Here is a 113299-nt window from a genome sequence, read left to right on the forward strand (position 1 = left end):
CGCGCTCCAGACTGCAGCACACCGCCAACCTTGCTTCCCTCTTCCGCGCCGCGTTTCCGTTAGCGCGAAAGAGGCGTGATTGTAGGCAGCCTCTTCGATCTGCGCAAGGGGTTTTCTCAAAAAAATATAAGGCCCCGCACGCTGCCGCGTGCGGGGCCTTATATAGAAGCAGCCGAACCGTCAGCCCACGCGTACCTGGCGCGCGACGATCTCCATATAGTGATCGAGATCCGGCGTCACCTTGCCTTCTTCCTTCGCCGTATCGTCCCAGCGGCGCAGACGCAGCGCGTCCTCCGCGAACGGGCGTTGCAGGAACGCCGCCGTCTCCTCTTCACTGAAGATGCCGCCCTGCAACGCGAGGCTGCGCACCGAGTCCGGCGACAGGCTCTCGAAGTAGCCGGCGTCCGTGCGGCACAGGCAGCGCTTCGCGTCGACATGCAGCCGGATCGGCTCCAGCACCGCGTCGGAAAACAGCGGCCGCAGGAACGGCAACACGTAATACTGATGCAGATCGTCGATACCGCGCGCGCTCGGCGTCTCGCCCTGGCGATTCAGCAGATGCCCGAGATCGTGCAGGAATGCCGCCGCGACCAGCGCGTCGTCAGCTCCCGCCTCTTCCGCCAGCAATCCGCTCTGCAATGCATGCTCGAGCTGCGTAACCGGCTCGCCGCTATAGGCCACATGGCCATGCTCGCGATACAACCCGTCGATCTCTTCCACCGTCAATGCCATTCGTTCACTCCCAAGGCAGCGAAAACGTCTTCAGGTTCGTGAAGCTCTTCATCGCCTCCTGAACGCCTTCCTTGTAACCGAGCCCCGAATCCTTGATCCCGCCGAACGGCGACAGCTCGATCCGGTAGCCAGGCACTTCCCATACATTCACCGTGCCGACGTTCAGCTCGTTCACGAACCGCACGACCGCCGCCGTACTGTCCGTACAAACGCCCGACGATAGCCCGAACGCCGTTCCGTTGCTGATCCGGATCGCGTCGTCGATCGTGTCGAACGTGATCACCGGCGATACCGGGCCGAAGGTCTCCTCGCGCACGATCGTCATCGACGGATCGACGTTGTCGAGCACGGTCGGCGCATACAGCGCGCCGCGCCGCACGTTGCCGGTCAACAGGCGCGCGCCCTGCGCGACCGCTTCGTCGACACGCGCCTCGAACAGCCGCGCCGCTTCCTCGTCGATCACCGTGCCCATTTCGTTCGCGGGATCGAACGGATCGCCGTACTTCCATGCGCGCGTCTTCTCGACCAGCAACTCGGTGAAGGCGGGCGCGATCGAACGCTGCACCAGCATCCGCTTGACGGCCGTGCAGCGCTGGCCCGAATTCCGGTACGAGCCGAGCACCGCCAGCGACGTCGCGCGTTCGAGATCGGCATCGTCGAGAACGATCAGCGGATCGTTGCCGCCCAGTTCCAGCACGATGCGGCGGTAGCCGGCCCGCGCGGCAATCGCCTTGCCGATCGCCACGCCGCCCGTAAAGGTAATCAGCGACGCATGCGGATTCGTGACGAGTTCGTCCGCGATCTCGCGCGGATCGCCGGTCAGCACCTGCAGCATCGGCTCCGGGAGTCCGGCTTCGACCAGCAGGTCGGCCAGGTAGAACGCCGACAGCGGCACCTTCTCCGACGGCTTCACGATCACGCGGTTGTTGGTCGCGATCGCCGGCGCGATCTTGTGCGCCACCTGGTTCATCGGATGATTGAACGGCGTGATCGCGACGATCACACCGTCGAGCGGCTGCCGCTGCGAAAACACGCGGCGCGCCTTGCCGTGGGGCGTCAGGTCGCACGAGAAACTCTGCGCGTCGTCGCGCAGCGCCTCGATCGCCGCAAACTTCAGCACATCGGCGACGCGACCGATCTCGTAGCGGGAGTCCTGTTTCGACAGGCCCGATTCGAGCGTGATCAGGTCGGACGCTTCCTCGGTACGCTCGCGCAACAGCGCGGCCGCGCGTTCGAGAATCTGCGAGCGCTCGTAACGCGTGAGCTTCGGCCGGTACGCCATCGCGTAGTCGAATGCCGCGCGCACGTCGTCGACGCTCGCCAGCGGCACCGTACCGACGCGCGTGCCCGTGTAAGGGTCCATGACGTCGAGCGTGCGTTCCCGCGTCGCGCGCGTGCCGCACCAGCGCAGCGCCTCTGCACGGAACGCCGGGTGATCGTGTCGGGGATGAGCCATCATGTCGCGACCCGGTTCAGCACGAAATCGAACACGTCGAAGTTGCGCGGGCGACGCGCGGGATCGAGCGGCTCGATACGGCGATTGAACAGCAGCGGTACTTCCTGCTCCGACACGCCGCCATGCGAACGCAGCGGCACCGTAAGACCCGACAGATCGTGTTCGCGCTCGCGCGTGCCGAGCGTCATGTCGCGGCGGCCGATCACGACGAGATCGCCGATCCGGTCGGCCGGCAGCTCGAAACGTGCGGCAGCTTCCGCGTTGTCGAGCACGAGCTCGACGCCGTCGAGACTGCCGACGCGCCACATCGCCTCCGCCCGGTCGACACCCGGCGCCAGATAAATGGTCGCAAACGAACCGAGCGCGCCATGGTGCACGACGTACGGATCCGTGATCGGCAGGATCACGCGCGCAGCCTGCGCGCCGTACCAGCCGTCGAACGCATCCTGCAGATAGATGACGTTCGGCCGGCCCGTCGCGGGATCGTGCTTCGCGTTCATCCCGTGATCGGCCGTGAGCCCGATCACCCAGCCGAGCGCGTCGAGCTGCGCGAGATAGCCGTCCATCATCGCGTAGAACGCGTTCGCGCCGGCACTGCCCGGCTCGCACTTGTGCTGCACGTAATCGGTGGTCGACAGGTACATCAGGTCGACCTGGCGCGTCTGCGCAAGCCGCACGCCGGCCGCGAACACGAATTCGGACAACGCCGCGCTGTAGACGTCCGGCGACGGCAGGCCCACCCAGTCGAGCACGTCGACGATCCCGTTTTCCGCGAGATTCGCCTGCGCAGCCTTCTCGGCCGAAAAGCAGATGCCGTTCAGTTGCCAGCCGAGCAGCCGGCGCAGCTTGTCCTTCGCCGTCACGACGGCGACCCGCGCACCGGCGTCGGACGCCGCCGCGAGCAGCGTGCCGGCCCGCAGGTAGGCCGGGTCGTTCATCATGACTTCGGCACCGCGCCCGCCGTCGGCGGCCGGATCCCAGAAATAGTTGCCGCAGATCCCGTGGACCGACGGCGGCACGCCGCAGACGATCGACAGGTTGTTCGGGTTGGTGAAGGTCGGCACGACGCAATCGCCGCGCCAGGCCGTGCCTTCCGCGATCATCCGGCCGATGAACGGCGCGACGCCCGCTTCCACCGCCCGTTCGAGATAGTCGTACTCGCAGCCGTCGACGCAGACGACGACGGTCGGCTCGACCGGCAGCCGGTAGTGCCGGCCGTTGACGTCGACGGAACGTCCCGCGAGATCCGTCGAAGCGCCGGCTGCCGACGCTTCACCCGGTTGGCGCAATGCGAACGCGGCGTTCATGATGCCACCCGCTTGCCGCGCGGCACGCGCGCAGCGATCAGCAGCAGCGCCGCGAGCGACGCGCCGAGCATCAGCAGCGACAACGCCGATGCCGGAAGGTAGTAACCGCGCTCCACCTGGCCGATCACGACGATCGGCACGGTCGCGAAACCGGGCGGATACACCGTCAGCGTCGCGCCGAGCTCACCGAGCGACAGCGCAAAGCCGAGCGCGAGGCTCGCGCGCAGCGCCGGCACGAGTTGCGGCAGCAGCACGCGGCGCAGCACCATCGCAGGCGGCGCACCGAGGCTCGCCGCGGCTTCGCGCAGCACGGTCAGTTCCGGACGCAGCGCGGCGGCCGCGCAGCGATAGCAGAACGGCAAAATCAGCGCGAGCTGCACGAGCACGACGATCGCCGCCGAACTCGACAGGTCGAACGGCTTCTGGTGATACGCAATCAGCACCGCGAGCCCGAGCACGACGCTCGGCACACCGTTCGGCACCATCACGAGCGCGTCGACCACCGCGCCGAGGCCGCGCCGGTCGCGCCCTTCGAGTGCCAGCGCAAGCCACAGCCCGAGGGCCGTGCCGACCGCCGACACGCCGAAGCCGATTTCCAGGCTCGTCAGCAGCGCGTCGTATTCCGGCGACCCGAGCCGCTCGAACCAGCGCAGGCTGTAGCCGGCCGGCAAAATCGTGCCAGACCACTGCGTCGACACGCTCGACAGCGCGACGACGACGACAGGCAACACGAACAACCAGAAGCACGCGAACGCGGCCAGCGCGAGCGCCGCGCGCGACGCATGCTTGAGCACCGTGTCGCCCCAGCCGATCTGGTGGCGCGGCACGGCTTGCCCGATACGAAATTCAGCGGACATCGTTCCCTCCCGTCGCACGCCGGTTCACCCGGCGATAAACCGCATACAGCGCCAGCGACAGCGCGAGCATCACGACCGCGCCGGCCGACGCGGTCGGCAGGTCGAGGTCGACGGTCGCGCTGCTGTAGATCGCGACCGGCAGCGTCACGAGCCGCGCGCTGCCGAGCACCAGCAGAATCCCGAATTCGTTCAACGTCAGCAGAAAGCACAGCACGGTGCCGGCGGCGATACCCGGCCACGCGATCGGCAGCACGACGCGGCGGGCGAGCATCCAGCCGGACGCGCCGAGGCTGCGCGCGGCTTCGATCAGCCGCAGGTCGAGCGTCGCGAACGACGCGAGCGTCGGCCGCACCACGAACGGCGTATAGAACACGGTCTGCGCGAGGATCACGCCGCCAATGCCGAACAGGAAATCGAGCGGCGGATTCTCGAGATGGAACAGGTGCTGCAGCGCGATGCTGATCGAGCCCTGCGAGCCGTACAGGAAGATCAGCGTGAACGCGACGAGGAACGACGGGAACGCAACGTACAGCTCCAGGAAGCGCGTAACGAGCGACGCGCCCGGAAACGGCTTGAAGAACAGCAGCGCAGCCAGCAGCACGCCGAGCACCGACGCGGTGCCGGCACTCGCGAACAGCACGCCGAGCGTCGTCAGCATCACGTCGCGCGTGTCGGGGTTGCCGAAGAACGTGCGGTACGCGGCAAAACTCAGCCCGTGGTCGCCCGATACGCTCAGCAGCACGAGCCGCACCAGCGGATAGACGACGAGCGGGCCCAGCAGGAGGATCGCGAGCGCGGCCAGGTGCAGGTCGCCCATGCGCTTGCGGCGCCGCGCGGCGGCCGCGTGCGCGGCGGCCGACGCGAGCACGTGCGGCGGCAGGCCGGCTTCAGGGCTCGATAAGGACGACATCGTCTGCCTCGCAATGCAGGGAAACGCGCGCACCGCGCTCGGGAGCCGCACCGCGGCCGCGTTGCATCGTGACGCGTACGGGTTCGTCGGGGGCCGCATCGATCGTGACCGCGATCGACAGGTCCGCGCCCTGCCATTCGACGGACGACACCGTGCCGTGCAGCCCGCCCGCAGCGGGCGGCATCACGGTCAGGCGCTCGGGGCGCACGCAGGCCACCTTGCCGCGCACTTCGTGGCGCGGATCGCCGAGCGGGAAAATCACGTGCGGCGGCAGCAGGTTCGCCGGGCCGAGATAGCGTGCGACGTAGCCGTCCTGCGGCGCGTCGTACAACTGCTGCGGCGTGCCGAGCTGCGCGATATGGCCGTCGCGCATCAGCAGCGCGCGATCGGACAGCACAAGCGCGTCGTCGCGGTCGTGCGTCACGCAGACGACGGTCAGGTTCGGCAGGCGCTCGTGCAGCGCCTTCAGTTCGCTGCGCACCGATGCGCGCAGGTTGGCGTCGAGCGCCGACAGCGGCTCGTCGAGCAGCAGCACGTCCGGCTCGATCACGAGCGAGCGCGCCAGTGCGACACGCTGCTGCATCCCGCCCGACAGTTGCGCGGGCAGGTGATGGCCCGCATCGCCGAGCTGCACGAGCTTCAGCGCGTCGGCGACGCGGCGCGTCACTTCCGACGACGCCATGCCGCGGGCGCGCAGCCCGAATGCGACGTTCTCGAACACCGACAGGTGCGGGAACAGCGCGTAATTCTGGAACAGCAGACCGAGATTGCGCTTGTGCGGCGGCGCATAGGTCAGGTCGCGTCCGGCAACGGTCAGCGTGCCGGTCAGGCCATCGGCCTTCACGAACCCGGCGATGAAGCGCAGCAGCGTGGTCTTGCCGCAGCCGCTCTTGCCGAGCACGGTCAGAAATTCGCCGGCACCGATCGACAGCGACAGATCTTCCAGCACCGTGCGTGCGCCGTAGCGCACGCTCAGGTGTTCGATCTGCACGCCGCCCGGCGCGCCGGACCGCAGCGTTGCTTGCGGTTCGGCGGCGCCGAATGCGCCGGGATGGGTCAGGGTGGTTTCCACCGGGTTCATCCTCTTGCTCACAAATACAGGCGGCGTGCGCCGATCACTTCGGCTTGACGACGTCGAGCTGCTTGCCCGAGCTGCCGATCACGTCCTTCTTCCAGCGCTCGATCCAGACCGGCTTCTTCGCCATCACCTGGGTCCAGTCGACCGGGATCAGCTTCACGCCCGCGATCGCCTTCTTGACCGCTTCGCCGTTCTTGCCGGCCAGCGGCACGTCCGTGCGGCCCGGGATACCGTACATGTCCGGCACCTTCGACTGCACTTCCGTCGACATCAGGTAGTCGATCAGCTTCTTGCCGGCGTCCTGGTTCGGGCCGCTCTTGATCAGGCCGATGCCGTACGGGAGCTGGAACGTGGTCGGCTGGTCGCCATCCTTCGCGGCCAGGAAGATCGGCTTGACGGACAGCGCGCCGTGTTCGGCATCGTCGAGGTCCATCTGCAGGTCGCCGTTCGCGACGCTGATTTCGTTACGCGACAGCAGCACGTTCAGGTAGCCCGTGCCCTTCGTGTGGAACTTCACGCTCTGCGACAGCTTCGCCAGGTAGTCGAACGCCTTGTCCTCGCCCATCAGCGACGTCGTCAGGATCAGCACGGCCATCCCGTCGCCAGCCGTGGCCGGGTTCGAATACGCGACCTTGCCGGCGTAGGCCGGCGACAGCAGGTCGGCGAACGTCTTCGGCTGGTTCTTCACGACGTCCGGGTTGATCGCGAACGAGAAGTAGTTGTTCACGAACGTTGCCCACGTGCCGTCTTCAGCCTTCGCGATGGCCGGCACGTTCTTGTAGTTCACGCTCTGGTACGGCTGCAGCAGGCCCATCTGGCCGGCTTGCTGAATGAACGGCGGCAGCGTGACGATCACGTCGGCCTTCGGGGAGTTCTTCTCGATGTTCGCGCGGTTGACGACTTCACCGCTGCCCGCCGTCACGATGTTGACCTTGACACCTTCCTTCTTCTCGAAGGCCGGCAGCACATCGCGATAGAGGTTCTCGAGACCATCTGCCGTATACAGCACGACCGCGCTCGCCGCATGGGCGGGCAACGCGGCGCCCATCAGACCGGCGACGCTGGCGGCCAGCGCAAGCTTGCGGAACGCGCCGGCAGCGGCGCGCGAGGGTTTCTGCAGTGTCATCTGACTTCTCCGTAGGCGGAACACCAAATGGCCGGGGGCACGATCCGGCTCTCCTGTTATCTCCGGGCAAGGCCGATCGACGGCCCGCCTCGCCGCCGCGCTGAGGTTAGGTTTTGCGCGGCAAGCGAAGGATCACAGCGTTCGATGACAAACCCGTGACGAATGCCACAATTTCCAAAAAATGACACATTTTGCCAATATCATGCAAGTCATTCAGAAATGCCGCCCGGCATTTCTTCCTACCTTTGCAGAGGAAAACCATGTCCGATCCGATTCTTCTTACGCCCGGCCCGCTCACCACGTCCGCCACAACCCGCCACGCAATGCAACATGACTGGGGCTCGTGGGATGCCGCTTTCAATGAACTGACGGCCAGCGTCTGCGCGGATCTCGTCGCGATCGCGCACGGCGGCGACGAGTACGTGTGCGTGCCGATGCAAGGCAGCGGCACGTTCTCGGTCGAAGCGGCGCTCGGCACGCTGGTGCCGCGCGACGGCGTCGTGCTGGTGCCCGACAACGGCGCGTACTGCGCGCGCATCCTGAAGATCCTCGGCCGGCTCGGTATCGAAGCGATCGCGTTGCCGTTCGGCGAGGACGCCGCCGTCGATCCGGCCGCGATCGAAGCCGCGTTCGCGCGCGAGCCGCGCATCACGCACGTCGCGCAGGTGCATCTGGAGACGAGCGCCGGCATCCTGAACCCGCTCGACGACATCGCCGCCGTGTGCCGGCGCCACGGCAAGCGGTTGATCGTCGACGCGATGAGCTCGTTCGGCGCGCTGCCGATCAAGCTGGCCGGCAGCGGCATCGATGCGCTGATCTCGGCGAGCGGCAAATGCCTCGAAGGCGTGCCGGGGATGGGGTTCGCGATCGTGCGGCGCGACGCACTCGACGCGAGCGAAGGCAACTCGCCGTCGCTCGCGCTCGATCTCCACGATCAGTACGCGTATCTGCGCAAGACGGGCCAATGGCGTTTCACGCCGCCGACGCACGTGATCGCCGCGCTGCGCGCCGCGCTCGACCAGTATCTCGCCGAAGGCGGCCAGCCGGCGCGCGGCGCGCGCTATGTGGACAACTGCCGGACGCTGGTCGAATCGATGCACGCGCTCGGCTTCACGCCGTTCCTCGATGCGAGCGTGCAGGCGCCGGTGATCGTCACGTTCCACGCGCCCGACCACCCGGCCTACGATTTCCGCCGCTTCTACGACGCAGTGCGCGATGCGGGCTTCATCCTGTATCCGGGCAAGCTCACGCAGCTCGAGACGTTCCGCGTCGGCTGCATCGGCGCGATCGATTCGAACGATATCCGGCGCGCGGTCGCGGCAATCGCACAGGCGGTCGAGTCGCTCGGCATCGCCGTGCAGCGCGCATAAGCGCGGTACGACGTCAGCCGGCAGACCCGCCGGCACGCGCAAACAAAAAAGCCCGGCGGCCTTGCGGCTGCCGGGCGAACGCACTGGATGTGCGTGGAGCCGGTGCTTACAGCTCGATCCGCTTGATGTCGCCGACCACGAAGATGTACGACGCCGCGCCAACCAGCGCGATCACACCGATGAACACAAGCGCGCCGACGAACGACCCGGTCGATGCGACGATGAAACCGACCACGAGCGGCGTGACGATCCCGGCGAGGTTCGCCGCGAAGTTGAAGATGCCGCCCGTGACGCCGAGCAGGCCGTCCGGCGCGATGTCCGACACGAGCGTCCAGCCGAGTGCCGCCATCCCCTGCGCGAAGAATGCAACTGACATGATCGCGATCACGGCCTCGTTGCTCTGCACGTAGTTCGCGAGAATGATCGTCGACGCGAGCAGCAGGCCCGCGATGATCGGCAGCTTGCGCGCGAGGTTCGCGGACTTGCCGCGGCGCAGCAGCCAGTCGGAGAAGATCCCGCCGAACATCACGCCGACCGACGCGGCGATGAACGGCATCACCGCGAAGAAACCGATCTTCAGCCAGCCCATGTGGCGCTCGGTGGCGAGGTAGGTCGGGAACCAGGTCAGGAAGAACACGAGCGTCGAGTTGCCGGCGAACTGGCCGAGGCAGATGCCCGCGAGCTGGCGCTTCTTCAGCAGCTTGCCGGCCATCGCCCAGCTGAATGCCTTCTGTTCGCCCTTGGCGCCCTTGCCACCTTTGTCGCCGTCCTTGCGCACGCCGTGCACCAGGCCGCCGCCCGCCTCGATATAGGCCAGCTCCTCCGAATTCGCGCCCGGATGGTTGCGCGGCTCGTGATAGAACTTCCACCAGACGAGGCCGAACACGATACCGATCGCGCCGACGACCCAGAACAGCGAGCGCCAGCCGAATGCCCCCATCAGCGCAAACAGCACCGGGCTGAAGAACGCGAGGCCGATGTACTCGCCGACGGTGTAGGTACCCGTCGCCATCGCACGCTCGTTCTGCGGGAACCACGTCGCGACGACGCGGCTGTTGGTCGGAAAGCACGGCGCCTCCGCGATGCCCAGGCCGAGACGACAGGTGAGCAGCGTCGCGACGCCGGGCACGAAGCCCTGCAGGAACGTGCACAGTGACCACAGCGTCATCGACCAGTAGTAAGTGACCTTGCTGCCGAAACGGTCGAGAAAGAGGCCGCCGGGCACCTGCGCGGCCACGTACGTCCACGAAAACGCGGAAAACATGATGCCCATCACGGCCGCGTTGATGCCGAGCTCCTTGGTGAGCTGCGGCGCAGCCACCCCCAGCACGGTGCGGTCGAGATAGTTGATCATCGTGCCGATCGCGAGCAGCGCGAGAATCTTGTAGCGCGCCGAGGTGCGCCGGACGGTGCCGGACGCCTGCGCCGGCGCGGCGCTCGTGTGGGTGGTGTGCTGCATGGTCGTCTCCTGGTCTCTCTTTCTGCAAGGGGGTCAGCGCGCGACGAGCGACTGAAAGTGATCGAACATCCGCTCGGCGTCGGGCGTGCGTCCGGTGAAGATCTCGAACGCGTCGACCGCCTGGTAGACGGCCATCCCGCCGCCCGGCAACGTGGCGCAGCCGGCCGCGCGCGCCGCGTGGATCAGTTCGGTTTCGAGCGGGAAATACACGATGTCGGCCACCCACATGCCCGCGTGGAGCAGCTCGGCCGGCAACGGTAGGCCCGGATGCTTGGCCATGCCGGTCGGCGTCGCGTGGATCAGGCCCGTTGCGGCGCGCATCGCCTCCGCGAGATCGCCGCCCTGCACGACGCGTGCCGCGGGGAAGCGCTGCTGCAGCTCGGCCGCGAGCGCAGCGGCGCGCGTGCCGTCGACATCGAAAATCGTCAGTTCGGCCGCGCCCATCTGCAGCGCCGCGTGTGCAACGGCCGCGCCCGCGCCGCCCGCGCCAAGCTGGACGACGCGTTCGAGCGACGCGCCCGGCAACCCGCGGCGAAACGATTTCGCGAAACCCGACCAGTCGGTGTTGTGGCCGATCCGCTTGCCGTCCTTGAACAGCACGGTGTTCACCGCGCCGAGCGCACGCGCATCGTCCGACAGCGCGTCGAGGTGCTCGATCACGCGCTGCTTGCACGGATGCGTGATGTTCAGACCGTTGTAGCCCATCCGTTGCGCGGCATCGAGCAGTTGCGGCAATGCGTCGACGGTCACGCCGAGCGCGTCGAGGTCGATGCGCCGGTAGACATAGCCGAACCCCTGGCGGAATCCTTCTTCCTCGTGCATCGCGGGCGACAGCGAGCCGCCGATGCCCTGGCCGATCAGGCCGATCAGAAACGACGGGCGGCTCATCGTGCGGCTCCCTGCGCGAACAGCGTCGCCAGACGCTGCAGCGCGAACACGTAGCCTTCGGTGCCGCAGCCGCAGATCACGGCTTCGGCCACCGCCGACACATAAGAATGGTGACGGAACGCCTCGCGGCGATGCACGTTCGAGATATGCACTTCGATCACGGGCTTCGCGATCGCGGAAAGCGCGTCGGCCAGCGCCACCGACGTATGCGTATAGGCGGCCGGATTGATCACGATGCCGTGCGTGTCGTGACGCGCGGCATGCAGCCAGTCGATCAGCTGGTGCTCGGCGTTCGACTGACGGAAGTCGATTTCCAGCCCGAGCCCCTCGGCCGCCGTGCGGCAGCGCTGCTCGACGTCGGCGAGCGTTTCCGCGCCGTAGATATGGGGCTCGCGGGTCCCCAGCAGATTCAGGTTCGGGCCGTTCAGCACCAGCACCTTGTGCTTGCTCATGGTGATTCTGCTCCTAAAACAGGGGCGGACCGTGACCGGCATCGCCCCGAAGACATCGGAATTTGGCGCTAGTGTGCGCCCGGGAAGGCAAGCTGTCTTTTCGGGTTTTCGCTAATTTGTACCACCTAGTTAGTTTGTACAATACGCATCACTAGCCCAGTAAATTCGGGATATGGTGTGCACCAGAAATTCAACGACTGGTTCATTCAGGATCGGTTCGACCGACGCCATGCCCCGCTCATCCGCAGGATTCGCCCATGCAGCGCTCGATCGCCACCGTGTCACTGTCCGGCACGCTCGCCGAGAAACTCGCCGCCATCCAGGCCGCAGGCTTCGACGGCGTGGAAATCTTCGAAAACGACCTCGTCTATTTCGATGGATCGCCGGCCGACGTCCGGCGCATGGCCGCCGATCTCGGCCTCGACATCGTGCTGTTCCAGCCGTTTCGCGACTTCGAAGGCGTGAGCCCGGCCCAGCTCGCCCGCAACCTCGACCGGATCAAGCGCAAGTTCGACGTGATGCATGCGCTCGGCACCGACCGCATCCTGGTGTGCAGCAATGTGTCGGCCGACACGATCGCCGACGACGGGCTGCTCGTCGACCAGCTCGGCGCACTCGCGGAAGCCGCGCGGCAGGCCGGCGTGGTCGCCGCGTACGAAGCACTCGCGTGGGGCCGCGTCGTGAAGCGCTACGGCCATGCGTGGACACTCGTGAATACCGTGAACAGCCCGCATCTCGGCCTGGCGCTCGACAGCTTCCACACGCTGTCGCTCGACGATTCGCCGGATGCGATCGCCGACATCCCCGGCGACCGGATCGCGTTCGTGCAGATCGCCGATGCGCCGAAGCTCGCGATGGACGTGCTCGAATGGAGCCGCCATTACCGCTCGTTCCCGGGCCAGGGCGACTTCGACCTCGCACGCTTCACCGCGCGTGTGATCGAGTCGGGCTATACGGGGCCGCTGTCGCTCGAGATCTTCAACGACGGCTTCCGCGCGGCGCCGACCGCGATCACGGCCGCCGACGGCCATCGCTCGCTGCTCTATCTGGAAGAACTGACGCACGAGCGGCTCGCGCAGGACGGCCGCGCGCCGGCCGCCAGCCAGCCGCTGTTCGCGCCGCCGGCGCCGCCCGCGCACGTCGGGTTCCAGTTCATCGAATTCGCTGTGGACGCGCAGGCGGCGGCGACCGTCGGCGAATGGCTCGGCCGGATGCGCTTCCGGCTCGCGGGCCGGCATCGGTCGAAGGACGTGACACTGTTCCAGCACGGCGCCGCGTCGATCGTGCTGAACGCGGAGCGCGACTCGTTCGCCGATGCATTCTTCCAGCAGCACGGGCTGTCGCTGTGTGCATCGGCATTCCGTGTCGACGACGCGAAAGTGGCGTTCGACCGCGCAGCCGGCTTCGGCTATGCGCCGTTCTCCGGCCGCGTCGGGCCGAACGAACGCGTGCTGCCGAGCGTGCAGGCGCCGGACGGCAGCCTCGAATACTTCGTCGACGAAGCGCCGAACGCGCCGACGCTGTACGAATCGGACTTCGTGCTGACCGACATCGATGGCCCGAGCGAAGTCGGCCCGCTGACGGGCATCGACCACGTATGCCTCGCGCTGCCGGCCGACGCGCTCGATACGTGGATCCTGTTCTTCAAGACCGCGTTCGGCTTCGAGGCCGAACGCAGCTGGCTCGTGCCCGACCCGTACGGGCTGATGCGCAGCCGCGCGGTGCGCAGCGCCGACGGTTCGGTGCGGATCGCGCTGAACGCGTCGGTCGACCGTCACACGGCGGTCGCCGAATCGCTCGACCGCTACCACGGCACGGGGCTGAACCACGTCGCATTCCGCACCGACGACATCGTGAAGACGATCGCCGCGTTCGCGGCCGACGGCATTCCGTTCCTGCGCATTCCGCCGAACTACTACGACGATCTCGCCGCCCGCTACGCGCTGCCGGACGAGCTGATCGACACGCTGAGCACCCATCACCTGCTGTACGACCGCGACGAACACGGCGGTGAATTCCTGCACGCGTATACAGAACTGGTCGACAACCGCTTCTCGCTCGAGATCGTCGAGCGGCGCGGCGGATACGACGGCTACGGCGCGACGAACGCGGCCGTGCGGCTCGCCGCACAGGCGCAGCGCAGGAAATAAGGGAAGGAACTGAACCGGGATTTCGGGGCCGAATCGCATTCGCAGCCCGCGGTTGCCTCAAAGGGCCGCATCCCACGCGCACCATCGTGGTGAATCGCGCGGTGGCGCACCCGCCCGCGCGGCTCACCGCGATCGAGCCGGAAACCGCATTCCATATGGCGTTACATCCCGTAACCCATACCGCAGCGCAGCATCCCGTCGCCCGCCGCGGTTTTAAGAATCGCTTAAGTCTTCGACGGCACCATCCGCAACCAGTACCCAATGGTTATCTTGAAAAGGAGGAAAGCGATGAGCGCCGTAGATGCACCCGCGGGCCGCCAGGCCGCGCCCCCTGTAAAGAAGACGATGCTGCGCCGCCTGCTCAGTCATCATGAAATCGCGACGTTGCTCGTGCTGCTGCATGCCCCGATCGGCGCGAACGCCAAACCCGAACTGCCCGCGCTGCAGGAAGCCGGCCTCGTCGAGATGGTCAAGCTCGACGCCGATACGACACCCAGCTTCCGGCTCACCGAAGACGGCACCGCCGTCCTGAAAGGGCTCGGCTACCGCTGAGCCGCCGTTTTCACCCTTTCTCGTTTTCCCGCATCACCCCCGATCCCAGCGACTCGCCGGCCCTTTCGGCGTGTCGCGTCACCCTGCCCGCTCCTGCAGCATCAACCGGTATTCCGTCGGCGTCACGCCGACCGTCGCCTTGAACTGGCGCGTGAACGCGCTGTGATCCGTATAGCCGCATAGCGCCGCGACATCGGTCACCTTGTCGTGTGTGACGAGCAGTGCGGTGGCCGCATCGAGCCGCGTCTTCAGCAGCACCTGGCGCGGCGTCAGGTGGAACACTTTGTGGAAGTAGCGTTCGAGCTGCGCCACCGACATCCCGGCCATCTGCGCGAGCTGCTTCAGGTTCAGCGGCTGCACGTAGTGATCCTGGATGTGCTGGACCACATCCGCGAGCTTGCTGTACGCCGGATGCGAGCCTTCGTGCGCCTTCAGGTCGCGCGAGATGCCGGCGAGGCCGACGACCTTACCCGCCGCGTCGCGCAACGGCTCCTTGCAGGTCAGGCACCAGCCCGGCTGGCGACCCGGATACAGATGCAGCTCGAGCTGATCGATGAGCTGCTGGCCGGCATTGATCGTCGCCATGTCCTGCTCGAAATAGCTGCGGCCAAAGCGGCGCGGAAACACTTCATCGGCCGTCTTGCCGAGCAGGTCGCGCTTGTCCTTGTAGCCGCAGCGCATCGCCAGCGTGCGATTGACGATCGCGTAGCGGCCGCTCGCATCCTTCACGAAGAACGCGACGTCCGGCAGCGCATCGAACACCGGTTCGAGCAGGCGGAAATGCGCAAGCATCGCGCCGAGATCGGCGTTGTCGGGCTGGTAGCGCAATGGTTCGGACAGGCTCATGGGCGGTACGGCAAGCAAGGTCGTCATCCCGGCAACCGCATGGCGAGTGGCAGATGGCGTCGATTATAGAAGCGCCCCTTCGATCGCGTCGTGCCGATCGCGGGGCGGGCAAGCCGGCGGGAGCGGCCGGTCGCATCGTGCATGCCGATCAGCCAGCGTCGGCCGGCGCTACAGGTTGTGCGCACAACCACTTCGATGCGCGTACGCAGCCTGCCGCGCTTCCGCTTCTGTCGCTGCGGACATGCTGCGTCGACGTCCCGGCAACCCGCACCCGAATCCACCATCCTAAAAATGCCGGCCACCCGCGTCTTGGCGCGTTTGCGCATTCGGCGTGACGATATCGGCACATATCAGGGTTATCGACGATATGCCGATATCGTCGCCGGCCGCGCACCGAACGCGCAAGACGCACGCATTTTCGCTACCTAGACTTTGCTTCACGGTCACGAGACGACCGCCCGCCGCCGCAGCAATCGGCGTGCACGGCCTGCAGCATCGGCCATCACGCACGCCGATTCCGGCACAGCCCGGGCAGCACGCGGCAAGCACGCACGGCCCTCGCATCGGCCTGCCGACCGAACCGTCTCGCCCGGTTTACCGGCGCCGGCCCGCCAGCCGGCGGCGGCCCAACCACGCCATCAAGGGGAAGTGAAAGTGAAGCTGAAGGTATCGCACGTCGCGCTGGCCGCTGCCTGCGCACTGTCGGGCGCGCGCGCCATTGCCGCCGACGTCGTCAAGATCGGTTTCGCCGCACCGCTGACCGGCCCGCAGTCGAACTACGGCACGGACATGCAGAAGGGCGTGCAACTCGCGATCGCCGATTTCAACGCGACGCGTCCGACGATCGGCGGCAAGCCCGTCACGTTCCAGCTCGATTCGCAGGACGACCAGGCCGACCCGCGCACCGGCACGACCGTCGCGCAGCGGCTGATCGACGACAACGTCCGCGGGATCATCGGGCACTTCAACTCGGGTACGAGCATTCCCGCGTCCGACCTGTACGATCGCGCGGGGCTGCCGCAGATCTCGATGGCCACGTCGCCGCAATACACGGCGCGCGGCTACAAGACGACCTACCGGCTGCTGACGAGCGACGCGCAGGCGGGCCGCATCGTCGGCACGTACGCGGTGAAGACGCTGCGCTTCAAGCGCATCGCGATCATCGACGACCGCACGGCCTACGGCCAGGGCATCGCCGACGAATTCGCGAAGGCCGTCGAGGCGGCGGGCGGCACGATCATCAAGCGCGACTTCACGAACGACAAGGCGCTCGATTTCTCCGCGATCCTGACCAACCTCAAGGGGATGAACCCGGACGCGATCTTCTACGGCGGCGGCGACGCGCAATCGTCGCCGATGATCCGCAAGATGCGCCAGCTCGGGATGAAGTCGGCGTTCGTGACGGGCGAGATGTCGCGCTCGCCGACGTTCCTGAAGGTCGGCGGCGATGCGGCCGAAGGCGCGATCGTCTACATGGGCGGACTGCCGAAGGAGAAGATGCCCGGCTTCGCCGGCTACGCGGCACGCTACAAGGCGCGCTTCAACGAAGACGTGATCACCTACTCGCCGTACTCGTATGACGGCACGATCGCGCTGCTCACCGCGATGAAGGACGCGAACTCGACCGACCCGAAGGTGTACACGCCGTATCTCGGCAAGGTGTCGGTCAAGGGCGTGTCGGCGCCCAGCATCGCGTACGACGCGAAGGGCGACCTGAAGGATGCGCCGGTGACGATCTACAAGGTCGAGCACGGCGCGTTCAAGCCGGTCGACACGATCGCCGGCAACTGATACGCGAAACCCTGCCCCGCGCGGCGCGTCAGCGGCTCACCGGCCGCCCGCGCCGCGCGCGCTCTTGCTTCGGCTTCGACCTCGGCTTCGTGATCCGAAGCGTTCCTCGGCGCGCACCCGCGCGCGCATTTTGCGCTCCTGTAGAATCCTCCCACCCGCTTTGACGCATCGCCCCCGCCGCACGCCACCCCGGTGCAGTGGTGCGTGTTTCGTGCCTCACCCGGCACGCGGCACGCTTCGACGATGCAAGCCGCGCCTTGTCAGTCCATGCCGATAGCGGGCCCTGGAGACGCAGCACCGACAACAACATTCGAAAACCGATCGTCCTGACCATGCAAGCTTCCGAATTGAGCGGCGTGCCTCGCGCCGCCGAACGTGCGCTCACGCGCAGCGACTACAAGACCCTTGGCCTTGCCGCACTGGGCGGCGCCCTCGAGTTCTACGACTTCATCATCTTCGTGTTCTTCGCGCCGGCGATTGGACAACTGTTCTTCCCGCACGACATTCCCGACTGGCTGCGCCAGTTGCAGACGTTCGGCATCTTCGCGGCCGGCTATCTCGCGCGCCCGCTCGGCGGCGTGATCATGGCGCACTTCGGCGACCTGTTCGGCCGCAAGCGGATGTTCACGCTGAGCGTGCTGATGATGTCCGTGCCGACGCTGCTGATGGGCTTGCTGCCGACCTACGACACGATCGGCATCCTCGCGCCGGTGTTGCTGCTGCTGTTCCGCGTGCTGCAGGGCGCGGCGGTCGGCGGTGAAGTGCCTGGCGCGTGGGTGTTCGTGTCCGAGCACGTGCCGTCGCGCCACATCGGCTACGCCTGCGGCACGCTGACCGCGGGCCTGACGGCCGGCATCCTGCTCGGCTCGCTCGTCGCCGCCGGCATCAACAGCCGTTACTCGACCGCCGAAGTCGGCGCGTTCGCGTGGCGCATCCCGTTCCTGCTCGGCGGCGTGTTCGGCCTGTTCTCCGTGTACCTGCGCCGCTGGCTGCATGAGACGCCGGTGTTCGCCGAGATGAAAGCGAAGAAGGCGCTCGCGGCCGAGATTCCGCTGAAAGCGGTGCTGCGTGACCATGGCCGCGCGGTGATCGTGTCGATGCTGCTCACGTGGATGCTGTCGGCCGCGATCGTCGTCGTGATCCTGATGACACCCACGCTGCTGCAGAAGCAGTTCCACCTGACGCCCGCGACGACGCTGTTCGCGAACAGCATCGCGACGCTGTGCCTGACGGCCGGCTGCATCACCGCGGGTTCGCTCGCAGGCTGGATCGGCGCGAAGCGCGTGCTCGGCATCGGCGGCCTCGGGCTGGCTGCATGCTACTACCTGCTGTTCGTGCAGGTCGCGGCCGACGCGTCGACGCTGCCGCTCTACTACGGGATCGCAGGTTTCATGGTCGGCACGATCGGCGCGGTGCCGTTCGTGATGGTCAGGAGCTTCCCGGCCGTCGTGCGCTTCTCGGGCATCTCGTTCTCGTACAACGTCGCGTATGCGATCTTCGGCGGTCTCACGCCGGTGATCGTGTCGCTAATGATGAAGTCGAATCCGCTCGCGCCGGTCGTGTATGTCGCCGCGATCTGCGTGCTCGGCGCGATCGCCGTGCAGTTCTCGAAGGATGCGAAGGAGGATCCGTCGCACTGAGCGGCGGTGCGCCGGCGGTTGCCGCCCGTGCGGCGAGCAATCGCGGTGCGTGACCGGTCGCCGGCACCCCTCACCGGCGATCCATGAACAAAGGGCCGAACCCCGCGACATGCGGGATTCGGCCCTTTCGTATTGGCTTCAGCGGTAATTCAGCGGTGGGCGTGCTACGCGCTCAGCGCAGGCTGCCGTACGACGAACTCGGCCGGCGCAGCGCGTCGATGCTCGCGCCGCCCGCGCCCGTGACGAACAGCAGCAGGAAGCCGCCGGCGATCGCGATGTTCTTCCAGAAGTGGATCACCATGTCGTGCTGGACCGCGGCGTCCGTCGCGTCCCAGAAGTTGTGCCCGACCATCGCGGTCGCGACCGTATAGAACGCCATCAGCAGTGCGAGCGGTTTCACCTTGTAGCCGACGATCAGCAGCAGGCCGCCGAGCGCCTCGATCACGACCACGACCGGCGCCACGTACTGGGCGAACGGCACGTTCAGCCCACGCAGGTAACCGATGAAATCGCCGTAGCCGATCAGCTTCATCACGCCGCCCCACAGGAACAACGCCGCCAGCGCCAGGCGCGCGAAAAAAATGACGCCGGAATCGACGGAACGCGTCATGCCTCTCTCCTCGTATGCAATTCGGCCGGCCGCCCGGAGCACACCCGGGCCACTCGGCGCCGCGCGACCCAGCGGGGCCCGCGGCAAATGGGCCAGCATAGACAGAGTTTCGGCCGTGTCCAAGAAAAAGGTTGTAGCAAATCTTTACACGGCGGCCACCGGGCGGCCCGAAGGTGGCGAGTGGGAAAAGGCGTTTAGCCCGCGTCGCTCAACAACACGCCCTTCTTGAAGATGAAGCAGCCGTAGCCGCGCAGCTCGCCGGTAACGATCACCGCGTAGGCCTGTTGCGCGCGCTCGTAGAACGCGAACCGGTCGACGCCCGTAAGCGGCACCGCGCGCCCTTCCGCGCGGTCGATCTCGGCCTGTACCGCGCGCTGCACGGGCGGCACCGCCGCCGCGTCGCCGACGACTTCCATCCGCCACGCGGGCGTGTCGACGAACGTATCGAGCGGCAGCACGGACAGCACCGCGCGCACGACGCGCGCCGAGTCGGCACCGTCGATCCGCAGCGCGCGGCCGACCACCGTGTGCTCCGCGACGGATTCCGCCGGGAAATTCGCGTCGCAGATCGCGATTTCGTCACCGTGGCCCATCGCGCGCAGCGTGTGCAGGATGTCGGCGTGCAGCAGCGGGTCGAGATTCTTCAGCATGTCGGCTAGTCTCCGGGATCAGGAACAAACCGCATAACGTTACCCGATCCCGGTGACCGCTGGGCATGCGCCGCTCGCGTCACGACGCCGCGGCCGGCATTTCGTCGATGAAACCCGTGACCGACGCGAGGCGGCCCGACGCGTCGACCGTGCCGAAGTCCGAACCCTTCACGATCGCCGCACCGTCGGGCGACACGAGCGCCCACGAGAACCGCAGGTGCTGGCCGAACCCGTCGACATCGGTCGTGCGGCGGAAGCGGAATGCAGGGAAACGCGCCTGCACGGCCGCGATCATCGCGTCGATGCCCGCGTGGCCGTCGCCGGCCATCAGCGGATCGCGATACGCCGCGTCGCTCGCGTAGGTCGCATCGATCAGCGCGCGGCGGCGCGCGACGTCGGGTTCGTTCCAGGCGTCGAAGTAGCGGTCGATCAGGTCGGCGTGATCGGACGAAGCGGATTGGGCGGTGGTCATGGCGAGGCTCCTTGTGTCGATGAGAGGACGATGTCGCGAACGCGGCGTGTTTCGTGTTCGCGTGCAGTCATCGTCGCCGGCCTCGCGCGGGCGGTCGATTACGTGCGGGGTAAGGAAATCGCGCCCGCGCTGCCGTGATCAACCATCCGCCATCCGCCATCCGCCATCCGCCATCAACCGGCCGCGTAGTCGACCGCCAGGCTCCACGCCGGGTCCTCGTGCTTCGCCCAGTAAGCGTCGAACAGCCGGCGCGTCATCGGCCCCGGCCGGCCGTCGCCGATCGGCGCGCCGTTCAGCCGCGTGACGGGCATGATCCCGCCGGCCGTCGACGTGATGAACACTTCGTCCGCGTCGCGCAGTTGCGCGTCGTCGATGCGATCGGCCTGCGCGTCGATGCCCATCGACGCCGCCAGCTCGAACACGGTCTGCCGCGTGATGCCGTGCAGCACGCCGCGCTCGGGCGTCCGAAGCCCGCCGTCGCGCACGACGAAGAGGTTGAATCCGGGCCCTTCGGCGATGCTGCCGTCCGTGCACTTCAGCACAACCGACTCCGCCCCCGCGTCGTAGCCCTTCAACAGCCCCGCGACGAGGTCGAGCCAGTGGTAGTTCTTGATCTGCGGATCGACCGATTCGGGCGGAATCCGCCGCACGTCGTCGACCACGTGCAGATGCAGGCCCTCGCGCAACTGCCGTTCGTTCGCGACCGAGCCGTACGGCACCGCGAACGCGATGAACTGGTTCACCGCGTCGCGCGGGTCGCGGCTGAAGGTGGGCGATACGCCGCGCGTGCACAGCATTTCAACGTACGCGTTGCGCAAGCCCGAGCGGCGCACGCATTCGACGAGGATGTCACGCAGCGCGTCGTCGCTCAGCGGCACATTCAGCCGCAGCCTTGCCAGCGAGCGCCTGAACCGCGCGATGTGCTGGTCGAGACGGAAGAAGCGGCCGTTCCACACGTGCACCGTGTCGTACGTGACGTCGGAATGCAGGAAGCCCCAGTCGAGCACCGACACGCGTGCGTCGGCGATCGGAATGAAGCGGCCGTTCATGTACGCGGCGCCCGGCGGATACGCGGGCGCTTCGGCAGGCTGAATATCGTCCGGCGCCGTGCGTGCCGCGTCGGGAACTTGCGGCGCGTAGTCGACCTGCGCGGCAAACGACGCGCGATCGGCATCGAACACGCTGCGATGCACGACCGCATTCTGTCCCGCCGCGCGATCGAACGACAGCTTGCCGTCGAGATGATCGATCTCGTGCTGCATCAGCTCCGACACATCGGGCGACAGCGCGTCACGCCGATGCAGCTCGCCGTCGAGCGTCGTGTACTGCACGCTCACCGACGCGTGGCGCTCGACGCGCACGAACAGGTCGGGAAAGCACATGCAGTCGTCCCACAGCGTCATGCGCGCATCGCTGCGCCACACGATCTCGGGGTTCGCGATCACGTCGGGCCAGCCGTCGAGCGCGAGCGCGATCATCCGTTGCCCGACGCCGATCTGCGGCGCGGCGACCGCACGGCCGAAACCGTGTTCGTCGCGAAACGCGCGCAGCGCGGCGCGCAGTGCGCCGGCCGCTTCACGCACGGCGGGATCGGTGACGTCGCCGACCGGGTGCGCGACGTCGCGCAACGATGCGGTGCCCACGGGAAGAATCCGCGTATTCATTTCACTACCTCCGACAAAGTCACCTTGTTGCCTCCTTTGAACGTCGAAATCGTTGCCGCCGGATCGCGCAGCTCGCCATTCGCGTCGAACGCGATCCGGCCGGTCACGCCCTGGAAGTCGACACGATGCAGCGCGTCGACGATCTTCGCGGGATCGGTGGACTGCGCGAGCATCACCGCGTGGTAGACGGCCATCATCGCGTCGTACGCATACGGCGCGTAGAGCTGCACGGGGGCGCCGTACTTCTGCGTGAAGCGCGCCGCGAACGCGGGGCCGCCCGGCATCTTCGCGAGGCTCCGGCCGCCATCCGCGCATACGAGGTTGCCGTCGAGCGCATCGCCGGCCAGCTTCAGGATCTCGTGCGTGCACATACCGTCGCCACCCAGCAGCGGCGCGGCGATCCGCAACTTCTTCATCTGCTTGAGCATCGGGCCGCCTTGCGTGTCCATGCCGCCGAAGAAGATCGCGTCGGGCGCCTTGCCCTTGAGCAGCGTCAGCGGCGCGCCGAAGTCGAACGCCTTGTCGGTCGTGTATTCACGGCCGACCACCGCCGAGCCCGTCTTCCCGAGCCGGTCGACGAACACGTCCGCGATGCCTTGGCCGTAAGCCGTGCGATCGTCGACGACACCGATGCGGCGCGCGTGCAGTTGCTCGACCGCATAGCGGGCGACGGCCTGCCCGAGGAAGTCGTCGTTCGCGAGCATCCGGAACGTCGTGCGATAGCCGAGACGCGTGAATTCGGGATTGGTGGCCGACGGCGTCAACTCCGCGATGTTCGCCGTCGCATAGAGCCGCGCGACGGCGATCGACGTTCCTGAATTCTGGTGGCCGATCACCGCGCTGACGTGCGTATCGACGAAGCGCTGCGCGACCGTCGTCGCAACCTTCGGGTCGGCCTGGTCGTCCTGCGCGTCGAGCGCGAACGTGACCGGATGCCCGGCGACGCTCGGATGCGCCGCGTTGATTTCGTCGATGGCCAGCCGGATGCCGCGCGCGCTGTCCTCGCCGAAATGCGCCTGCGCGCCCGTGAGCGCGCCGGCAAAACCCACGACGACCCTATCCGCGCCAGACGCGGGAGCGGCCAGTACAAGGGACACAAGTGGCACGAGCGGCACGAGCCGCGCCAGCAGCAGACGTCGGGAACGCATGATGTTTTCCTCGCAGCTTCGTCGTTGACGGATGCTACGATTATCGGCAGCCGTCGCGAAATCCGATAAACATCGGGCGGCCTCGTTCGTGAGTTTGTTTCGTTTTTTCTCCCCGAAGGAAATCCGATGAATCCCGCCGCCGCGCCGCTCGACGACTTCGACCTGCGGATCCTCGCCCGCCTCCAGCACGACAACCAGATCACCAATCAGGCGCTCGCCGCCGAGATCGGCCTGAGCCCGCCCGCGTGCCTGCGCCGCGTGAAGCGGCTGCGCGACGAGCGCTATATCCAGCAGGACGTGTCTGTCGTCGATCCGACCAAGATCGGCCTCCCGTTGACGATGCTCGTGCTCGTGCAGGTCGAGCGCGAACGGGTCGACCTGCTCGACGAATTCAAGCGGTTCCTGAAATCGCTGCCGGAAGTCATGCAGTGTTACGTGGTGACGGGCCGTGCGGATTTCGTGCTGATGATCGCGATGCGCGACATCGACCACTACGAGGAGTTTTCCACGCGCGTGTTCCGGCAACACCACAACATCCGTCACTTCGAGACGATGGTCGTGATGTCGCGCGTGAAGGTGGGGCTGTCGCTGCCGATCGACATCGCGTAACGAACGCCCGGCGCGGGCCGGTGCACGTGCCCGGGCCGCCGCAATGAAAACGGGCGCCCGCGGGCGCCCGTTTCGTCTGGCGGCAACGACCGCGCGCGTCAGGTCACCGGCGCCGGATTGAACAGCGTCAGCGCATTCGCGAGCTTCCATTGCTCGGCCCACGTGCGGCGCTTGCCGCTCGCGACGTCGAGCATCAGCCGGAACAGCTCCCAGCCGGTGTCCTCGATCGTGGCCGCGCCGGTCGCGATCTGCCCCGCGTCGAGATCCATCAGGTCGTGCCAGCGGCGCGCGAGATCGCTGCGCGTCGCGACCTTGATCACCGGCACCTGCGCGAGGCCGTACGGCGTGCCGCGGCCGGTCGTGAAGATGTGCAGGTTCATCCCGGCCGCGAGTTGCAGCGTGCCGCAGATGAAGTCGCTCGCAGGCGTCGCCGCATACAGCAGGCCCTTCTGCTTCGCGCGATCGCCAGGACGCACGACGCCGGCGATCGGCGCGCTGCCCGACTTCACGATCGACCCCATCGCCTTCTCGACGATGTTCGACAGGCCGCCCTTCTTGTTGCCGGGCGTCGTGTTCGCGCTGCGATCGACGCGGCCGCGCTGCAGGTAGCGGTCGTACCAGTCCATCTCGCGGATGATCTCGCGTGCAACGTCCTCGTTCGCCGCGCGCGACGTGAGCTGCGCGACGCCGTCGCGCACTTCCGTCACCTCGGAGAACATGATCGTCGCGCCCGCGCGCACCAGCAGGTCGGCCGCGAAGCCGACGGCCGGGTTCGCGGTGAGCCCCGAGAACGCGTCGCTGCCGCCGCACTGCACGCCGACGACGAGATCCGACGCCGGGCACGTCTCGCGGCGGCGGCGGTTCAATCGCTCGAGATGCGATTCGGCCATCTTCATGATCGAGTCGATCATCGAGTTGAAGCCGACGTGTGCGGCATCCTGCAGGCACACGACACCCCCGTTGTCCGTCGCGCCGTCCGCCGCGACCGGAATCGTGCCGGGCGGCAGCAGGCGCTCGGGCTGCAGCTTCTCGCAGCCGAGGCTCACGGTCATCACCTCGCCGCCGAAGTTCGGATTCAGGCTGATGTTGCGCAGCGTGCGGATCGGGATGTCGGCGTCGGGCGCGTCGATCGCCACGCCGCAGCCGTACGTGTGCTCGAGCCCGACCACGTCGTCGACGTTCGGATAGCGCGGCAGCAACTCGGCCTTGATCCGCTTCACCGCATGCTCGACGACGCCCGACACGCACTGTACGGTCGTCGTGATCGCGAGGATGTTGCGCGTGCCGACCGAGCCGTCGGCGTTGCGGAAGCCCTCGAACGTATAGCCTTCGAGCGGCGGCAGCGGCGGCGCGGCGCGCGTCGCGAGCGGCAGGTCGTCGAGCCCCGGCGGCTCGGGCATGCGCATCGTGCGCTCGTTGACCCAGTTGCCGCGTCGCAGCTCGACCAGCGCATAACCGATCACCACGTTGTAGCGGACGATCGGGTCGCCGGCCGCGAGGTCGACCAGCGCGACCTTGTGCCCCTGCGGCACGCCTTCGCGCAGCGTCAGCCCGTCGGCGAAGGTCGCGCCCTCGGGCAAGCCGCCGTCGTTGACGACGATCGCGACGTTGTCGTCCGGATGCACGCGAATGTAGAGCGGGGAAGCAGTCATCGGAATTCCTGAAGGCTAACGGCCATATCGTTAGTCATCATACGACATTCGACCCAAACCGGCGATGCTGCGTAAACCCTTATCCGGAAAGACCCTACTATTTATCTGCCAGCAAACCGCTTGCGCCCCACCTCCCCTCGTTGTACGATGACATACAACGACATCGCCAATGTGGCTCGTATGCCGTTCCCGACGAACCCAGCACTCGCGCTAGACGGACGACCCAACCATGACTTCACCGCAAGAACTCAAACAGATCATCTCCCACGGCCTGCTGTCGTTTCCGCTGACGGATTTCGACGTCGACGGCAGCTTCCGCCCGTCCACCTACGCCGAGCGCCTGGAATGGCTCGCGCCGTACGGTGCGAGCGCGCTGTTCGCGGCCGGCGGCACCGGTGAATTCTTCTCGCTCACGCAGCGCGAGTATTCGGACGTGATCCGCGTCGCGACGGAAACCTGCAAGGGCAAGGTGCCGATCCTCGCCGGCGCGGGCGGCGCGACGCGCGTCGCGATCGAATATGCGCAGGAGGCCGAGCGCCTCGGCGCGAGCGGTGTGCTGCTGATGCCGCACTACCTGACCGAAGCCAGCCAGGAAGGGATCGCCGACCACGTCGAGCAGGTGTGCCGCGCACTGAAGATCGGCGTGGTGGTGTACAACCGCGCGAATTCGAAGCTGAACGCCGACATGCTCGAGCGCCTCGCCGATCGTTGCCCGAACCTGATCGGCTTCAAGGACGGCGTGGGCGAAATCGAAAGCATGGTGACGATCCGCCGCCGCCTCGGCGACCGTTTCGCGTATCTCGGCGGCCTGCCGACGGCCGAAGTCTATGCCGCCGCATACAAGGCGCTCGGCGTGCCGGTGTATTCGTCGGCCGTGTTCAACTTCATCCCGAAGACGGCAATGGACTTCTATGAAGCGATCGCGAAGGACGACCACGCAACGGTCGGCCGCCTGATCGACGAATTCTTCCTGCCGTACCTGAAGATCCGCAATCGCCGCGCAGGCTATGCGGTCAGCATCGTGAAGGCGGGCGCGAAGCTCGTCGGCCATGACGCGGGCCCGGTGCGCGCGCCGCTCGTCGACCTCACCGACGACGAAGTCGCGGAACTCGACGTGCTGATCAAGAAGATGGGGCCGCAGTAAGCGGCAGGCAGTCAACCGGCACACGCTTCGGCGCGTGCCGGCGCGGAGCCGCGCGTTCGGCCCCGCTTGCGCTCTTCGACGGCCGCCCCGCGCTTCGCGGGCCGGCCGTTTTCGTCACATCTGCGAAATGGCGCCGACGATCCGGTAGCGCAGGCTGCCCAGCCTGAGCCGGGTCGTGGCGATCTCCGCGCCGGTGGCCGAGCGCCGCGCACGCGTGTTCGGATCGCTGGCGAGCATCTGGTCGAGCACGTCGGGATCGACGACTGCATCGAAGAACCGCCCGATCGTGAGCATCGCGTACTGCTTGGCAGTGGCAAGCTGGCTGTTGGCCTGCGTCAGCGCGTCGGTGCGCAGGCCCGGGTCGCGCTCGTCGATGCCGCGGCGGTGTTTCAGCGCGAACACCAGCGCCTCCATGTCCAGCCTGAACCGCCTGACGGCCTGGCCGAACCGGAGCGAATGCGGATCGGAGCCCGTAACGGGCCGCCCCTGGTTGATCGTCACGTCGAATTCGCTGCCACCCAGGTCGCGCTGCAATTCGAACAGCGCGTTGGCCAGCACGCGGCCTTCGCTATATTCCCCGACCTGCGTGCGCACTGACTTCGCGACGTCGCCGACCGCTTTCCACAACCCGGCCGCGAACAGGTGGTCGCCACGTTTGCTGATGTTCATGATGCCGTTCCCTCTTGGTCTTTTTCTGGATCTCTCAGGTTTCGCCTGCGGGTCGGTCGACCCGGGGCTCCGGTACTGTAGGAGAAAAGCGGGCAGCGGGAAAGCCGGAACGATCGAAGGCAGTTTCGGCTTGCCCCATTGCGCCCCAAAAGGTCTGATCGCCTGCTACACCGGCGCGATAACCGCTCATCGCCTTGTCCACTGAGCGCATCACCATCAGCATCGATTGATGCCAAAATTGATGCATCAGTCCTTTCCGGAGCCCACCATGCGTACCACCTTGTCCCTTGACGACGCTCTGCTCGCCAAAGCGCAGCAATTGACCGGCGTCACTGAAAAATCGGCACTGGTGAGAGAAGCGTTGCGCGCGCTGATCGCCCGCGAAAGTGCACGGCGACTCGCTCGCCTCGGCGGTACCGAGCCTGACCTCGAATCCGCTCCGCGCCGCCCGTCGGAGCCGGCATGATCCTGGTCGACACCTCGGTCTGGATTGACCATCTGCGGGCCGGCGACGTCACGCTCACCACCCTGCTGGAAACCGAACGGGTATTGATCCATCCCTTCGTCATCGGCGAACTCGCGCTCGTCAGCCTGCGCGATCGCCAGACTGTGCTGGACGCGTTACGCGACCTGCCCGTCGCCGTTTCGGCAACCGACGACGAAGTTCAACGCATGATCGACGTCGCGCCGCTTCACGGGCTCGGCATCGGCTACGTCGACGCACACTTGCTCGCTTCGGTCCGGCTGACCAGCGGCAGCAAGCTGTGGACGCGCGACCGGCGCCTGCTGGCCGCTGCCGATCGCCTGGGGCTGGTTGCCCACCCCACGCATTGATCCGGCGAAACCGGCAACACGAAAGCCGGCCATGAAAAAAGGCGGAAGCGGCCAACCGGCCCCTTCCGCCTTTCCGCTTCCGGGCATCATCCCGGCATACCCGCCGCCGAGATCCCCCCCTCAGTCGATCACTCCGCCTTCCCGTCCCGCAGCCGCGGAATCTCAAGCGGATTGCGCTCCTGCAACCCTTCCGGCAGCAGATCGTCCGGGAAATCCTGGTAGCACACGGGCCGCAGGAAACGCTCGATCGCCGTCGCGCCGACCGACGTGACTGCCGGGTTCGACGTTGCGGGGAACGGCCCGCCGTGCACCATCGCGTCGCACACTTCGACGCCGGTCGGGTAGCCGTTCACGAGCAGGCGCCCGGCCTTGCGTTCGAGGATCGGCAGCAGCCGGCGCGCGAGCGGCTTGTCGTCGGCGTCCAGCTGCAGCGTGGCCGTCAGCTGGCCTTCGAGCGCGTCGAGCACGCGCGCGACTTCGTCGAGATCGCGGCAACGCACGATCAGCGACGCCGGACCGAACACCTCGTGGCCGAACGCCGGCTCGGCCAGGAACGCCTGCGCACCGACTTCGTACAGCGCGCCGCCGGCCTGACAGTCGGTCTGCGCCGCCTCGCCCGCGCCGATCTCACGCACGCCCAGCAGTTCGGCCAGCTTGCCGCGGCCGTTGCGATACGCATCGGCGATGCCGCGCGTGAGCATCACGCCGGCCGGCTTCTTCGCGAGCGCCTGCGCGGCGACGGTTTCGAAGCGGTCGAGATCGGGGCCGTCGATCGCGAGCACGAGGCCCGGGTTGGTACAGAACTGACCGACGCCGAGCGTCAGCGAATCGACGAAGCCCGTCGCGATCGCATCGCCGCGTGCGGCGAGCGCCGCCGGGAACAGCACGACGGGGTTGATGCTGCTCATTTCCGCGTAGACGGGAATCGGCTGCGGGCGCGCGTTCGCGAGTTGCACGAGCGCCATGCCGCCCTGCCGCGACCCCGTGAAACCGACGGCCTGGATCGCCGGATGGCTGACGAGCGCCGCGCCGATCACGCGGCCGGGGCCGACCAGCAGCGAGAACACGCCGGCCGGCATCCCGGTTTTGGCGACGGCGGCGCGGATCGCGCGGCCAACCAGCTCGGACGTGCCGAGGTGTGCCTCGTGCGCCTTCACGATCACCGGGCAGCCGGCCGCAAGCGCCGACGCCGTATCGCCGCCGGCCACCGAGAATGCGAGCGGAAAATTGCTCGCGCCGAACACGGCGACGGGCCCGAGCCCGACTTTCTGCAACCGCAGGTCCGAACGCGGCAGCGGCGTGCGGGCAGGCTGCGCCGGATCGATCGACGCGGCCAGGAAACGCCCGTCGCGCACGACGCGCGCGAACAGCCGGAGCTGGCCGACGGTGCGGCCGCGCTCGCCCTGCAGCCGCGCGACAGGCAGGCCCGTTTCAGCGTGTGCGCGCTCGATCAGCGCGTCGCCGAGCGCGACGATTTCATCCGCGATCGCGTCGAGAAACGCCGCGCGGGCCGCGAGCGGCTGTGCGCGGTATGCATCGAACGCATCGCGCGCGAGTTCGCATGCGCGCTCGACGTCGGCCTGCGTCGCGACGCCGAACGCCGGCGCGTCGATCGGCGCGCCTTTCGACGGGTCGAACGCGCGCAAGGTACCGGCCGAGCCGGCCACCGCGTCGGCGCCGATCAGCATCTCTCCTGTCAGTTGCATGGGGTGTGCTCCGTGGTTCGGGAATGGGTGGCTCATTGTAGCCCAACAGATACGATGTCCGCTCACTGGAAATCAATATTATCGCCCGCACCCAAGCCGGTGCCGAAGCACACCAAACCCTTACAAAGCGGGAAAATCCTCGAATAATTGACGATTTCACGTCATCATCCAAAGGGAAAACCCGAGCTTTCTGCCGCTGATCATTGCCAATAAACTGCTGCCATGTCATACGACGACATACATTAAAGTGCCTAATCAGACTACCTCTCGCGACCTTCCGCTCGACCTCGCGCGCACCGCGCGCCGGACCGTCGTGCGCTACTGGATCCTGACGATGCTGTTCGTCGTCACGACGCTCAACTATGCGGACCGCGCGACGCTGTCGATCACCGGCACGCCGATCCGCAAGGCGTTCGGCATCGATCCGGTGACGATGGGCTACATCTTCTCGGCATTCAGCTGGGCGTATGTGCTCGCGCAACTGCCGAGCGGCTGGCTGCTCGACCGCTTCGGCGCGCGCCGCGTGTATGCGGCCAGCATCTTCCTGTGGTCGGCGTTCACGCTGCTGCAGAGCACGATCGGCCTCGGCGGCAGCGCCGCGTTCGCGGTCGCCGCGCTGTTCGCGATGCGCTTCGCGGTTGGCATCGCCGAAGCCCCCGCGTTTCCCGCGAACGCGAAGGTCGTCGCGAGCTGGTTCCCGACCGCCGAGCGCGGCACCGCATCGGCGATCTTCAACGCCGCGCAGTACTTCGCGGCCGTGGTGTTCTCGCCGCTGATGGCGTGGCTCACGCACGCGTACGGCTGGCATCAGGTGTATCTGTGGCTCGGCCTCGCGGGCGTCGCGCTCGCGTTCCTGTGGCTGCGGGTCATGAAGGACCCGGCCGACCATCCGGCCGTGAACCGCGCGGAACTCGAACACATCGAACAAGGTGGCGGCCTGGTGCGCACCGCCGCACGCAGCAGCAACGGCTCGCGCTCCGAAAGCAGCCGCGTCGCCGGCTGGTACTACGTGCGCCAGCTGCTGTCGAACCGGATGCTGATCGGCGTGTACCTCGGCCAGTACTGCGTGAACGTGCTCACGTACTTCTTCCTCACGTGGTTCCCGATCTATCTCGTGCAAGCGCGCGGGATGTCGCTGCTGAAGGCCGGCTTCATGACGTCGCTGCCCGCGATCTGCGGGTTCCTCGGCGGCGTGCTCGGCGGGATGCTGTCGGACGGGCTGATCCGCCGCGGCGTGTCGCTGACGCTCGCGCGCAAGATCCCGATCGTCGGCGGGATGGCGCTGTCGATGGTCATCATCGGCTGCAATTACGTCGACAGCGAAGTGCTGGTGATCGCCCTGATGGCCGTGTCGTTCTTCGGCAAGGGCATCGGCTCGCTCGGCTGGGCCGTCGTCGCGGATACCGCGCCGAAGGAGGCGATCGGCCTGTCGGGCAGCCTGTTCAACATGTTCGGCAACACGGCCGGGATCGTCGCGCCGATCGCGATCGGCTACCTCGTCGGCGCGAGCGGCTCGTTCAACGGCGCACTCGTGTTCGTCGGGCTGAACGCGCTCGTCACCGTGTTCAGCTATCTCGTGATCGTGAAGGACATCAGACGCGTCGAATTGCGTCATCGCGACGCCTGAGGTTCGGCCACGCAAAAAAACGGCGGCCGCGTAAAACCGGCCGCCGTTTTTGCATCAGGTATCGGGCGTCAGATCGACGAATGCGCGACGCGCAGCATGTCGTGCACGCCGGACGTCATCAGCGCGAGGAACGCGAGCAGGCCGACGTAGCAGAGCGCATAGGTCGTCTTCGTCTCGATCGACGTCGCGTAGTACACGCGGTTTTCCGGCGCGTCGGGATCGTAGCGCCACGCGCGTTTCAGCTGCGGCAGCGCGAGGATCGCCATCACGATCAGCAGCGGGCTCGGGCGATAGACGAACAGCGCGATCAGCGCGGGCACGCCCGCGAACCAGATGCGCGGCGACAGCACCGCGGTGATCCGCCCGCCGTCGAACGGCGACAGCGGAATCATGTTGAACAGGTTCAGGAAGAAACCCGTGTACGACAGTGCGAGCAGCAGGTTGCTGTCGTAGTGGCGCGCCGCCGCGTAGCAGGCCAGCGCACCGAGCGTGCCGACGAACGGCCCGGCGAGCCCGACATACGCCTCGGTTTCCGCGTCGTGCGGCATCTCCTTCAACTGGATCCACGCGCCGACGAACGGGATGAAGGTCGGCAGCCCGACGTCGAGCCCGCGCCGCTGCGCGGCGAGGTAGTGGCCGGCCTCGTGCACCAGCAGCAGTGCCACGAAACCGGCCGCGAAGCGCCAGCCGTAGAACAGCGCGTAGACCGCGATCGACGCGAGCATGGTGCCCGCCGACACGAGCACCTTGCCAAGCTTGAGGCCGCCGAAAATCAGCAGCAACAGCTTCGTCATTCCTTGCCCTCCGCGCCGGACACGTCGGATGCATCGGCGACGGCCGGCACCGCGGCCGCCTTCGGCTTGCGCCCGAAGAAGCGCTTCAGCGCCGCGCCGCCGGCCAGCAGCGCCACCGCGCCGATCTTGAAGAACTTCACCGCGAACGCGCCGATCAGCGCGAGCAGGCCGAGCTTCTTCGCGCCGACGCCGACGATCAGCGCCGCGAGGCCATACTCGGCGACGTGGTCGGTCGACTTGTTGAAATCGGCGTAGCGCTTGCCGTCGTTGAAGCTGATGTTCGACAGCAGGTCGTCGGCCGACGCCTTGTATTTCGGCAGGTCGGCGAGCGTCGATGCCATCGTCAGCGACAGGTAGCCGTCGCGGCCGAGCACGAGCGTCCGGTAGTTCACGCCGTCGTTCTCGGCGTTCGGGGCCGCGCCCTTGTCGCGGATGATCGCGGACCACACGAGCCGGTGCGTGGCCGCGTCGTACGCGGGCGCCTTCGCCCAGCCGACCACCTCGGTTTCCGGCAGGCCGCGCTCCTTGCGCCCGGGGTTGTCTTCCTCGGTGCCGGCCTGCAGGCTCTTCAGCAGCTCGTCGGGCTTCCAGTCCTTCGCGTCGTCGTCGCGGATATAGCCGCTCGGCTCGAACGACACGACCGAGATCCAGTCGGCATCGGGATCGTCGGGCAGCACGAGGCCGACCAGCTTCGTTTCATCGATCGAGTTGCCCATCGAGCGCAGGTAGCGGCCGGCTTCGGCGGCCGGCACGAACGATTCGCCGGCCTTCAGCTTCAGCACGGCTTCGTGTTTCACGTCGATATCGGTCGGGCCCTTCACGACCGCGTCGTTGGCGGCCGCGGCGGCGGCCCTCATTTCCACCTGCGCAGCTTCGGTCTGCGCGTAGCTGGTGGTCACGGCGAATGCAAGCGTCGCCACGCAGGCGAGCCGGACGGCAAGTTTTTTCATTGTTGGATTCCCCTGGAATGCCTTGTCGTAAATATGCACGGCGTCGGCCCAGGCGTTTTCAATCGCGGGTCCGGCGTCGTCTCTCAGTTGGCACGGGGGCTATGGTAACGCAGCGACACGACACGCCCGAGAATCGGCCCGATGCTTACGTCGCAGGTAATGCCCAAGGTGCGCGGGATTGCCTATCATCAGCGTCATGAACCCGACCGCCGCCCTGCATTCACCCTCCCCGTCCGCCAGCCGCGCATCCGGCATCGGCCCGCTGTTGCGCACGTGGCGGCAACGCCGCCGCCTGAGCCAGATGGCGCTTGCGCTCGACGCGGAAGTCTCCGCGCGCCATCTGAGCTTCGTCGAATCGGGCCGCGCGCAGCCGAGCCGCGAGATGGTGCTGCATCTCGCGGAGCGTCTCGACGTGCCGCTGCGCGAGCGCAATGCGCTGCTCGTTGCGGCGGGCTTCGCGCCGCTGTTTCGCGAACGGCCGTTTTCGGATCCGCAACTGGATGCCGCGCGCCATGCGGTCGAAGCGGTGCTGCGCGGCCACGAGCCCTACCCGGCGCTCGCCGTGGACCGTCACTGGACGCTGCTCGCCGCGAACCGGATGCTCGGCGCGCTGGTCGCGCAGGCCGATCCGGCGCTGCTGCAGCCACCCGTCAACGTGCTGCGGCTGAGCCTGCATCCGGACGGCCTCGCGCCGCAGATCGTCAACTGGCATGAATGGCGCGCGCACATCCTGCATCGGCTGCAGCGGCAGATCGATGCGAGCGGCGACCGCACGCTGCACACGCTGCGCGACGAACTCGCCGCCTATCCGGCGCCGGCCGGCCAGCCCGACGACACGCATGCGCGCACCGACTTCGCGGATATCGCCGTGCCGCTGCGGCTGCGCACGGCGGCCGGCGAGCTGACGTTCTTCAGTACGACGACGGTGTTCGGCACGCCGGTCGACGTGACGCTGTCGGAACTCGCCATCGAGGCGTTCTTTCCGGCGAACCCGGAGACGGTGGACGCGATGCGGGCGCTGGCGGACGCGTTGCCGGGGTAGTCTCGCCGGCGTCGTGACGGCAACGTGCCGGATATGCACGCGGCCGTCGCCGGGCAATCGCGTTTGAACAATACAATGTGCGCCATTCGCACAAGATCCTGAAAGACCGTCCGCCACCGAGGGCCAACCGCGTGGCGGCACCCTTCACCTGACGATGCCGGCATGTCCCGCGGCGTCGAGGCCATTCCAACCATGAATCCATTCCGTCGTTCGCGTTTCCGATGATTGCCGCTCCGATTTTCTCCGGCGCCTTCTTCATCGTTCTCGGCATTTCGTTTCTGGCGACCGTGTCCGTGCTGGTCTGGGCTGTCACGCTGGCGTTGTCGTCTCGCGCTCGCGGATGGTTTCGCACGCACCGGGGACGCGCATCTGGCCTGTTCGGCACGCTGTGCGTGTCGAGCAGCTTCTTTGTGGTGCTGGCGATCGCCTATCTGCGGATCGACCTGCAATCCAGAAAGGAGGAGGCCGCGCGGCATCCGACGCTGGAGAAGGCCACTCACTTGCTGGGCGTCGACATGCCGGCCGGCACCACCCTTTCGCTCACGACCGCCGGCAACCTGGCATCGATCGACGAGGCCGCGTTTCCGCATGAGGTCAGCGTCTACGGCATTCCCGCCGTGGCGCTGCGGACGGCGTCGGAATACGACGACGAAACACCGTGGCACGACCAGTCGCCCGTCACCCTCACGGCCCTGTCGCTGACCGTCACCGGCCCCCGCCCGATCGACGGATGGGTGTGCGGTCCGGGCGGGCCGCTGGAAATCGTGTTGCGCAAGGATGCCCGGATCAAGACGCTCTGGTGGTGCCATCTGGCCGACGGCAACCGCGTGGCCGGTTCCCTCGTGCCGGCCGGGTCGACCCTGATCAGAGGCACGACCCTGTATCTCGACGGCTCGCGTGACAACGACTATTGGCACCTCACTGTCGCCGAAGGCGCCCTGTTCGAACTGGCCGGATTGCCCTTGCGTAGCCCGGTGTTGAATCTCGACCGGCAACATCGCGTCGTGGCCCTCGCGTCCGGCACCCTGGCGCGCGCCGCCAGCGTCGGTGAGTTCACCTACCCCGCCGGAACCGAGGTCTCGTCCTTGGCACCCAGATTCCGCGAGAAATATCCCGGCGCATGGCTCTTCTCGCCTGCAGCAGGCCAGCCGGCCGTCAGCAAGAGCGACGGCACGATCGCCGACGGCCTGTCGGTCGTGCAGGCTCCGTCGGGGAAGGCTTACGTGCTCATCCGGAACCCCGCGCACTGAACGGGTAACGCGTCGCTACGCCGCCGCATCCAGAAACGTCACGGCCTGCCCGGCCGGCGCCCCGTTCAGCGCACCGTCGCGCACGACGACCTGCCCGCGCACGACCGTGTGCACGGGCCAGCCCGTCACCGCGCACCCGTCGTACGGCGTCCAGCCGCTCACGCTGGCGATCCATTCGTCGCGGATGATGCGGCGCGCGCGCAAGTCGACGAGGCTGAAATCGGCGTCGTAGCCCACCGCAATCCGCCCCTTCCCCGCGATGCCGAAGATCCGTGCCGGCCCGGCGCTGGTCAGGTCGACCAGCCGCGCGAGGCTCAGGCGGCCCGCCTGCACGTGATCGAGCATCAGCGGCAGCAGCGTCTGCACGCCGGTCATCCCGCTCGGCGACTGCGGATAGGGGCGGCGCTTTTCGTCGCGCGTATGCGGCGCGTGATCGCTGCCGATCACGTCGACCACGCCATCGCGAACGGCCTGCCACAGCGCGTCCTGATGATGCCGTTCGCGCACCGGCGGATTCATCTGTGCGAACGTGCCGAGCCGCGCGTAGCAATCGGGGGCGTGCAGGCTCAGGTGATGCGGCGTGACCTCGACGGTCACGCGATGCCGGTGCCGCGCGAGCAACGCCATTTCGTCGGCGGTGGACACGTGCAGCACATGCAGCCGGCGGCCCGTCTCGGCGGCCAGCCCGACGATGCGCCGCGTCGCGGCCAGTGCGCTTTCCGTGTCGCGCCAGCGATGATGATCGCGCACGTCGCCGCTCGCCTCCACGAGCGCACGGCGTTCGCGCAGCCGCGCCTCGTCCTCCGCGTGCACGGCCATGCGCCGCCGCCCGTTGCGCACGATCCGGCGCAACACGGCTTCGTCGTCGGCCAACAGGTCGCCGAACGAACTGCCCATGAAGACCTTCACGCCCGCGCAGCCCGGCAGGTTCTCGAACACCGGCAGCCGTTCGGCGTTCGCGGCCGAGCCGCCGATGTAGAACGCGTAGTCGCACCACGCACGGCCGCGCGCGAGATCCAGCTTGGCCTGCAGATCCTGCGCGGTCAGCGTCAGCGGATGCGTGTTGGGCATCTCGAAGATCGTCGTGACGCCGCCGAGCACCGCGCCGCGCGTGCCGGCCTCGATGGTTTCCTTGTGCGTCAGGCCGGGTTCGCGGAAATGCACCTGGCTGTCGACGACGCCCGGCAGCACATGCAGGCCACCGGCATTCAGCAGGACATCGGCGCTCCAGGTGCCGTGCAACGCGCCCAGCGCGACGACGCGGCCGCCCGCGCACGCGATGTCGATCCGCTCGGCACCGTTGGGCGTGATCGCCGTGCCGCCGTGCACGAGCAGGTCGGCGTGACGTCGCTGCAGCGCGTCGCTCGCGCCCCCTTCGCGTCGAATGGGCTCGTCCATGATTCAGAACTCGTTCTGGATGTGCTTGTAGCCCAGCACCAGCGCATTGTTCGTGCGCGCGACGTCCTCGGAGAAATCGCTCGCGTCGGCCGTCACCTGCGGCAAGGCGGCGAGATCGGTTTCCGGCCCGATGCGCTCGGTCGAACGCACGTAGAAACCCGGCGGCAGGTGGCAGCCGTCGACGACCGCGTTGTAGCGCACCACGCAGCCGTCGTCGATCGTGCAGTTGAACAGCACGCTGTTGAAGCCGACGAATACGCCGTTACCGACCTTGCACGGCCCGTGGACGATCGCGCGATGCGCGATCGACGTATGCTGGCCGATGGTGACGCTCGCGCCCGACTTCGAATGGATCACCACGCCGTCCTGGATGTTCGAATGCGCACCGATCACGATCGGCGCGATCCGGCCGCCGCTATCCGTTTCGTCGGCGCGGATCACCGCGTACGGGCCGATGAACACGTTCTCCTCGACGATCACGAGCCCGCACAGAATGGCGGTCGGATCGACGAATGCGCTCGGGTGAATCTGCGGCAGGTCGCCGCGCGGGTTCTTTCTGATCATCAGGATGCCTGACTGGAAATGGGGCGGCCGCGCCTGATCCGCTCGAACAGGCCCGGATCGTGCCACTGCGCGGCAATGGCCGGCGCGAACACGATGTCGTCCAGGTCGATACGGCCCATGCGCGGGTTGTACGCATCGTCGCGAAAACACTGCGCATAACCGGTCTCGGTCTCGTGAACGATGACCGAATGCAGCCGCACGTCGGCTTCGCCGTTCGACATGCGGGTGCAGGACAGCGCCGCATCGACGAGGCGGAAGAACACGCGCGAGAACTGCTCGGCGCTCGGCGACACGGGCAGCAGCACCCAGCGTTCGGAATGCCGGCGCATGCTCTCGACATAGCCGGGGTCGTCATCCGACCACAGCGTCACCGCATGGTCGAACGCGTCGATCAGGTCGCGCACGTCGCCCTTGAGCAGCCCGAAGTCGTAGATCATCTGCCCGCGGTCCAGCGCATGCGCTTCGAGCAGCAATTCGACGCGGTACGAATGGCCGTGGATCGAATGCGAACAGCGCCGCGTGCTGCAGCCGCGTACGACGTGCGCATTCTCGAACCGGAACAGCTTGCGGATCAGCATGCGGCGGCGCCTTCGCGCACCGGCGCGGCCCAGGCCACCGCATCGTGCGGATGCAGGCTTTCCAGATGGCGCACGTGCACGCGCGGGCTCGCATGGCGGCCGTCCAGCGCGGCCTGCACGCGGCGTGCGGCATCCTCGACGAACATCAGGTTCTCGCCGTTCAGCACCGCGAAGGCCTGCTCGTCCGCGCGCTTGACGGCCGTCTGCACCGGCGTGCCGAGTGCGTGCTCGATACGGTCGATCAGGTCGACCAGCCCCAGCGTCGCGCCATCGGCGGGCAGCCTCACGCTGACGACAGCTTCGCTGCGCTGGCTGTGCGGCGTGGCCGCCGTCGCATGCCGTTTCAGCCACGCCGCGACCGCCGCCGGTTCCACGCGATCGTCGCGGCCGAATGCCGTCAGGAACGCCTGCTCGACCCAGTGCCGCGACAAGGCGGCCGAGCACGGGCACGTCGACGAATAGACGACCGTCACCTGCGCACGCAGCTCGAACCCCGAACCGTTCAGCATCGCGTCGACGCGAACCGGATAGGCCTTCCACCCGGCCAGCCCGTCGGTCACCAGCGCGGCGCGACGCGCCAGCAGGTCGAAGCGCAGCCGCAGCCGCGCACTGTGCGTATCGCAGTCGAGATGGCTGTCGACCATGGCTTGCAACACCTGCTGAAGACCGGCCGGCGACAGCGCCGCGCCATCGCCGAGCCCGTCGAGCAGCCGGTACAGCCGCGACATGTGAATGCCCTTCACGTGCTGCGCGGGCAGATCGACCTGTACGTCGGCGCGCGCATGCACGTCGCGCCGGCAGCCGGGCTCGGCCACCGCGACGGGCAGGTCGATGCCCTGCATGCCGACCCATTCGAGCGGGTGGTGGCCCGGCGCGGCGTCGGTCAGGGAAATATCGGGAAGCGGTGCATTCATGCTCGGGATCCGGTGGAGCGCCTTCTCCATCCGGATCGATGCAGGAAGCGCGTTCAGGTCAGGGCCAGTCGTGAAACGGGTTGTCCCACGTGGTCCAGTGGTCGGGGCCGGTGGCCATTTCGGTGTCGGTCAGCAAACACGCGTCGAAGCGCGCGCGCAGCGCGGGCTCGTCCATGTCCATGCCGATCAGCACGAGTTCCTGCCGCGCATCGCCGACGCGTTCGTCCCAGCGCGCGCGGATCTGCGCGACGGCTTCCGCGTCCTGCGGCCAGCGCTCGGGCGGCATGGCCGCCCACCAGTAGCCGGCCGGCCCGTGCCGCGCGATCGCGCCGGCCTGGGACCACGAACCGGCGACGGTCGGGTGGGTGGCGAGCCAGAAGAACCCTTTCGAGCGGACGACGCCCGGCCATTCGCTTTCGACGAAATCGAAGAAACGCTGCGGGTGGAACGGCCGCCGCGCGCGGTAGACGAAACTGCGGATCCCGTACTCGTCGGTCTCGGGCGTATGCGTGCCGCGCATCTCCTGCAGCCAGCCCGGCGCGCGCGACGCCGCGTCGAAATCGAACAGGCCCGTGTCGAGCACGCGCTCGAGCGGCACCTTGCCGAATTCGGCGATCTCGATCCGCGCGCGCGGGTTCAAGCCGCGCAGCAGCACGACGAGCCGCTCGCGCGCGCTTGCGTCGATCAGGTCGATCTTGTTGATCACGATCACGTCGCAGAACTCGATCTGATCGATCAGCAGGTCGACCACCGTGCGCGCATCCTCGTCGCCCATCGATTCGCCGCGCGACTGCAGGCTGTCGCGCGACGCGTAGTCGCGCAGGAAATTGAACGCATCAACCACCGTCACCATCGTGTCGAGCCGCGCAACTTCGCCGAGGCTGCGGCCGTCCTCGCCTTCGAACGTGAACGTCTCGGCCACCGGCAGCGGCTCCGAGATGCCGGTCGATTCGATCACGAGCTGGTCGAACCGCCCTTCGCGCGCGAGCCGGTCGACCTCGATCAGCAGATCCTCGCGCAGCGTGCAGCAGATGCAGCCGTTGCTCATCTCGACCAGCTTCTCGTCGGTGCGCGACAGCCCCGCGCCGCCGTCGCGCACGAGCGCGGCGTCGATGTTGACCTCGGACATGTCGTTGACGATGACCGCAACGCGCCGGCCCTCGCGATTGTTCAGGATGTGGTTGAGCAGCGTCGTCTTGCCGGCGCCGAGGAAGCCGGACAGGACGGTCACGGGAAGCCGCGTGGACGGGTGGAGTGCGGAGCTCATCGGGCGATTCCGGAAGGAAGGTGGGCGATCATTGAGTGATACATTGTATCGAAACGATATAACATATCATCTCAAACGTCCAGCATGCCGGTTAGGTTTTGTCCGGAGCGGACCGCGCCGCTCCGGCATCACGCCGTCATGTATATAGCGACGCCGGCGGCAACTCGCCCGTCAACGCGAACCGGCCCACATCCCGCAGCCGGTAGTCGAGCGGATCGTGCAGCGTATGCGTGCGCGCGTTCCGCCAGAAGCGGTCGAGGCCGAGCGGCGCGGCCGTCGCGCGTGCGCCGCATGCGTCGAACAGCGCCTCGCCGTTCTCGAGCGCCGCGCGCTGCGCGACGATCTTCGCCTCCGATACCGCGAGCGCCACCTCGGCGCGCTCGTCCGCCGTCAGCGCATCCTGCCGCGCCCACGCGCGCTGCAACGCGGTGGCCGCGCGATCGGCCAGCGCCGCCGCGGAGATCGCCCGCACACGCATGTCGCCGAAGCGCTGCAGCGTGTACGGATCGTCGCTCGCCTGCGCGACTTCCGACTGGATCCACGGGCGGCCCTGCGTCAGCACGTAGTCGCGCGCTTCCGCCAGCGCGCCTTCCGCGAGCCCGACGAACAGGTTCGTCAGCACGAGCTGCGACACGAGCGTGCGCAGCGTCGCACGCGGGGTCGGCGGCACCTCGGAACGGTGCAGCACCTCGTCCGCCGCGAGCGTCACGCCGTCGAAGCGCACGCTGCCGCTGTCGGTCTGTCGCTGGCCGATCGGATCCCAGTCTTCGTTGACCGTGATTCCCGCGCGATCGGTCGGCACCACGCCGAACACGGTGCGGCCGGTGTCCGGATCGTGCGCGGACACCGTCATCCGCTGCGAGCCGCGCGTGCCTGAGCAGAAGCCCTTCACGCCGTCGAGCCGGTAGCCGCCGTCGGGCGTCGCCGTGGCCACGAGCCGCGTGTCGAGCGGATTGACCGCATTGCCCCACCACCATTGCTGCTCGACCGTGCCGCGCAGGTAGCGCTCGCGCTGCGCGGCGTTGCCCCACACGTCGACGCTCACCACCTGCAGGCACTGGAACCCGACGAGATGCGCGAGCGCGCTGTCGACCCGCGCGATCTGCCGGATGACGTCGTAGATCGCCGGCCACGCCGCCTCCTGGCCGCCGAACGCACGCGGAACCGCGAGCGTCAGCAAACCTGCGTCGGCGAGCCACTGCTTCTCCTGCGCCGCGTGACCGCCCGCGCGGTCGCGCGCGGCGGCGGTCACGCGCAGCGCGTCGATCGCGCGCGCCAGCGCGTCGCGGTCGACGGCCGGTGTATCGGTATCCGGCGCGAGGGTCGCCGGGCCGCGTGGATCGTTCATGCGACAGCTTCCTGTTCAACGGTTTCATCCGACAGCGGCACGAGCGCGTCGAACCGGCGGCCGGTCAGCCGCGCCAGGATCTCGCGCCGCCAGTCGTCGTAGATCGCGCGGTATTCGGCGATATCCGCGCCGAATACCTGCGCGGTGTGCGCGTACTCGTCGTGCAGATAACCATCGAGCCGCGCCTGCGTTTCCTCGTCGGCCGCGATCACGCGATCGATCAGCGCGTCGCGTTCCGCCGCCGGCAGCGCCTTCAACGTGTCGAACCACCACTGGACGATCTGCACGCGATGCCACTCCTCGTCCGGCCGGATCCGGTTCTCGCCGTGCTCGCGCATCGCGGAATCGCCGATACGGCCGGTCTTGCGCTGGATCCACAGCTTCGCGAGGATGTGCAGCTCGTAATGCCATTCGAACGCGAGAAAGCCCGCGACATCACGCACCGCGATGTCGCCGATGCGGGCCCAGTGCGCGGCGACGAGCCGGTCGACTTCCGGCAGCGGATCGCGCCCCGTCAGTTCGGTCACGCGTTCGCGGCCGATCACCGCATGCGCGCCGTCGTCGCCGAGCTGGCGCGACAGGATCAGCTGGAAATGCGGATCGTTGCTGAACAGCGTGTCGATCGCCTTCGCGACGACCTGCACGATGAACAGGTCGTGCGACGCCATCTTCGTGTAGTAATCGGCGACGGCGGCCAGTTCGTCGTCATTGCGCGGCTCGCGCGGCGGCGTGGCGAGCTTCGCCGGGAAGTCCGGACGATGGCGTCGCGCCACGTCGAGAAACAGCGCTTCCTCGAATTGTCCGTTCCATTCGCGCGGTGCGCCGATGGGCAAAGTCATAGGTTGTGTTCTCTCAGGATCAGGAATGAAGCGAGCGGACGCTCGTGGCGTCGCTCAGGTACGCCGGGTCACGCGTCGGACCAGGCGGTCGCCCGTGATTTGCACGGCCGAGACGAGCGCGATCAGGATCACGATCACGGTCGCCATGACGGTGGTGTCGAAACGCTGGTAGCCGTAGCGGATCGCGAGATCGCCGAGCCCGCCCGCGCCGACGGCGCCCGCCATCGCGGTCGAGCCGATCAGCGCGACGACGGTAATGGTGAAGCCGCCGAGCATGCCGGGCAGCGCTTCGGGCAACAGCACGTGCCAGACGATGTGGCGGCGCTTCGCGCCCATCGCGAGCGCGGCCTCGATCAGCCCGCGATCGACTTCGCGCAGGCTCACCTCGGCGATCCGCGCGAAGAACGGGATCGCGGCGATCGACAGCGGCACGACGGCCGCCCAGACGCCGATCGTCGTGCCGATCAGCACGCGCGTGAACGGCAGCAGCGCGACGAGCAGGATGATGAACGGCGTCGAGCGGAACACGTTGACGAGCGCGCCGAGCACCGCGTTGGCGCCGCGCCGTTCGTAGATGCCGCCGGGCGCGGTCGTCACGAGGATCACCGCGAGCGGGATGCCGATCAGCGCCGCGATCACGGCCGACGCGGCGACCATCGACAGCGTGTCGCGGATCGCGTCGAGCAGTTCGGGCCACCAGAGGTCAAACATAGCCGAGCACCTCCGCGTGATTCGCGTGGCGGCGCGCGCGTTCGAGCAGTGCCGCCACCGCACCGCCGCGGGCCGTCGACTGGCCGGCGTCGTCCAGGCGCGGGGCTGCCGCGATCACGAGCCGCCCCTGCGCATGCCCCTGGATGCGCTCGATCCCGCCGTGCAGGAACCGCACGGAGCCGCCGAGCGCCGCCGCGAGCGCGCCGACATCCGGCTCGCCGCCGCTCTCGCCCGTATAGCGGACGTCGAGCACGACCTGTGCGCCTTCGGGCAACGCGGCCTGCTCGGGCAACGGCTGCACGCGCGCGGCCAGTTCGGCCGGCAGGTCGTGCACGAGCGTGCTGAGCAGCGCACGTGTCGCGCCGTGGCGCGGATCGCCGAACACGCGCCACACGGGGCCCGTTTCGACAACTTCGCCCTGTTCGATCACCGCGACCGTGTCGCACACCGCGCGGATCACTTCCATCTCGTGCGTGATCAGCACGATCGTCAGCCCGAGGCGCCGGTTGATGTCGGCGAGCAGCGCGAGGATCGACTGCGTCGTCTCCGGATCGAGCGCCGAGGTCGCCTCGTCGCACAGCAGCACCTCGGGATCGTGCACCAGCGCGCGGGCAATGCCGACGCGCTGCTTCTGCCCGCCCGACAGACTGGCCGGATACGCATCGCGCTTCGCGGTGAGCCCGACGAGTTCGAGTAGCGCGTCGGCCCGGCGCGTGCGCTCGGCCTTCGGCACGCCGGCGATCCTCAGCGGCAGCGCGACGTTCTCGCACACCGTCTTCGCGGACAGCAGGTTGAAATGCTGGAACACCATCCCGGTGCGACGCCGCAGCGCGACGAGGCCGTCCTCGTCGAGCGCGCCGACGTCGACGCCCTGCACGCGCACGCGGCCCGAGCTCGGCCGTTCGAGCCCGTTCACGAGCCGCAGCAGCGTCGACTTCCCGGCGCCGCTGCGGCCGATGATCCCGAATACCTCGCCGCGCCGTACGTCGAGCGTCACGTCGCGCAGCGCGGCGGCCTGGCCGCGCGGCGTCGCGAACACCTTGCCGACGTGCTCCAGCGACACGGCGGCGGCGCTGGCCGAGCCGGCCAACCCGGCCGCTTCGTCATGCGTCGCGGCAGCGGCGCCGGCACGCGCGGCCGAGGCGTCGATGAAACCCAGCGTATCGAACAATTGCGTCATCGCTTCGCTCCGTGACGTTCAGGCATGCGCGGGATGCGCGGGTTCGGACACGGCAGCCGGCCGGTGCTGCGCGCCCGTATGCCACGCGGGCAGCCGCGGGCCGGCGCCGAACAGCTGCTCGCGCAGCGTCGGCGCGGGATCGTAGTCTTCCTTGTAGACGCCGCGGTTCTGCAGTTCGGGCACGACCCAGTCGACGAAATCCTCGAACGACTCGGGCATCACGGTGCGCGTCAGGTTGAAGCCGTCGATGCCGGTCTCGTCGATCCACGACTGCAGCTCGTCCGCGACCTGCGACGGCGAGCCGACGATCGGCGCATAGCGGCCGCCCAGCGACATCTGTTCGAGCATCCGCCGCACGGTCCAGGTGCCGGTCGTGCTCTTGCGCGAGATCGCGTCGACCGCCGACTGGATCGAATCGGTCTTCACATACGAGATCGGCTCGTCGAGGCCGTACTTCGCGAAGTCGATCCCAGTCGAGCTCGCGAAATGCGCGAGGCCGGCTTCAGGGCTCGCATAGCGGCGGTATTCGTCGAACTTCTCGCGCGCGAGAAGTTCGGTTTCCGCCGTCACGACGCTCACGCCCGCGAAGATCTTGATCGACGCCGGGTCGCGTCCCTGCCGCGCAGCGGCCGCGCGGATGTCGAGCGCCGCCGCGCGCGCCGCGGCCTTGCTTTGTCCGTTCACGAACACGCATTCCGCATGCCGCCCCGCGAACTCGACGCCGCGTGCGGACGAACCGGCCTGGTACAGCACCGGCGTGCGCTGCAGCGACGGCTCGCTCAGATGAATCGCGTCGATCGAATAGAACGGCCCGTCGTGCTTCACGCGCCGCACCTTGCCCGGCTGCGCGAACACGCGGGCCTGCGCGTCGCGGATCACCGCGTCGTCGTCCCAGCTCTGCTCCCACAGCTTGTAGACGACGTCCATGTAGTCGTCCGCGCGTTCGTAGCGGTCGTCGTGGCCGATCTGCTGCGCAAGGCCCATCCCGCGCGCGGCGCTGTCGAGATAGCCGGTGACGATATTCCAGCCCACGCGCCCTTTCGTCAGGTGATCGAGTGTCGACATGCGGCGCGCGAACAGGTAAGGCGGTTCGTAGGTCAGGTTCGCGGTCACGCCGAAGCCGAGATGCCGCGTGACCTGCGCCATCGCGGGCACCAGCAGCAGCGGATCGTTGACGGGCACCTGCACCGATTCGCGCAGCGCGGCATCGGGGCTGCCGCCGAACACGTCGTACACGCCGACGATATCCGCGAGGAAGATCCCGTCGAACTTGCCGCGTTCGAGCGTCTTCGCGAGGTCGGCCCAGTAGTCGAGATCGGTGTAGTGCGCGGAGCGGTCGCGCGGATGGGTCCACAGCCCGTGATTGATGTGCCCGACGCAGTTCATGTTGAATGCGTTGAGCAGGATCTTCTTGCGGTTCGCCGTCGTCATGGTCGCCTCCGTCACCACGCGATCGCGTACAGCGAGCCGAACGCGTTGTCGAGCGCCTTGCGCACCGCCGGCGAATGCTGGTAGATCGCGATGAACTTGCGGATGCGCGGGTCGTTCACGCTGTCGGGCCGCACGACCCACTGCACCGCGAAATTCTTGTTCTCGGTGCCGTCGAACAGCAGCGCGCTGTTCGGGTCGGTCGTGCCGGCGAGCTTGATGAAGCTCGGATAGCCCTGCGCGAGATCGACGTCGTCGAGCGAGCGTGCGAGCTGCGACGCCTCGAGCGGGATGATCTTCAGGTGCTTCGGGTTGGCTACGATGTCGCGCGTCGTCGCGCGATAGTCGGCGCCCGGCGTGAGCTTGATAAGGCCCGCGCGCTGCAGCAGCAACAGCCCGCGCCCGCCGTTGACCGGATCGTTCGCGATCGCGACCTTCGCGCCGTCCTTCAGCTCGCTGAAGCTTTTCACTTTCTTCGAATAGAGGCCGATCTTCATGATCGTGCCCGGCGCGATCGCGACGAAGTCGTAGCCGCCCTGCTTCTTCGCGTTCTCGAGAAACGGGATGTGCTGGAAGTAGTTGACGTCGATGTCCTTGTTCGCGAGCGCCGCGTTCGGCGTATTCCAGTCGGTGAACTCGATGATCTTCACGTCGAGCCCCTGCGCTTTCGCCTCCTTGGCGGCGATCTTCAGCGCATCGATCTGCGGGCTCGTCGCGATACCAACCTTCAGCGGCGCGGTGTCGGCCTGCGCGCCATTGAGCAGCACGACGCCCAGCAGGGCGGCGGCCAGCAGACGCGCGAAGCGGCCGGCGGAAACACGGGCGGAAAAAACGGCATGCAGCATGGAAACCACTCTCCTGTCCAAAGACGGTATCGACGGATGAGCGACGCCGCGGCGAACGCACGGGCGTTCTCCGGACAAGGGTCAAGCGCGTCGGAAAAGGATCAGCCGATGATAGAGAGCGGCGCGGGGACGGTCTACGAAGCGATTGTGCGAAGAAAATCGCGCGCGGCGATATGGCGGGCGGCCACGCCGGATCGGGGGCCTGACCGGGCGCGCGGCCGGCCGCCAGGCCGAAATCTCGGCCTGGGCGCCGGGCGAATTCCGAAATCTCGGCCAGCCGGTCGGGCCACCCTTTCAACAGACAAATAAAATTCCTTATAAATCAATGCATTAAAAATATTCCGGCCAGCCGGATTTCTGGCACGGGGGTTGCGTAATAGACGGCACACGATGCCGCGAAGCCATGCAGGCATACCAACATCAGGAGACACGTCTTGCAGACCTCTATCCAAACCCCGTCCCATCCGGAGCCGGTTTCCGACGCCGTCGCCGCCCCGCGCGAGCGCTTCTGGCCGGAAGGCTGGTGGAAACTGATGGAAATCCGCATCGGCATCATCCCGCTGCCCGTCTATTTCATCCTGCTCGCGCTGATCGTCGGCTTCTCGGTGACCGGCAAGGTGCCCGGCGAGATCTCGATGGCGATCGCGGTGCTCGCGTTCTTCGGCTTCACCTGTGCCGAACTCGGCAAGCGCCTGCCGCTCTTGCGCAACATCGGCGCGGCCGCGATCTTCGCGACCTTCGTGCCGTCGGCGCTCACGTACTACCACGTGCTGCCGAAGCCGGTGCTGAACGTCACCATCGAATTCACGAAGTCGACCAACTTCCTGTACCTGTTCATCGCGTCGATCATCGTCGGCAGCATCCTGAGCATGGATCGCCGCGTGCTGATCCAGGGCTTCGTGAAGATCTTCATCCCGCTCGCGGCCGGCTCGGTCGCAGCCGCGATCGTCGGCACGGCGGTCGGTACCGCGCTCGGTCTCGGGGCGCGCCACACGCTGCTGTACATCGTCGTGCCGATCATGGCGGGCGGCGTCGGCGAAGGCGCGATTCCGCTGTCGATCGGCTATTCGGAACTGATGCACCTGCCGCAGGGCGAGATGTTCGCGATGGTGCTGCCGCCGGTAATGCTCGGCAGCCTGACCGCGATCATCCTGTCGGGCGCGCTCGACATGCTCGGCAAGCGCTTCCCGCACCTGACCGGCAACGGCCGCCTGCAGGTCGGCGAATCGGGCGACATGACGCCCGAGAACGAGGAAATCCGCGGCCACGTCGACGTCTCGCACATCGCGGGCGCCGGCATCACGGCCATCACGCTGTACCTGGTCGGCCTGATGGCGCACAAGCTGTTCGGCCTGCCCGCGCCGGTCGCGATGCTGTTCCTCGCGGTGCTCGTGAAGCTCGCGCGCGCGGTGTCGCCGCCGCTGCAGGAAGGCGCGTTCGTGGTCTACAAGTTCTTCTCGACCGCCGTCACGTATCCGCTGCTGTTCGCGATCGGCGTCGCGATGACGCCGTGGGACAAGCTGACCGCCGCGTTCACGGTCGTCAACGTCGTCACGATCGTGTCGACCGTCGCGACGCTGATGGGCACCGGTTTCGTGGTCGGCCGCCTGATGAAGATGTACCCTATCGACACCGCAATCGTGAACGCCTGCCACAGCGGGCAAGGCGGCACCGGCGACGTCGCGATCCTGACCGCCGCGAACCGGATGCAGCTGATGCCGTTCGCGCAGATCGCGACGCGTATCGGCGGCGCGATCGTCGTCACGGTCACGCTGATCCTGATCGCCCACTTCGGATGACGCGCCGCCGCGCGCACCGTCGCGCAGGCCGCTTCGCACGCGCCGCCGCCGGCCCAGCCGGCGCGCGGCGCGCGTCGTTCAGGGCGTCGTTCCGGGCATCACGCCGTGCGGACGGTTGCGGGCTTCGATGAGGGCGAACGTGCAGAAGAGCTTCAAGGGAATCCCGTGGTGGGGCTGGGCCTCGGCCGGCGTGCTGTATGTGTGCGTCGCGGCCGCGGCCGTCGATTTCGCGTGGGAACGCGCGATCGACGCGCTCGAGGAAACCGGCGCGCACCGGCTCGACCTGTATGCGTCGAGCCTGAAGAGCGAACTCGGCCGCTTCGAAATTCTGCCCGGCCTGGTCGCGCGGCAGGACGGCGTGCGCGCGATGCTGAAAGCCGCGCCGCAGGACGCCCCCAGGCTCGTGCACACGGTCGATACGTACCTCGAAGCGGTGAATCGCGACGCGGGCAGCGGCGCGGTCGACGTGATCGACCTGCGGGGCGACGTGATCGCCGCCAGCAACTGGAACGAGACGCTCAGCTTCGTCGGCACCAACGTGTCGTACCGGCCGTATTTCAAGGACGCGCTCGCGCGCGGCAGCGGCCGCTTCTTCGGCATCGGCACCAACACCGGCGTGCCGGGCGTCTACTTCGCCAGTGCGGTGCGCGACGACGGCGTGCCGATCGGCGTGGCCGCCGTGAAGATCAGCGTCGATCCGCTCGAATCGGCATGGCGCGCGCCGGGCGTCGCCGCGATGGTCGTCGACAGCAACGGCGTGGTCGTGATCTCGACCGAACCCGCGTGGAAATTCACCGCGCTGCGCCCGATCACCGCGCAGCAGCAGCGCGACATCCAGGCGTCGCGGCAATACGCGGGCCGCACGGTCGACGCGCTGCCGTACCGCCGCATCGGCGACCGCAGCGCGGCCGCATGGTTCGGCACCTTCCCCGATACGCGCCACAGCGGCCGCACCACGCGCTATCTCGTGATGTCGCGCCCCGCGCCGCAGGCCGGCGATTCGCTGATGGTGCTGCTCGACATCGCGGGCGCGCGGCGCCAGCAGCAGACGGCCTTCGTGTTCGTCACCGGCGCGTTCCTGATCGCCGCACTGCTGGCCGGCTACGCGATCCAGCGCCGCCGGGCGATCGTCGCGCGGTTGAACGCGCAGGACGCGCTGCGCCGGGCGAACGACCAGCTCGAGCTGACCGTCGCGCAGCGTACGGCCGCGCTGACGGCCGCGAACGAACGGATGCAGCGCGAGATCGTCGAGCGCGAGCGCACCGAACAGCGGCTGCGCGCGTCCCAGCAGGAAGTCGTGCACGCAGGCAAGCTCGCGGTGCTCGGGCAGATGGCCGCCGGCCTCACGCACGAGCTGAACCAGCCGCTCGTCGCGATCCGCACGCTGTGCGACAACGCGCGCACGTTCTTCGAGCGCGGCCAGCCGGCGCCGGCGCTCGCCAATCTCGAACGGATCGGCAAGCTCGTCGACAGCATGGCCGTCCTCACCGGCGAGCTGAAGACCTTCGCGCGCAAGCCCGACGTCGAGCGCGTCGCGGTGTCGCTGAACGAAGCCGTCGCGCATGCGCGGCTCATCTACGATGCGCGGATCCGCGACGAAGGGGTGCAGCTCGACGTGAACATCGCGCCCGGCACCGCCGTGTCGGCCGAATCGAGCCAGTTGCAGCAGGTGATCGTGAACCTGCTCGGCAACGCGCTCGACGCGGTGCATGACGCGCCCGTGCGCCGCATCGTCGTCGAAGCCACCGGGCCGGACGAAGCCGGCCGCGTGCGCTTCACCGTCGCCGACAGCGGCGCGGGCATCGCGCCCGAAGTGCTGGCGCACCTGTTCGAGCCGTTCGTCACGACCAAGCCGCGCGGCCAGGGTCTCGGGCTCGGCCTCGCGATCACGTCGCGCATCGTCGAGGCGTTCGGCGCGAAAATCGCCGCGACGAACCGCGACGAAGGCGGCGCGCAGTTCAGTATCGAATTCGCGGCGGCCACGCTGCAAAGGACAGAGCATGGAAGATGAGATTCGGGTGCTGGTCGTCGAGGACGATGAAAACGTCCGGATCGGCGTCGAGCAGGCGGTGGCGCTTGCCGGCTTCGCGGTCGATGCGTTCGCGTCGGCCGCCGACGCGCTGCATCACGTCGCGCCCGGCGCGCCGGTCGTGATCGTGTCGGACGTGCGGATGCCGGGCATCGACGGGCTGCAGCTGCTCGATCGCGTGATGGCGATCGATGCGCAGATCCCGGTCGTGCTGATCAGCGGCCATGCCGATATCTCGACGGCCGTCGGCGCGATGCAGGTCGGCGCGTACGACTTCATCGAGAAGCCGTTCTCGTCGGACGTGATCGCGGGACGCGTCGCGCGCGCGGTCGAGAAGCGCCGCCTGACGCTCGAGGTGCAGGGGCTGCGCGCGGCACTGAACAACTGGCAGGGCATCGAGGCGTTCGTGCTCGGCAAGTCGCCCGCGATGGCCGACGTGCGCAAGAAGATCCTGCGCCTCGCCGGTACGTCGGTGTCGGTGCTGATCACCGGCGAGACGGGCACCGGCAAGGAACTGATCGCGCGCAGCCTGCACGACTTCGGCGGCCGGCGCGACGCGCATTTCGTCGCGCTGAACTGCGGCGGCCTGCCGGAGCAGGTCTTCGAGAGCGAGTTGTTCGGGCATGAAGCCGGCGCGTTCACCGGCGCGATCAAGAAGCGCATCGGCAAGATCGAATGGGCGGACGGCGGTACGCTGTTCCTCGACGAGATCGAGACGATGCCGATTCCGCTGCAGATCAAGATGCTGCGCGTGCTGCAGGAACGCGTGGTCGAGCGGCTCGGCGCGAACGAGTTGATCCCGGTCGACTGCCGCGTGGTTGCCGCATCGAAGGCCGATCTCGCCGAGCTCGCGGCCGACGGCCGCTTTCGCGCGGACTTGCTGTATCGCCTCAACGTTGCGCAAATCGAACTGCCGCCGCTGCGCGAGCGGCGCGAGGACGTGCCGCTGCTGTTCGAGCATTTCGTGCTCGCGGCCGCGCGCCGCTTCGGGCAGCCGGCGCCGGTCGTCACGGCTGCGCAGGTGTCCGAACTGATGACGCACGCGTGGCCCGGCAACGTGCGCGAGCTGCAGAACGTGGCCGACCGCTTCGTGCTCGGGCTGACCGGCGACAGCCTGCTGTCGTCCGGCGGCACGCCGGCCGCGGGCGGCACGCTCGCGGAACAGCTCGCGTATTTCGAACGGATGCTGATCGAGGACATGCTGCAGCGTCACAACGGCAACGTCGCGGACGCGAGCGAAGCGCTCGGGATGCCGAAGAAGACGCTCTATCACAAGCTGCGCAACCTGCGGATTCCCGCGCGCGGCGACGCGGCGGCCGATGGCGGCGAATGACGCGAACGAGGACACGCACACCAGCATGGATCGCATCGACATCACCGAACGCGGCCGCCTCATCGGCGAACCCCGCGGCCACCTGATCCGCGGCGTCACGCGCGCGCAGAAAACCTTCCGCCCGAGCGACTGGCCCGAACGGCTCGCGGGCGTCATCACGCTGTTCGTCGGCGAGCGACGGCCCGGCTATCCGTGCGCGCTGTCGCGGCTCGCGATGCCCGTCGTCGACGGCGGCGCCAAATGCCTGTTCGTGTCGGACGAATTGCGCACCGTGTGCGCGGACGCATTCGACTTCGCGATGCAGTTCGCGGCCGACAACGACCTCCCCGTCGAGCTTCAGACCGCGCCCGCCCTGACGGTGCGCTGACACGCGGGCCGCTTTCGCGGCTCGCGGCCTTCCCGTTTTCCAAACGTGCGATGCGCCGGTGCACAGGCCCCCGCACGCCCTTTTCCGGCCATTCCGGCACCACGGTCAATCGTTAGACGATTGAAAGCATCGACACCCTTCCCCCTCCGACAAGGGTTTGCGGCCGAGCCATCAATAAAATTGATCGTGACGATGAAAATTATGCGTTTTCCTTGCAGGTCGCCGTGATGCATAGTTGCGTCGTGTTGACGCACCTTTGAGTTTTTCAGATGAACATGCGAATCGAGCCGTCCGTGCTCGCGAACCCCGACCTGCAATTTGCGACGCTTTCGTCAGGCATCAGCCTGCCGTATGTCGAGCGGGGCAGCGGCGCGCCGATGGTGTTCGTGCACGGCTCGCTGTGCGACTACCGCTACTGGGATCCGCAGCTCGCCTCGCTGTCGGCCCACTACCGCTGCATCGCCCCGAGCCTCAGCCATTACTGGCCGGCCGTCGAAGCGGGCATCCAGGACGAGTTCGGCTGGCAGAACCACGTCAACGAGCTCGCCGAATTCATCGACGCGCTCGATCTCGGCCCCGTGCACCTGGTCGGCCACTCGCGCGGCGGCAGCGTCGCGTTCAACGTCGCACGCCAGCATCCGCACCTCGTCGAGTCGCTGACGCTCGCCGATCCGGGCGGCCCGCTGCAACAGCCGGGCGTGCGCGAAGCCGCGCTGCCGGCCGCCGCAATCGCGCTGCGCACGCAGGCCGTGAACCTGATCGGGCAAGGCGACGTCGAATCGGGCCTCGAGATGTTCGTCGATTCCGTGAGCCTGCCGGGCGCCTGGAAGAAGAGCACGTCGCGTTTCCGCACGATGGCGATCGACAACGCGAGCACGCTGCCGAAGCAGTTGCGCGACCCGCTGCCCGCGTACTCGCAGCACACGGCCGGCGACATCGCATGCCGCACGCTGCTGATCGACGGCCAGCGCAGCCCGAAGATGTTCCGCAACAACGTCGATACGCTGTCGCAGTGGATCGGCAATGCGCAACGGCAAACCGTTGCCGGCGCATCGCACGGGATGAACGCGGCGAGCCCCGCCGTGTTCAACCGTTACGTGCACGAGTTCATCGCCGCGTAAGTGCGCCCGGGCGGCTTCTGCGCCGCCCGTTCTCCTCACTGTTCAACGACGATGCGGATACGTGGGGACCGGCGCATTCGCCATGCGTCCGGCGAGGCGATCCGAGGCAGCGCGGCGGTCTGGCCGTTATCGGCAGGTCACCCGGACGGACGGCCCGCCCTGCGCAACGACGAGGTCGTAGCCGTTGCGGTCGCTGCCGACACCCGTTTCGGTGTATGAGTAGACGGGCAGGTACGTGCCGCCGTCGTAGCGGTAATACGTCGCCTGATGCTCACCCATGCTGATCCGGGCCAGCGTCTTGAGGTCGGGCCACCCGTTGCAGGTGGTGCCGAGCACGCCGACCGGGCCGTCGTCGACGCCCAGCAGCGGTTCGAATCCGCGCTTGCGCTCACGGTACAGCCATTGATTCGCGTTGACCTGGTTCCCGCTCATCTCGCAGCTCACGAACAGCATCTTGCCGTGCGGGCCCTCGCAGGTTTGCGCAGTCACCGCTTCGTCGCCGCATTCGCCGGCAAGCGCCTTGCGTACACGTGTGCCGAGCGGTGCCAGCGCGCGATCGGCACGCGCATCGACCGGCGCGCTCGTGCACAGGCCGTTGCCGCGCGGCCACACGGGATGCGCATGCAGGTACAGCGGCGACAGCGCACCGATCACGGCATCCAGTTCGCGATCGAGACATCGCGTGTCCTTGCAGCGCCCGATTGCCCGGTTCTGCGCATCGATCTTCTCGTCGATATTCCACGGGTCGTCCACCACGGCAAGCGTCGCGTACTGGAGAAACCGCGCGGTAAACACCTTCTCCGCCAACACGACGTTGTCGCAGGTGCCGGGCGGCAGCGCGGCACGCGCGGCGGCCGCCGCCTTCAACAGATCGTCATCCGGGTCGTCGCTCAGCTTGCGCACGTCGACGCACGGCTTGAGCAGCAATTGCGTCGAGGCGTAACCGTTATCGGCCTGTTCGCTGCGCGGCAGCACCCTCGGCCCTTCCGCCTGCGCGGACGATGCAACGATGAATGCGCCGGCAAGCCACGCCACGCAGGATATCGACGTCTTTCGAATGCTCATCGGTTTGAACGGCCCGTTCGGGCGCATGAATCGCGACGGAATACCGTCGGGCATGCGGCCCGCGCGCCCGAACGATGCATTGCGCGATTGTAGCGGCTGCCTCCGGACGCGCCGCGCCGTCGCTTACCAGACCGCCGGCTCCGCCTTGCGCGTGACCGCATCCGGCAGCCCGAACACGCTGTCGAACGCCCAGTTGTACGCGAACGTGAAGATCGGGAAGAACACGATCAGCACCGCGTCGTACAGGAACGCTTGCAGCAACGACACATCGAGCCACCATGCGATCAGCGGGATCAGGAACGTCACGAGCGCAACCTGGAAGCCGATCGCATGCAGCACGCGGCGCCCGACCGTGCGCGTCGTCGCCGCGCGCTTGCGCTCCCACGCCTCGAACGCGAGGTTGTACAGGAAATTGACGGTGACGCCCGTCGTCGAGATCATCACCCCCATCAGGCCGCTCGTCGCCACGCTCGCGCCGCTCAGCATGCCGAGCACCGACGATGCGATCAGGATGCCGAGCACCTCGAACATCACGACGTAGACTATGCGTCTCTTCCACCCTTGCATGACCATCCACCTTCTATCGAACAAGGTGGCGAGACTATCAGCGGGTAATGCGTCCGCAAAAGTCAGGTCCTTTCAATTTTTCTGACAGGAGGCCCGCGCATGCTGACCAGCGACCACATCGACATGCTGCTGACCGTCATCGACAAAGGCTCGTTTTCCGCCGCCGCACGGGCGCTCGGCCGCACGCCGTCGGCGATCAGCATGGCGATCGCGAACCTCGAGGCCGAACTCGGCCTCGTGCTGTTCGACCGCGCCACACGCGAACCGACGCCGACCGCCGCAATGGCCGCGCTGCTGCCCGACGCGCGGTCGATCGCCGGGCAGTTGCAGGTGTTGCGCGCACACGCACAGCACCTGTCGGAAGGCGTCGAAGACACGCTGCGGCTCGGCGTCGCGGCCGAAATCGACCCAGCGCCCGTCGCCCGCGCGCTGATGGCGGTCGCCGCGAAGTATCCGGCGCTCGCCATCAGCGTCGTCACGGCGCCGCAGGACGCGATCGTCGACGCGCTGCATCGCACTGCCATCGATCTCTGTGTGGCTTACTGCGGGCTCGACCTGCATCCGCAGGAGCAGATCCATGCGCTGTGGACGGAGACACGCGTCGCGGTCGCCGCGCCGAGCCATCCGGCCATCGCCGAATGCGCGCAGCCCGAGGCGATCGAGCGGCTGTCCGGCTTCCGGCAGATCGTGATCGCCGATCCCGAGCGGCCGCTGACCGACGTGCGGCCGTTGATCGGCAACCGCTCGTGGAAGGTGACCGACATGGCCACCGCGATCGCGCTCGTGAAGGCCGGACACGGCTGGGCGAACCTGCCGGAATCCGTGATCGGCCGATACGTCGCCGACGGCGAACTCGCGCCGCTCGTGTTCGCCAACATCCGCAACGGGCTGCCGCTGCCCGTGTACCTGCGGCGGCCGAAACACACGGGGCTCGGCAAGGCGGCGAGCGAACTGCTTCGCGCGCTGCGGGCGGGCCGCGACGCCACCTGATCGTTGCATGCGGCGGCCCGGCACGCACTATCGAGTGCGCCGGGCCGCCCGCTTCCGCGTCGCCGCCTTGTTCCGGCCGGCGCCATCCGCCGTCGCGAACATCTTCATGTCGTGCAGCAAGCAGTTCAGCAACGTGTCGGCGGCCACGCCGAGCGGCCGCCCCATCTTCACCAGCAGGCGCGCCTTCGCGGAATCGAACAACGGATGCTCGATCGGCAGCGCGACGAGTTCGCCGCTCTCCAGCTCGCGATAGGCCGCAAACGCGCCGATCAGCGTGACCCCTTCATGGCGCTTGACGAAATGACGCAGCACCGCAAGCGAGTTGGTCGTCAGCGTCGGGCGGATCGGCAGGTTCTCCGTATAGGCGAGCATCTGCGCAACCTGACCGAGGCCGAAGGCCGGCGGCATCAGCGCGAGCGGATACGCGCCGAGCTCGTGCGCGCGCACCGCGCCGCCGCGTACCGCGAATGGATGGCCCGCGTGGACGAGCGCCACCACCGGCTGCGACGACGTCGCGAGATACCGGATCTCCGGATGCGCGGGCGGGTTGTACGCCAGCCCGATATGCGCGCGGCTCTCGGCCACCTCCTGCAGCACGTTGTTGACGGGCAGCACGTCGACGATCACGTCGAGCTTCGGATAACGCATGCAGAAATCGGTCAGCACCTCGTCCATCAGCACGTCGACATAGCCTTCGCTGGTCACGATGCGCACCTGGCCGGACTGCAGCCGCCGCAGCGCCTGCAACCGCTCCTCGAACAGTTCCTGCTGCGAGCGGCAACCGCGCCAGTATTCGAGCAGATGCGCGGCAGCCTCGGTCGGCCGCACGCCACGCGCCTGGCGCTCGAACAGTTCGACGCCGATTTCCTCCTCGAGCAGCCGGATCTGCCGCGTGATCACCGACGGCGCGGTGTTGATGCTGTCGGCTGCGCCGCGGATCGAGCCGTGGGTCAGGACTTCATGAAAGTAGCGCAAGCGGCGCTGGTTCAGTTCGCGCATGGGGATTCCGGTTCATCGCAGTGTGTTGCCTGTTGAGCAACATTAGCTCATGGAAGTTGCTCTTGCTCTGCTTTTTCGTCTCTCCGACGATGCAGCAACCAAGATCCCTGTTGCAAGTCGCCCACGTCACCGGAGACAGATATGTCCGCCGTTTCCTCCTTCCGCCATCCGGCGGCCCAGGACAGCGCCCCCGTGCAGGCCCTGTATCGCAAGCTGAACTGGCGCCTGCTGCCGCTCCTGCTGCTGTGCTACACGTTCGCCTATCTGGACCGGGTGAACATCGGCTTCGCGAAGCTGCACATGCAGAGCGCGCTCGGCTTCTCCGACGCCGCGTACGGCCTCGGTGCCGGCATCTTCTTTCTCGGCTACGTGCTGTTCGAGATTCCGAGCAACCTGCTGCTGCCCAGGATCGGCGCACGCAAGACCATCAGCCGGATCATGGTGCTATGGGGCCTGACGTCGGCCGCCATGATGTTCGCGCGCGACGAAACCTCGTTCTACGTGCTGCGATTCCTGCTCGGCGTGTTCGAGGCCGGCTTCGCGCCGGGGATGATCTTCTACCTGACGTACTGGTACAGCACGCGGCGCATGGCCGGCGTGATGGCGGTCGTGATGCTCGCCGGCCCGATCGGCGGCATCGTCGGCTCGCCGCTGTCGACCTGGCTGATGACCGCCTTCGACGGCGCACACGGCCTGGCCGGCTGGCAATGGATGTTCGTCGTCGAAGGCCTGCCGTGCGCGTTGCTCGGCCTCTTCGTCCTCAAGGTGCTGGCCGACCGGCCCGACGATGCGGCGTGGCTGACCGACCGCGAAAAAAGCCTGCTCGCATCCGAGCTGCACACGCCCGCGGCCGGCCACCATGCGTTCGGGCAGGCGGCACGCGACCCGCGCGTCTACCTGCTGGCCTTCGCCTACTTCACGATGATCTGCGGGATCTACGCGGTCAGCTTCTGGCTGCCGTCGATCCTCAAGGCGAACGGCGTGACCGACACGATGCAGATCGGCTTCTACTCGATGATTCCGTATATCGCGGCCGCAGGCGCGATGCTCGTGATCGGCCGACGCTCGGATCGACGCGGCGAACGCCGGCTGCACAGCGCGGTGTCGGCGCTGGTCGCGGCGGCCGCGCTGGCCGCCGCGACCTTCTCCGACGGCAACCTCGCGATATCGCTCGTCTGCATGACGATCGCGACGGCGCTGACGTGGGCCGCCTATACCGTGTTCTGGGCGATCCCGTCGCAATACCTGACTGGCAACGCGGCCGCCGGCGGCATCGCGCTCATCAACACGATCGGCCTGATCGGCGGCTTCCTCAGCCCGACCGTCATCGGCGAGATCCGCACCGCGACCGGCAGCATGCAGGCCGGGCTGCTGGTGATCGTCGCCTTGATGGTCGCCGGCGCCGTGACGCTGATCATGAACCGCCTCCCCGTCGCGACGCGCTGATCCACGCCGCATCGCCCCATTGACCTCGTGCGGCGCCGTACCGCCGGCCCTGCCGGCAGGCGCGCGTCGCCTGCACCGACCGTTTTCCTGGAATCAGTCTCATGACCACACGCATCCTGATCGCCGGTTTCCAGCACGAAACCAACACCTTCGCCCCCACGCGGGCCGCCTATGCGAACTTCGAACGCGGCGAAGGCTTTCCCGCCATGGCGCGTGGCGCGGACGTGCTCGCGCTGCGCAACGTCAACATCCCGGCGGGAGGCTTCATCAACGCGGCCGAGCGGCGCGGCTGGGCGTTGCAGCCGGTGATCTGGGCGGGCGCGAGCCCGTCGGCGCATGTCACCGAGGATGCGTTCGAACGGATCGCCGGCGAGATCGTCGACGCGGCGCGGCGCGGCGACTTCGATGCGGTGTATCTCGACCTGCACGGCGCGATGGTCGCCGAGCATACCGACGACGGCGAAGGAACGCTGCTCGAACGCGTACGCGACGCAGTCGGCCCGGCCGTGCCGGTGATCGCGTCGCTCGACCTGCACGCGAACGTCACCGACCGGATGCTGAGCCATGCCGACGCGCTGGTCGCCTATCGCACGTACCCGCACGTGGACATGGCCGAGACCGGCGAACGCACGGCCGTGTTGCTCGAACGTCTCCTCGCCGGCGGCGACCCGCTACGCCGCGCCGCGCGGCGGCTGCCGTTCCTGATCCCGATCAACGGAATGTGCACGCTGCTCGATCCCGCGCGCGAGATGTACGCGCGCCTCGCGGCGTTGGAGACGGACGGCGTCGCATCGCTGTCGTTCGCGCCGGGTTTTCCGGCAGCGGATTTCCCCGAATGCGGGCCGGTCATCTGGGGCTATGGCGACGCCGACGCAGTCGACGCGGCCGTGCAGGCGCTGTACGACAAGATGCTGGCCGACGAAGCGCAGTGGCAAGTCCCGTTCCTGTCACCCGACGACGCGGTGCGCGAAGCCATGCGGCTCGCGGAAGGCGCGAGCCGGCCGGTCGTGATCGCCGACACGCAGGACAACCCGGGGGCGGGTGGCGATTCCAACACGACGGGCCTGCTGCGCGCGTTGCTGCGCAATGGCGCGCAAGACGCGGCGCTCGGCCTGCTGTGGGATCCGGTCGCAGCCGCGGCGGCGGTGCGGGCCGGTGTCGGTGCGCGCATCGAACTGTCGCTCGGTGGCTCCGGCGTACCCGGCGACGAGCCGTTTCGCGGACACTTCGAGGTCATCGCGGTATCGGACGGCGTGTGCCGCTACGACGGGCCGATGATGAACGGCATGCTGGCCGACGTCGGGCCGGTCGCCTGCCTGAGGATCGACGGCGTGCGGATCGTCGTCAGCGGCGGCAAGGCGCAGATGCTCGATCGCAACCTGTACCGCGTGGGCGGCATCGAACCGGAAGCGATGAAAATCCTCGTCAACAAAAGTTCGGTGCATTTCCGCGCCGACTTCCAGGGCATCGCGCACGCCATCCTGATCGCGAAGGCGCCGGGACCAATGCAGGCCGACCCGGCCGACCTGCCGTGGACGCGGCTCGCGCGCGGTATCCGAACGAGGCCGATGGGCGACGCGTTCGCGGGCGCATGACGCGTGACTCGTGACGCGTGACGCGTGCGTGTCCAGACTGCCGGACACGCGTCACGCCCGCGTATCCGGCACCGCAGTCAAAGGCCCCGTTCCGTCCCGAGTCCTGCTGGCCGCGATGCCGGATCGGTGCGGGCGGCGGGACACCGTCCGCACCGTTGGAAGGTGCCGGCACGGATTGACCGTTAGTTGCAACATGGTGATGGACGACATCACGCCATCAAAGGGGCATTGCAATGCCCCCTTACCCGCCTCCCCTACCGATACATTCACGTGCTCAGTGTCCGCAACTCTCCACGCGCAATGCCCCAGGCGGTGCGCAGGAACAAGGCCGCAATCACGAGACTGGCCAATCCGAGCAACACGGCAGCAATGGCATCCGCCGACGGGTGTTGCGCGAAGCCCGCATATTTCAGCGCCGCCACAGCAGACGCCGCCAGCGGAAAACTGACGGCCCACCACGACACGCGAAACGGGCAGCAACGGCCCAGATGCCACAGGCGTGTGACGAGCACGGCCAGCACGAAAAGCATCACCATGTAGAGGCCCGTGGCGAAATCGTCGATCACGCCCGTGGTGGCCACGTAGGCCGAAAATCCGACCGCGAATGGCGCGCACAGGATCAGAAGCGATGGCCGCATCGCATCGGGAAAGGGTTCGGCGAACATCAGACGCGACACGATCATCGTGAACAACGGCACCGCGAAAAACAGGCCGACTGCGGTCCCGAATGCCATCAATCCGTGCATGCCGTGCGCCCAGCCCAGCGCGGGTGCAGCCAGCGGAATATCGAGCATGCCGACGACGGGAACGATCCAGGCCGGCGTGGCATGTTCGGGTTGCTGTCGTACGCTGATCCAGCGCATGACCATCCACCACGCGAGCAGCGTCATGCCCGCGGCGCCGATACACCAGAGAACACGCGCCAGCAGCAGATGCTGGTCCGCCAGCAACAGCGGGATCAACAGAAGACTGATCATCGGCGTGCCGAACATGTTGCCTGCGATCGGATGCGCGAATTCCGCGCGCACCCGGTCGGGATGAATCGCCAGCTTCGCAAGATAGACGACTGCGAGCACCACGAATGCAGCCAGCGCGATCGCGCCGACCCCCTGGGCCACCCACAATGGCGCACCAAATTGAACCTGTGCGAACCGCCAGGCGACGGCCAGTCCGGTCAGCCCCATCACCGAACCGAACAGGGCGATGGGCAAATGGGCGAGCGTACTGCCCGAATCCACGGCGGTGGATGTGGGTACGACGGTCATCATCGTGTTCTCCCGGAAAAAACGATCGACTCGGCTTGCGCGTCAAGCGCGGCAACCGCATCCCCGGCACACGCGAAACAAGTCATGGCGCGAATCATTCGGTTAACGCGACACGTGTTCCGGTTCGGCATGATGTCCTTGAGCGGCGGTCGTGACAGAGTCGCTAGTATGCGCAGCGCGTCGATATCTTTTGCGCTATTCCGTCTTGATATTTAGCGAATTCGTCTCATGGATGCGCGATGACGACAGGCCGCGTCAGCGCAGCTCTATGAGAGATATCGGCATGACCGTCGGCGCGACCGCTCCGAAGCGACGTCCGGAACGATAAAAAACCCCGATCCGCGTCGCCACGGATCGGGGTTGTTCTGGCCGCGCTGGCAGCGGCGGCCCGACACGGGCCGTCATGCGCGTCGAATCGTCAACGCGCAGCGACCTCCGCCTTGCCCGTCGTCGCATCGCCGACCGCGGCAGCCGCCGGCGCCGCCCCCCACCCGCCGCCCAACGCGCGGATCAGGTTCACGGTCGACACCGCCTGCGCGCCGGTCAACTGGTTCGACTGCAACTGCGACTGCAGCACCGAGCGCTCGCTGTCGATCACGTCGAGATAGGCAACCTCGCCTTCCTGATACTGCGTGCGCGACAACGTCGCCGCGCGCCGCGACGCGTTGACAGCCGCATCCTGCGCGCGGATCTGGTCGTCGAGCAGGCGCAGGTCGGCGAGATTGTCTTCGACCTCGCGGAACGCGACGAGCACCTGCTGCCGGTAATTCGCGACCTGCTCGTCGTACTGCGCACGCGCCTGCTGCACGCCGGCCGCACGACGCCCGCCGTCGAACAGCGGCAACGTCAGCGCGGTGCCCGCGAACGGCCCGAGCAGGAACGTGCGGCTCGACCACATGAACAGGCTGCCGAGCGTCGATGCTTCATAGCCGAACGCCCCCGTGATGTCGAGCTTCGGGAAATACGCCGACTTCGCGAGGCCGATCCGCGCGTTCGCGGCCGCCATCGCACGTTCGGCCGCCGACACGTCCGGGCGGCGTTCGAGCAGCGCGGACGGCAGGCCCGGCGGCACCTTCACCGCCACCGGCACGATCGGCGTTTCCTTGAACGCGAAATCCGCAGGCGCCTTGCCGAGCAGGATCGCGAGCGCATGCTCGGACGCTGCACGCCGGCGCGCGACGCCGACCGCATCGGCCTGCGCGGTCGCCAGCTCGTTCTTCGCGCGCGACACATCGAGCTCGCTGATGTCGCCTTCGTTGAAGCGACGCTGCACGAGCTTCAGTGCCTGCTCGCGCAGCTCCACCGTCCGGCGGTACAGGTCCTGGTCGGAATCGAGCTGGCGCAGTTCGAAGTAGTTCTGCGCAACGTCCGCCTGCAGCGCGAGCTGCACCGAACGGAACAGCGCTTCGCTCTGCGCCTGGTCCGCACGCGACGCCTCGACGTTGCGGCCGACGCGGCCGAACAGGTCGGCTTCATACGACACCGTGCCCTGCGCGCGCCACAGCGTCGCATTGGTCGGACCCGTGCCCTGCGGCTGGAACTGCGACGCCGACGACAGCCCTTCGCGCGTCGGCCCGAAGCCGGCGCCGATCTGCGGGAACCATTGCGAGCGCGCCGAACGCGTCGCCGCGCGCGCTTCCTCGACCCGCGCGGCCGCGGCCTTCAGGTTCTGGTTCGCGGCAAGCGCCTGCGTCTCGAGCGAATTGAGCACCGGGTCGCCGAACACCGTCCACCATTCGCCGCGATGCGCGCCGTCCGCCGGCTCGGCCGTCTTCCACGTGCCGGCCTGTTCGCCGGCAGCCAGCGTCGGCGCTTCCTTGAACGCGGCGGGCGTCGGCGCATCCGGGCGCTTGTAGTCGGGGCCCACCGCGCACGCGGCGAGCAGCGTCGCGAGCAGGGTGCTCGCGGCCGCCACCTTCGCGAAGCGCATCAGGCCATTCGTGTTGTGCAAGTTATTCATCTTCTGGTCCTCAAGCATCCGAAGCCGGCACGCCCTGGGACGGCACACCATAGCCGGTCGAGTCCTTCCCGGCGACGTGGATCTTGCCGCCCGCGAGCGTCCGCAGCACGACGTAGAACACCGGCGTCAGCATCAGCCCGAACAGCGTCACGCCGAGCATCCCGAAGAACACCGCGACCCCCATCGCATGGCGCATTTCCGCACCGGCCCCCGTCGACGTGACGAGCGGCACCACCCCCATGATGAACGCGATCGACGTCATCAGAATCGGGCGCAGACGCAGCCGGCTCGCCTCGATCGCGGCCTCGAGCGGCGTCCTGCCGTCGTGTTCGAGTTCACGCGCGAATTCGACGATCAGGATCGCGTTCTTCGCCGACAACCCCACCAGCACCATCAAGCCGATCTGCGTGAAGATGTTGTTGTCGCCCTGCGTGAGCCACACGCCCGTCAGCGCCGACAGAATGCTCATCGGCACGATCAGGATCACCGCGAGCGGCAGCGTCAGGCTTTCATACAGCGCCGCGAGCACGAGGAACACGAGCAGCACGCTGATCGGGAACACGTACATCGCCGAATCGCCCGCAAGAATCTGCTGGTACGTGAGGTCGGTCCACTCGAACCGCACGCCGCGCGGCAGCGTTTCATGCGCGATGCGCTCGATCGCGGCCTGCGCCTGGCCCGACGAGAAGCCCGGTGCCGGGCCGCCGTTGATGTCGGCCGCCGTATAGCCGTTGTAGCGCACGACCATTTCCGGGCCGAACGTCGGCGTCACCGTGACGAGCGACGACAGCGGCACCATCTCGCCCTTGTCGTTGCGCGTCTTCAACTGCAGGATGTCGTCCGCGCGCTGGCGGAACGGCGCATCGGCCTGCACGCGCACCTGGTACACACGCCCGAAGCGGTTGAAGTCGTTCACGTACAGCGAGCCGAGATACACCTGCATCGTGTTGAACACGTCGGTGACGGGCACGCCGAGCTGTTTCGCCTTCACGCGATCGAGATCGACGTTGAGCTGCGGCACGTTGATCTGGTAGCTCGTGAACAACGGGCCGAGTTCAGGCGCCTGCTGCGCGCGCTTGATGAAGTCGTTGGTCGCATCCGCGAGCCGCGCATAGCCGACCGCGCCACGATCCTCGACCTGCATCTTGAAGCCGCCGAGCGTACCGAGGCCGAGCACCGGCGGCGGCGGGAACACCGCGACGAACGAGTCCTTCATCGCGCCGTACTTCTGGTTCAGCGCACCCGCGATCGCGCCGGCCGACAGCGCCTTGCCGTGCCGTTCCGAAAACGGCTTCAGCGTGACGAACACGATGCCCGCGCTCGAGCTGTTCGTGAAGCCGTTCACCGACAGCCCCGGGAACGCCACCGCGCTCTCGACGCCCGGCTGCTTCAGCGCGATCGAGCCCATGTCGCGGATCACCTTCTCGGTGCGGTCGAGCGACGCGCCGTTCGGCAACTGCGCGAACGCGATCAGGTACTCCTTGTCCTGCGCGGGCACGAAGCCGCCCGGCACGACCTTCGACACGAGCACGGTCGCGCCCACCAGCACGAGGTACACGCCGAGCATCACCGTCTTGCGCGACAGCACGCCGCGCACGCCGCGGCCGTAGTTCTCCGCGCCGCGATGGAACACCTTGTTGAAGCCGCGGAAGAAGCCGCCGAGCACGCGGTTCATCACGCGCGTGAGCCAGTCTTCCTTGTCGCCATGCCCTTTCAGCAGGATCGCGGACAGCGCCGGCGACAGCGTCAGCGAGTTGAACGCCGAGATCACCGTCGAGATCGCGATGGTCATCGCGAACTGCTTGTAGAACTGGCCGGTCAGGCCCGACATGAACGCGAGCGGCACGAACACGGCGACGAGCGTCAGCGCGATCGCGATGATCGGCCCGCTCACTTCCTGCATCGCCTTGTAGGTCGCCGCCCGTGCGTTCATCCCGCTCTCGATGTTGCGCTCGACGTTCTCGACCACCACGATCGCATCGTCGACCACGATCCCGATCGCGAGCACCATCCCGAACAGCGACAACGCGTTGATCGAATACCCGAACGCGAGCAGCAGCGAGAAGGTACCGACGATCGACACCGGCACCGCGATCAGCGGAATGATCGATGCGCGCCAGGTCTGCAGGAACACGATCACGACGATCACGACCAGTGCGATCGCCTCGAGCAGCGTATGCACGACGGCCTTGATCGACGACCTCACGAACTGCGTCGGGTCATAGACGATCTTGTAGTCGATGCCCGCCGGCATGTCCTGCTTCAGCTCGGCCATCGTCTTGCGCACTTCGTCCGAAATCTGCAGCGAGTTCGCGCCTGGCGACTGGTTGATCGCCATCGCGACCGCCGGCTTGTTGTCGAGCAGCGAGCGCAGCCCGTATTCGGACGCGTCGAGCTGGATCCGCGCGATATCGCGCAGGTGCGTGACGCCGCCATCCGGCGTCGTCTTCACGACGATGTCGCCGAACTCGTCTTCCGTCTGCAGACGGCCGCGCGCGTTCACCGACAATTGCAGCGGCGTACCCGGCAACGACGGCGACGCGCCGATCACGCCGGCCGCAACCTGCACGTTCTGCTCGCGGATCGCCTGCACGACGTCCTCGGCCGACAGCCCGCGCTGCGCGACCTTCTGCGGATCGAGCCATACGCGCATCGCGTAGTCGCCCGAACCCCACAGCTGCACCTGGCCGACGCCCTGGATCCGCGACAGGCGATCCTTCACGTTGATCAGCGCGTAGTTGCGCAGGTAGGTCATGTCGTAGCGGTTGTCCGGCGAGATCAGGTGGACCACCATCGTCAGCGTCGGCGAGCTCTTCACCGTCGTGATGCCGAGCCGCTGCACGTCTTCCGGCAGGCGCGGCAGCGCCTGGTTCACGCGGTTCTGCACGAGCTGCGTGGCCTTGTCCGGATCGGTGCCGAGCTTGAACGTGACGGTGATCGTCATGTTGCCGTCGCTGTTCGCCTGCGACTGCATGTAGAGCATGTCCTCGACGCCGTTGATCTGCTCTTCAAGCGGCGACGCGACCGTCTCGGCGATCACTTTCGGGTTCGCGCCCGGATACTGCGCCTTCACGATCACGGAAGGCGGCACGACTTCCGGATACTCGGAGATCGGCAGCAGGAACATCGCGATCACCCCGCCGAGCAGGATGATCACCGATAGGACTCCTGCGAAGATCGGCCGGTCGATAAAGAATTTGGAAATGTTCATGAGTGACTCTGTCTGGTTGAACGCGGAGGCGAAGCGGCGGGCCGCTTACGAATCCGCCTTCGCCGGTGCGGCCGGCTTCGCGTTGTCCGCCAAAGGCGCGGACGGCGCGTCACCACCCGTCATCGGGACCATGTGCGGCTTCACCTGTTCGCCGGGGCGCACGCGCTGCGTGCCGTTCACGACCACGCGATCGCCGGCGGAGAGCCCGCTCACGATCACGCGCCGGTTGCCGTGCTGCATCCCCTGCTGCACTTCGCGGTACGACACGCGGCCCTGCTGGTCGACGACGAACACGAACTTCTTGTCCTGGTCGGTGTTGATCGCCGCGTCGTCGACGAGCAGCGCCTCGTGCGGCGCGCTGCCGCCCACCTTCACGCGTGCATAGAGGCCCGGGACCAGCGCGCCATCGGCGTTGTCGAAACGTGCACGCACGCGGATCGTGCCCGACGACGTGTCGAGCCGGTTGTCGACCGAGTCGATCTCGCCGCTGCGCGAGTAGCCGGTTTCGTTCGCGAGGCCGAGCTCGACCGGCACCTTGCGGCCGTTGCGCGCGCCGTTGATGTATTGCAGGTAGGTCTGCTCGTCCGCGTCGAACGATGCGTAGATCGGCGACACCGACACCAGCGTCGTCAGCGGCGCGGCCGACGCGCCCGCCGACACGACGTTGCCGAGCGTGATTTCCGCACGCGACACGCGGCCCGCGACTGGCGCGGTGATCCGCGTATAGCCGAGGTTGATGCGCGCCGTTTCCAGCGCGGCTTCGGCGGCCTTCAGGTTCGCCGTCGCCTCGCGCGCCGCATTCTGCTTCTCGTCGTAATCGCGCTTCGCGATCGCGTTGTCGCCGATCAGCCGCTGCGCGCGCTGCCAGTCGGTCTGCGCGTAGCCGTTGCGCGCCTGCGCGGCCGCGAGCTGCGCAGCCGCGCGATCGGTTTCGGCCTGGTACGGGCGCGGGTCGATCACGAACAGCACGTCGCCCTTCTTCACGAGCGCGCCGTCCTTGAAGTTCACCGCGACGATCGTGCCCGACACCTGCGGGCGCACGTCGACCTTTTCGACCGCTTCGAGGCGGCCCGAATAACTCTGCCAGTCGGTCACGGTCTGCGGCACGACGGTTGCAACGTCGACTTCGGGCAGCGGCGCTGCCGCTTTCTCCGGTGCGTTCGCGTTCACGCGCATCGCGCCGAACGTTCCAAGGCCGACGACGGCGAGCGTCACGATCGCCGCTGTCGCGATTCGGGAACGGGAGGTGCGTAGGATGGCCATGTGGATCTCCAGTAAACGTGGATTGGTTTTGCTTATTCGGAACGGTTCGGCTGGCGCGCCTGGAAGCGGCACTGCAGAAAGCGCACGGCCTCCTCGAAGGCGGCTTCGTGCGTCGCGAGCGCGGCGTGCGTGATGTCCGGATAGCGGATCACCTGCGTGAGCACGCCCGACGAGATCAGGCAGCCCGCATATTTCTCCGCTTCGACGTGCAGCACGTCGTTCTGCGCGGTGACGACGAGCGTCGGCGGCAGCCCCGCGAGGCGCACCGATTCGAGCGGCGCCGCGTACGGGTGCATGCGTTGCGCGGCCTGCGGCAGATACGCGCGATAACAGGCCGCGCATTCGCGCGCGGTGATGTCGGAAGCGAGGCGTTCGGCGTCGCCGATGCGCGTCATGCTCGGGTCGAGCATCGGCCCGAACAGCGCCTGCGCGGCGATCGATACTTCCCCGCGATCGCGCGCGATGAACGCCAGGCAGTTCGCGAGCTGGCCGCCCGCGTCGTGGCCCGCAACACCGATCTTCTTCGGGTTGCCGCCGAATGCGCGGGCGCGCGTCGCGGCCCACACGGCCGCGCGATACGCATCCTCCGGCGCAGCCGGAAACGGAAAAGCCGGTGCGAGCGAATAATCGACCGACACTACGAGAGCTGGTAAGCGTTCTGCTAAAAAACGCGCGGCGAAATCGGCGTCTTCGAGCGAACCGCGGACAAAGCCGCCGCCGTGGAAATAAAGCACTACTGGCAACCCGGTCTTGTCCGGTCGCCGGTAGAGGCGCAGCACGATGTCCTGCGCGTAGCCCGGAATTTCCACTTCGGCGACCGTCAGCGCCGCGCCTGCCGTGGCTTGCACGGGCAACGCGGCCTTCAGGAATTTGCTGAATTCAGAAGCGTCCATGACGATGCAGCATCCATTTCGAGATGGAACGAATTCTGGGTCCGGCAGACATTGGGATAAATGCCTATAATCCGGCAACACAATTCAACGCCCCCGAACAATCCGAGGCTGCGTTTACCCACGAGGTAGCGCAGCCTTCTTATTCGGGAGGCTCATTAGATTGCGGAGGTTGTGATGGACCGGCTTCAGGCCATGCAGGTGTTTACTCGCGTCGTCGATACAAGCAGCTTCACCAAGGCAGCAGAAACGCTCAGCTTGCCGCGAGCGTCCGTCACGACGATCATCCAGAATCTCGAAGCCTTCCTCGGCGTGCGGCTGATGCATCGGACCACGCGCCGGCTGTCGCTCACGCCGGACGGCGCCGCGTACTACGAACGATGCGTGCGGATCCTCGCGGACGTCGAGGAAACCGAGGCGAGCTTCCAGGCGAACAACCGGAAGCCGCACGGAAAGTTGCGTATCGACATGCCGGGTTCGATCGGGCGGCTGCTCGTGATTCCGTCGCTGTGCGAATTTCATACGCGCTATCCGGACATCGACCTGCAGCTCGGCCTGTCCGACCGGCCGGTCGACCTGCTGCAGGAAGGTGTCGATTGCGTGATCCGCGTCGGCGCACTGCAGGACTCGTCGCTCGTCGCGCGCCGGGTTGGCCTGTTCGAATGCGTGACGGTCGCGTCGCCCGACTATCTCGAACGCCACGGCGAGCCGCAGACGATCGACGACCTGAACCAGCACAAGGCCGTCAACTACTTCTCGAGCCGTACCGGCCGCACGATCGACTGGACGTTCCTGACCGACGGCAAGGAAGTCGAGATGAAGATGGAGGGCATCGTGTCGGTGAACGACGCGGATGCGTACGTGACCTGCGGGATCGAAGGCTTCGGGCTGATCCAGCCGCCGCTCTTCATGGTGCTGCCGCATCTGCGCGAAGGCCGGCTCAAGGAAGTGCTGCCCGGCGTCAAGCCGCTGCCGATGCCGATCTCGGTCGTGTATCCGCACAGCCGCCATCTGTCGCCGAAGGTGCGCGTGTTCGTCGACTGGGTCGCCGAAGTGTTCGACCGCTGCCCGCTGCTGAGCGGCAAGGGCTGCCTCGACGCGACCTGCAGCAAGCGCACGTTCGAGGAAGCCGAGCGCGCGCCGGTGCTCGACACGCCGGTCATCAACGAATGGGTCGCGTAATCGGCTCCGGGCGACTGAACTTACGCGCCTGAACTGAGCAACTGAACCGCACGCGCGGGCTGAGCAGCCCGCGTGTCGCCCCGCCTCCGCGCCACGTTCCAGCCCGGCGCACCTGATCCTTCCCGAATCCGCAGCAAACCTTTGTGCCAGGCGACGCAATCGTCCGCAGGCGTCGTCGCGCGCCGTCGCCGCACCCGCGCGAGGCCCGCTGCAAGCGGGTTCGAGCGATTTCCGCATAACCCTGCCAGCCGTACGGATGTCGATTGTTCCACTGACACGACAATTCAATTCGCATCTGCCGCATTTATCGCGACGGAACAGATACCTAGAGTAAACCCTGTCGCGCACCTCGTTGCGCATCGAACAGATCCCGCTTGATGGGACCGGAGTAAGCGCTCTAGCGCCAGCTCCGAAAGACTGGAGTTTCGCCATGAACCGCCGCCATCTTCTCTCCGCCCTCGCCCTCACGCTCGCCGTGTCCGCACCGGCCTTCGCCGATTCGGGTACGCCGCACGCCGGTGATTACGGCAACACGTCGTGGTACTCGCAACACTACGGCCCGCGCACGCGCGCCGAAGTGAGCGCGGAAGTCGAGCAAGCGCGCAAGGACGGCACGCTCGCGTACCTGCGCAAGGCCAATTCGTATCCGCAAGGGCTCGAGCTGGCACAAGGCCCGTATCGCTCGATGCCGGAAAGCAACCAGCTCGCCGGCGGGGGCCGGTAAACGCGCAACGCCGCGCAGCGGGTGGCCCCGTGCGCGGCGTCGCGATTTCCCTATCGACGACTCGCCGAGTCAGTCAGTTAGATAGTTAGTTGCAGGAGCACATGATGAACGATCAACTCCCTTCGCCGCTCGATCACTGGGACGACACCACGCCGGTGTGGACGCCGTTCCGTTCGGCCCCGCAAGCGCACTGACCGCCGGCTGAGTCGTTACCCGGCCCTTACCGGCGCGGCACCCCGTCGCGCCATTCGCCCCAGTGCGTCACGATGTCCTGAACGAGCGGATTGCCCGCGCGGTACAGGTTTTCGGTCGCCGGGGCGAAGCCGCCCTGGTCCGCGTAGTTCAGCAGGTTGTCGGCACTCGTCTGCCCCGCATACGGCCGGTCGAAATCCGACCCCGTGCGCAGCAGCGCGACGCGCGACAGGTCGACCCGCTTCACGCTCGCCGCACGCTTGAGCGCTTCATACGTCGCGTTGTCTTCCTGCGCGGTCATGCAGTAGGTGCCCTTGCCGTCGGTCAGGATCTTGGTCCACCGGCGCGCGCGCTCGCCGATCAACGTGCCCGAGAACCACGTGTTGCCCGATGACGTGTCGCATTGAATCACCGTCGGCGGCCGGTTCGCCGGCGCATACGTGAACTTCGCGCGCGCGGCCTGCGCCTGCGCGCTGTCGGCGAGCACCACGTTGCGCGACAGCGCGACCGCGGCGTCGGTCAGTTGCGGGTTGAGCTGGAACACCTCGGTGCGATAGTCGAGCGGCGGCTTGTCGTTCGGGCTCTTGGTGTTGATGCCGAGGAAGCCCGTATTCCAGCCGGCCGGGATCTCGCGTGCATCGAGCTCCCACTGCAGGCTGAAATCGACGAGGTATTTCGACCACGCGGCCGAACCGATCGTGCCTTGCGCGGGGTCGACGCCCGCGATACCTGAGATCAGGAAGTACGTGCGGCGCAGATCGAAGCGCTGCGAGAACGTGAGCGCCATGATCGTCGCCGACGCGTTCGCATAGCCCATACCGGTCGTGACTACGCACACGTCCTGCTTGTTGCAATGCACGTTCGGGTAGTCGGGCGACAGGCCAGGCACGGCGATGTCGCGCCACGGGCCGAGCCGGTCGAGCCATGCCTGGCCCTCCGGACCGAACATCGTGATGATCATGACCTTGACCGGGCGGCCCTGTGCACCGGTCTCGGCGAATGCATTGTTGCCCGCGTCGTTGCCCTGGTTGTCCTGCGCGATCGACGGCGCAGTGGCACAGGCAGCGAGCGAGAATGCAGCGGCGGAAAGAATGGAGCGAGTCAGCATCGGCGTTCCTTGTTTCGATGATGTTGGGTGAGAACGGCTCTCGGAGACTGCGCGACGGAGTATAGAACGGGCATGCGCGATGCGGAACCCGACTACGAAACGGCAGCGATGTTGACGTACCGACGAAATGCACGCGCAAAGCGTGATGCGCATCGCCGGCATTCGAGCGCAATTGCGCAGCAATCGGCACCCGCCTCATGCAACACCATCAGGAATGCTATCGAATTGGCCGACTTGCCCACCGTGCCCGCACGACCATCCCCCGCCAACCGCTACAGCCGCGCCAGCCCCGCGAGCCCGTAACCCAGCACGACGAGCGCCGCCACCCCATGGCTCGCCGCGAGCAGCTGCGGCGACTTCACGATCCGGCCGATCACGCTGCCGCCGAACGCGAACACGAGTTGCCCCGCGAGGCTGCCGGCAAACACGCACGCGGCACCGAGCAGCCAGTGCCGATGCGCACCGGCGGCGGCCGTTGCATAGCCGTAGAACAACAGGATCGTCAGCGGGTTCGCCAGCGTGACGAAGAACATCGATGAAAACGGGCGGCTGTCCGGTGGCCGCGCGTCGCCGTCGAGCGTGCGGCGGCGATCCCGCAGCGCCTGCCACAGCATCCGCGCGCCCATTGCGAGCAGCACGAGCGCGCCGACCAGACGAAACAGCGACAGATGCGCGGCGAGCGTGCTGGCGAGCATCGCGCCGAGCGTGAACGCAACGACCGCATAGCAGCCGTCGGCCGTCGCGACCCCCACCGCCGCGCGCACGCCGCTTGCGGCGCCGGCGCGCACCCCGTAGTTCACGATCATCAGCGCAACGGGCCCGACCGACAGCGCGATCATCAGCCCGAACAGGAAATCGTTCATCGGTCGTCGATGCCTTCGATGGAAGGCATCGATTTTAGCGACCGCAATCAATCAGGTGTGGCGAATCAGCGTCACGCGACATCGACTCGCGCAGGCCCGTCCACCATCTCGCCGATCACGCCCGCGCGGTCGAAGCCGTCGGCACGGAAGCATGCGAGCACCTCATCGACGGCCTCGGGCGCGCACGCGACCAGCAGGCCGCCCGACGTTTGCGGATCGGTCAGCAGCGCCTGCGCGACGGGTGGCAGCGTGGCGGCCAGCTGGACGTCCGCGCCGTACGCGGCCCAGTTGCGGCCTGACGCGCCGGTGAACACGCCGTCGGCGACGAACGCCTCGACGCCCGTGAGCCACGGCAACGACGCATAGTGCACGCGCGCGGTGAGGTGCGCGCCACGTGCCAGCTCGAGCGTATGGCCGAGCAGCCCGAAGCCCGTGACGTCGGTCAGCGCGTGCACGCCCGGCAGCGCGGCGAGCTCGGCGCCCGGCCGGTTCAGCTTGGTGGTCGTCGCGACCATCTGCGCGTAGCCCGCGGCGTCGAGCTGATTCTTCTTCAGCGCGGCGGACAGCACGCCGACGCCGAGCGGCTTGCCGAGCACGAGCACGTCGCCCGCACGGGCCGCCGCATTGCGCTTCACGCGCGACGGATGCACGACGCCGATCGCCGCGAGCCCGTAGATCGGCTCGACCGAATCGATCGAATGGCCGCCGGCGACCGGAATGCCGGCATCCGCGCACACCGATTCGCCGCCGCGCAGCACGGCCGCGATCGTCTCATGCGGCAGCACGTTGATCGGCATCCCGACCAGCGCGAGCGCGAGGATCGGCTTGCCGCCCATCGCGTAGACGTCGGACAGCGCGTTGGTCGCCGCGATGCGGCCGAAGTCGAACGGATCGTCGACGATCGGCATGAAGAAGTCGGTGGTCGCGACGATCGCCTGCTCGTCGTTGAGGCGATAGACGGCCGCGTCGTCGGACGTCTCGGTGCCGACCAGCAGATCCGGGAACAGGGCGGGCGGCGTCGCGCGCTTCAGCAGCTCGGACAGCACGCCCGGCGCGATCTTGCAGCCGCAGCCGCCCCCGTGCGACAGGCTCGTGAGGCGCGGAACGGCAGGCTGGGCTTGGGTGGCTTCGGTCATGGTCGGCATCCGGTGAATAACAACACGCCATTATCGACAATTCCGTGCGAGCGCGCCCGATACCCACATAATGACGGCGCTCCCGCCCCCGTCCGCCCCTTCGCCCATGGACCACCTCTTCATCGGCCTCGTGCTGTGCTCCGCGTTGCTGCACGCGATCTGGAATGCCTTCCTCCACGTCAGCGAAGACCGGCTCGTGCAGCTCGGCACGATGTCGCTGCCGTATTTCGCGTTCGGTGTCGTCGGCGCCGCGCTGCTGCCCGCGCCGGCGCCCGCCGCGTGGCCGTACATCGCCGCGTCGGCCGCGCTCGAGGTCGCGTACTGCTTCACGCTGGCGCGCGCGTACCGCAGCGGCGAATTCGGGCAGATCTATCCGATCGCGCGCGGCATCTCGCCGCTGCTCGTGTCGGTGCTGGCACTCGCGATCCTGCACGAGCGGCCGACGCCGTTCGGCTTCGCGGGCATCGCGCTCGTGTCGTTCGGCATCATGTCGCTCGCGCTGCGGCGCGGCTTCCGGTTCTCCGGCGAAGGCGTGCCGTTTGCGCTGCTCACGGGCGTGTTCATCGCCGCGTATTCGATCTGCGACGGCATCGGCTCGCGCGTGTCGGGCAGCGCGCTCGGCTACATCGCGTGGGTGTATGTGCTGTGGAGCGTGCCGCAGTTCGTGCTGGTCTGCGCGGTGCGTGGCGGCCCGCGCGCGGTGCTCGGCTCGCGCACCGCGCTCACGCAGGGCGCGATCGCCGGCACGATCTCGCTCGCCGCGTACGGGATCGTGATCCTCGCGTACCGGTACTTGCCGGTCGGGACGGTGTCGGCGCTGCGCGAAACGAGCTCGATCTTCGCGGTTGCGATCGGCTGGCTCGTGATGCGCGAGCGGCCCGGCGCGCAGCGGCTCGCCGCGTGCGCGCTGGTGGTGGCGGGCGCGGCGCTGATCCGGCTGTAAGCGCGCGGACGTTCCCGACGCTGCGGCGAGCGTTGATCGTGCCCTGCGCCGACTGCCCGCACGACACCGCGACTATGCGGTCGAGCCGCTCCGCTCAAGCCCCTGCAACGACCCCGCCGAACGCCCGCTCGTCGATCGCCTCGGCGAGCGTTGCGAACGCGGTCGCGATCTCGTCCTCCGGCACGCACGCATAGCCGAGCAGCAACCCCGACGCCGCGCGCTCGCGATCCGCGTAGTAGCCGGATAGCGGCCGCACGACGATGTTGCGCTCGAGCGCGGCCTGCGCAACCGCGCGATCGTCGACACCCTCCGGCAACTGCGTGACGAGATGCAGCCCCGCATCGCTGCCAAGTGCGTGCAGCGTGTCGCCGTAGCGTTGCGCGACCGCGTCGAGCAGCACTTCGCGGCGCTGCCCGTACAGCGTGCGCATCTTGCGGATGTGCGACACGAAGTGCCCTTCCGCGATGAATTCCGCGAGCACGGCCTGCTGCAACAGCTGCCCTTCGCGATACAGCTCGGCGCTCGCGGTCGCGAAGCTTTCCGCGAGCGGCTCCGGCGCGACCAGGTAGCCGACCCGCAGCCCCGGGAACAGTGTCTTGCCGAAACTGCCGACGTAGATCACCTGCCCCGACGTGTCGAGACCCTGCAGCGACGCAAGCGGCCGGCTGCCGTAGCGGAATTCGCTGTCGTAGTCGTCCTCGATGATCCAGCAGCCGTGCTGGCGCGCGTATTCGAGCAACATGCGCCGCCGCGCGAGACTCATCACCATGCCGAGCGGATACTGGTGCGACGGCGTGACGAGCATCAGCTTCGGCGGCTCCGCGAGATCGGCGGCCGACGGCGCGATCCCTTCGTCGTCGACCGGAATCGGCCGCGTCGTCAGCCCCGACACATTCAGCACGCTGCGCACGCCCCAGTAGCACGGATCCTCGGTCCAGATCGCGTCGCCCGGGTCGGTCAGCAGCCGCACCGCGAGGTCGATCGACTGGTGGATGCCGGTCGTGATCACGATCTGCTCGGGCGTGCAGCGCACCGAGCGCGACGTGCGCAGGTAGTCGGCCAGCGCCTCGCGCAGCAAAGCGAGCCCGCCGCCCGGCGCGTAGGTCAGCAAATCGGGGCGCAGCCGCCGCCAGTACTTGTTGTGCAGCCGCGTCCACACGCGCGCCGGAAATCGCGACACATCGGGCACGCCCGGCATGAACGCGCCGCCCTGCCGCTTCGACACGCCGGCGCCTTCGACGAGCCGCGTGCCACGCGCGGACAGCCGCCGCGCCGACGACAGCACGAGCGCCGGTCGCGCGGCGGCCGCGTCGGGCGGTGCGCCGACGATCTCGTCCGGCGCGCTGTCGGCCACGAAGGTGCCGCGGCCCGTCGCCGAATTCACATAGCCTTCGAGCGCAAGCTGTTCGTAAACCTGCGTGACCGTGTTGCGCGCGATCCCGAGTTCGGCCGCGAGCAGCCGCGACGACGGCACGCGCGTACCGGCCGGCAGTTCGCGCGACAGGATCGCCTGTTGCAGCAGCCGGTGAAGCTGCCGGTAGATCGGCTGTTCGCCGCCGCGCACGAGGCGCTGCGCCAGCCAGTCCGACAACACGCTCGCGCGCATGATTGGCTCCTGTATATTTATTGAAATGGCTCTGATTGCCAGAGCCAAATGTGATTATAGTCGCCTCCATGGGCTGCCAACGCGCCCGATTCCCTACTCACCGGAAAGAACATCAAGGAGATGACCGTGAAGAATGCCGACCTGCTGGCCCGCAAGAACGCCGCCACCCCGCGCGGGGTTGGCGTGATGTGCGAGTTCTACGCAGCCCGCGCCGAGAACGCGGAACTGTGGGATGTCGAAGGCCGCCGCTTCATCGATTTCGCCGCCGGCATCGCGGTGCTGAACACGGGCCACCGCCACCCGAAGATCGTCAAGGCGATCTCGGATCAACTGAACCTTTTCACGCACACCGCTTACCAGATCGTCCCGTACGCGTCGTACGTCGAGCTGGCTGAAAAGATCAACGACCGCGCACCGGGCGACTTCCCGAAGAAGACCGCGTTCTTCACGACCGGCGCAGAAGCCGTCGAGAACGCGATCAAGATCGCACGTGCAGCGACCGGCCGTCCGGGCGTCATCGCCTTCGCGGGCGGCTTCCACGGCCGCACGATGATGGGCATGGCGCTGACCGGCAAGGTCGCTCCGTACAAGCTGAACTTCGGCCCGTTCCCGGGCGACGTGTTCCACGCCCCGTACCCGAACGCCGTGCACGGCGTGACGACCGCCGACTCGATCAAGGCGATCGAGATGCTGTTCAAGGCCGACATCGATCCGAAGCGCGTCGCCGCGATTATCTTCGAACCGGTCCAGGGCGAAGGCGGCTTCAACCCGGCGCCCGCCGAGTTCGTGCGCGCGCTGCGCAAGATCTGTAACGAACACGGCATCCTGCTGATCGCCGACGAAGTCCAGACCGGCTTCGCGCGTACCGGCAAGCTGTTCGCGATGCAGCACTACGACGTGCTGGCCGACCTGATCACGATGGCGAAGAGCCTCGCGGGCGGCATGCCGCTGTCGGGCGTCGTCGGCCGTGCGGACGTGATGGACGCGGCAGCGCCTGGCGGCCTCGGCGGCACGTACGCGGGCAACCCGCTGGCCGTCGCATCGGCACACGCGGTGCTCGAAATCATCGACGAAGAGAAGCTGTGCGAACGCGCGACGCAACTCGGCGACGTGCTGAAGGCGAAGCTGAACGCACTGCAGGCCGACGTGCCGCAGATCGCCGACGTGCGCGGCCCGGGCGCGATGATCGCAGTCGAGTTCCTGAAGCCGGGCTCGGGCGAGCCGGATGCGGACTTCACGAAGCGCGTGCAGGCGCGTGCGCTCGAGCGCGGCCTGCTGCTGCTCGTGTGCGGCGTGTACTCGAACGTCGTGCGCTTCCTGTTCCCGCTGACGATCCCGCAAGCCGTGTTCGACGAAGCACTCGTGATCCTCGAGGAAGTGCTGAAGGAAACGGTCGGCGTGCCGGCCTGAGTTCCCGTCGACTTCAATTGAATGCGCCGCCGCCGTCTTCATGACGGCGGCGGCCGTTTCATCCGTCCTTTTCGAAGCAGGTGATTCATATGAGCACTGTTCAGGAAACCCTGGCACTGAAAGACCCGTCGCTGTTCCGCCAGCAGGCGTACGTCAACGGCGAATGGCAAGGCGCGACGAACGGCGAGACGTTCGAAGTCCGCAACCCGGCAACGGGCGGCCTGCTCGGCACCGTGCCGGCGATGGGCATGGCCGAGACGCGTCACGCGATCGAAGCCGCGAACGCCGCATGGCCGGCGTGGCGCAAGAAGACCGCGAAGGAACGCGCGGTCGTCCTGCGCAAGTGGCACGACCTGATGATGGAAAACGCCGACGACCTCGCGCTGATCCTGACGACCGAGCAGGGCAAGTCGCTGGCTGAAGCAAAGGGCGAGATCGGCTACGCGGCATCGTTCCTCGAGTGGTTCGCGGAAGAAGGCAAGCGCGTATACGGCGACACGATCCCGACGCCGGCGAGCGACAAGCGCATCGTCGTGACGAAGGAAGCGATCGGCGTGTGCGCGGCGATCACGCCGTGGAACTTCCCGGCGGCGATGATCACGCGCAAGGTCGGCCCGGCACTCGCCGCAGGCTGCCCGATCGTCGTGAAGCCGGCCGAGGCAACGCCGTTCTCCGCGCTCGCGATGGCCGTGCTGGCCGAGCGCGCGGGCGTGCCGGCCGGCGTGTTCAGCGTCGTCACGGGCGACCCGAAGGCGATCGGCGGCGAGCTGACGTCGAACCCGATCGTGCGCAAGCTGTCGTTCACCGGCTCGACGCCGGTCGGCCGCCTGCTGATGTCGCAATGCGCGGCGACGGTCAAGAAGGTGTCGCTGGAGCTCGGCGGCAACGCACCGTTCATCGTGTTCGACGATGCGGATCTCGACGCGGCCGTGCAGGGCGCGATCGCATCGAAGTACCGCAACAGCGGCCAGACCTGCGTGTGCACGAACCGTTTCTACGTGCATGAAGCCGTGTACGACCAGTTCGCGCAGAAGCTCGCGGCGGCCGTCGGCCAGCTGAAGGTCGGCCGCGGCACCGAGCCGGGCGTCACGCAAGGCCCGCTGATCAACGAAGCGGCGGTGCTGAAGGTCGAGGCGCACATCGAGGACGCGCTCGCGAAGGGCGCGACCGTCGTGACGGGCGGCAAGCGCCACGCGCTCGGCCACGGCTTCTTCGAGCCGACCGTGCTGACGGGTGTCACGCCGGCGATGAAGGTCGCGAAGGAAGAGACGTTCGGGCCGCTCGCGCCGCTGTTCAAGTTCGGCAGCGACGACGAAGTGATCCGCCTCGCGAACGACACCGAGTTCGGCCTGGCCGCGTACTTCTACAGCCGCGACATCGGTCGCGTGTGGAAGGTGGCGGAAGCGCTCGAATACGGGATGGTCGGCGTGAACACGGGCCTGATCTCGAACGAAGTCGCACCGTTCGGTGGCGTGAAGCAGTCGGGCCTCGGCCGCGAAGGCTCGCACTACGGCATCGACGACTACGTCGTGATCAAGTACCTCTGCCTCGCCGTCTGACGGTTCAGGGCCTGGCGCGCCAGCGACAGGCCCTGACCGCCCGGCCGGAACCGGGCGGTCCGACGCGGGCCGGTGTCCCTCTCCGCCGTGCCCGCGTCATCTTGATATGCGCGATGTCGCTCCGCTCTGCGCACGCGATTTCGACGCTGTATCCGCCGATACGTCATATCGCGCACGAATTTCGTTCAAGTCTCATTTCCCATTTCGCAGCAAGTCGCTCGGTTGAGCGCTCCGCCTCTATCCGGGTTGCTCGCGTATGCACACCTCACCTGACGGTCCGGCGTACATAGAGCCCGCAAGGCGTACGGGCGGGTGACCTTCCCGCCGCACGCCTGGCATCTCTCCGCGTGCTCATCCAAACACACCCACCGTTTCCACCACGCGCGTCGCCTGCTACCTCAGGCGTACCGATGCTGCCGCTTTCTGCTTGATCACCCTTCGCCCCGGTTTCGATGGCTGTTTCTCACCATCAAATTAAGTCGGACTACGAACCAGAAATCGTACTCGTTCTATAGACAGCGAAAAGCTCACCGGCCATTGTCTATGGCTTGTCCCCACACAACGCATCCGGGTCGATGGAAGAAGAACATGCGGTCGGCCTGGTGACTAAGCTCCTAACCGCCGCGCTCGCGCTGAGCTGCACCTACACGGCGTTCGCCTGTGACGGCGCATTGAACATGCCCGCCCATTACATCGACATTGTTTTCGATGCTGATTCAAGCACGATTTCTTCGACTGAACTGTCGAGATTGTCCGCATGGTCGAGCGACATGCCAAGCGCTTTCCGATCATTGATACGGTATGGCTGATCGGACTGGCCGAACAAACCGAACTCGACGCGCAACAGCTTGCAACGCGACGAGCGGAAAACGTGATGGCGGTCCTGGATCAGCATTCGGCCCGTGGCGAGAAAAGCGCCTTGGCTGGGAAAATTTTCAAACCGGACGAGCTCAACCAATCCGGGCGACGCGTCGAAGTGAACGTTGGTCCGGGATGCCCGGATCACTGTTGCCCGAACCCAAGGTGCAATGACGTAGACGGCCAGCGCAGCGCGGGTCGCCTACCTCCCGCACCACACATCACCGAAACACGTTCACCGCCTCCACCAGCCGCGTCGCCTGCTGCTTCAAACTCTCCGACGCCGCCGTGCTCTGCTCGACGAGCGCCGCGTTCTGCTGCGTGATGTTGTCCAGATGCACGACCGCCTGATCGACCTGCGCGACCCCCGTGCTCTGCTCCGCCGTCGACGAGCTGATCTCCGCGATCAGGTCCGACACGCGTTTTACCTGCGTGACGATGTCCTCCATCGTCTTGCCCGCGCCGTCGACGATCCGCGCGCCCGATTCGACCCGTTCGACGCTCGCGCCGATCAGCGTCTTGATCTCCTTGGCCGCGTTCGCGCTGCGCTGCGCGAGCGCCCGCACCTCGCCCGCAACCACCGCGAAACCGCGCCCCTGATCGCCGGCCCGCGCGGCCTCCACCGCCGCGTTCAGCGCAAGGATGTTGGTCTGGAACGCGATGCCGTCGATCACGCCAATGATGTCGGAGATCTTGCGCGAACTCGCGGTGATGTCGTTCATCGTCGTGACGACCTCGCCCACCGCCTGCCCGCCGCGCTCGGCCGCGTCGCTCGCCGACACCGACAACTGATTCGCCTGCAGCGCCGTTTCCGCGTTGCTCGACACGGTCGCCGTCATTTCGGCCATCGACGCGGCCGTCTGCTGCACGCTCGTCGACGCCTGCTCGGTGCGCGCGCTCAGATCATTGTTGCCCTGCGCGATCTCATTGCTCGCGCGCTGCACGTTCAGCACCTGTTCGCTCACGTCGTCGACGAGCCAGCGGAACATCAGCCCGAGCTGGTTGATCGTGCGCAGCGTCATGCCAATCTCGTCGACGCGGTTCATCGCCACGCCGCTGCGGCTTTCGCCGGTCGCGACGCGCAACGCCTGGTCGCGCAACTGCATCAGCGGCCGTGCAATCTGCGCATCGAGCCACAGGCCCGCCGCCGCCGCGGCACCGGCGGCCACTGCCGCGAAAGCGGCGAGCGCGCCGCCCTGCAGGCCGCATGCCCAGCCGCCGGCCACCACCACCGGCGCGAGCACGCACAGCGACGCATGGAGCCGTGCGCGCACCGACATCGTCTGAAACAGCGACATGAAGCCGGTCAAGCCCTTGCGGACAATCAACCCTTTGTGGAAATGCCGGTTGCCGGCGTTGCCTTCGCGGAACGCCTTGTAGAGCACCTCGGCAGCGGCGATCTCGTCGCGCGACGCCTTCGTGCGCACCGACATGTAGCCGGTCGGCTGCCCGTTGCGCATCACCGGCACCGTATTCGAGCGCACCCAGTAGTGATCGCCGTTCTTGCGGCGGTTCTTCACGAGCGCGGTCCACGGCTCGCCGCCCTTGAGCGTCGCCCACATGTCGGCGAACGCCTCCTTCGGCATGTCCGGGTGCCGTACCACGTTGTGCGGCTGGCCTTCGATCTCTTCGGGGGAAAATCCGCTGACCTGGATGAATGCCGCGTTCGCGTAGGCAATGTAGCTGTTCGCGTCGGTGGTCGACATCAGCGTCGCGTCGTCGGGAAAATCGAATTCGCGTTGCGTGACGGGCTGGTTGTTGCGCATGGTGTGGAGCTCCGGGTAGCGGATCTTGCGCCCGCTTGTCGATTGATTCTCGACCCCGCGCATTGCGGTCGATCCGCATGCGCATTGGTCTGACTCCTGCGCTTTCGGCAAATTCGGCGAAAACATTATGCCGTATTCGGGTAAATATGCATTAAAAATGCATTATCTTGTTTTTACCAAACAATTCGTTTATGGATGAAACTAAACACCAGGCCGGGAAACGGTTTGCCGGCCACTCATCAAATTATTCCTGACTTGATCATCCCGACTCGATTCAACGCATCGACACAAAATCCCAAATACGAATATTTCTCGTTTGGCTCAATGTGCTTGAATCGAAAAGCCTGAATGCGCATCGCGCTTCAAACAGGATGCAACGCTTGGGCGCGCACATCGTATGCGCGCCCCGACGATCACCGGAACACGTTCACCGCATCCACGAGACGCGTCGCCTGTTGCTTCAGGCTCTCCGATGCCGCCGTGCTCTGCTCGACCAGCGCCGCGTTCTGCTGCGTGATGTTGTCCAGATGCACGACCGCCTGGTCGACCTGCGACACGCCGGTGCTCTGCTCGGCCGTTGACGAGCTGATCTCCGCGATCAGGTCCGACACGCGTTTCACCTGCGCGACGATGTCCTCCATCGTCTTGCCCGCCTCGTCCACGCGCCGCGCGCCCGACTCGACGCGGTCGACGCTCGCGCCGATCAGCGTCTTGATCTCCTTGGCCGCGTTCGCGCTGCGCTGCGCGAGCGCCCGCACCTCGCCGGCGACCACCGCGAAGCCGCGTCCCTGTTCGCCCGCACGTGCCGCCTCCACCGCCGCGTTCAATGCAAGGATGTTGGTCTGGAATGCGATGCCGTCGATCACGCCGATGATGTCGGCGATCTTGCGCGAGCTGGCGGTGATGTCGCTCATCGTCGTGACGACCTCGCCCACCGCCTGCCCGCCGCGCCCGGCCGCCTCGCTGGCCGACATCGCGAGCTGGTTCGCCTGCAGCGCCGTCTCCGCGTTGCTGTCGACGGTCGCCGTCATCTCGGCCATCGACGCGGCCGTCTCCTGCACGCTCGACGCGGCCTGCTCGGTGCGCGCGCTCAGGTCGTTGTTGCCCTGCGCGATCTCGTTGCTCGCGCGCTGCACGTTGTGCACCTGCTCGCTGACGTCGTCGACGAGCCAGCGGAACATCAGCCCGAGCTGGTTGATCGTGCGCAGCGTCATGCCGATCTCGTCGACGCGGTTCATCCGCACGCCGCGCCGGCTTTCGCCGGTCGCGACGTTCAGCGCCTGGTCGTGCAGCCGCTTCAGCGGACGCACGATCTGCGCATCGAGCCACAGGCCGGCCGCCGCCGCCAAGCCGACCGTCGCCGCGGCAAATATCGCGAGCCCGCCGCCGGCCAGTCCGCATGCCCAGCCCGCGCCGACGACCGCCGGCGCGAGCACGCACAGCGCCGAATGCACGCGCGCGCGCACCGACATCGTCTGCGACAGCGACGCGATGCGCAGCAGGCCCGTGCGGATCACCAGCCCCTTGTGGAACCGGCGCTGGCCGGCCTTGCCTTCACGAAATACCTTGTAGAGCGCCTCGGCGGCGACGGTCTCGTCGTGCGGCGCCTTCGTGCGCACCGACATGTAGCCCTGTGGCTCGCCATTGCGCATGACGGGAATCGCGTTCGCACGCACCCAGTAGTGGTCGCCGTTCTTGCGGCGGTTCTTCACGAGCGCGGTCCACGGCTCGCCGCGCCTGAGCGTCGCCCACATGTCGGCAAACGCTTCGCGCGGCATGTCCGGGTGGCGCACCACGTTGTGCGGCTGGCCGACGAGTTCCTCGTTCGTGAAGCCGCTCACCTGCGCGAACGTCGTGTTGGCGTAGGTGATGATGCTGTCTGCATCGGTCGTCGACATCAGCGTGACGTCGTCGGGAAAATCGAATTCCTGTTGAGTGACGGGCTGGTTATTGCGCATGCAAGGCTCCGAAAGGCGGATCTGTTGTCCGCGCCGCGCTGAAATCACGCTCAGTAGCCGAAAAACGGTTTATCGCTTTACGACGGTCTTCATCTTGCTGTCGGCACATTGGGGAAAAACCTTACCCTTTTCTCGCGTAAAATATTCAATTCTGCCGCCGCCATGATTTCGATCAAATCATTCTGAAATAATCGCCGCGCGTGTTCATCCGCCTGTCACGCCACGCAGCCCGAACACGCCGGGCGGCATTGTAATGCCGCCTGTCGTTGCATTCGGCGCAACAATTCCATCTATCCCGCTCCATTCACCCGGCATTCGAATTCAATGAAAAAGGCATGGCACGAACTGAACCGGCTGTCCTGGAATAGGGCGACAGTCGCGCATAACAGCCATAAAGGCGATCAGGCCGCGTTTTTCCGCGAAGGCGGCTCGACGCTCTTTCCGGAAGAACGCGAGCTGCTCGGCGACGTCACCGGGCTGCGGCTCCTGCACCTGCAGTGCAACGCGGGGCAGGACACGCTGAGTCTCGTGCGCGACGGCGCGCATGCGACGGGCATCGACATTTCCGACGAAGCGATCGCCTTCGCCCGGCAACTGTCGGCCGACGCGGGCCTGCCCGCGCGTTTCGAGCGCGCCGACGTGCTCGACTGGATGCCCGAGGCTGCCGCGCGCGGCGAGCGCTTCGATCGCGTGTTCACGTCGTACGGCGCGATCTGCTGGCTGTCCGACCTGAACGCGTGGGCGCGCGGGATCGCCGCGCTGCTTGCGCCGGGCGGCCGTTTCGCGATGGTCGAGTTTCATCCGTTCGCGCTGTATTTCGACGAACACTGGGCGCCGCGCTACGACTATTTCAAGACCGACGCGACCGAGGAGCCGGCGGGCGTCGGCGATTACGTCGCCGCATCCGGCACGGGGCTCGGCGCGCAGCACGACCATCCGGGCGTCGTCGATTTCGCGAACCCGCATCCGAGCTACGAGTTCATGTGGGGCATCGGCGAGGTCGTGAACGCACTCGTGTCGGCCGGGCTCGCGATCGACCGCCTGACCGAATATCCGTATGCGAACGGCTGGAAGGGCTTCGATGGCATGCGTGAGCTGGACGGCCACCGGATGGTGCCGCCCGATCACCTGCCGCGCCTGCCGCTGATGTATGCGATCGCCGCGCACCGGGCGGCCGCATGACGCGCCGCACCGCCGCCGAACGCGACGCGCTTTGCCCACGCCCGCTCGCACGCGACGAGGTGCCGCTCGTGTGGACCATCGACCGGCGCGAGATCATCGAGCACCTGTATGTGCTGCGCGACGGCGCGCTGCATCTCGTGCCCGAGTTCTACGACGTCCGTGGCTGGCCGGATGGCGAAGCCGACCACTACACGCCGATCCTGCTCGACTGTCATGATCGCGGCGGCTGGTGCGTCGGCATGTTCGACGGCGCACGACTCGTCGCCGCGGTGGTCGTCGACAGCCAGCCGCTCGGTCCGCACCGCGACATGCTGCAGCTGAAGTTCCTGCACGTGAGCCGCGAATGGCGCGGCTGCGGGCTCGGCGAGCAGCTCTACAGCGCGGCCCGTGAGCAGGCGCGCGCGATGGGTGCCGCACGCCTGTATGTATCCGCGACACCGTCGCAGCGCACGATCGACTTCTACCTGCGGCTCGGCTTCATGGTCAGCGCATCGCCCGACCCGGCGCTGTACGCGCTCGAGCCCGAAGACATTCATCTGGAAAGCCCGGCGGCCTGACGCACCGGCACGCGGGTGACGCGTAGAATTTCCCGCTTTGCCACCGCCGCCATCAGCCATCGGCCGTCGCGGCATCACGGAGAGCGAAATTGCAGAACGAAGCGCAGCCGCCAGCCATGCCGAAGATCCTCGTCAGCATGTGCGTGGTCGGTCATCCGGTCCGTTACAACGGCTCGGCCAAGACTGCCGCGCACGACGCGCTCGAACGGTGGCAACGCGAAGGGCGCCTCGTGCCCGTCTGCCCCGAACTGGCCGGCGGCTTCAGCGTGCCGCGCCCGCCCGCCGAAATCGCCGGCGGCGAATCGGGGCAGCGAGTGCTGTCGGGCGCCGCGCGCATCGTCGACGTGAACGGAACGGACGTGACGGCGCCGTTCGTATCGGGTGCGCATACCGCACTGGCACTCGCGCGCACGCACGATTGCCGCTTCGCGATCCTGGCCGACGGCAGTCCGTCGTGCGGCAGCACGTTCATTTATGACGGGAGCTTCGAGAACCGGCGGCACGCGGGCGCCGGTGTCACGGCGGCATTGCTGCGCGAGCACGGCATCGAAGTGTTCGCGGACACCGAGATCGACGCGCTCGAGGCGCGCCTCGCGCAGTTGTCGCAGGCCGGTTAACGACAATGCGCGGCACGAGAATCCTCGTGCCGCGCATCGTTTCGTATATGGCGAAGCGGTAACCGTACCGCTTCGCCGCGAGACGCGGATCAGACGCGTTCGATCGCGATCGCGATGCCCTGGCCGACGCCGATGCACATCGTGCACAGCGCAAAGCGGCCGTTCGTGCGATGCAGCTGGTACATCGCGGTCGTCACGAGACGCGCACCCGATGCGCCGAGCGGATGGCCCAGTGCAATCGCGCCGCCGTTCGGGTTCACGCGCGGATCGTCGTCGGCGACGCCGAGCATGCGCAGCACCGCGAGACCTTGCGAGGCGAACGCCTCGTTCAGCTCGATCACGTCGAACTGGTCGATCGTCATCCCGAGCCGGGCGAGCAGCTTCTGCGTGGCCGGCGCGGGGCCGATGCCCATCACGCGCGGTGCGACGCCGGCCGTCGCGATGCCCAGCACGCGGGCGCGCGGCGTCAGGCCGAAGCGCTTCGCGGTTGCTTCGTTCGCGAGCAGCAGCGCGGCGGCGCCGTCGTTGACGCCCGACGCGTTGCCGGCCGTCACCGAGCCGTCCGGGCGCACGACACCCTTGAGCTTGGCCAGCGTTTCAAGCGACGTCTCGCGCGGATGCTCGTCGCGCGACACGATCACCGGATCGCCCTTCTTCTGCGGAATCGTGACCGACACGATTTCCTCGGCGAGCGTGCCGTCCTGCTGCGCACGCGCGGCCTTCTGCTGGCTGCGCAGCGCGAACAGATCCTGGTCGGCGCGGCTGATGTTGTAGTCGACCGCGACGTTCTCGGCCGTCTCCGGCATCGAATCGACGCCGTGCAGCTGTTTCATCAGCGGATTGACGAAGCGCCAGCCGATCGTCGTATCGTAGATGTCGGCCTGGCGCGCGAACGCGCTCGCGGCCTTGCCCATCACGAACGGCGCGCGCGTCATGCTCTCGACGCCGCCCGCGATCATCAGCGCGGCCTCGCCGGACTTGATCGCACGGGCGGCCACGCCCACCGCATCCATCCCGGAACCGCACAGGCGGTTGATCGTCGAACCCGGCACGCCCTGCGGCAGCCCGGCGAGCAGCGCCGACATGCGCGCGACGTTACGGTTGTCCTCGCCGGCCTGGTTCGCGCAGCCGTAGATCACGTCGTCGATCGCCGTCCAGTCGACGTCGCGGTTGCGCTCGACGAGCGCCTTGAGCGGCACCGCGCCCAGGTCGTCGGCGCGCACGCCGGACAGTGCACCGCCGTAACGCCCGATCGGCGTACGGATCGCATCACACAGAAAAGCTTCGGTCATCAGTGTCTCCGGTCCCAGGACAGGCTGGGGAATGAACAGGGCGCCCCCCTTGCATTGCCCGCCGGGATGCGCTTAAATGTTCTATATACGAACATAAGATCGTGTATCGAACGTTCAACGCATCATAGGGAGTGCGGGGACGACCTGTCAAGCGCCCGGTCCACCGGGCGGTTGGCGTGTCAGGCCCCATGCGCTATCTTCTCGGCTGCACGATATTCCCATCGCTCATGACAACCGAAGACACTCAGACGAAACCCGGCGACTCCTATGTCCAGTCGTTCGCGCGCGGCCTCGCGGTGATCCGCGCGTTCGACGCGGCCCGTCCGGAGCAGACGCTCACCGAGGTCGCCTCGGCCACCGGGCTCACGCGCGCGGGCGCGCGCCGGATCCTGCTTACGTTGCAGACGCTCGGCTACGTCGAGGCCGACGGTCGGCTGTTCCGGCTCACGCCGAAGATCCTCGAGCTCGGCTTCGCGTACCTGACGTCGATGCCGTTCTGGAATCTCGCCGATCCCGTCATGGAGCAGCTGTCCGCGCAGATCCACGAAAGCTGCTCGGCGGCCGTGCTCGACCGCACCGAGATCGTCTACGTGCTGCGCGTGCCGACCCGCAAGATCATGACGATCAACCTGTCGATCGGCAGCCGGCTGCCCGCGTACTGCACGTCGATGGGCCGCGTCCTGCTGTCCGCGCTCGACGATGCGGCACTCGACGAAACACTCGCACAAAGCGGCATCCGCGCGCACACGCCGCGCACGATCACCGACCTCGGCGAACTGAAGGCGGCGATAGCACAGGTGCGCCAGCAGGGCTGGGCCGTGGTCGACCAGGAACTCGAAGTGGGACTGATGTCGTTGTCCGCCCCGATCCGCAACCGGCGCGGGCAGATCATCGCGGCGATGAACATCAGCGGCAACGCGCAGCGGCATACCGCGAAGCAGATGGTGAAGGAGTTTCTCGGGCCGCTGCAGCAGGCCGCGCAGACAGTGTCGGAGCTGGTGGCACGGCGGGGGTGAACAACGGGGCCCGCCGACATGACATGCGGCTTTCCGAATAGCCGGGGCAACGATGCATCCGGCTCGATTGTCGTATCAGCGATACGACAATTCCCACAAAAAAACGGGCAACCCAGGGCTGCCCGTATCAACTCCACTTGGTTCCAGCGTTCTTCTCACGGAACACGGAGCGAACTCCGCGCCGCACAATTTAGTGACGCACGGAAACACGGTCAATTTGACAAGAACGAAACCGCGTCGCACACCGGTAGGACACCGCGCCGCTCACGCGCCGAGCAACATCCCCCTGCGCACCGGCACCGTGCCCGTCACGCGGCCGAGCGGCGCGCCGGCCGTCACGAACCGAATCGCGCGACGCATGTAGAACACGCCGTCGGTCCCGCTCGAGATCGTCGTGATCGCATCCGTCAGCGGATCGACGATGTCGAACAGCGGATCGCCGGCGCGGATCGTCGCGCCGATCGCCGCGCGGTGCACGAGTATTCCGCTCACCGGAGCATAGAACTGCTCGCTGCCCGCGAGCGGCGTGGCCGGCGCGGCGAGCGGCGGTAACGGCTTGCGTTCGCCGTGTACCGCACCGCGCCACACGAGATAGTCGACGAGCGCATCGGCATCGCGCTCCGCGTATTCGTACGTCACGTCGCGCTGGCCGCGGCACTCGACCGTCACGGCCACGGTACCGGCCGCCATCGGCGTGCCCGCCGGCAAGTGCTGCCGCAACTGCGACCACAGCAGATGATGCGCATCGTCGAACGCGTGCCCGCCCGAATCCTCGGCAAGCAGCGACACCTCCGAGCCAAGATAACGCGCGAGCGGCTCGACTTCCGGCCATGCGGTATCGCTCGTGTACACGTGCATCACCGCTTCGAGCGAACAATGCAGGTCGATCACGACCTCGGCGTCGAGCGACAGCTTCAGCAGTGCCAGCTGCAGCGCGTCGAATTCGGTGCGCGGCGCGAGCTCGTCGAGCGCCGCGCCGACGCACTCGCGCACGATCGCGCGATTGTGTTCGCCGTCGTCGCCGAGCCGGTCGCGCGCACGCGCGGCGATTTCCGCGAGCGGCAGGAAGCCGCGGTTGAAGTTGCGGCCGCTCGCGAGGTCGAAACGACCGATGAAATGCCCGAACAGATGGTGATTGAGACCGACCGGGTTCGCGACCGGCACGAGCACGATCTCGGCCGCGAGCCGGCCTTCGGCATCGAGCTGCGCGAGACGCTGCTTCAGCACGAACGCCGCGAGCATCGCGGGCGTCTCGTCCGCGTGCAGCGCGGCCTGGAGGTAGATCTTGCGGCCGGCGTCAGCCGGCCCGAAATGAAAGCTCGTCAGCGTGCGCTGCGTGCCGATCGACGGCGACAGGAGCGGCGTGGTGCGAATCTGCATCGATGGTCTCGAACGAAATGAAGACGAAAAGGGGGGGGAAACGGCGGAGAGACTCGACGCTCAGTCGCCGTACGGGTTGAAGTCGAAATACTGCTTCGCGATCCGGTCGTACGTGCCGTCCTTCAGCATCGACGCGATCGCGCCGTCGATCGACGCCTTGAGCGCCGTATCGGACTGCCGCATGCCGATGCCGACGCCACGGTCGCCCATGTCGAGCGGTGCGCCGACGAACGCGAAGCCCTTGCCCTTCGGCGTGCGCAGGAAGCCGTAGTCGGCTTCCACGGTGCCGAGCAGCGCCGCGTCGAGGCGGCCGTTGACGAGATCGGCGAACACGTCGTCCTGGCTCTTGTACGGCACCACGCTGACGCCGGCCGGCGCCCAGTGCGCGAGCGCCCACGATTCGAACTGCGTGCCCGACTGCACGCCGACGCGCTTGCCGGCCAACGATGCGGTCGTGCTGTCGACGCCGCTCCCGGGCCGTGCGACGAGCCGCGACTTGAAGCGGAACAGTTTCGACGAGAACAGGATCTGCTTCTCGCGCTTCTCGGTGATCGCCATCGACGACAGGATCGCGTCGATCTTGCGCGCCTGCAGCGCCGGAATCATCCCGGAGAATTCGAGCTCGACCCACTGGCAGCGCAACTGCGCGCGGCGGCAGATCTCGTTGCCGAGATCGACGTCGAAGCCCTTCAGGCCGCCGTCGGGCGCCTTCGAATCCATCGGCGGATAGGTCGGATCGATGCCCAGGCGCACGGGGCGCGCATCGAGTGCGTGCGCGACGCCGGCCGCGAACGCAAGGCATAAGGAGACGAGCGGAAGGAAGGTGCGTTTCATGGTCGACGAAGGACGGGACGATGGGCAAACGGCACGAGCCGGACTGCCTGCGATCGTAGTGCGCACGCGCCGCCGCCGGAATCGCCCGCGGCCTTATCATGATCACTTTTCCCGATCACCGGCCCCGCGCTTGCCCATGGCGTTCACGCTCTCCCAGCTCCGCATCTTCCAGGCCGTCGTCGAACACGGCAGCCTGCGCGCGGCCGCGCGCGCGCTCGATCTCGCGCAGAGCGGCGTCACGCAGCAGCTGCAGAGCCTCGAGGCGACGCTCGGCGCGACGCTGTTCACGCGCACCAATCGCGGGATCGTGCCGACGGCCGTCGGCCAGCGGCTACTCGCGCGCTCCGGTTCGATCCTCGGCGAATGCGAACAGGTCGAGCGGGAAATCCGCCAACTGAGCGGCGCGTACGAAGGCACCGTCACGCTCGGCCTAGTGGCCGAACCGCTGATCGACGCGTTCGCGCCCGTGCTGAGCGCGTTCCGCGCGCGCTTCGACAAGGTCGACGTGCATCTGCGCACCGGCACGTCGCGGATGATGATCGCCTGGCTGCGGGAAAGCGCGGTCGATTTCGCGATCGCGCTCGTCGCGAAGCAGACCGACACGACCGATCTCGCGGTCACGCCGCTGCGTGCTTCCGCGCCCGTGGTCGTGTGCCGCAACGGGCATCCGGCGATGCATGCGCAATCGCTCGCCGAACTGGCCGACTACGCATGGGTGTCGACGCGCTCGCCGAACCTGAGCGCCGACCCCGTCGTCAACCGGCTGCTCGCGTACTTCGACGTGCACGGCCTGCCGCCGCCGAAGATTCTCGCCACCGTCGAAGGGATGTTCGAGACGCTGCAGATCGTCACGCAGACCGATTCCCTGGCGCTCGAAACCGAAGCGATCACGCGGCACGGGCCGTTTGCCGGCGCGCTCGCGAAGGTGCCGGTGCGCGAACAGGCCGAATCGCAGGACATCTGCCTGCTGCAGCGCGCGGCCGTGCCGCTGACGCCGGCCGCACAGGAACTCGCGACGATGCTCGCGTCATATCTGAGGGTGGTGCGCGGGCGGTAAGCGCGGATTGCCGCGAGCCGCCCGCCGCGCCGCACGTCAGTCGATCGCGTCCTGCGCCGTCTCGCGCAGCATCGCCACCGCGACCAGCGACAGCACCACGCACGCGGCCACGTAGCCGGCTGGCGCAAGCTTGCTGCCGGTCGTCTTCACGAGCCAGGTCGCTATCAGCTGCGCGGTGCCGCCGAAGATCGTCACCGCGAGCGCATACGCGATCGAGATGCCGGTCGCGCGCACGTGGCGCGGCAGCGACTCGCACATCAGCGCCATCTCCGACGCCGAGCCGAGCGAATAGAACAGCAGCATCAGCGCGGTCAGCGGCAGGATCACCGACAGCGTCGGATGATGGTTCATCAGCCAGAACGCCGGGAACAGCAATACGACCAGCACGCCACGGCCGACGAAGATCGGCAGGCGCCGGCTGCCGAGCCGGTCCGACAGCCAGCCGAACAGCGGGCACGTGACCAGCATCACGCAGCCTGACGCGACGCCGACGAACATCGACAGCTTCATCGGCAGGCCGAGCGTGTGGATCGCATAGGTCGGCATGTAGAACGTCAGGATGTAGGTCGACACCGTGCCGCCCATCACCGTGAGCATCAGCAGCACCACCGTGCGCGTGTGCTTCGAGAACAGCTCGTGCAGCACGCCGCGCTCGATGCCGTGATGGCGGTCGCCAGGCGCATCGTCGGCGAGCCGGCGGCGCAGATACATGCCGACCGGCGCGATCAGCACACCGACGAGAAACGGCAGCCGCCAGCCCCAGCTTTCGAGCGCATCCTTCGTCATCGTGTTCGACAGCAGCGCCGCGAAGCCCGAGCCCATCAACGCGGCGCCGCCCTGCGTCGCGAGCTGCCAGCTCGCGCGGAATGCACGGCGCGACGTGCCGCCCTGTTCGAGCAGCGTCGACGTCGCCGCGCCGAATTCGCCGCCCTGCGAGAAGCCCTGCAGCAGCCGCGCGAACACGACCAGCAGCGGCGCGGCCACGCCGACCTGCGCATAGGTCGGTGCGATCGCGATCAGGCCGGTGCCGAGCGCCATCAGCATGATCGTCAGGTTCAGCGCGGCCTTGCGCCCCTTGCGGTCCGCGTAGACGCCGAGCACGACGCTGCCGAGCGGCCGCGTGAAGAAGCCGGCCGCGAACGTCGCGACCGACAGCAGCAGCGACGTGGTCGGGTCGCTCGACGGGAAGAACAGCTTGCCGATCAGCACCGCGAAGAAGCCGTATACGGTGAAATCGAAGAATTCCAGCCAGTTGCCGATCACGGCCGCCGCGATCGCACCGCGCCGCGTGACGGCCGGTGCGCCTGGCGTGCTGGTTTCGGCGGCCCCCGTCGACGCGGGGTGCAGCGCGAGATGGTCTTTCTGCATCGTTGTCGTCTCCTCTCAATGCGGCCGGAAGCGCCGGCCGCCCTCCGCCGCCACGCTCACTGCCCGAGGTAACGCTCCACGAGACGTGTCCAGTACGCCGCACCGATCGGCAGGTTGCGATCGTTGAAGTCGTACTTCGGGTTGTGCACCATGCAGCCGTCCTCGCCTTCGCCGTTGCCGAGCCGCACGAACGAGCCCGGTCGCTGCTGCAGCATGAACGCGAAATCCTCGCTGCCCATCAGCAGGTCGGTCTGCTCGACCACGTGCGCGTCGCCGACGAGTTCGCGCGCGACCTGCGCGGCGAAATCCGTTTCGGCATCCGTATTGACGACGACCGGATAGCCTTCGATGTACTCGACGTTCGCGCTCGCGCCGTAGCTCGCCGCCTGCGTTTCGGCGAGCTCCGTGATGCGGCGCTTGAGCAGCGCGCGCACGTCGGGGCTGAACGAGCGCACGCTGAGTTCGAGGCGCGCGCCGTTGGGAATCACGTTGTTCGCGGTGCCCGCGTGCATCGAGCCGACCGTGACGACCGCCGGCTGCGCGGGGTCGACGTTGCGCGCGACGATCGTCTGCAGCGCCATCACGATGCTCGCCGCGACGACCACCGGATCGACCGTCAGGTGCGGCCGGGCCGCGTGGCCGCCGACGCCTTCGATCGTGATGATCGCCTTGTCGCCGGCCGACATGAACGGGCCGCGCCGCGTGAGGAACACGCCGGGCGCCGCGCCCGGATGGTTGTGCATGCCGAACACGGCGTCGCACGGGAAGCGTTCGAACAGGCCGTCGTCGATCATCTTCTTCGCGCCGCTGTCGACGCCATGTTCTTCCGCCGGCTGGAAATACAGGTGCACGGTGCCGGAGAAATTGCGGGTCTTCGCGAGGTGCTGCGCGGCGCCGAGCAGCATCGTCGTGTGGCCGTCGTGGCCGCATGCGTGCATCTTGCCGTGCGTGCCGCTTGCATAGGACAGCCCCGTCGCCTCGATGATCGGCAGCGCATCCATGTCGGCACGGATGCCGATGCTGCGCGTGCCGTCGCCTACGCACAGCGTGCCGACCACGCCCGTCTTGCCGACCCCGCGCGTCACCTGCCAGCCCCACTGTTCGAGCTTCTCGGCAACGAGCGCGGCCGTGTCGTGCTCTTCGTACGCGAGCTCGGGATGGTGGTGGATGTGGTGACGGATCTCGCGCAACCCGCCGGCGGCGGGCATCAGATCCTCGATCTCGGTGAATCGGGCGTCGGTCATCTAAGGGGCTCCAGCTTGTTTGTGTGTGCACGCGTGTCGCTGCGTGCGGGAAAGCGAGCCACTATAGCGAGCCGATATCAGTTCAATAAGATGCGGAATTTTTCACCGCGATAAGGTTTTTTAATCAGGGTTAGTACGGGCATGACCCGCCGCAGCGACCTCATCGAACGCGCTCGACACGCGACCCGTTGATTTTTGAGACGAACGGTCTATTATTCGCACATGGACGTTCGAACTGATCCGCCTCGCCGTCGCGGCAGGCCACCGAAGCAGCACGAAGACCTCGTCGCCACGCGGGACATGCTGTTGCGCACCGGGCTGGAAGTGCTCACCGAGAAGGGCTTTTCGGCCACCGGGCTCGACGAGATTCTCGGGCGCGCGGGCGTGCCCAAGGGCTCCTTCTATCACTACTTCGACAGCAAGGAAGCGTTCGGCCTCGAACTGATCGACCGCTATGCCGACTTCTTCGCGCGCAAGCTGGACCGTCATTTCGGCGACCCGGAACGCTCGCCGCTGCAGCGCGTCCGCGCGTTCGTCGACGATGCCCGGGACGGCATGGCCCGCTACGCGTACAGCCGCGGCTGCCTGATCGGCAATCTCGGGCAGGAAATGGGCACGCTGCCCGAAAGTTTCCGCGCCCGCCTGCGCACCACGTTCGAGGACTGGCAACGCCGCCTCGCCGATTGCCTGGCCGCCGCGCAGCAGGCCGGCGAGCTGGCCGGTTCAGCCGATCCCGCCGAGCTGGCCGCATTCTTCTGGATCGGCTGGGAAGGCGCCGTACTGCGCGCGAAACTGGAGCGCAGCGACGGGCCGCTGGCATTGTTCGCGCAGTTTTTCTTCAATGGATTACCACGCCGCTGAATTTTTTTGCCATTAACTAGACGATCGGTCTAGAAATTAGAAAGGAGGACGGGATGTTCCAGGGCATCGTGATCGACAAGGACGAAACCGGCCAGCACGCGCGGCTGCAAACGCTGGACGACGCGCAGTTGCCCGCGGGCAATGTAACGGTGCGCGTGGGTTATTCGACGCTGAACTACAAGGACGGGCTGGCGATTACCGGCAAGAGTCCGGTGGTCCGCAAGTTCCCGATGGTGCCCGGCATCGATCTGGTCGGGGAAGTCGAAGCGAGCACGCACCCGGACCATCGCCCCGGTGACCAGGTCGTACTCAACGGCTGGGGTGTCGGCGAAACGCACTGGGGCGGCCTCGCGCAGAAAGCCCGCGTCGATGGCGACTGGCTGGTGCCGCTGCCGTCCGCCTTTTCGCCGCAGCAGGCGATGGCCATCGGCACGGCGGGCTACACCGCGATGCTGTGCGTGATGGCGCTGGAGCGGCATGGCGTGCGCCCCGACGACGGCGAGATCGTGGTGACCGGCGCGGCAGGCGGGGTGGGCAGCGTCGCCACGGCTATCCTCGCGCGGCTCGGATACCGCGTCGTCGCGGTGACCGGCCGCCCCGCCGATGCCGACTACCTGCGGCAGCTCGGCGCCGCGGAGATCCTGGAGCGGTCGCAATTCAGCTCGCCCGGCAAGCCTCTGGGCAAGGAACGCTGGGCCGGCGCGGTCGACGTGGCGGGCAGCCATGTGCTCGCCAACGTGTGCGCGACCACGCGGTACCGCGGCGTCGTGACGGCCTGCGGCCTGGCCGCCGGCATGGATTTCCCCGCAACCGTCGCGCCGTTCATCCTGCGCGGCGTGACGCTCGTCGGGATCGACAGCGTCATGTGCCCGCGCGCCGATCGCCTGGAGGCATGGCGCCGGCTCGCGTCCGACCTCGACGTCGAGAAGCTGGGCACGATCAGCCACCAGGTCGGCCTGGGCGACGTGATTCCGCTTGCCGAGGCATTGATCGGCGGCAAGGTTCGCGGCCGCATCGTCGTCGACGTCAACGCGTGACGCCACTGACGACTACCCGCGTTGCTTTATTCGGACGGCGGCTCGCGCATCGAGCGCGCCCGTGCCACTTTATCCAGGAGACCTCATGACCACCGCAAACACCGCCCCCATCAGCCGCTTTCCCGTGCCCGCGCTCGACGATTTGCCCGAGGACATTCGCGAACGCATCGCGGCCGTCCAGGAAAAGTCGGGCTTCATCCCGAACGTGTTCCTGACCCTCGCGCATCGTCCGGACGAATTTCGCGCGTTCATGGCTTATCACGACGCGCTGATGGACAAGCCGGGCAATCTGAGCAAGGCCGAACGCGAGATGATCGTCGTGGCCACCAGCAGCGTGAACCAGTGCCAGTACTGCGTCATCGCGCACGGTGCGATCCTGCGGATTCGCGCGAAGGATCCGCTGATCGCCGACCAGGTCGCCACCAACTACCGCAAGGCCGACATCACCGCCCGGCAGAAGGCGATGCTCGACTTCGCGATGAAGGTGTCGCAGGCCGCGTATCTGGTCGGAGAAGCAGACTTCGACACGCTCAAGTCGCATGGTTTCGTCGAAGAAGACGTGTGGGACATCATGGCGATCTCGGCGTTCTTCGGCATGTCCAACCGCATTGCGAACGTGACGAACATGCGGCCGAATGCGGAGTTCTACGCGCTGGGGCGCTGAGCGCGCACGCCGTTCGGCCGCGTGATCTGGCCCCAGGTCACGTTTCGCTATGGCGAAAGCGGCGTCACCGGGACGCTGGAAAGCAAGCAGGTCTATCTGGTCACCGCCAGCGGCGGCGTCTATTCCGACGGCCCGTATGCACCCTTCGACTACCAGACCGGCTATCTGAAGCATCTGCTCGGGTTCATCGGCCTCACCGACGTCCGCGAACTGCGCGTCGAAGGCACCTCGCAGGGCGCGGAGGCGGCGCAAGCGGCGATCGCGAAAACCGGGCAGGCATTGCACGCGCTGGTGGAACAGGTTGGTTGATACGAAGGCGCGCCCGTCGATCGCATGGGCGCTGCCGACCGATGCCGGCGCGCAGGTGCATGCGCCAGCATCGGTCAGCCGCTCACGCTGCCTGGGTAGCACGGCGAATGTCAGCGCTCACTCCAGCCCCTTCAGTGCCTCCAGCCCGTCCGGCAGCTTCGCATCCGGAAACTGCGTCGACAGCGTCACGTCACGCCACTGCGCGGCCTCTTCCGCGCGCTGCTTCTCCGCCTGCTCGCACACGAACAGCGCGTCGCCACCGAGCAGCAAACGCATCGGCACATCCTCGCGGCGCGACAGCTCGACGATCAGCGCCGCGATCCGCGCCGGATCGCCGACTTCGTGGCCGCCGTACGCGCCGAGCAGCTCGAGAATCTTCCCGACCGACGGCTGATAGTCAGGCAGCAGACCGTCGACACCGCGCTTCGCCTGCGCGGCCCAGTCGGTACGCATCCCGCCCGGTTCGAGCGTGCAGACGCGCACGCCGAACGGCGCGACTTCCTTCGACAGCACGTCGCTGAACCCGCCGACCGCCCACTTCGCAGCCTGATACGCGGACAAGCCGGCCGTGGACGTGCGCCCGCCGACCGACGACACCTGGAAGATGTGTCCCGCACGCTGCGCGCGCATCGTCGGCAACACCGCACGCGTCAGGTTGATCACGCCGAACAGGTTCGTTTCGATCTGGTCGCGGAAATCGTCGGCACCCATCTGCTCGAACGGCGCCGTGTGGCCGTAGCCCGCGTTGTTCACCAGCACGTCGATGCGGCCGAACGCGTCGCGCGCCGCCGCGACGGCCTGCGCGGCCGCCGCTTCATCGGTGACGTCGAGCGCGACCGGCAGCAATCGGTCGCCATGACGCTCGGCCAGATCGGCCAGCCGCGCGGGATCGCGTGCGCCGGCCACCAGCCGGTCGCCCGCCGCCAGCACGGCTTCCGAAATCGCTCGCCCCAGGCCGCGCGCGGCCCCTGTTACCAGCCAGACTTTCGACATTTTTCCACTCCTTGATCGTAGTGAAACCACAAAATGAATGATTACTCACTCATTAATAACGGCGATGTACCGGTCGTTCATGACCTCCATCGCCCTGCCTGAAACCCGCTACCCGTCATCGCCGCTGCGCGTGAGCGTGAAACCGCACGCGCCGTCACGACGGCAACCCTTGCCTCACACCGCGTGCAACACGGCCCACAACGCGCGAAACCCGGCCTCCCGGTACGCGTCGGCCCGCGCCGGATCGTGTGCGATCGACTCCATCGCCGTTTCCGCGATCGACGTAAACAACGCTGCGCAGAACGCGTGTGCTTCGTCGGGTTTCAGCGCGCCGGACGTCGCCACCTGCTCGCGCAGCAGCGCATTGATCCCGCCGAAGCCTTCGGCGCCGGCCGCGCGATGCGCGTCGTCGATGCGCCCGCTCACGCCGAGCTGCTGCAGCGCGCGCCGCCCGTCCGGATTCGCGACGCCCCACGACACATAGCCGTTCCACGCATGCCGCACGGCCTGCTCGACCGGCGCGTGTTCCGGAAACCCGGCCATCATCGCTTCGCGCATCCCGGCCTTCAGGCTCACGTACAGCGCGTTCAGCAACGCGTCCTTGGTCTCGAAATACGTGAACACCGTGCCTTCCGCCACGCCGGCGAGCCGCGCGATGCGCGCGGTCGTCGCGGTTGCGCCGTCCTCGGCAAGCGCGCGAGCGGCCGCGGCGAGGATGGCTTCGTGCTTGTCGGGACTGCGCGGTCGGGCCACGTTCGATTCCTTTAATGAGTGAGCGCTCAATCATAATGGGGCGATCATGCGGAATGCAAGGCCTGTTACATCCGGGCGAACCCATACACAATCCGTCAAAACCGGGCACTATTAGCGTTTTCACGTACTGGTGCGTTCACGTATCGGCGCCCGGTGCCTTGACGTTCGTTTCACGTTCACCGTTTCACACCGCGAACCTCCCATGACGAATCAGCCTACCCAGACCGCGGCCGACCGGCCCGTCGACATGATCATCTTCGGCGGCGGCGGCGACCTGGCCGCCCGCAAGCTGTTGCCCGCGCTGTACATGGCGCACCTGCACTGCAACCTTCCGCCCGAGACGCGCATCATCGCGGTCGGCCGCCGCGACTGGGGCATCGACGGCTATCGCAAGTTCATGGACGAGCAGTCGCGCCCGTTCATCGATGAAAAGGCGTTCGATCCCGCGGCCTGGAGCCGTTTCCTCGACCTGTTCAAGTACGTGCTGATCGACGTGAACGCGCCGGACGACTACCTGCGGCTCGCGGAAGCGGCGCGCGGCGACGCGATCCGCGTGTTCTACCTGTCGACGTCGCCGGAGCTGTTCACGACGATCTGCGACAACCTGTCGGCCGCGCATCTCGTCGACCGGCACTCGCGCGTCGTCCTCGAAAAGCCGCTCGGCCACGATCTCGCGTCCGCGAAGGCGATCAACGATGCGGTCGGCAAGCACTTCGAGGAATCGCAGATCTATCGGATCGACCACTATCTCGGCAAGGAAACCGTGCAGAACCTGATGGTGCTGCGCTTCGGCAACCCGATCTTCGGGCCGCTGTGGCAGGCGCCCAGCATCCGCAGCGTGCAGATCACGGTGGCGGAGTCGGTGGGCGTCGGCAGCCGCGCGGGCTTCTACGACCATACCGGCGCGCTGCGCGACATGGTGCAGAACCACCTGCTGCAGCTGCTGTGCATCGTCGCGATGGAGCCGCCGGTGTCGCTCGACCCGGACGCGGTGCGCGACGAAAAGCTGAAGGTGCTGCGCTCGCTGCGGCCGATGGCGGTGGCCGACGTCGCGCGCGACACGGTGCGCGGCCAGTACACGGCCGGCGCGGTCGACGGCCAGCCGGTCAAGGGCTATCTCGAGGAAGACAACGTGCCGGCGGACAGCCGCGCGGAAACCTTCGTCGCGCTGCGCGCGCACATCAACAACTGGCGCTGGGCGAACGTGCCGTTCTTCCTGCGCACCGGCAAGCGGCTGCAGCGCCGCCAGTCGGAAATCGTGATCGAGTTCGCAGACATGCCGTTCTCGATCATCCCGACCGGCCCGCGCCACTACAGCAACCGCCTCGTGATCCAGCTCCAGCCGGAAGAGTCGATCCAGCTGCAGATGCTCGCGAAGGAACCGGGCAGCGGGATGAACATGGTACCCGTGAGCCTGAACCTCGACCTGCAGCAGGCGATTCCGGAGCGGCGCGCGGAAGCATACGAGCGTTTGCTGATCGACGTGATCCGCGGCCGCCTCACGCACTTCATGCGCCGCGACGAACTCGAAGCCGCGTGGTCGTGGGTCGAGCCGATCCTCGACGGCTGGAAGCAGCTCGGCGACCGGCCGCGCCTGTACACGGCGGGCACGTTCGGGCCCGCAGCTTCGTCGGCGCTGCTCGCGCGCGACGGGATGTCCTGGGCCGAAGAGGCGTAACGGCTGCTGCACGACGGTGTGCCGCCCGCGCGGCACGCCGGATCCCCTGGGGCTGTGCCCGCCCCGTCTTCCCCGCGAGCCCGCTGCTACAGCGGCTCCATCCACACGGCCTTGCGACGCGCCGGCGCGTCGCTGCTGCCGCCGCCCAGCACCTCGATCATGTAGTCGACGAACGACGCGATCCGCGACGAGATCGCGGTATTGCGGTAGTACACCGCATGGATCGGCTGCTCGACCTCGAGCGTCTGGCGCGCGAGCACCTGCACGAGCCGGCCCGCTTCGCGATCCTGCGCGGTCATGAAATCCGACAGGCAGACGACGCCCGCGCCCTCCAGCCCGAGCTGCCGCAGCGTCTCGCCGCTCGACGAACAGACGTCCGGCTCGATGCGGCACGCTTCGCCGTCGGTGCCGAGGATCGGCCACACGTTCAGCGATTCGGGCTGCGTGAAACCGAGCAGCGTGTGCTTGTCGAGATCCTCGGCCTTGCGCGGCTGGCCGTGCGCGTCGAGATACGCGGGGCTCGCCAGGATGCGCAGCCGGCTGTTGCCGATGCGCCGGCTGTGCAGCGTCGAATCCTTCAACCGGCCGATCCGGATCGCGACATCGGTGCGCCGCTCCAGCAGGTCGATGATGCCCTCGTTGCTGTTCAGCTCCAGCTCGACCTTCGGGAAGCGTTCGCGATAGCCGCGCACGAGCGGCACGATCACATGCAGCATGAACGGCGTCGCCGCATCGATACGCAGCCGCCCCGACGGCATTTCGCGTCGCGCGAGCATCTGCTCCTCCGCCGTCTCGACCGATTCGATGATCGCGCGCGCGTCCTGCAGGAACGCGCGCCCTTCCTCGGTCAGTTCGAGCCGGCGCGTGGTCCGGCGCAGCAGCGTGGTCTTCAGCTTCTCCTCGAGCCGCCCGAGTGTGCGGCTCGCCGCGGACACCGTGAGGTCGAGCTGCTGCGCGGCAGCCGTGATCGAACCGGAATCGACCACGGCGGTAAAGGCCTGGAGTTCGTCGAGCGTGATCTTCATGGCGGCACTATTGATTTGAAATCAAAACAATTTGGTTTATAGACCAGTTTTTCCGCAAAAGTAAAGCCGGCACACTGCGATCCATCCTGACTGGAACCTGGATCCCATCATGCCACTCGCCCTGCTTGCGCTGACCATCAGCGCCTTTGCCATCGGCACCACCGAATTCGTGATCGTCGGGCTGATCCCGACGATCGGCGCCGATCTCGGCGTCAGCCTGCCGTCCGCCGGCCTGCTCGTCAGCCTCTATGCGCTGAGCGTCGCGATCGGCGCGCCGCTGCTCACCGCGCTCACCGGCCGCGTGCCGCGCAAGACGCTGCTCGCCGGGCTGATGGCGCTGTTCACCGTCGGCAACCTCGTCGCGTGGCAAGCGCCGAGCTACGAATCGCTGATCGTCGCGCGCGTCCTCACCGGCCTCGCGCACGGCGTGTTCTTCTCGGTCGGCTCGATCATCGCGACCACGCTCGTGCCGAAGGACAAGGCCGCCAGCGCGATCGCGACGATGTTCAGCGGGATGACCGTCGCATTCGTCGCCGGGATTCCGCTCGGCACCTTCATCGGCCAGCACTTCGGCTGGCGCGCGACGTTCCTGATCGTCGCGCTGTTCGGCCTCGTCGCCTTCATCGGCGCAGTGGCCTTCGTGCCGCGCGGGCTGCCGCAGACGCCGCCGGCACCGCTTGCCCGCCAGTTGCGCGTGCTGGCCCAGCCGCGCCTGCTGCTCGTCTTCGCGATGACGGCCGTCGGCTACGGCGGTTCGCTGATCGCGTTCACGTACATGGCGCCGCTGCTCGAACAGATCGCCGGCTTCACGCCGTCGCAGGTCAGCCTCGTGCTCGTCGGCTACGGCGTGTCGGTCGCGTTCGGCAACGTGTGGGGCGGCAAGCTCGCGGATGCCGTCGGCCCGGTGAAGGCACTCAAGCGGATCTTCCTGCTGCTCGCGATCGTGCTGCTCGCGCTGACCTTCACGATCCACGTGAAATGGCTCGCGGTGCTGACGATGCTCGCCTGGGGTGCCGTCGCGTTCGGCAACGTGCCGGGGCTGCAGGTGTACGTCGTCAAGCAGGCGCGCCACTTCGCGCCGGACGCCACCGACGTCGCGTCGGGCTTCAACATCGCCGCCTTCAACCTCGGCGTGGCCGGCGGCTCGTCGCTCGGCGGCCTGATCGTCGCGAACGTGGGCCTCGGCCACACGCCGTGGATCGCTGCCGTCGTCACGCTGGGCGCGTTCGCGCTCACCGCACTGAGCGGCCGTCTCGACCGCCGCCACGGGCTGCCGGAACGCACGGCCGAACCCGTCGAACTCGCCCATTGAACGTCACTTTTTTGCAGGAGCTCACCAGCATGAACGCATCGACCCAACGTCCGCCGTTCGCCGGCAAGACTTTCGAAGTCCGTTACGACGGCCTCACCGCACTCAACGCGTACGACGAGGATGGCCTCCACATGCGCTACGAGATCACCGAAGGCCCGTACGCGGGCGCGAAGGGTGAAGTCGAATACACGTGGCAGCCCGTCGCCGGCGAGACCTACGCGATCTCGTGGCAGGAAGCCGACCGTGCGACGGTCGTGCACATCGACGATTTCGCCGCCGGTACGTCGCGCTCGTTCTTCACCGCGTCGTCGCTCGATTTCTATCGCCTCGAAGGCAGCCTGCGCGCGGTCTGAACGGAACCCGACATGTCCACTTCACTCGACACACTCGCCGACGGCGGCTTCAGCGTCGGCATCGAACTGCCGCTCGACAACGACTGGTCGCCGGCCGGCGACGCGAAGCGCCAGCATCAGGGCCGCCGCCCCGGCGTGCCCGACCTGGAGATCCACGCGGAGCTCGCGCAACTGGCCGACACACTCGGCTTTCGCGCGCTCTGGGTGCGCGACGTGCCGGTGTACGACCCGTCGTTCGGCGACGCCGCGCAGGTGTTCGAAACGTTCTCGTATCTCGGCTACCTCGCCGGCATCACGAACGACATCCTGCTCGGCACGGCCGCCGTCGTACTGCCGCTGCGCGAGCCGCTGCTGACGCTGAAATCGGCCGCGACGATCCAGGAGCTGAGCGGCGGGCGCCTGATGCTGGGCGTCGCGAGCGGCGACCGGCCGGTCGAATATCCGCTCTTCGGCCGCGATTTCGCGTCGCGCGGCGCGAATTTCCGCGACCAGATCGAACTGCTGCGCGACGGCGCGCGCGGCCACCTGCCGCCCGGCCTCGAAGTGCTGCCAGCCGCCCGTTCGCCGGTGCCGCTGCTCGTCGCGGGTCTCGCACAGCAGACGCCCGCGTGGATCGGCGAGCACATGGACGGCTGCCTCGCGTATCCGGGCACGCCGGCCGACCACGCGCAGCGCGCCGCGAACTGGCGCGCAGTGGCCGGCGACAAGCCGTACGTGAGCTTCATCCACCTCGACCTCGCGGAAGATCCGCACGAACCGCTGCAGCGGCACCGCTTCGGCGCCCGTGCGGGCCGCCTGGCGCTGACGGAAGAACTCGCGGCGATGCGCGACGCGGGCGTGCGGCACATCGGCCTGCATTTCCGCCGCAACCGCCGCCCGCTCGACGAGACGATGGCCGAGATCGCGTCGGACGTGCTGCCCGAATTCCATCCGAAGACGAACGCGCAAACGCACGCTGCATAAGGCCGGCAACGGCCTTCGGCGGGCTCGCGGCACGACCTATATTTGATTTTAAATCAAATATTATTGACCTCTAAAGGCGTTTATTTCATCAGTCTCAAGCGCCAGAATGACTCCCATACCACAACCGTTCCACCTCTCCCAGGAGCACATGATGAGCAAGATTCCCGCATTCGGCCTCGGTACGTTCCGCCTGCAAGGCCAGGTTGTCATCGACTCGGTCCGCAACGGCCTCGAAGTCGGCTACCGCGCGATCGACACCGCGCAGATCTACGGCAACGAAGCCGAAGTCGGCGAAGCGATCGCCGCATCGGGCGTGCGTCGTGAAGACCTGTTCCTGACCACGAAGATCTGGGTCGACAACTACGCACCGGAAAAGCTGGTCGCGAGCCTCGAAGAAAGCCTGCGCAAGCTGCGTACCGACTATGTCGACCTGACGCTGATCCACTGGCCGGCCCCGGGCAACGGCGTGTCGATCCAGGCGTTCATGACCGCCCTCGCCGAAGCGAAGGCAAAGGGCCTCACGCGCCAGATCGGTATCTCGAACTTCAACATCGAACTGACGAAGGAAGCGATCGCGGCCGTCGGCAAGGAGGCGATCGCGACGAACCAGATCGAACTGAGCCCGTACCTGCAGAACCGCAAGCTGGTCGAGTTCCTGAACGCCGAAGGCATCCACGTGACGTCGTACATGACGCTCGCGTACGGCAAGGTGCTCGGCGACCCGGTGATCGGCGCGATCGCGCAGCGTCACAACGCGACGCCCGCACAAGTCGCACTCGCCTGGGCACTGCAGCTCGGCTACTCGGTGATCCCGTCGTCGACGAAGCGCGAAAACCTTGCAAGCAACCTGCTCGCACAGACGCTGCGCCTGACCGACGAAGACATGGCGCAAATCGCCGCGCTCGAGCGCAACGGCCGCGAAGTCGACCCGGCCGGCCTCGCGCCGAAGTGGGACTAAGCCCCCCGCCCCCGTAATCGACCCGTCCGCGGCCAGCCGGCCGCGGCACCGACAGGACACACCATGACCCAGGACCCGCTTTTTCAACCGCTGCAGTTCGGCGCGCTGACGCTGCCGAACCGCATCGTGATGCCGCCGATGACGCGTTCGCGCGCGAGCCAGCCCGGCGACGAGGCCAACGAACTGATGGCCGCGTATTACGCGCAGCGCGCGAGTGCCGGCCTGATCGTCAGCGAAGGCACCTACATCGCGCCGCTCGGCAAGGGCTACGCATGGACGCCCGGCATTCACACGCCGTCGCAGGTCGCCGGCTGGCGCAAGGTGACGGACGCCGTGCATGCCGCGCACGGCCGCATCTTCGCGCAGCTGTGGCACGTCGGCCGGCTGAGCCACACGAGCCTGCTCGGCGGCCAGCAACCCGTGTCGTCGTCGCCGATCCAGGCGAAGGGCGTGAACGTGTTCGTCGCCGGTGAGGACGGCAGCACGCCGGGTTTCGTGCAGGCCTCCGAGCCGCGCGCGCTGTCGATCGACGAGATCCGCGAGATCGTCGACCAGTACCGCGCCGCCGCGCGCCACGCGATCGAAGCCGGCTTCGACGGCGTCGAACTGCACGGCGCGAACGGCTACCTCGTGAACCAGTTCATCGATTCGAACGCGAACACGCGCACGGACATCTACGGCGGCTCGCTGGAAAACCGGCTGCGCTTCCTGCGCGAAGTCGCGCAGGCGCTGATCGACGGCACCGGTGACGCATCGCGCGTCGGCATCCGCCTCGCGCCGTTGACCACGCTGAACGGTTGTGTCGACGACGATCCGGAAACGACCTATCTCGCCGCCGCGAAGCTGCTCGGCGAACTCGGCGTCGGCTACCTGCACATCGCGGAAGCCGACTGGGACGACGCGCCGCTGATGCCGGTCGCGTTCAAGCAGCAACTGCGCGCCGCGTACCCGGGCGTACTGATCTACGCCGGCGCGTACACCGCCGAGCGCGCCCGCGAAGCGATCGCCGCCGGCTGGGCCGACCTCGTCGCTTTCGGCCGCCCGTTCGTCGCGAACCCCGACCTGCCCGAACGCCTGCGCACCGGCGCCGCGCTCGCGCCGCACGACCGCAACACGCTGTTCGGCGGCGGCGCCCAGGGCCTGACCGACTATCCGACGCTCGCGCAAGCCGCGGCGTAAGCATTCGAGAGGAATCCGCAATGAAAGCCACACTCGCGCGGCTCGCGCTCGCCGCGATCCTGCCGTTCGCGGCCGCACAGGCGGCCCACGCCGCCCCGTCCGCACCGGCGGCCGACTGGTATCCGTCCGTCTATGGCGCGAACGACGAAATCGGCGCGGCCAACCTGCTGACGCCCGACGTCATCAAGCAGGCAGTCGGCCTCGTGAAGGCTGGCAAGACCTATCCGCTGGCCGTGCCGGTGGACAAGAACCTGCCGGCGTTCCGCCACCGCAGCTTCCGCCTGTACAACGTGCAGGTCGGCCAGCAGGCCGGCAAGAGCCTCGGCCCGAACAAGTTCACGTTCAACGACGAGCTCGTCAACGCGTGGACCGGCGTCGGCACGCAGTTGAACGGAATCGGCCATATCGGCATCGACAACGTGTACTACAACGGCAATCAGGCAGCCGATTTCGTGACCGTCGACGGCGTGAAGAAGCTCGGCGTCGAAAAGGTGCCGCCGATCGTCACGCGCGGCGTTGTACTCGACATGACCGCTTACTACGGCAAGCCGATCGTGCCGGGCGGCACCGAGTTCACGGTCGCCGACATCCAGGCCGTGCTGAAGAAGCAGGGGCTGACGCTGCGCAAGGGCGACGTCGTGCTGTTCAACACCGGCTGGCTGGAGCTGATCGGCAAGGACAACAAGCAGTTCCTCGAAGTCGAGCCCGGCATCGGCATGGAAGCAGCGAAGTGGCTGGCCGACCAGGGGATCGTCGCGTTCGGCGGCGACACGTGGGCGTCGGAGGTCTATCCGAATCCGCACACGCAGGACGAATTCCCGATCAACCAGTACATGCTCGCGAAGCGCGGCATCTACAACCTGGAGCTGATCGACAGCCGCGCGCTGGTGCGCGACAAGGCGTGGGAATTCCTGTTCGTGCTCGGCCAGCCGCTGTACGTCGGCTCCACGCAGGTCAACATCAACCCGGTCGCGATCCGCTGATCGCGCATCCGCGCCCCGACAATCGCGGCCGCTATCGCCGCGATTGTCATTTCCGAGTTGCGGCCCGCGCAATCGGCGTCTAGTGTTGACAGGATCGACTTCACACGACCGTCACCCGACCTGAAAGGACGCCCCCCATGCCAAGCCGCTCCCCGACACGCGACATGCTGCTGGCCCTTGCGGCCGGTCTTTCCCTCGCGGCGTTCACCGCGCCCGCGCATGCCGACGACGCGGCCGGTCTCGCGCCGCCCGAGCCGGCCACGCCGGTGCTGTCGACCACCGCGAGCGGCTTGCAGGTCTACGCGTGCGAATACGATGCCGAACACCGGCTCGCGTGGACCTTCCAGCACCCCGAAGCGCTGCTGTTCGATGCCGGCGGCACACTCGTCGTCCGGCACGGCGCAGGGCCGTCGTGGGAAGCGCTCGACGGCAGCCGCATCACCGGCAAGAAGCTCGCGGAAGCGCCGAGCGCAAACCCGGCCAGCGTTCCCCAACTGCTGCTCGCGGTGACGCCGGTCGCAACCGGCACGCTCGCCGGCGTGCGCTTCGTGCAGCGGCTCGACACGGCGGGCGGCACGCCGCCGGCCGCGACGTGCGCGACCGAGCATGCAACCGGTCGCTTCCCGTACTTCGCGCGCTATGTGTTCCTGAAGTGACATGCACGGCGTCGACGGCACCGGGCATCACCCGGTTCTTTCCGCCACGCGCCCATTTACTCAGCTATCCTATCCTTAATGAGCGGCTGCGCGCGGCCGTGCCTGCGTTCATCCGGTCGGAATGCGACGAGGCGAGCATGCGCATCGCGCTCGACGACGCGGCGCTCCTCCATCGCGACGCCCCCGAGGCGCAGGAAGCGCGGGCCGAGGGCAACCGGGCGTTCGGCGCGTTCATGCGCGAAGCGCTGCCCGACGTGTCCGACACCACGCATGCGCTCGCTTGCGAACTGATCATCACGACGCTCACGTCGGGCGGCAAGGTGTTCTCCGAAACCGCGCGCACGCCGGCGGAAATCGACGCCTATTCGACCGCGATGGCCGACATGTTCTGCGCGTACCTCGCGCATCTCACGCGCGATTGACCCAACGAGGGCCAGAACGCGCGAGCGCAAGCCGCGCGCGGCACCGGTATCATCCGGGTGCCGCTTGCGCGCGACCGCGCATCGCGTCGCACGCCGCCACCGTCATGCGTGTGCGCAGTTTCAATGAAATAGATTTGTAAGATTCAATGCCTCACCCGCTCCTGTCCTGCCCGCCGCCCCCGCATTCAAATAGTCGCCTTAACGGATTCAAACTAGGCGTATACACGCGTGTCGTCGCAACGAAGCCCCGTTGCACGCCGATATAAGCGCTGCGACATGCGCTGCATGCTCTTCCCCCGATGGGACGTGATGGGCGGCTCGCCTAACCTTCGCTACGGCAAAGCACACGTGACGGGGTCGACCACACCACGCGTCGTCCGACGCGACACCCTCGCGATCGTTTCGATTCGCACGTAACGACACGCATCACGCGTCATTCGTCCCCGCGACGTTGCCGACAAATCCCAACTAGATAGATACGAGACACCCTGACGACGGTTCGCTACGGGCCGTTTCAGCATGCTGATAAAGGAGCAAGCTCATGAGTGATACCCCGGTGCAGCCGACGGTCGACGTCGGCGCGACAGAAACTGACTTTGGCACCAAGGGAGTCATCGACCGGTACTTCGGCATTTCGTCGCGCGGCAGCACACAGCGCCGCGAGATCATTGCCGGCGTCACGACCTTCCTCGCGATGGTCTATTCCGTGTTCGTCGTGCCCGGCATGTTCGGCAAGGCCGGCTTCGACACGAGTGCGGTGTTCGTCGCGGTCTGCCTGACCACCGCGTTCGGTTCGCTGCTGATGGGCCTGTGGGCCAAGCTGCCGATCGCGATCGGCTGCGCGATCTCGCTGACCGCGTTCACCGCGTTCGGCCTCGTGCTCGGCAAGGGGCTGTCGCCGACGGTCGCGCTCGGCGCCGTGTTCCTGATGGGCCTCGTGTTCACCGGCATCTCGGTCACCGGCGTGCGTTCGTGGATCCTGCGCAACCTGCCCGCGGGCGTCGCGCACGGCACCGGGATCGGCATCGGCCTGTTCCTGCTGCTGATCGCATCGAACGACGTCGGCCTCGTGATCAAGAACCCGGGCGCCGGCCTGCCGGTCTCGCTCGGCCAGATCACCGCGCTCCCGGTCATCATGTCGGTCATCGGCCTCGCCGCGATCTTCGGCCTCGAAAAGCGTCGCGTGCCGGGCGGCATCCTGCTCGTCGTGATCGCGATCTCGATCTTCGGCCTGATCTTCGATCCGAGCGTGAAGTACCACGGCATCTTCGCGCTGCCGTCGCTGAGCGCACCGGGCCATGCGTCGCTGATCGGCGCGATGGACATCAAGGGCGCGCTGTCGATGGCCGTGCTGCCGAGCGTGCTGGCGCTGGTGATGACGGCCGTGTTCGACGCGACCGGCACGATCCGCGCGGTCGCGGGCCAGGCCGGCCAGCTCGACGAGAACGGCCGCATCATCAACGGCGGCCGTGCGCTGACCGCCGATTCGCTCAGCTCGATCTTCTCCGGCTTCCTCGGCGGCGCGCCGGCGGCAGCCTACATCGAGTCGAGCGTCGGCGTGGCCGCCGGCGCGAAGACGGGCCTCGCGGCCGCCGTGGTCGGCCTGCTGTTCCTCGTCGTGATGTTCTTCTCGCCGCTCGCGGGCCTCGTGCCGTCGTACGCCACGGCACCGGCGCTGATGTACGTCGGCCTGCTGATGCTCGGCAGCGTGAGCAAGCTGCACATGGACGACATGGTCGACGCGATGTCCGGCCTCGTCTGCGCGGTGTTCATCGTGCTGACCGCGAACATCGTGACGGGCATCATGCTCGGCTTCTCGACGCTCGTGATCGGCCGCATCGCCAGCGGCGAATTCCGCAAGCTCAACGTCGGCACCGTGCTCATCGCGGCCGTGCTCGTCACGTTCTATCTCGGCGGCTGGGCGATCTGACCGCGAAACGTGCGCGACGTCGCCGGCAGAAGGACGGCGCGCATCGGGACGACATCGTCTCCTCCACCATCATCGTTGATGGTCTCCAGGCCTGGGAACGCAAGTTTCCAGGCTTTTTTTGTTGAGGCGGCGCCGTACGGCGCGCATCGCGGAAACGGCGCGGCGTGAATCCGCCCCCGATGCTACGATCGTGCTTTGCCTTCAGGAGCCCCCATGAACACGCTCGGCATCGTCTCCGAATCGAGCACCCGGATGTCGGCGCACAAGCCGCCGTTCATCCCGTCGTTCGGCTTCCACGAAGTGCACGAATCGAAGCCGATCGATGCTGCGCCGGCACGCATCATCGACACGGTCGCCGCGCTCGACATGCGCACGGATCCGGTCGTCGACGCACTGCTCAACGTCCGTGAATTCCCGGCAGCCGTTGTCGCGTCGCTGCGCCACGGCACCCCGCGAGTCGAACGCGAACGCTTCGGCCTCCAAGCATTCACACCGCTGCATCGCGACGAAACGTCGCTGTCGTTCGGCCTGATCGGCCGCTTCTGGCGTCCGGACCTCGGCGTGCTGAAGATCGCCGACGCGGCGGCGTTCGTGCGGCACGACGACCCGCGCGACGCAAAGCTGGTGCTGCGCTTCGAGGTCGTCGGGCTCGCGTCGGGCGCGCACATGCTGCGCACCGAAACCTTCGTGCATTGCCCGACCGCACGCACGCGGCTGCTGTTCATGCCGTACTGGCTCGCGATCCGGATGGCGAGCGGCTGGATTCGGCGTCGCACGCTGGCGGCGGTGGAGATGGCGCTGACGTAGAAACTATCCCGCCTCTGCCGATGGCCGGCGCGCGCCGGCCTGCGCATCAGAACGGCTTGATCACGACCAGCCCGACGACGATCGCCGTCGCGGCCACGACCGCACCCGCCGCCTGCCCGAGCCACGGCGCCGGCACGACGACGAGATCGTCGCGTTCCATGCGCCGCAGCGTGCCGGCCAGGATCCCGTGCAGCGCCGACAGCGCGACGACCACCACGAGCTTCACCGACAGCCACGCCGCGCCGAACCAGTGACCGTTCAGCGCCAGCGCGATCCCCGCGATCCACACGAGCGCGAGCGCGGGCGCCGTCACCGTGCGGTCCCAGCGCCGCACCGCGCGATGCACGGCGAGGTTGGCGATGCGCACGCCGACGGACAGCAGCAGCAGGCCGCCGACGAACGTGACCATGGCAACGACATGAACGGCCTTGAGCCACAGATAGATCATTGCGCATGCCTCCTGCGCGCAATCCATCCGGCACTCGTCAGGCCGGCGAACGGCACGACGGCCGCCAGCACGAGCCGCGCGACTTCGGCCTTGCTCCACAGCCCGCTCGACGCGGTGCCGACGACCGCCCACACGTACATCGCGAACGCGATGCCGTGCACCGGGCCCATGATCGATACCGCGGCCGGATAGCCGGCCAGGTGCTTGAGCGGCACGGCGACGCACACCAGCACCACGAGCGTGGTCGCCTCCAGCAACGACAGATATTGCAGGTTCCGCAGCGCATTGCGATCGTCTTGTTGCATTGACAGCCTCCAGGTTGGTCCGCGACGATTGTCGCGTATGGTGCCGCTTCGGGCCATTGGCTAAAATGACATCTTTAAACGGATTCTGGCCAAGCCCCCGAACGCCATGCATACGGTCGCCGTGCTCGCCCTGCCCGAGGTCGTCCCGTTCGATCTGGGCATCGCGTGCGACACGTTCGCACGCGTGCGTTCGCCCACCGTCGCGCAGCCATACCGCGTCCGCGTGTGCAGCGAGCATGCGCGTGTCGCGGGCGACCTATTCGACCTGCGCCCCCCGTTTCGTCTCGACGCGCTCGCCGATGCCGACACGATCGTCGTTCCCGGCACGTCCGTGCCGCTCGCGCCCACGTCGCGTCACGTGATCGCGGCACTGCGCGCGGCAGCCGCGCGCGGTTGCCGGATCGCGTCGATCTGCAGCGGCGCGTTCGTGCTCGCGGAAGCCGGGCTGCTCGACGGCCTGCGCGCGACCACGCACTGGCTCGCGGCCGCCGAACTCGCGCGCCGCTATCCACGCGTGACGGTCGATCCGAACGTGCTGTTCGTCGACAACGGGCAGATCCTGACGTCGGCCGGCGCGGCGGCCGGCCTCGATCTGTGCCTGCACCTGATCCAGGCCGACTACGGTGCGGCGGTCGCGGTCGACGCCGCGCGCTGCGCGGTGGCCCCGCGCGTCCGCGAAGGCGGGCAGGCGCAGTTCATCGCGCCGGAATGGCCGAGCGGCGCCGACGGTCTGCAAAGCCTGATGGACTGGCTGCAGGCCAACCTGCGCAAGCCGCTCACGCTCGACGCGATGGCCCGCAAGGCGTCGACGAGCGTGCGCACGCTGACGCGGCGCTTCCAGGAGCAGACGGGCACGTCGCCGCGGCAATGGCTGCAGACCGCGCGCGTCAGACATGCGCAGCAGTTGCTGGAGGTCACGGAGCTGTCGATCGAGCATGTCGCGACGGAGGCCGGCTTCGGTTCGGTCACCGCGTTTCGCGAGCGCTTCGCGCGCGTCGTCGGCACGTCGCCGCAGCGGTATCGTCAGGCGTTCCGCGCGCGAACCGGCGCGTGATGATCATCTTGTCGATACCCACCGCGCCCCGGCTCGCGATGCCTCGCTCCGTCAGCGTAAAGCCATGCATACGCAACCGTCAGGATCGCTACCGAATTCCGTCAGATAAAGTCGCCCGCCACAGCATCGCGCCAACCGGACCCGATCGATGACCCGCATCCGCAACCCCCTGAACCTCGCGCAGCTGCAAGCGTTCGTCTCCGCCGCGCATCACAAGAGCCTGCGCGCGGCCGCGCGCGAGCTCGGCGTCACGCAGCCCGCGATCACGCATACGATCCGCGAGCTTGAAACGGCGCTCAACGCGGAGCTGCTCGCACGCAGCGTACGCGGCGTCGAGCTGACCGCATGCG

Annotated in this window: 104 protein-coding genes and 1 pseudogene (1 of these 105 cut by a window edge); 47 read left to right on the forward strand and 58 right to left on the reverse strand. The window is 67.3% G+C overall.

All coding sequences use genetic code 11. The features are described from left to right. Window positions 1-180 precede the first annotated feature (180 nt). Genes BDO18943_RS14260 through phnS form a run of 7 tightly spaced genes read right to left on the reverse strand, consistent with a single transcriptional unit; the run spans window position 181 to window position 7466 of the window. Entirely contained in the window at window positions 181-732 is a 552-nt protein-coding gene (locus tag BDO18943_RS14260) for a phosphonate degradation HD-domain oxygenase (RefSeq protein WP_175022813.1), read from the reverse strand. A gap of 4 nt (window positions 733-736) precedes the next feature. After that, window positions 737-2191, reverse strand: coding sequence for a phosphonoacetaldehyde dehydrogenase (gene phnY, locus BDO18943_RS14265; RefSeq protein WP_175022814.1), 1455 nt, complete (start codon window positions 2189-2191; stop codon window positions 737-739). Then, window positions 2188-3495 carry a phosphonoacetate hydrolase gene (gene phnA / locus BDO18943_RS14270; RefSeq protein ID WP_175022815.1) on the reverse strand — a complete coding sequence of 436 codons (1308 nt, stop codon included), beginning with the start codon at window positions 3493-3495 and terminating at the stop codon, window positions 2188-2190. Before phnA ends, phnY begins: the two co-directional genes overlap by 4 nt. Further along, entirely contained in the window at window positions 3492-4352 is an 861-nt protein-coding gene (gene phnV, locus BDO18943_RS14275; RefSeq protein WP_175022816.1) for a 2-aminoethylphosphonate ABC transport system, membrane component PhnV, read from the reverse strand. Before phnV ends, phnA begins: the two co-directional genes overlap by 4 nt. Then, complete coding sequence (phnU, locus tag BDO18943_RS14280; RefSeq protein ID WP_043181466.1) at window positions 4342-5262, reverse strand: 2-aminoethylphosphonate ABC transporter permease subunit; 921 nt, start codon at window positions 5260-5262, stop codon at window positions 4342-4344. Before phnU ends, phnV begins: the two co-directional genes overlap by 11 nt. Continuing rightward, complete coding sequence (gene phnT, locus BDO18943_RS14285) at window positions 5240-6343, reverse strand: 2-aminoethylphosphonate ABC transport system ATP-binding subunit PhnT (RefSeq protein ID WP_175022817.1); 1104 nt, start codon at window positions 6341-6343, stop codon at window positions 5240-5242. The genes phnU and phnT overlap by 23 nt, the downstream gene beginning before the upstream one ends. 34 nt (window positions 6344-6377) lie before the next feature. After that, the gene (gene phnS, locus BDO18943_RS14290) at window positions 6378-7466 is read right to left on the reverse strand and encodes a 2-aminoethylphosphonate ABC transporter substrate-binding protein (protein WP_175022818.1); all 1089 of its coding nucleotides are present in this window, start codon (window positions 7464-7466) and stop codon (window positions 6378-6380) included. A 260-nt stretch (window positions 7467-7726) separates the two neighbouring features. Between phnS and BDO18943_RS14295 the strand changes: the two genes are divergently transcribed. After that, on the forward strand, window positions 7727-8836 hold the full coding sequence (locus BDO18943_RS14295) for a 2-aminoethylphosphonate--pyruvate transaminase (protein ID WP_043180850.1): 1110 nt from the start codon (window positions 7727-7729) through the stop codon (window positions 8834-8836). A gap of 106 nt (window positions 8837-8942) precedes the next feature. Here BDO18943_RS14295 and BDO18943_RS14300 read toward each other — a convergent pair whose 3' ends face one another. The 3 genes from BDO18943_RS14300 to aroQ are packed head-to-tail and all read right to left on the reverse strand — an operon-like array spanning window position 8943 to window position 11635. Beyond that, a complete protein-coding gene (locus BDO18943_RS14300) occupies window positions 8943-10295 on the reverse strand; it encodes an MFS transporter (RefSeq protein WP_089451818.1) in 1353 nt (450 codons plus the stop codon). A gap of 33 nt (window positions 10296-10328) precedes the next feature. Next, entirely contained in the window at window positions 10329-11183 is an 855-nt protein-coding gene (locus tag BDO18943_RS14305) for a shikimate dehydrogenase (protein WP_175022819.1), read from the reverse strand. After that, complete coding sequence (aroQ, locus tag BDO18943_RS14310) at window positions 11180-11635, reverse strand: type II 3-dehydroquinate dehydratase (RefSeq protein WP_043180853.1); 456 nt, start codon at window positions 11633-11635, stop codon at window positions 11180-11182. The genes BDO18943_RS14305 and aroQ overlap by 4 nt, the downstream gene beginning before the upstream one ends. Window positions 11636-11892: 257 nt before the next feature. On the opposite strand from aroQ, the gene BDO18943_RS14315 reads away from it, so the two are divergent. Both BDO18943_RS14315 and BDO18943_RS14320 read left to right on the forward strand, forming a co-directional pair. Then, window positions 11893-13785: a bifunctional sugar phosphate isomerase/epimerase/4-hydroxyphenylpyruvate dioxygenase family protein gene (locus BDO18943_RS14315; RefSeq protein WP_175022820.1), complete on the forward strand. Its 1893-nt coding sequence runs from the start codon at window positions 11893-11895 to the stop codon at window positions 13783-13785. A gap of 288 nt (window positions 13786-14073) precedes the next feature. Next, on the forward strand, window positions 14074-14337 hold the full coding sequence (locus tag BDO18943_RS14320) for a hypothetical protein (RefSeq protein ID WP_043180855.1): 264 nt from the start codon (window positions 14074-14076) through the stop codon (window positions 14335-14337). 78 nt (window positions 14338-14415) lie between these two features. Here the strand turns inward: BDO18943_RS14320 and BDO18943_RS14325 are convergent, their stop codons facing one another. Then, a complete protein-coding gene (locus BDO18943_RS14325; RefSeq protein ID WP_043180856.1) occupies window positions 14416-15210 on the reverse strand; it encodes an AraC family transcriptional regulator in 795 nt (264 codons plus the stop codon). A gap of 627 nt (window positions 15211-15837) precedes the next feature. On the opposite strand from BDO18943_RS14325, the gene BDO18943_RS14330 reads away from it, so the two are divergent. Both BDO18943_RS14330 and BDO18943_RS14335 read left to right on the forward strand, forming a co-directional pair. Continuing rightward, window positions 15838-16974 carry a branched-chain amino acid ABC transporter substrate-binding protein gene (locus tag BDO18943_RS14330; RefSeq protein WP_175022821.1) on the forward strand — a complete coding sequence of 379 codons (1137 nt, stop codon included), beginning with the start codon at window positions 15838-15840 and terminating at the stop codon, window positions 16972-16974. A gap of 332 nt (window positions 16975-17306) precedes the next feature. Beyond that, on the forward strand, window positions 17307-18614 hold the full coding sequence (locus tag BDO18943_RS14335; RefSeq protein WP_175022822.1) for an MFS transporter: 1308 nt from the start codon (window positions 17307-17309) through the stop codon (window positions 18612-18614). 172 nt (window positions 18615-18786) lie between these two features. Here BDO18943_RS14335 and BDO18943_RS14340 read toward each other — a convergent pair whose 3' ends face one another. The 5 genes from BDO18943_RS14340 to BDO18943_RS14360 form a co-directional block, all read right to left on the reverse strand. Then, window positions 18787-19224 (reverse strand): DoxX family protein, encoded by a 438-nt coding sequence (locus BDO18943_RS14340; protein ID WP_175022823.1) that lies wholly within the window; start codon window positions 19222-19224, stop codon window positions 18787-18789. A gap of 194 nt (window positions 19225-19418) precedes the next feature. Continuing rightward, on the reverse strand, window positions 19419-19874 hold the full coding sequence (locus BDO18943_RS14345; protein ID WP_175022824.1) for an RbsD/FucU family protein: 456 nt from the start codon (window positions 19872-19874) through the stop codon (window positions 19419-19421). Between the two features lie 79 nt (window positions 19875-19953). Beyond that, on the reverse strand, window positions 19954-20346 hold the full coding sequence (locus BDO18943_RS14350; protein ID WP_175022825.1) for a nuclear transport factor 2 family protein: 393 nt from the start codon (window positions 20344-20346) through the stop codon (window positions 19954-19956). 173 nt (window positions 20347-20519) lie between these two features. After that, window positions 20520-22010: an aminotransferase class IV gene (locus tag BDO18943_RS14355; protein ID WP_175022826.1), complete on the reverse strand. Its 1491-nt coding sequence runs from the start codon at window positions 22008-22010 to the stop codon at window positions 20520-20522. Next, the gene (locus tag BDO18943_RS14360) at window positions 22007-23158 is read right to left on the reverse strand and encodes a branched-chain amino acid ABC transporter substrate-binding protein (protein ID WP_175022827.1); all 1152 of its coding nucleotides are present in this window, start codon (window positions 23156-23158) and stop codon (window positions 22007-22009) included. The genes BDO18943_RS14355 and BDO18943_RS14360 overlap by 4 nt, the downstream gene beginning before the upstream one ends. 126 nt (window positions 23159-23284) lie before the next feature. Here BDO18943_RS14360 and BDO18943_RS14365 point away from each other — a divergent pair, with 126 nt between their 5' ends. Next, complete coding sequence (locus tag BDO18943_RS14365; RefSeq protein WP_175022828.1) at window positions 23285-23767, forward strand: Lrp/AsnC family transcriptional regulator; 483 nt, start codon at window positions 23285-23287, stop codon at window positions 23765-23767. Window positions 23768-23865: 98 nt separating this feature from the next. On the opposite strand, the gene garD is transcribed toward BDO18943_RS14365, so the two are convergent. Further along, complete coding sequence (garD, locus tag BDO18943_RS14370) at window positions 23866-25419, reverse strand: galactarate dehydratase (protein ID WP_175022829.1); 1554 nt, start codon at window positions 25417-25419, stop codon at window positions 23866-23868. Window positions 25420-25648: 229 nt separating this feature from the next. Here garD and kdgD point away from each other — a divergent pair, with 229 nt between their 5' ends. After that, window positions 25649-26563, forward strand: coding sequence for a 5-dehydro-4-deoxyglucarate dehydratase (gene kdgD, locus BDO18943_RS14375; RefSeq protein WP_043180868.1), 915 nt, complete (start codon window positions 25649-25651; stop codon window positions 26561-26563). Window positions 26564-26677: 114 nt separating this feature from the next. Here the strand turns inward: kdgD and BDO18943_RS14380 are convergent, their stop codons facing one another. Both BDO18943_RS14380 and BDO18943_RS14385 read right to left on the reverse strand, forming a co-directional pair. Next, window positions 26678-27232: a hypothetical protein gene (locus BDO18943_RS14380; protein ID WP_175022830.1), complete on the reverse strand. Its 555-nt coding sequence runs from the start codon at window positions 27230-27232 to the stop codon at window positions 26678-26680. 34 nt (window positions 27233-27266) lie between these two features. Then, window positions 27267-27479: a hypothetical protein gene (locus BDO18943_RS14385; RefSeq protein WP_175022831.1), complete on the reverse strand. Its 213-nt coding sequence runs from the start codon at window positions 27477-27479 to the stop codon at window positions 27267-27269. A 21-nt stretch (window positions 27480-27500) separates the two neighbouring features. Between BDO18943_RS14385 and BDO18943_RS14390 the strand changes: the two genes are divergently transcribed. Beyond that, the gene (locus BDO18943_RS14390; RefSeq protein WP_175022832.1) at window positions 27501-27698 is read left to right on the forward strand and encodes a type II toxin-antitoxin system VapB family antitoxin; all 198 of its coding nucleotides are present in this window, start codon (window positions 27501-27503) and stop codon (window positions 27696-27698) included. Further along, window positions 27695-28066: a type II toxin-antitoxin system VapC family toxin gene (locus BDO18943_RS14395; protein WP_175022833.1), complete on the forward strand. Its 372-nt coding sequence runs from the start codon at window positions 27695-27697 to the stop codon at window positions 28064-28066. The genes BDO18943_RS14390 and BDO18943_RS14395 overlap by 4 nt, the downstream gene beginning before the upstream one ends. A 128-nt stretch (window positions 28067-28194) precedes the next feature. Here the strand turns inward: BDO18943_RS14395 and BDO18943_RS14400 are convergent, their stop codons facing one another. Then, window positions 28195-29772 carry an aldehyde dehydrogenase (NADP(+)) gene (locus BDO18943_RS14400; RefSeq protein WP_175022834.1) on the reverse strand — a complete coding sequence of 526 codons (1578 nt, stop codon included), beginning with the start codon at window positions 29770-29772 and terminating at the stop codon, window positions 28195-28197. Window positions 29773-30019: 247 nt separating this feature from the next. Here BDO18943_RS14400 and BDO18943_RS14405 point away from each other — a divergent pair, with 247 nt between their 5' ends. After that, entirely contained in the window at window positions 30020-31399 is a 1380-nt protein-coding gene (locus BDO18943_RS14405) for an MFS transporter (protein ID WP_175022835.1), read from the forward strand. Between the two features lie 68 nt (window positions 31400-31467). On the opposite strand, the gene BDO18943_RS14410 is transcribed toward BDO18943_RS14405, so the two are convergent. Both BDO18943_RS14410 and BDO18943_RS14415 read right to left on the reverse strand, forming a co-directional pair. Next, entirely contained in the window at window positions 31468-32193 is a 726-nt protein-coding gene (locus tag BDO18943_RS14410; protein WP_175022836.1) for a site-2 protease family protein, read from the reverse strand. Further along, window positions 32190-33143, reverse strand: a complete 954-nt coding sequence (locus BDO18943_RS14415) for a DUF2167 domain-containing protein (RefSeq protein WP_175022837.1) — start codon at window positions 33141-33143, stop codon at window positions 32190-32192. Before BDO18943_RS14415 ends, BDO18943_RS14410 begins: the two co-directional genes overlap by 4 nt. A gap of 196 nt (window positions 33144-33339) precedes the next feature. Here BDO18943_RS14415 and BDO18943_RS14420 point away from each other — a divergent pair, with 196 nt between their 5' ends. Together BDO18943_RS14420 and BDO18943_RS14425 are read left to right on the forward strand one after the other, a co-directional pair. Further along, window positions 33340-34185, forward strand: coding sequence for a helix-turn-helix domain-containing protein (locus tag BDO18943_RS14420; RefSeq protein ID WP_175022839.1), 846 nt, complete (start codon window positions 33340-33342; stop codon window positions 34183-34185). A gap of 221 nt (window positions 34186-34406) precedes the next feature. Beyond that, complete coding sequence (locus tag BDO18943_RS14425) at window positions 34407-35435, forward strand: hypothetical protein (protein ID WP_175022840.1); 1029 nt, start codon at window positions 34407-34409, stop codon at window positions 35433-35435. A gap of 15 nt (window positions 35436-35450) precedes the next feature. Here BDO18943_RS14425 and BDO18943_RS14430 read toward each other — a convergent pair whose 3' ends face one another. The 11 genes from BDO18943_RS14430 to BDO18943_RS14480 form a co-directional block, all read right to left on the reverse strand. Next, on the reverse strand, window positions 35451-36833 hold the full coding sequence (locus BDO18943_RS14430) for a dihydroorotase (protein WP_175022841.1): 1383 nt from the start codon (window positions 36831-36833) through the stop codon (window positions 35451-35453). 3 nt (window positions 36834-36836) lie between these two features. Beyond that, window positions 36837-37397, reverse strand: a complete 561-nt coding sequence (locus BDO18943_RS14435; RefSeq protein WP_089451804.1) for a gamma carbonic anhydrase family protein — start codon at window positions 37395-37397, stop codon at window positions 36837-36839. Continuing rightward, window positions 37397-37975 carry a 6-pyruvoyl trahydropterin synthase family protein gene (locus BDO18943_RS14440; RefSeq protein ID WP_175022842.1) on the reverse strand — a complete coding sequence of 193 codons (579 nt, stop codon included), beginning with the start codon at window positions 37973-37975 and terminating at the stop codon, window positions 37397-37399. The genes BDO18943_RS14435 and BDO18943_RS14440 overlap by 1 nt, the downstream gene beginning before the upstream one ends. Next, window positions 37969-38889, reverse strand: a complete 921-nt coding sequence (gene folE2, locus BDO18943_RS14445) for a GTP cyclohydrolase FolE2 (protein WP_175022843.1) — start codon at window positions 38887-38889, stop codon at window positions 37969-37971. Before folE2 ends, BDO18943_RS14440 begins: the two co-directional genes overlap by 7 nt. A 58-nt stretch (window positions 38890-38947) precedes the next feature. Beyond that, window positions 38948-40156: a zinc metallochaperone GTPase ZigA gene (zigA, locus tag BDO18943_RS14450; RefSeq protein WP_175022844.1), complete on the reverse strand. Its 1209-nt coding sequence runs from the start codon at window positions 40154-40156 to the stop codon at window positions 38948-38950. A 136-nt stretch (window positions 40157-40292) separates the two neighbouring features. Further along, on the reverse strand, window positions 40293-41504 hold the full coding sequence (locus tag BDO18943_RS14455) for an acyl-CoA dehydrogenase family protein (protein ID WP_175022845.1): 1212 nt from the start codon (window positions 41502-41504) through the stop codon (window positions 40293-40295). After that, on the reverse strand, window positions 41501-42343 hold the full coding sequence (locus BDO18943_RS14460; RefSeq protein ID WP_175022846.1) for a hypothetical protein: 843 nt from the start codon (window positions 42341-42343) through the stop codon (window positions 41501-41503). Before BDO18943_RS14460 ends, BDO18943_RS14455 begins: the two co-directional genes overlap by 4 nt. Before the next feature lie 54 nt (window positions 42344-42397). Further along, window positions 42398-43054, reverse strand: coding sequence for a methionine ABC transporter permease (locus BDO18943_RS14465; protein WP_175022848.1), 657 nt, complete (start codon window positions 43052-43054; stop codon window positions 42398-42400). Continuing rightward, entirely contained in the window at window positions 43047-44234 is a 1188-nt protein-coding gene (locus BDO18943_RS14470; RefSeq protein ID WP_175022850.1) for a methionine ABC transporter ATP-binding protein, read from the reverse strand. Before BDO18943_RS14470 ends, BDO18943_RS14465 begins: the two co-directional genes overlap by 8 nt. Window positions 44235-44252: 18 nt before the next feature. Continuing rightward, window positions 44253-45665, reverse strand: a complete 1413-nt coding sequence (locus tag BDO18943_RS14475; protein ID WP_175022852.1) for an LLM class flavin-dependent oxidoreductase — start codon at window positions 45663-45665, stop codon at window positions 44253-44255. Between the two features lie 11 nt (window positions 45666-45676). Continuing rightward, window positions 45677-46507: a MetQ/NlpA family ABC transporter substrate-binding protein gene (locus tag BDO18943_RS14480; protein WP_175022854.1), complete on the reverse strand. Its 831-nt coding sequence runs from the start codon at window positions 46505-46507 to the stop codon at window positions 45677-45679. Window positions 46508-46941: 434 nt separating this feature from the next. On the opposite strand from BDO18943_RS14480, the gene BDO18943_RS14485 reads away from it, so the two are divergent. From BDO18943_RS14485 to BDO18943_RS14505, 5 genes are all read left to right on the forward strand, one after another. Continuing rightward, window positions 46942-48306 (forward strand): 2-hydroxycarboxylate transporter family protein, encoded by a 1365-nt coding sequence (locus BDO18943_RS14485; RefSeq protein ID WP_043180896.1) that lies wholly within the window; start codon window positions 46942-46944, stop codon window positions 48304-48306. Between the two features lie 127 nt (window positions 48307-48433). Further along, entirely contained in the window at window positions 48434-50317 is a 1884-nt protein-coding gene (locus BDO18943_RS14490) for a sensor histidine kinase (protein WP_175022856.1), read from the forward strand. Next, window positions 50307-51668: a sigma-54-dependent transcriptional regulator gene (locus tag BDO18943_RS14495; RefSeq protein WP_175022858.1), complete on the forward strand. Its 1362-nt coding sequence runs from the start codon at window positions 50307-50309 to the stop codon at window positions 51666-51668. The genes BDO18943_RS14490 and BDO18943_RS14495 overlap by 11 nt, the downstream gene beginning before the upstream one ends. Window positions 51669-51693: 25 nt before the next feature. After that, window positions 51694-52035 (forward strand): DUF3579 domain-containing protein, encoded by a 342-nt coding sequence (locus BDO18943_RS14500; RefSeq protein WP_175022860.1) that lies wholly within the window; start codon window positions 51694-51696, stop codon window positions 52033-52035. A gap of 269 nt (window positions 52036-52304) precedes the next feature. Continuing rightward, window positions 52305-53156 (forward strand): alpha/beta fold hydrolase, encoded by an 852-nt coding sequence (locus BDO18943_RS14505; RefSeq protein WP_043180903.1) that lies wholly within the window; start codon window positions 52305-52307, stop codon window positions 53154-53156. Between the two features lie 126 nt (window positions 53157-53282). Here the strand turns inward: BDO18943_RS14505 and BDO18943_RS14510 are convergent, their stop codons facing one another. Beyond that, window positions 53283-54221: a hypothetical protein gene (locus tag BDO18943_RS14510; protein ID WP_175022862.1), complete on the reverse strand. Its 939-nt coding sequence runs from the start codon at window positions 54219-54221 to the stop codon at window positions 53283-53285. 123 nt (window positions 54222-54344) lie between these two features. Next, window positions 54345-54788, reverse strand: a complete 444-nt coding sequence (locus BDO18943_RS14515) for a PACE efflux transporter (protein ID WP_175022864.1) — start codon at window positions 54786-54788, stop codon at window positions 54345-54347. A gap of 99 nt (window positions 54789-54887) precedes the next feature. Between BDO18943_RS14515 and BDO18943_RS14520 the strand changes: the two genes are divergently transcribed. Continuing rightward, a complete protein-coding gene (locus BDO18943_RS14520; RefSeq protein ID WP_175022865.1) occupies window positions 54888-55778 on the forward strand; it encodes a LysR family transcriptional regulator in 891 nt (296 codons plus the stop codon). A 27-nt stretch (window positions 55779-55805) separates the two neighbouring features. Here BDO18943_RS14520 and BDO18943_RS14525 read toward each other — a convergent pair whose 3' ends face one another. Then, a complete protein-coding gene (locus BDO18943_RS14525; protein ID WP_175022867.1) occupies window positions 55806-56777 on the reverse strand; it encodes a LysR family transcriptional regulator in 972 nt (323 codons plus the stop codon). Window positions 56778-56918: 141 nt separating this feature from the next. Here BDO18943_RS14525 and BDO18943_RS14530 point away from each other — a divergent pair, with 141 nt between their 5' ends. Further along, window positions 56919-58223 carry an MFS transporter gene (locus tag BDO18943_RS14530; protein ID WP_175022869.1) on the forward strand — a complete coding sequence of 435 codons (1305 nt, stop codon included), beginning with the start codon at window positions 56919-56921 and terminating at the stop codon, window positions 58221-58223. Between the two features lie 101 nt (window positions 58224-58324). Next, window positions 58325-59818 carry a M81 family metallopeptidase gene (locus BDO18943_RS14535; RefSeq protein WP_175022870.1) on the forward strand — a complete coding sequence of 498 codons (1494 nt, stop codon included), beginning with the start codon at window positions 58325-58327 and terminating at the stop codon, window positions 59816-59818. 266 nt (window positions 59819-60084) lie between these two features. Here the strand turns inward: BDO18943_RS14535 and BDO18943_RS14540 are convergent, their stop codons facing one another. The 5 genes from BDO18943_RS14540 to BDO18943_RS14560 form a co-directional block, all read right to left on the reverse strand. After that, a complete protein-coding gene (locus tag BDO18943_RS14540; protein WP_175022872.1) occupies window positions 60085-61086 on the reverse strand; it encodes an SLAC1 anion channel family protein in 1002 nt (333 codons plus the stop codon). Between the two features lie 415 nt (window positions 61087-61501). Continuing rightward, window positions 61502-63043, reverse strand: coding sequence for a multidrug efflux transporter outer membrane subunit OpcM (gene opcM / locus BDO18943_RS14545; protein ID WP_175022874.1), 1542 nt, complete (start codon window positions 63041-63043; stop codon window positions 61502-61504). A 10-nt stretch (window positions 63044-63053) separates the two neighbouring features. Then, entirely contained in the window at window positions 63054-66254 is a 3201-nt protein-coding gene (gene ceoB, locus BDO18943_RS14550; protein ID WP_043180921.1) for a multidrug efflux RND transporter permease subunit CeoB, read from the reverse strand. A gap of 45 nt (window positions 66255-66299) precedes the next feature. Beyond that, window positions 66300-67517, reverse strand: a complete 1218-nt coding sequence (gene ceoA, locus BDO18943_RS14555) for a multidrug efflux RND transporter periplasmic adaptor subunit CeoA (protein ID WP_043180924.1) — start codon at window positions 67515-67517, stop codon at window positions 66300-66302. 32 nt (window positions 67518-67549) lie between these two features. Further along, window positions 67550-68410 (reverse strand): alpha/beta hydrolase, encoded by an 861-nt coding sequence (locus tag BDO18943_RS14560; protein WP_175022876.1) that lies wholly within the window; start codon window positions 68408-68410, stop codon window positions 67550-67552. Window positions 68411-68584: 174 nt separating this feature from the next. Between BDO18943_RS14560 and ceoR the strand changes: the two genes are divergently transcribed. Further along, complete coding sequence (ceoR, locus tag BDO18943_RS14565) at window positions 68585-69589, forward strand: putative multidrug efflux transcriptional regulator CeoR (RefSeq protein WP_043180929.1); 1005 nt, start codon at window positions 68585-68587, stop codon at window positions 69587-69589. Window positions 69590-70019: 430 nt separating this feature from the next. Beyond that, window positions 70020-70313, forward strand: coding sequence for a DUF4148 domain-containing protein (locus BDO18943_RS14570; protein WP_027790465.1), 294 nt, complete (start codon window positions 70020-70022; stop codon window positions 70311-70313). A gap of 220 nt (window positions 70314-70533) precedes the next feature. Here the strand turns inward: BDO18943_RS14570 and BDO18943_RS14575 are convergent, their stop codons facing one another. The 3 genes from BDO18943_RS14575 to selD form a co-directional block, all read right to left on the reverse strand. After that, entirely contained in the window at window positions 70534-71613 is a 1080-nt protein-coding gene (locus tag BDO18943_RS14575; protein ID WP_175022878.1) for a purine-nucleoside phosphorylase, read from the reverse strand. 272 nt (window positions 71614-71885) lie between these two features. Next, window positions 71886-72476 (reverse strand): LysE family translocator, encoded by a 591-nt coding sequence (locus tag BDO18943_RS14580; RefSeq protein WP_175022880.1) that lies wholly within the window; start codon window positions 72474-72476, stop codon window positions 71886-71888. Window positions 72477-72547: 71 nt separating this feature from the next. Then, complete coding sequence (selD, locus tag BDO18943_RS14585; protein WP_175022882.1) at window positions 72548-73612, reverse strand: selenide, water dikinase SelD; 1065 nt, start codon at window positions 73610-73612, stop codon at window positions 72548-72550. Between the two features lie 106 nt (window positions 73613-73718). On the opposite strand from selD, the gene BDO18943_RS14590 reads away from it, so the two are divergent. Further along, window positions 73719-74555, forward strand: a complete 837-nt coding sequence (locus tag BDO18943_RS14590) for a DMT family transporter (RefSeq protein ID WP_043180941.1) — start codon at window positions 73719-73721, stop codon at window positions 74553-74555. Between the two features lie 94 nt (window positions 74556-74649). On the opposite strand, the gene pdxR is transcribed toward BDO18943_RS14590, so the two are convergent. After that, complete coding sequence (gene pdxR / locus BDO18943_RS14595) at window positions 74650-76161, reverse strand: MocR-like pyridoxine biosynthesis transcription factor PdxR (protein WP_175022884.1); 1512 nt, start codon at window positions 76159-76161, stop codon at window positions 74650-74652. 120 nt (window positions 76162-76281) lie between these two features. On the opposite strand from pdxR, the gene BDO18943_RS14600 reads away from it, so the two are divergent. Both BDO18943_RS14600 and gabD read left to right on the forward strand, forming a co-directional pair. Next, complete coding sequence (locus BDO18943_RS14600) at window positions 76282-77571, forward strand: 4-aminobutyrate--2-oxoglutarate transaminase (RefSeq protein WP_043180957.1); 1290 nt, start codon at window positions 76282-76284, stop codon at window positions 77569-77571. A gap of 89 nt (window positions 77572-77660) precedes the next feature. Continuing rightward, window positions 77661-79130, forward strand: a complete 1470-nt coding sequence (gene gabD / locus BDO18943_RS14605; RefSeq protein WP_175022886.1) for an NADP-dependent succinate-semialdehyde dehydrogenase — start codon at window positions 77661-77663, stop codon at window positions 79128-79130. A gap of 688 nt (window positions 79131-79818) precedes the next feature. On the opposite strand, the gene BDO18943_RS14610 is transcribed toward gabD, so the two are convergent. The 3 genes from BDO18943_RS14610 to BDO18943_RS14620 all read right to left on the reverse strand — a co-directional run bounded on the left by BDO18943_RS14610 (window position 79819) and on the right by BDO18943_RS14620 (window position 83712). After that, window positions 79819-80088 carry a hypothetical protein gene (locus BDO18943_RS14610; protein ID WP_175022888.1) on the reverse strand — a complete coding sequence of 90 codons (270 nt, stop codon included), beginning with the start codon at window positions 80086-80088 and terminating at the stop codon, window positions 79819-79821. 121 nt (window positions 80089-80209) lie between these two features. Continuing rightward, window positions 80210-81754, reverse strand: a complete 1545-nt coding sequence (locus BDO18943_RS14615) for a methyl-accepting chemotaxis protein (protein ID WP_175022890.1) — start codon at window positions 81752-81754, stop codon at window positions 80210-80212. A gap of 413 nt (window positions 81755-82167) precedes the next feature. Beyond that, a complete protein-coding gene (locus tag BDO18943_RS14620; protein ID WP_175022892.1) occupies window positions 82168-83712 on the reverse strand; it encodes a methyl-accepting chemotaxis protein in 1545 nt (514 codons plus the stop codon). A 324-nt stretch (window positions 83713-84036) separates the two neighbouring features. Between BDO18943_RS14620 and BDO18943_RS14625 the strand changes: the two genes are divergently transcribed. From BDO18943_RS14625 to BDO18943_RS14635, 3 genes are all read left to right on the forward strand, one after another. After that, entirely contained in the window at window positions 84037-84894 is an 858-nt protein-coding gene (locus tag BDO18943_RS14625) for a class I SAM-dependent methyltransferase (RefSeq protein ID WP_175022894.1), read from the forward strand. Beyond that, window positions 84891-85451, forward strand: coding sequence for a GNAT family N-acetyltransferase (locus tag BDO18943_RS14630; protein ID WP_175022897.1), 561 nt, complete (start codon window positions 84891-84893; stop codon window positions 85449-85451). Before BDO18943_RS14625 ends, BDO18943_RS14630 begins: the two co-directional genes overlap by 4 nt. 116 nt (window positions 85452-85567) lie before the next feature. Then, window positions 85568-86068, forward strand: coding sequence for a DUF523 domain-containing protein (locus BDO18943_RS14635; RefSeq protein WP_374101834.1), 501 nt, complete (start codon window positions 85568-85570; stop codon window positions 86066-86068). Between the two features lie 89 nt (window positions 86069-86157). On the opposite strand, the gene pcaF is transcribed toward BDO18943_RS14635, so the two are convergent. Next, complete coding sequence (gene pcaF / locus BDO18943_RS14640) at window positions 86158-87360, reverse strand: 3-oxoadipyl-CoA thiolase (protein ID WP_043180967.1); 1203 nt, start codon at window positions 87358-87360, stop codon at window positions 86158-86160. A gap of 188 nt (window positions 87361-87548) precedes the next feature. On the opposite strand from pcaF, the gene BDO18943_RS14645 reads away from it, so the two are divergent. Further along, on the forward strand, window positions 87549-88376 hold the full coding sequence (locus tag BDO18943_RS14645; RefSeq protein ID WP_089451775.1) for an IclR family transcriptional regulator: 828 nt from the start codon (window positions 87549-87551) through the stop codon (window positions 88374-88376). 264 nt (window positions 88377-88640) lie between these two features. Here BDO18943_RS14645 and BDO18943_RS14650 read toward each other — a convergent pair whose 3' ends face one another. Then, window positions 88641-89756 (reverse strand): succinylglutamate desuccinylase/aspartoacylase family protein, encoded by a 1116-nt coding sequence (locus BDO18943_RS14650; protein ID WP_175022899.1) that lies wholly within the window; start codon window positions 89754-89756, stop codon window positions 88641-88643. A gap of 60 nt (window positions 89757-89816) precedes the next feature. Further along, on the reverse strand, window positions 89817-90590 hold the full coding sequence (locus BDO18943_RS14655; RefSeq protein WP_175022901.1) for a transporter substrate-binding domain-containing protein: 774 nt from the start codon (window positions 90588-90590) through the stop codon (window positions 89817-89819). 136 nt (window positions 90591-90726) lie between these two features. On the opposite strand from BDO18943_RS14655, the gene BDO18943_RS14660 reads away from it, so the two are divergent. Further along, window positions 90727-91647 carry a LysR family transcriptional regulator gene (locus BDO18943_RS14660; RefSeq protein WP_175022903.1) on the forward strand — a complete coding sequence of 307 codons (921 nt, stop codon included), beginning with the start codon at window positions 90727-90729 and terminating at the stop codon, window positions 91645-91647. Between the two features lie 36 nt (window positions 91648-91683). On the opposite strand, the gene BDO18943_RS14665 is transcribed toward BDO18943_RS14660, so the two are convergent. Next, window positions 91684-93015, reverse strand: a complete 1332-nt coding sequence (locus tag BDO18943_RS14665) for an MFS transporter (RefSeq protein WP_089451772.1) — start codon at window positions 93013-93015, stop codon at window positions 91684-91686. 56 nt (window positions 93016-93071) lie between these two features. After that, entirely contained in the window at window positions 93072-94259 is a 1188-nt protein-coding gene (locus BDO18943_RS14670) for a M20 aminoacylase family protein (RefSeq protein ID WP_175022905.1), read from the reverse strand. 222 nt (window positions 94260-94481) lie between these two features. Between BDO18943_RS14670 and acuR the strand changes: the two genes are divergently transcribed. The 4 genes from acuR (at window position 94482) to BDO18943_RS14690 (ending at window position 97130) form a co-directional block, all read left to right on the forward strand. After that, window positions 94482-95120, forward strand: coding sequence for an acrylate utilization transcriptional regulator AcuR (gene acuR, locus BDO18943_RS14675; protein ID WP_175022907.1), 639 nt, complete (start codon window positions 94482-94484; stop codon window positions 95118-95120). A gap of 53 nt (window positions 95121-95173) precedes the next feature. After that, the gene (acuI, locus tag BDO18943_RS14680) at window positions 95174-96157 is read left to right on the forward strand and encodes an acrylyl-CoA reductase (NADPH) (protein WP_175022909.1); all 984 of its coding nucleotides are present in this window, start codon (window positions 95174-95176) and stop codon (window positions 96155-96157) included. Window positions 96158-96242: 85 nt separating this feature from the next. Continuing rightward, a complete protein-coding gene (locus BDO18943_RS14685; protein WP_175022911.1) occupies window positions 96243-96821 on the forward strand; it encodes a peroxidase-related enzyme in 579 nt (192 codons plus the stop codon). Window positions 96822-96842: 21 nt separating this feature from the next. Beyond that, a complete protein-coding gene (locus BDO18943_RS14690; RefSeq protein WP_235996037.1) occupies window positions 96843-97130 on the forward strand; it encodes an NAD(P)H-dependent oxidoreductase in 288 nt (95 codons plus the stop codon). A 117-nt stretch (window positions 97131-97247) separates the two neighbouring features. Here the strand turns inward: BDO18943_RS14690 and BDO18943_RS14695 are convergent, their stop codons facing one another. Together BDO18943_RS14695 and BDO18943_RS14700 are read right to left on the reverse strand one after the other, a co-directional pair. After that, complete coding sequence (locus BDO18943_RS14695; protein ID WP_175022913.1) at window positions 97248-98123, reverse strand: SDR family NAD(P)-dependent oxidoreductase; 876 nt, start codon at window positions 98121-98123, stop codon at window positions 97248-97250. A gap of 174 nt (window positions 98124-98297) precedes the next feature. Then, a complete protein-coding gene (locus tag BDO18943_RS14700; RefSeq protein ID WP_175022915.1) occupies window positions 98298-98876 on the reverse strand; it encodes a TetR/AcrR family transcriptional regulator in 579 nt (192 codons plus the stop codon). 202 nt (window positions 98877-99078) lie between these two features. Between BDO18943_RS14700 and zwf the strand changes: the two genes are divergently transcribed. Continuing rightward, complete coding sequence (gene zwf / locus BDO18943_RS14705; RefSeq protein WP_175022916.1) at window positions 99079-100554, forward strand: glucose-6-phosphate dehydrogenase; 1476 nt, start codon at window positions 99079-99081, stop codon at window positions 100552-100554. A gap of 86 nt (window positions 100555-100640) precedes the next feature. On the opposite strand, the gene BDO18943_RS14710 is transcribed toward zwf, so the two are convergent. Continuing rightward, a complete protein-coding gene (locus BDO18943_RS14710; RefSeq protein WP_175022918.1) occupies window positions 100641-101579 on the reverse strand; it encodes a LysR family transcriptional regulator in 939 nt (312 codons plus the stop codon). A gap of 109 nt (window positions 101580-101688) precedes the next feature. On the opposite strand from BDO18943_RS14710, the gene BDO18943_RS14715 reads away from it, so the two are divergent. From BDO18943_RS14715 to BDO18943_RS14760, 10 genes and pseudogenes are all read left to right on the forward strand, one after another. Beyond that, window positions 101689-102891, forward strand: a complete 1203-nt coding sequence (locus tag BDO18943_RS14715; RefSeq protein ID WP_175022920.1) for an MFS transporter — start codon at window positions 101689-101691, stop codon at window positions 102889-102891. Between the two features lie 29 nt (window positions 102892-102920). Further along, window positions 102921-103244 (forward strand): MoaF-related domain-containing protein, encoded by a 324-nt coding sequence (locus BDO18943_RS14720; protein ID WP_175022922.1) that lies wholly within the window; start codon window positions 102921-102923, stop codon window positions 103242-103244. A gap of 12 nt (window positions 103245-103256) precedes the next feature. Further along, window positions 103257-104207 carry an LLM class oxidoreductase gene (locus BDO18943_RS14725; protein WP_175022924.1) on the forward strand — a complete coding sequence of 317 codons (951 nt, stop codon included), beginning with the start codon at window positions 103257-103259 and terminating at the stop codon, window positions 104205-104207. 151 nt (window positions 104208-104358) lie between these two features. Next, window positions 104359-105165 (forward strand): 2,5-didehydrogluconate reductase DkgB, encoded by an 807-nt coding sequence (dkgB, locus tag BDO18943_RS14730; RefSeq protein WP_175022926.1) that lies wholly within the window; start codon window positions 104359-104361, stop codon window positions 105163-105165. A 63-nt stretch (window positions 105166-105228) separates the two neighbouring features. Next, window positions 105229-106344 (forward strand): alkene reductase, encoded by a 1116-nt coding sequence (locus BDO18943_RS14735; protein WP_175022928.1) that lies wholly within the window; start codon window positions 105229-105231, stop codon window positions 106342-106344. Between the two features lie 20 nt (window positions 106345-106364). Further along, window positions 106365-107327 (forward strand): cyclase family protein, encoded by a 963-nt coding sequence (locus BDO18943_RS14740; protein WP_175022930.1) that lies wholly within the window; start codon window positions 106365-106367, stop codon window positions 107325-107327. A 137-nt stretch (window positions 107328-107464) separates the two neighbouring features. Beyond that, window positions 107465-107983, forward strand: coding sequence for a DUF3455 domain-containing protein (locus BDO18943_RS14745; RefSeq protein WP_175022932.1), 519 nt, complete (start codon window positions 107465-107467; stop codon window positions 107981-107983). Window positions 107984-108063: 80 nt separating this feature from the next. Continuing rightward, window positions 108064-108405: pseudogene (locus tag BDO18943_RS14750) on the forward strand (TetR/AcrR family transcriptional regulator); the annotation flags it as partial. A 541-nt stretch (window positions 108406-108946) separates the two neighbouring features. Next, on the forward strand, window positions 108947-110335 hold the full coding sequence (locus BDO18943_RS14755; RefSeq protein ID WP_175022936.1) for an NCS2 family permease: 1389 nt from the start codon (window positions 108947-108949) through the stop codon (window positions 110333-110335). Window positions 110336-110548: 213 nt separating this feature from the next. Then, window positions 110549-111142: a hypothetical protein gene (locus BDO18943_RS14760; RefSeq protein ID WP_175022938.1), complete on the forward strand. Its 594-nt coding sequence runs from the start codon at window positions 110549-110551 to the stop codon at window positions 111140-111142. Between the two features lie 46 nt (window positions 111143-111188). Here BDO18943_RS14760 and BDO18943_RS14765 read toward each other — a convergent pair whose 3' ends face one another. Then, window positions 111189-111590, reverse strand: a complete 402-nt coding sequence (locus BDO18943_RS14765) for a CopD family protein (protein WP_175022940.1) — start codon at window positions 111588-111590, stop codon at window positions 111189-111191. Then, window positions 111587-111895, reverse strand: coding sequence for a DUF3817 domain-containing protein (locus BDO18943_RS14770; protein WP_175022941.1), 309 nt, complete (start codon window positions 111893-111895; stop codon window positions 111587-111589). The genes BDO18943_RS14765 and BDO18943_RS14770 overlap by 4 nt, the downstream gene beginning before the upstream one ends. 106 nt (window positions 111896-112001) lie before the next feature. Between BDO18943_RS14770 and BDO18943_RS14775 the strand changes: the two genes are divergently transcribed. Both BDO18943_RS14775 and BDO18943_RS14780 read left to right on the forward strand, forming a co-directional pair. Continuing rightward, window positions 112002-112949: a GlxA family transcriptional regulator gene (locus BDO18943_RS14775; RefSeq protein ID WP_175022942.1), complete on the forward strand. Its 948-nt coding sequence runs from the start codon at window positions 112002-112004 to the stop codon at window positions 112947-112949. Window positions 112950-113097: 148 nt separating this feature from the next. Continuing rightward, window positions 113098-113299 carry the beginning of a LysR substrate-binding domain-containing protein gene (locus tag BDO18943_RS14780; protein ID WP_043181011.1) on the forward strand. Its footprint extends 719 nt past the window's final position, so 202 of the gene's 921 nt are visible here — the first part of the coding sequence; it begins with the start codon at window positions 113098-113100; its stop codon lies beyond the right edge, outside the window.

Source organism: Burkholderia aenigmatica, from assembly GCF_902499175.1.
GTDB classification, from domain to species: Bacteria; Pseudomonadota; Gammaproteobacteria; order Burkholderiales; family Burkholderiaceae; genus Burkholderia; species Burkholderia aenigmatica.

Excerpts from the sequence above, each read along its gene's own strand:
- BDO18943_RS14410 (WP_175022836.1), bottom strand. The coding sequence starts at position 32,193 with ATGACGAAGCTGTTGCTGCTGATTTTCGGCGGCCTCAAGCTTGGCAAG.
- BDO18943_RS14590 (WP_043180941.1), top strand. The coding sequence starts at position 73,719 with ATGGACCACCTCTTCATCGGCCTCGTGCTGTGCTCCGCGTTGCTGCAC.
- BDO18943_RS14685 (WP_175022911.1), top strand. The coding sequence starts at position 96,243 with ATGACCACCGCAAACACCGCCCCCATCAGCCGCTTTCCCGTGCCCGCG.
- BDO18943_RS14525 (WP_175022867.1), bottom strand. The coding sequence starts at position 56,777 with ATGCGCGAACTGAACCAGCGCCGCTTGCGCTACTTTCATGAAGTCCTG.
- BDO18943_RS14535 (WP_175022870.1), top strand. The coding sequence starts at position 58,325 with ATGACCACACGCATCCTGATCGCCGGTTTCCAGCACGAAACCAACACC.
- BDO18943_RS14455 (WP_175022845.1), bottom strand. The coding sequence starts at position 41,504 with ATGAACGATCCACGCGGCCCGGCGACCCTCGCGCCGGATACCGATACA.
- BDO18943_RS14395 (WP_175022833.1), top strand. The coding sequence starts at position 27,695 with ATGATCCTGGTCGACACCTCGGTCTGGATTGACCATCTGCGGGCCGGC.
- ceoA (WP_043180924.1), bottom strand. The coding sequence starts at position 67,517 with ATGGCCATCCTACGCACCTCCCGTTCCCGAATCGCGACAGCGGCGATC.
- BDO18943_RS14665 (WP_089451772.1), bottom strand. The coding sequence starts at position 93,015 with ATGCAGAAAGACCATCTCGCGCTGCACCCCGCGTCGACGGGGGCCGCC.
- BDO18943_RS14575 (WP_175022878.1), bottom strand. The coding sequence starts at position 71,613 with ATGCTGACTCGCTCCATTCTTTCCGCCGCTGCATTCTCGCTCGCTGCC.
- BDO18943_RS14710 (WP_175022918.1), bottom strand. The coding sequence starts at position 101,579 with ATGAAGATCACGCTCGACGAACTCCAGGCCTTTACCGCCGTGGTCGAT.
- BDO18943_RS14635 (WP_374101834.1), top strand. The coding sequence starts at position 85,568 with ATGCCGAAGATCCTCGTCAGCATGTGCGTGGTCGGTCATCCGGTCCGT.
- BDO18943_RS14325 (WP_043180856.1), bottom strand. The coding sequence starts at position 15,210 with ATGACGACCTTGCTTGCCGTACCGCCCATGAGCCTGTCCGAACCATTG.
- BDO18943_RS14620 (WP_175022892.1), bottom strand. The coding sequence starts at position 83,712 with ATGCGCAATAACCAGCCCGTCACTCAACAGGAATTCGATTTTCCCGAC.
- ceoB (WP_043180921.1), bottom strand. The coding sequence starts at position 66,254 with ATGAACATTTCCAAATTCTTTATCGACCGGCCGATCTTCGCAGGAGTC.
- BDO18943_RS14560 (WP_175022876.1), bottom strand. The coding sequence starts at position 68,410 with ATGGACGCTTCTGAATTCAGCAAATTCCTGAAGGCCGCGTTGCCCGTG.
- dkgB (WP_175022926.1), top strand. The coding sequence starts at position 104,359 with ATGAGCAAGATTCCCGCATTCGGCCTCGGTACGTTCCGCCTGCAAGGC.
- phnY (WP_175022814.1), bottom strand. The coding sequence starts at position 2,191 with ATGATGGCTCATCCCCGACACGATCACCCGGCGTTCCGTGCAGAGGCG.
- BDO18943_RS14715 (WP_175022920.1), top strand. The coding sequence starts at position 101,689 with ATGCCACTCGCCCTGCTTGCGCTGACCATCAGCGCCTTTGCCATCGGC.
- BDO18943_RS14720 (WP_175022922.1), top strand. The coding sequence starts at position 102,921 with ATGAACGCATCGACCCAACGTCCGCCGTTCGCCGGCAAGACTTTCGAA.
- phnA (WP_175022815.1), bottom strand. The coding sequence starts at position 3,495 with ATGAACGCCGCGTTCGCATTGCGCCAACCGGGTGAAGCGTCGGCAGCC.
- BDO18943_RS14340 (WP_175022823.1), bottom strand. The coding sequence starts at position 19,224 with ATGACGCGTTCCGTCGATTCCGGCGTCATTTTTTTCGCGCGCCTGGCG.
- BDO18943_RS14615 (WP_175022890.1), bottom strand. The coding sequence starts at position 81,754 with ATGCGCAACAACCAGCCCGTCACGCAACGCGAATTCGATTTTCCCGAC.
- BDO18943_RS14505 (WP_043180903.1), top strand. The coding sequence starts at position 52,305 with ATGAACATGCGAATCGAGCCGTCCGTGCTCGCGAACCCCGACCTGCAA.
- ceoR (WP_043180929.1), top strand. The coding sequence starts at position 68,585 with ATGGACCGGCTTCAGGCCATGCAGGTGTTTACTCGCGTCGTCGATACA.
- BDO18943_RS14580 (WP_175022880.1), bottom strand. The coding sequence starts at position 72,476 with ATGAACGATTTCCTGTTCGGGCTGATGATCGCGCTGTCGGTCGGGCCC.
- BDO18943_RS14600 (WP_043180957.1), top strand. The coding sequence starts at position 76,282 with ATGACCGTGAAGAATGCCGACCTGCTGGCCCGCAAGAACGCCGCCACC.
- BDO18943_RS14495 (WP_175022858.1), top strand. The coding sequence starts at position 50,307 with ATGGAAGATGAGATTCGGGTGCTGGTCGTCGAGGACGATGAAAACGTC.
- BDO18943_RS14510 (WP_175022862.1), bottom strand. The coding sequence starts at position 54,221 with ATGAGCATTCGAAAGACGTCGATATCCTGCGTGGCGTGGCTTGCCGGC.
- BDO18943_RS14630 (WP_175022897.1), top strand. The coding sequence starts at position 84,891 with ATGACGCGCCGCACCGCCGCCGAACGCGACGCGCTTTGCCCACGCCCG.
- BDO18943_RS14775 (WP_175022942.1), top strand. The coding sequence starts at position 112,002 with ATGCATACGGTCGCCGTGCTCGCCCTGCCCGAGGTCGTCCCGTTCGAT.
- BDO18943_RS14365 (WP_175022828.1), top strand. The coding sequence starts at position 23,285 with ATGAATCCCGCCGCCGCGCCGCTCGACGACTTCGACCTGCGGATCCTC.
- BDO18943_RS14320 (WP_043180855.1), top strand. The coding sequence starts at position 14,074 with ATGAGCGCCGTAGATGCACCCGCGGGCCGCCAGGCCGCGCCCCCTGTA.
- BDO18943_RS14400 (WP_175022834.1), bottom strand. The coding sequence starts at position 29,772 with ATGCAACTGACAGGAGAGATGCTGATCGGCGCCGACGCGGTGGCCGGC.
- BDO18943_RS14355 (WP_175022826.1), bottom strand. The coding sequence starts at position 22,010 with ATGAATACGCGGATTCTTCCCGTGGGCACCGCATCGTTGCGCGACGTC.
- pcaF (WP_043180967.1), bottom strand. The coding sequence starts at position 87,360 with ATGACCGAAGCTTTTCTGTGTGATGCGATCCGTACGCCGATCGGGCGT.
- acuI (WP_175022909.1), top strand. The coding sequence starts at position 95,174 with ATGTTCCAGGGCATCGTGATCGACAAGGACGAAACCGGCCAGCACGCG.
- BDO18943_RS14520 (WP_175022865.1), top strand. The coding sequence starts at position 54,888 with ATGCTGACCAGCGACCACATCGACATGCTGCTGACCGTCATCGACAAA.
- BDO18943_RS14735 (WP_175022928.1), top strand. The coding sequence starts at position 105,229 with ATGACCCAGGACCCGCTTTTTCAACCGCTGCAGTTCGGCGCGCTGACG.
- BDO18943_RS14660 (WP_175022903.1), top strand. The coding sequence starts at position 90,727 with ATGGCGTTCACGCTCTCCCAGCTCCGCATCTTCCAGGCCGTCGTCGAA.
- garD (WP_175022829.1), bottom strand. The coding sequence starts at position 25,419 with ATGACTGCTTCCCCGCTCTACATTCGCGTGCATCCGGACGACAACGTC.
- BDO18943_RS14645 (WP_089451775.1), top strand. The coding sequence starts at position 87,549 with ATGCGCTATCTTCTCGGCTGCACGATATTCCCATCGCTCATGACAACC.
- BDO18943_RS14650 (WP_175022899.1), bottom strand. The coding sequence starts at position 89,756 with ATGCAGATTCGCACCACGCCGCTCCTGTCGCCGTCGATCGGCACGCAG.
- BDO18943_RS14755 (WP_175022936.1), top strand. The coding sequence starts at position 108,947 with ATGAGTGATACCCCGGTGCAGCCGACGGTCGACGTCGGCGCGACAGAA.
- BDO18943_RS14360 (WP_175022827.1), bottom strand. The coding sequence starts at position 23,158 with ATGCGTTCCCGACGTCTGCTGCTGGCGCGGCTCGTGCCGCTCGTGCCA.
- BDO18943_RS14540 (WP_175022872.1), bottom strand. The coding sequence starts at position 61,086 with ATGATGACCGTCGTACCCACATCCACCGCCGTGGATTCGGGCAGTACG.
- selD (WP_175022882.1), bottom strand. The coding sequence starts at position 73,612 with ATGACCGAAGCCACCCAAGCCCAGCCTGCCGTTCCGCGCCTCACGAGC.
- BDO18943_RS14740 (WP_175022930.1), top strand. The coding sequence starts at position 106,365 with ATGAAAGCCACACTCGCGCGGCTCGCGCTCGCCGCGATCCTGCCGTTC.
- BDO18943_RS14390 (WP_175022832.1), top strand. The coding sequence starts at position 27,501 with ATGCGTACCACCTTGTCCCTTGACGACGCTCTGCTCGCCAAAGCGCAG.
- BDO18943_RS14765 (WP_175022940.1), bottom strand. The coding sequence starts at position 111,590 with ATGATCTATCTGTGGCTCAAGGCCGTTCATGTCGTTGCCATGGTCACG.
- BDO18943_RS14655 (WP_175022901.1), bottom strand. The coding sequence starts at position 90,590 with ATGAAACGCACCTTCCTTCCGCTCGTCTCCTTATGCCTTGCGTTCGCG.
- kdgD (WP_043180868.1), top strand. The coding sequence starts at position 25,649 with ATGACTTCACCGCAAGAACTCAAACAGATCATCTCCCACGGCCTGCTG.
- BDO18943_RS14670 (WP_175022905.1), bottom strand. The coding sequence starts at position 94,259 with ATGACCGACGCCCGATTCACCGAGATCGAGGATCTGATGCCCGCCGCC.
- BDO18943_RS14515 (WP_175022864.1), bottom strand. The coding sequence starts at position 54,788 with ATGCAAGGGTGGAAGAGACGCATAGTCTACGTCGTGATGTTCGAGGTG.
- BDO18943_RS14380 (WP_175022830.1), bottom strand. The coding sequence starts at position 27,232 with ATGAACATCAGCAAACGTGGCGACCACCTGTTCGCGGCCGGGTTGTGG.
- BDO18943_RS14625 (WP_175022894.1), top strand. The coding sequence starts at position 84,037 with ATGAAAAAGGCATGGCACGAACTGAACCGGCTGTCCTGGAATAGGGCG.
- phnT (WP_175022817.1), bottom strand. The coding sequence starts at position 6,343 with ATGAACCCGGTGGAAACCACCCTGACCCATCCCGGCGCATTCGGCGCC.
- BDO18943_RS14350 (WP_175022825.1), bottom strand. The coding sequence starts at position 20,346 with ATGACCACCGCCCAATCCGCTTCGTCCGATCACGCCGACCTGATCGAC.
- BDO18943_RS14725 (WP_175022924.1), top strand. The coding sequence starts at position 103,257 with ATGTCCACTTCACTCGACACACTCGCCGACGGCGGCTTCAGCGTCGGC.
- phnV (WP_175022816.1), bottom strand. The coding sequence starts at position 4,352 with ATGTCCGCTGAATTTCGTATCGGGCAAGCCGTGCCGCGCCACCAGATC.
- BDO18943_RS14490 (WP_175022856.1), top strand. The coding sequence starts at position 48,434 with ATGAGGGCGAACGTGCAGAAGAGCTTCAAGGGAATCCCGTGGTGGGGC.
- BDO18943_RS14435 (WP_089451804.1), bottom strand. The coding sequence starts at position 37,397 with ATGATCAGAAAGAACCCGCGCGGCGACCTGCCGCAGATTCACCCGAGC.
- BDO18943_RS14475 (WP_175022852.1), bottom strand. The coding sequence starts at position 45,665 with ATGACGACGGCGAACCGCAAGAAGATCCTGCTCAACGCATTCAACATG.
- BDO18943_RS14745 (WP_175022932.1), top strand. The coding sequence starts at position 107,465 with ATGCCAAGCCGCTCCCCGACACGCGACATGCTGCTGGCCCTTGCGGCC.
- zigA (WP_175022844.1), bottom strand. The coding sequence starts at position 40,156 with ATGAGCTCCGCACTCCACCCGTCCACGCGGCTTCCCGTGACCGTCCTG.
- BDO18943_RS14440 (WP_175022842.1), bottom strand. The coding sequence starts at position 37,975 with ATGCTGATCCGCAAGCTGTTCCGGTTCGAGAATGCGCACGTCGTACGC.
- zwf (WP_175022916.1), top strand. The coding sequence starts at position 99,079 with ATGACGAATCAGCCTACCCAGACCGCGGCCGACCGGCCCGTCGACATG.
- BDO18943_RS14345 (WP_175022824.1), bottom strand. The coding sequence starts at position 19,874 with ATGCTGAAGAATCTCGACCCGCTGCTGCACGCCGACATCCTGCACACG.
- BDO18943_RS14385 (WP_175022831.1), bottom strand. The coding sequence starts at position 27,479 with ATGCATCAATTTTGGCATCAATCGATGCTGATGGTGATGCGCTCAGTG.
- BDO18943_RS14570 (WP_027790465.1), top strand. The coding sequence starts at position 70,020 with ATGAACCGCCGCCATCTTCTCTCCGCCCTCGCCCTCACGCTCGCCGTG.
- BDO18943_RS14530 (WP_175022869.1), top strand. The coding sequence starts at position 56,919 with ATGTCCGCCGTTTCCTCCTTCCGCCATCCGGCGGCCCAGGACAGCGCC.
- BDO18943_RS14500 (WP_175022860.1), top strand. The coding sequence starts at position 51,694 with ATGGATCGCATCGACATCACCGAACGCGGCCGCCTCATCGGCGAACCC.
- phnU (WP_043181466.1), bottom strand. The coding sequence starts at position 5,262 with ATGTCGTCCTTATCGAGCCCTGAAGCCGGCCTGCCGCCGCACGTGCTC.
- BDO18943_RS14295 (WP_043180850.1), top strand. The coding sequence starts at position 7,727 with ATGTCCGATCCGATTCTTCTTACGCCCGGCCCGCTCACCACGTCCGCC.
- folE2 (WP_175022843.1), bottom strand. The coding sequence starts at position 38,889 with ATGAATGCACCGCTTCCCGATATTTCCCTGACCGACGCCGCGCCGGGC.
- BDO18943_RS14415 (WP_175022837.1), bottom strand. The coding sequence starts at position 33,143 with ATGAAAAAACTTGCCGTCCGGCTCGCCTGCGTGGCGACGCTTGCATTC.
- BDO18943_RS14305 (WP_175022819.1), bottom strand. The coding sequence starts at position 11,183 with ATGAGCCGCCCGTCGTTTCTGATCGGCCTGATCGGCCAGGGCATCGGC.
- BDO18943_RS14430 (WP_175022841.1), bottom strand. The coding sequence starts at position 36,833 with ATGGACGAGCCCATTCGACGCGAAGGGGGCGCGAGCGACGCGCTGCAG.
- acuR (WP_175022907.1), top strand. The coding sequence starts at position 94,482 with ATGGACGTTCGAACTGATCCGCCTCGCCGTCGCGGCAGGCCACCGAAG.
- gabD (WP_175022886.1), top strand. The coding sequence starts at position 77,661 with ATGAGCACTGTTCAGGAAACCCTGGCACTGAAAGACCCGTCGCTGTTC.
- BDO18943_RS14465 (WP_175022848.1), bottom strand. The coding sequence starts at position 43,054 with ATGTTTGACCTCTGGTGGCCCGAACTGCTCGACGCGATCCGCGACACG.
- BDO18943_RS14300 (WP_089451818.1), bottom strand. The coding sequence starts at position 10,295 with ATGCAGCACACCACCCACACGAGCGCCGCGCCGGCGCAGGCGTCCGGC.
- aroQ (WP_043180853.1), bottom strand. The coding sequence starts at position 11,635 with ATGAGCAAGCACAAGGTGCTGGTGCTGAACGGCCCGAACCTGAATCTG.
- opcM (WP_175022874.1), bottom strand. The coding sequence starts at position 63,043 with ATGAATAACTTGCACAACACGAATGGCCTGATGCGCTTCGCGAAGGTG.
- BDO18943_RS14425 (WP_175022840.1), top strand. The coding sequence starts at position 34,407 with ATGATTGCCGCTCCGATTTTCTCCGGCGCCTTCTTCATCGTTCTCGGC.
- BDO18943_RS14460 (WP_175022846.1), bottom strand. The coding sequence starts at position 42,343 with ATGACTTTGCCCATCGGCGCACCGCGCGAATGGAACGGACAATTCGAG.
- BDO18943_RS14470 (WP_175022850.1), bottom strand. The coding sequence starts at position 44,234 with ATGACGCAATTGTTCGATACGCTGGGTTTCATCGACGCCTCGGCCGCG.
- BDO18943_RS14695 (WP_175022913.1), bottom strand. The coding sequence starts at position 98,123 with ATGTCGAAAGTCTGGCTGGTAACAGGGGCCGCGCGCGGCCTGGGGCGA.
- BDO18943_RS14770 (WP_175022941.1), bottom strand. The coding sequence starts at position 111,895 with ATGCAACAAGACGATCGCAATGCGCTGCGGAACCTGCAATATCTGTCG.
- BDO18943_RS14260 (WP_175022813.1), bottom strand. The coding sequence starts at position 732 with ATGGCATTGACGGTGGAAGAGATCGACGGGTTGTATCGCGAGCATGGC.
- phnS (WP_175022818.1), bottom strand. The coding sequence starts at position 7,466 with ATGACACTGCAGAAACCCTCGCGCGCCGCTGCCGGCGCGTTCCGCAAG.
- BDO18943_RS14760 (WP_175022938.1), top strand. The coding sequence starts at position 110,549 with ATGAACACGCTCGGCATCGTCTCCGAATCGAGCACCCGGATGTCGGCG.
- BDO18943_RS14480 (WP_175022854.1), bottom strand. The coding sequence starts at position 46,507 with ATGCTGCATGCCGTTTTTTCCGCCCGTGTTTCCGCCGGCCGCTTCGCG.
- BDO18943_RS14315 (WP_175022820.1), top strand. The coding sequence starts at position 11,893 with ATGCAGCGCTCGATCGCCACCGTGTCACTGTCCGGCACGCTCGCCGAG.
- pdxR (WP_175022884.1), bottom strand. The coding sequence starts at position 76,161 with ATGCGCGCGAGCGTGTTGTCGGACTGGCTGGCGCAGCGCCTCGTGCGC.
- BDO18943_RS14335 (WP_175022822.1), top strand. The coding sequence starts at position 17,307 with ATGCAAGCTTCCGAATTGAGCGGCGTGCCTCGCGCCGCCGAACGTGCG.
- BDO18943_RS14420 (WP_175022839.1), top strand. The coding sequence starts at position 33,340 with ATGAACCCGACCGCCGCCCTGCATTCACCCTCCCCGTCCGCCAGCCGC.